Origin of the sequence: Piscinibacter defluvii (assembly GCF_004011805.1) — a bacterium.
Classification (GTDB): domain Bacteria; phylum Pseudomonadota; class Gammaproteobacteria; order Burkholderiales; family Burkholderiaceae_C; genus Piscinibacter; species Piscinibacter defluvii.
This window is the reverse complement of record NZ_RCHJ01000005.1, coordinates 336182-447137: the sequence shown is the minus strand read 5'-3', so window position 1 is coordinate 447137 and position 110956 is coordinate 336182. Positions and strand designations below refer to the sequence as shown.

102 protein-coding genes (2 of these 102 cut by a window edge) are annotated in these 110956 nt (G+C 72.8%); 59 read left to right on the top strand and 43 right to left on the bottom strand.

Annotated elements, in window-relative coordinates; genetic code table 11:
* The 3 genes in view from D9C15_RS17565 to D9C15_RS17555 are tightly spaced (at most 22 nt apart) and all read left to right on the top strand, a layout consistent with a single transcriptional unit that may run on beyond the window.
* Positions 1 to 581, top strand: partial view of a DUF2238 domain-containing protein gene (locus tag D9C15_RS17565; protein ID WP_127999564.1) — the 3' portion only. Its footprint begins 40 nt before the window's first position; 581 of the gene's 621 nt are visible here — the last part of the coding sequence; the start codon falls outside the window, past its left edge; it ends in the stop codon at positions 579 to 581.
* A gap of 22 nt (positions 582 to 603) precedes the next feature.
* Positions 604 to 1122, top strand: coding sequence for a GNAT family N-acetyltransferase (locus tag D9C15_RS17560; RefSeq protein WP_127999562.1), 519 nt, complete (start codon positions 604 to 606; stop codon positions 1120 to 1122).
* 16 nt (positions 1123 to 1138) lie between these two features.
* Positions 1139 to 1624, top strand: coding sequence for a pyridoxamine 5'-phosphate oxidase family protein (locus D9C15_RS17555; RefSeq protein WP_127999560.1), 486 nt, complete (start codon positions 1139 to 1141; stop codon positions 1622 to 1624).
* Here the strand turns inward: D9C15_RS17555 and D9C15_RS17550 are convergent.
* A complete protein-coding gene (locus tag D9C15_RS17550; protein WP_127999558.1) occupies positions 1621 to 1875 on the bottom strand; it encodes a hypothetical protein in 255 nt (84 codons plus the stop codon). The two genes, D9C15_RS17555 and D9C15_RS17550, sit on opposite strands and share 4 nt — an antisense overlap.
* A 91-nt stretch (positions 1876 to 1966) precedes the next feature.
* Between D9C15_RS17550 and D9C15_RS17545 the strand changes: the two genes are divergently transcribed.
* Positions 1967 to 2563: an ATP-dependent Clp protease proteolytic subunit gene (locus tag D9C15_RS17545; protein ID WP_127999557.1), complete on the top strand. Its 597-nt coding sequence runs from the start codon at positions 1967 to 1969 to the stop codon at positions 2561 to 2563.
* 16 nt (positions 2564 to 2579) lie between these two features.
* Here D9C15_RS17545 and D9C15_RS17540 read toward each other — a convergent pair whose 3' ends face one another.
* Positions 2580 to 2777 (bottom strand): hypothetical protein, encoded by a 198-nt coding sequence (locus D9C15_RS17540; RefSeq protein ID WP_127999555.1) that lies wholly within the window; start codon positions 2775 to 2777, stop codon positions 2580 to 2582.
* A 134-nt stretch (positions 2778 to 2911) separates the two neighbouring features.
* Here D9C15_RS17540 and D9C15_RS17535 point away from each other — a divergent pair, with 134 nt between their 5' ends.
* From D9C15_RS17535 to D9C15_RS17520, 4 genes are all read left to right on the top strand, one after another.
* Positions 2912 to 3103, top strand: a complete 192-nt coding sequence (locus D9C15_RS17535) for a hypothetical protein (RefSeq protein WP_127999553.1) — start codon at positions 2912 to 2914, stop codon at positions 3101 to 3103.
* A gap of 88 nt (positions 3104 to 3191) precedes the next feature.
* Entirely contained in the window at positions 3192 to 3443 is a 252-nt protein-coding gene (locus tag D9C15_RS17530; RefSeq protein WP_112187511.1) for a hypothetical protein, read from the top strand.
* Between the two features lie 8 nt (positions 3444 to 3451).
* The gene (locus D9C15_RS17525) at positions 3452 to 4129 is read left to right on the top strand and encodes a GNAT family N-acetyltransferase (RefSeq protein ID WP_127999551.1); all 678 of its coding nucleotides are present in this window, start codon (positions 3452 to 3454) and stop codon (positions 4127 to 4129) included.
* Complete coding sequence (locus D9C15_RS17520) at positions 4123 to 4512, top strand: hypothetical protein (protein ID WP_127999549.1); 390 nt, start codon at positions 4123 to 4125, stop codon at positions 4510 to 4512. The genes D9C15_RS17525 and D9C15_RS17520 overlap by 7 nt, the downstream gene beginning before the upstream one ends.
* On the opposite strand, the gene D9C15_RS17515 is transcribed toward D9C15_RS17520, so the two are convergent.
* From D9C15_RS17515 to D9C15_RS17490, 6 genes are read right to left on the bottom strand one after another with little or no spacing between them, the layout of a single operon-like run.
* Entirely contained in the window at positions 4513 to 5592 is a 1080-nt protein-coding gene (locus D9C15_RS17515) for a slr1591 family oxidoreductase (protein ID WP_127999547.1), read from the bottom strand.
* Complete coding sequence (locus tag D9C15_RS17510) at positions 5589 to 6305, bottom strand: DUF3047 domain-containing protein (RefSeq protein WP_127999546.1); 717 nt, start codon at positions 6303 to 6305, stop codon at positions 5589 to 5591. Before D9C15_RS17510 ends, D9C15_RS17515 begins: the two co-directional genes overlap by 4 nt.
* Positions 6302 to 8452, bottom strand: coding sequence for a dihydrolipoyl dehydrogenase family protein (locus D9C15_RS17505; RefSeq protein ID WP_127999544.1), 2151 nt, complete (start codon positions 8450 to 8452; stop codon positions 6302 to 6304). The genes D9C15_RS17510 and D9C15_RS17505 overlap by 4 nt, the downstream gene beginning before the upstream one ends.
* Positions 8449 to 9093 (bottom strand): ATP-binding cassette domain-containing protein, encoded by a 645-nt coding sequence (locus D9C15_RS17500; protein WP_127999542.1) that lies wholly within the window; start codon positions 9091 to 9093, stop codon positions 8449 to 8451. Before D9C15_RS17500 ends, D9C15_RS17505 begins: the two co-directional genes overlap by 4 nt.
* Positions 9093 to 10721, bottom strand: coding sequence for an ABC transporter permease family protein (locus D9C15_RS17495; protein WP_240668448.1), 1629 nt, complete (start codon positions 10719 to 10721; stop codon positions 9093 to 9095). Before D9C15_RS17495 ends, D9C15_RS17500 begins: the two co-directional genes overlap by 1 nt.
* The gene (locus tag D9C15_RS17490) at positions 10718 to 11929 is read right to left on the bottom strand and encodes an ABC transporter substrate-binding protein (protein WP_205854830.1); all 1212 of its coding nucleotides are present in this window, start codon (positions 11927 to 11929) and stop codon (positions 10718 to 10720) included. The genes D9C15_RS17495 and D9C15_RS17490 overlap by 4 nt, the downstream gene beginning before the upstream one ends.
* A 97-nt stretch (positions 11930 to 12026) precedes the next feature.
* On the opposite strand from D9C15_RS17490, the gene D9C15_RS17485 reads away from it, so the two are divergent.
* The 7 genes from D9C15_RS17485 (at position 12027) to D9C15_RS17455 (ending at position 17791) form a co-directional block, all read left to right on the top strand.
* On the top strand, positions 12027 to 13013 hold the full coding sequence (locus D9C15_RS17485; protein WP_164886762.1) for a nucleoside hydrolase: 987 nt from the start codon (positions 12027 to 12029) through the stop codon (positions 13011 to 13013).
* 98 nt (positions 13014 to 13111) lie between these two features.
* The gene (locus tag D9C15_RS17480; RefSeq protein WP_127999536.1) at positions 13112 to 13435 is read left to right on the top strand and encodes a hypothetical protein; all 324 of its coding nucleotides are present in this window, start codon (positions 13112 to 13114) and stop codon (positions 13433 to 13435) included.
* 125 nt (positions 13436 to 13560) lie between these two features.
* Positions 13561 to 14253, top strand: coding sequence for a Bax inhibitor-1 family protein (locus D9C15_RS17475; protein WP_127999534.1), 693 nt, complete (start codon positions 13561 to 13563; stop codon positions 14251 to 14253).
* Positions 14254 to 14281: 28 nt separating this feature from the next.
* Positions 14282 to 14932: an exopolysaccharide biosynthesis protein gene (locus D9C15_RS17470; RefSeq protein WP_127999650.1), complete on the top strand. Its 651-nt coding sequence runs from the start codon at positions 14282 to 14284 to the stop codon at positions 14930 to 14932.
* A 21-nt stretch (positions 14933 to 14953) separates the two neighbouring features.
* Entirely contained in the window at positions 14954 to 16288 is a 1335-nt protein-coding gene (locus tag D9C15_RS17465) for a hemolysin family protein (protein ID WP_127999532.1), read from the top strand.
* 49 nt (positions 16289 to 16337) lie between these two features.
* A complete protein-coding gene (locus D9C15_RS17460; RefSeq protein ID WP_164886760.1) occupies positions 16338 to 17291 on the top strand; it encodes a DUF998 domain-containing protein in 954 nt (317 codons plus the stop codon).
* A gap of 95 nt (positions 17292 to 17386) precedes the next feature.
* On the top strand, positions 17387 to 17791 hold the full coding sequence (locus D9C15_RS17455; RefSeq protein ID WP_127999529.1) for a hypothetical protein: 405 nt from the start codon (positions 17387 to 17389) through the stop codon (positions 17789 to 17791).
* Positions 17792 to 17845: 54 nt separating this feature from the next.
* Here D9C15_RS17455 and D9C15_RS17450 read toward each other — a convergent pair whose 3' ends face one another.
* From D9C15_RS17450 to D9C15_RS17385, 14 genes are all read right to left on the bottom strand, one after another.
* Positions 17846 to 20605, bottom strand: a complete 2760-nt coding sequence (locus D9C15_RS17450; RefSeq protein WP_127999527.1) for a TIR domain-containing protein — start codon at positions 20603 to 20605, stop codon at positions 17846 to 17848.
* Positions 20606 to 20636: 31 nt separating this feature from the next.
* On the bottom strand, positions 20637 to 21722 hold the full coding sequence (locus D9C15_RS17445; RefSeq protein ID WP_127999525.1) for a hypothetical protein: 1086 nt from the start codon (positions 21720 to 21722) through the stop codon (positions 20637 to 20639).
* An 87-nt stretch (positions 21723 to 21809) separates the two neighbouring features.
* On the bottom strand, positions 21810 to 22844 hold the full coding sequence (locus D9C15_RS17440; RefSeq protein WP_127999523.1) for a protein kinase family protein: 1035 nt from the start codon (positions 22842 to 22844) through the stop codon (positions 21810 to 21812).
* Entirely contained in the window at positions 22832 to 23449 is a 618-nt protein-coding gene (locus D9C15_RS17435) for a TIGR04282 family arsenosugar biosynthesis glycosyltransferase (RefSeq protein WP_240668447.1), read from the bottom strand. The genes D9C15_RS17440 and D9C15_RS17435 overlap by 13 nt, the downstream gene beginning before the upstream one ends.
* Positions 23450 to 23528: 79 nt before the next feature.
* On the bottom strand, positions 23529 to 24200 hold the full coding sequence (locus D9C15_RS17430) for a TIGR04283 family arsenosugar biosynthesis glycosyltransferase (protein ID WP_127999519.1): 672 nt from the start codon (positions 24198 to 24200) through the stop codon (positions 23529 to 23531).
* The gene (locus D9C15_RS17425) at positions 24197 to 24964 is read right to left on the bottom strand and encodes a hypothetical protein (protein ID WP_127999517.1); all 768 of its coding nucleotides are present in this window, start codon (positions 24962 to 24964) and stop codon (positions 24197 to 24199) included. The genes D9C15_RS17430 and D9C15_RS17425 overlap by 4 nt, the downstream gene beginning before the upstream one ends.
* Positions 24964 to 28572: a hydantoinase B/oxoprolinase family protein gene (locus D9C15_RS17420; protein ID WP_127999516.1), complete on the bottom strand. Its 3609-nt coding sequence runs from the start codon at positions 28570 to 28572 to the stop codon at positions 24964 to 24966. The genes D9C15_RS17425 and D9C15_RS17420 overlap by 1 nt, the downstream gene beginning before the upstream one ends.
* On the bottom strand, positions 28569 to 29549 hold the full coding sequence (locus D9C15_RS17415; protein ID WP_127999514.1) for a TRAP transporter substrate-binding protein: 981 nt from the start codon (positions 29547 to 29549) through the stop codon (positions 28569 to 28571). The genes D9C15_RS17420 and D9C15_RS17415 overlap by 4 nt, the downstream gene beginning before the upstream one ends.
* Before the next feature lie 23 nt (positions 29550 to 29572).
* Positions 29573 to 30865: a TRAP transporter large permease gene (locus tag D9C15_RS17410; RefSeq protein ID WP_127999512.1), complete on the bottom strand. Its 1293-nt coding sequence runs from the start codon at positions 30863 to 30865 to the stop codon at positions 29573 to 29575.
* A gap of 10 nt (positions 30866 to 30875) precedes the next feature.
* The gene (locus tag D9C15_RS17405) at positions 30876 to 31442 is read right to left on the bottom strand and encodes a TRAP transporter small permease (RefSeq protein WP_240668446.1); all 567 of its coding nucleotides are present in this window, start codon (positions 31440 to 31442) and stop codon (positions 30876 to 30878) included.
* Positions 31426 to 32391 carry a TRAP transporter substrate-binding protein gene (locus D9C15_RS17400; RefSeq protein ID WP_127999510.1) on the bottom strand — a complete coding sequence of 322 codons (966 nt, stop codon included), beginning with the start codon at positions 32389 to 32391 and terminating at the stop codon, positions 31426 to 31428. The genes D9C15_RS17405 and D9C15_RS17400 overlap by 17 nt, the downstream gene beginning before the upstream one ends.
* 35 nt (positions 32392 to 32426) lie before the next feature.
* Positions 32427 to 33227 carry a putative hydro-lyase gene (locus tag D9C15_RS17395; protein ID WP_205854829.1) on the bottom strand — a complete coding sequence of 267 codons (801 nt, stop codon included), beginning with the start codon at positions 33225 to 33227 and terminating at the stop codon, positions 32427 to 32429.
* 49 nt (positions 33228 to 33276) lie between these two features.
* A complete protein-coding gene (locus D9C15_RS17390; protein ID WP_127999506.1) occupies positions 33277 to 35040 on the bottom strand; it encodes a GGDEF domain-containing protein in 1764 nt (587 codons plus the stop codon).
* Positions 35041 to 35124: 84 nt separating this feature from the next.
* Positions 35125 to 36051 (bottom strand): LysR family transcriptional regulator, encoded by a 927-nt coding sequence (locus D9C15_RS17385; protein ID WP_127999504.1) that lies wholly within the window; start codon positions 36049 to 36051, stop codon positions 35125 to 35127.
* A 109-nt stretch (positions 36052 to 36160) separates the two neighbouring features.
* Here D9C15_RS17385 and D9C15_RS17380 point away from each other — a divergent pair, with 109 nt between their 5' ends.
* Genes D9C15_RS17380 through D9C15_RS17365 form a run of 4 tightly spaced genes read left to right on the top strand, consistent with a single transcriptional unit; the run spans position 36161 to position 41628 of the window.
* Positions 36161 to 37129 (top strand): TRAP transporter substrate-binding protein, encoded by a 969-nt coding sequence (locus tag D9C15_RS17380; RefSeq protein ID WP_127999502.1) that lies wholly within the window; start codon positions 36161 to 36163, stop codon positions 37127 to 37129.
* 1 nt (position 37130) lies between these two features.
* Complete coding sequence (locus D9C15_RS17375; protein ID WP_127999500.1) at positions 37131 to 37640, top strand: TRAP transporter small permease; 510 nt, start codon at positions 37131 to 37133, stop codon at positions 37638 to 37640.
* Complete coding sequence (locus tag D9C15_RS17370) at positions 37633 to 38934, top strand: TRAP transporter large permease (protein WP_127999498.1); 1302 nt, start codon at positions 37633 to 37635, stop codon at positions 38932 to 38934. The genes D9C15_RS17375 and D9C15_RS17370 overlap by 8 nt, the downstream gene beginning before the upstream one ends.
* A 3-nt stretch (positions 38935 to 38937) precedes the next feature.
* Positions 38938 to 41628 carry a serine/threonine-protein kinase gene (locus D9C15_RS17365; RefSeq protein ID WP_127999496.1) on the top strand — a complete coding sequence of 897 codons (2691 nt, stop codon included), beginning with the start codon at positions 38938 to 38940 and terminating at the stop codon, positions 41626 to 41628.
* Between the two features lie 18 nt (positions 41629 to 41646).
* Here D9C15_RS17365 and D9C15_RS17360 read toward each other — a convergent pair whose 3' ends face one another.
* A complete protein-coding gene (locus D9C15_RS17360) occupies positions 41647 to 42972 on the bottom strand; it encodes a toll/interleukin-1 receptor domain-containing protein (RefSeq protein WP_127999494.1) in 1326 nt (441 codons plus the stop codon).
* 194 nt (positions 42973 to 43166) lie between these two features.
* Here D9C15_RS17360 and D9C15_RS17355 point away from each other — a divergent pair, with 194 nt between their 5' ends.
* The 3 genes from D9C15_RS17355 to D9C15_RS17345 all read left to right on the top strand — a co-directional run bounded on the left by D9C15_RS17355 (position 43167) and on the right by D9C15_RS17345 (position 45066).
* Positions 43167 to 43697 (top strand): DUF3455 domain-containing protein, encoded by a 531-nt coding sequence (locus D9C15_RS17355; protein WP_127999492.1) that lies wholly within the window; start codon positions 43167 to 43169, stop codon positions 43695 to 43697.
* A 158-nt stretch (positions 43698 to 43855) separates the two neighbouring features.
* On the top strand, positions 43856 to 44167 hold the full coding sequence (locus D9C15_RS17350) for an MTH1187 family thiamine-binding protein (protein ID WP_127999490.1): 312 nt from the start codon (positions 43856 to 43858) through the stop codon (positions 44165 to 44167).
* 32 nt (positions 44168 to 44199) lie between these two features.
* Positions 44200 to 45066, top strand: a complete 867-nt coding sequence (locus D9C15_RS17345; protein ID WP_127999488.1) for a DMT family transporter — start codon at positions 44200 to 44202, stop codon at positions 45064 to 45066.
* A 33-nt stretch (positions 45067 to 45099) separates the two neighbouring features.
* Here D9C15_RS17345 and D9C15_RS17340 read toward each other — a convergent pair whose 3' ends face one another.
* The 4 genes from D9C15_RS17340 to D9C15_RS17325 form a co-directional block, all read right to left on the bottom strand.
* The gene (locus D9C15_RS17340; RefSeq protein ID WP_240668445.1) at positions 45100 to 46497 is read right to left on the bottom strand and encodes a PepSY-associated TM helix domain-containing protein; all 1398 of its coding nucleotides are present in this window, start codon (positions 46495 to 46497) and stop codon (positions 45100 to 45102) included.
* An 18-nt stretch (positions 46498 to 46515) separates the two neighbouring features.
* Positions 46516 to 48570: a TonB-dependent receptor family protein gene (locus tag D9C15_RS17335; protein ID WP_127999484.1), complete on the bottom strand. Its 2055-nt coding sequence runs from the start codon at positions 48568 to 48570 to the stop codon at positions 46516 to 46518.
* Positions 48571 to 48717: 147 nt separating this feature from the next.
* On the bottom strand, positions 48718 to 49113 hold the full coding sequence (locus D9C15_RS17330) for a hypothetical protein (protein ID WP_127999482.1): 396 nt from the start codon (positions 49111 to 49113) through the stop codon (positions 48718 to 48720).
* Between the two features lie 59 nt (positions 49114 to 49172).
* On the bottom strand, positions 49173 to 50135 hold the full coding sequence (locus D9C15_RS17325; protein ID WP_127999480.1) for a Bug family tripartite tricarboxylate transporter substrate binding protein: 963 nt from the start codon (positions 50133 to 50135) through the stop codon (positions 49173 to 49175).
* A 160-nt stretch (positions 50136 to 50295) separates the two neighbouring features.
* Between D9C15_RS17325 and D9C15_RS17320 the strand changes: the two genes are divergently transcribed.
* The 4 genes from D9C15_RS17320 to chrA all read left to right on the top strand — a co-directional run bounded on the left by D9C15_RS17320 (position 50296) and on the right by chrA (position 57199).
* The gene (locus D9C15_RS17320; RefSeq protein ID WP_375138802.1) at positions 50296 to 52827 is read left to right on the top strand and encodes a GspE/PulE family protein; all 2532 of its coding nucleotides are present in this window, start codon (positions 50296 to 50298) and stop codon (positions 52825 to 52827) included.
* Positions 52824 to 54548: a GspE/PulE family protein gene (locus D9C15_RS17315; protein WP_127999478.1), complete on the top strand. Its 1725-nt coding sequence runs from the start codon at positions 52824 to 52826 to the stop codon at positions 54546 to 54548. Before D9C15_RS17320 ends, D9C15_RS17315 begins: the two co-directional genes overlap by 4 nt.
* Positions 54545 to 55777, top strand: coding sequence for a type II secretion system F family protein (locus D9C15_RS17310; protein WP_127999476.1), 1233 nt, complete (start codon positions 54545 to 54547; stop codon positions 55775 to 55777). The genes D9C15_RS17315 and D9C15_RS17310 overlap by 4 nt, the downstream gene beginning before the upstream one ends.
* A gap of 75 nt (positions 55778 to 55852) precedes the next feature.
* Positions 55853 to 57199 carry a chromate efflux transporter gene (gene chrA, locus D9C15_RS17305; RefSeq protein ID WP_240668444.1) on the top strand — a complete coding sequence of 449 codons (1347 nt, stop codon included), beginning with the start codon at positions 55853 to 55855 and terminating at the stop codon, positions 57197 to 57199.
* A 66-nt stretch (positions 57200 to 57265) separates the two neighbouring features.
* On the opposite strand, the gene D9C15_RS17300 is transcribed toward chrA, so the two are convergent.
* From D9C15_RS17300 to D9C15_RS17295, 3 genes are read right to left on the bottom strand one after another with little or no spacing between them, the layout of a single operon-like run.
* Positions 57266 to 58315: an acyltransferase family protein gene (locus D9C15_RS17300; RefSeq protein ID WP_127999472.1), complete on the bottom strand. Its 1050-nt coding sequence runs from the start codon at positions 58313 to 58315 to the stop codon at positions 57266 to 57268.
* Positions 58316 to 58324: 9 nt separating this feature from the next.
* The gene (locus D9C15_RS34360; RefSeq protein ID WP_259372607.1) at positions 58325 to 58459 is read right to left on the bottom strand and encodes a hypothetical protein; all 135 of its coding nucleotides are present in this window, start codon (positions 58457 to 58459) and stop codon (positions 58325 to 58327) included.
* A 35-nt stretch (positions 58460 to 58494) separates the two neighbouring features.
* Entirely contained in the window at positions 58495 to 59829 is a 1335-nt protein-coding gene (locus D9C15_RS17295) for a diguanylate cyclase domain-containing protein (RefSeq protein WP_127999470.1), read from the bottom strand.
* Between the two features lie 272 nt (positions 59830 to 60101).
* Here D9C15_RS17295 and D9C15_RS17290 point away from each other — a divergent pair, with 272 nt between their 5' ends.
* The 25 genes from D9C15_RS17290 to D9C15_RS17170 all read left to right on the top strand — a co-directional run bounded on the left by D9C15_RS17290 (position 60102) and on the right by D9C15_RS17170 (position 87357).
* Complete coding sequence (locus tag D9C15_RS17290) at positions 60102 to 61199, top strand: TIR domain-containing protein (protein ID WP_127999468.1); 1098 nt, start codon at positions 60102 to 60104, stop codon at positions 61197 to 61199.
* Positions 61196 to 63337: an ATP-binding protein gene (locus tag D9C15_RS17285; protein ID WP_127999466.1), complete on the top strand. Its 2142-nt coding sequence runs from the start codon at positions 61196 to 61198 to the stop codon at positions 63335 to 63337. The genes D9C15_RS17290 and D9C15_RS17285 overlap by 4 nt, the downstream gene beginning before the upstream one ends.
* A gap of 72 nt (positions 63338 to 63409) precedes the next feature.
* Positions 63410 to 63784, top strand: a complete 375-nt coding sequence (locus tag D9C15_RS17280) for a type II secretion system protein (RefSeq protein WP_127999464.1) — start codon at positions 63410 to 63412, stop codon at positions 63782 to 63784.
* The gene (locus D9C15_RS34500; RefSeq protein ID WP_127999462.1) at positions 63784 to 64236 is read left to right on the top strand and encodes a pilus assembly FimT family protein; all 453 of its coding nucleotides are present in this window, start codon (positions 63784 to 63786) and stop codon (positions 64234 to 64236) included. Before D9C15_RS17280 ends, D9C15_RS34500 begins: the two co-directional genes overlap by 1 nt.
* 58 nt (positions 64237 to 64294) lie before the next feature.
* The gene (locus D9C15_RS17270) at positions 64295 to 64876 is read left to right on the top strand and encodes a type IV pilus modification PilV family protein (protein ID WP_127999460.1); all 582 of its coding nucleotides are present in this window, start codon (positions 64295 to 64297) and stop codon (positions 64874 to 64876) included.
* On the top strand, positions 64854 to 65696 hold the full coding sequence (locus D9C15_RS17265) for a PulJ/GspJ family protein (protein WP_127999458.1): 843 nt from the start codon (positions 64854 to 64856) through the stop codon (positions 65694 to 65696). The genes D9C15_RS17270 and D9C15_RS17265 overlap by 23 nt, the downstream gene beginning before the upstream one ends.
* Positions 65693 to 66148, top strand: a complete 456-nt coding sequence (locus D9C15_RS17260; RefSeq protein WP_127999456.1) for an agglutinin biogenesis protein MshP — start codon at positions 65693 to 65695, stop codon at positions 66146 to 66148. The genes D9C15_RS17265 and D9C15_RS17260 overlap by 4 nt, the downstream gene beginning before the upstream one ends.
* A complete protein-coding gene (locus D9C15_RS17255; protein ID WP_127999454.1) occupies positions 66145 to 70161 on the top strand; it encodes a DUF6701 domain-containing protein in 4017 nt (1338 codons plus the stop codon). The genes D9C15_RS17260 and D9C15_RS17255 overlap by 4 nt, the downstream gene beginning before the upstream one ends.
* A complete protein-coding gene (locus D9C15_RS17250) occupies positions 70161 to 71168 on the top strand; it encodes a type IV pilus biogenesis protein PilM (RefSeq protein WP_127999452.1) in 1008 nt (335 codons plus the stop codon). The genes D9C15_RS17255 and D9C15_RS17250 overlap by 1 nt, the downstream gene beginning before the upstream one ends.
* 9 nt (positions 71169 to 71177) lie before the next feature.
* A complete protein-coding gene (locus tag D9C15_RS17245; RefSeq protein ID WP_127999450.1) occupies positions 71178 to 71789 on the top strand; it encodes a PilN domain-containing protein in 612 nt (203 codons plus the stop codon).
* Positions 71786 to 72412 (top strand): hypothetical protein, encoded by a 627-nt coding sequence (locus tag D9C15_RS17240; protein ID WP_127999448.1) that lies wholly within the window; start codon positions 71786 to 71788, stop codon positions 72410 to 72412. Before D9C15_RS17245 ends, D9C15_RS17240 begins: the two co-directional genes overlap by 4 nt.
* The gene (locus D9C15_RS17235) at positions 72409 to 72849 is read left to right on the top strand and encodes a hypothetical protein (protein WP_127999446.1); all 441 of its coding nucleotides are present in this window, start codon (positions 72409 to 72411) and stop codon (positions 72847 to 72849) included. The genes D9C15_RS17240 and D9C15_RS17235 overlap by 4 nt, the downstream gene beginning before the upstream one ends.
* Entirely contained in the window at positions 72846 to 74576 is a 1731-nt protein-coding gene (locus D9C15_RS17230; protein WP_127999444.1) for a pilus (MSHA type) biogenesis protein MshL, read from the top strand. Before D9C15_RS17235 ends, D9C15_RS17230 begins: the two co-directional genes overlap by 4 nt.
* A gap of 151 nt (positions 74577 to 74727) precedes the next feature.
* Positions 74728 to 76488: an acetate--CoA ligase gene (gene acsA / locus D9C15_RS17225; RefSeq protein ID WP_127999442.1), complete on the top strand. Its 1761-nt coding sequence runs from the start codon at positions 74728 to 74730 to the stop codon at positions 76486 to 76488.
* Positions 76485 to 77492 (top strand): pyruvate dehydrogenase (acetyl-transferring) E1 component subunit alpha, encoded by a 1008-nt coding sequence (pdhA, locus tag D9C15_RS17220; protein WP_127999440.1) that lies wholly within the window; start codon positions 76485 to 76487, stop codon positions 77490 to 77492. Before acsA ends, pdhA begins: the two co-directional genes overlap by 4 nt.
* 14 nt (positions 77493 to 77506) lie before the next feature.
* The gene (locus D9C15_RS17215; RefSeq protein WP_127999438.1) at positions 77507 to 78067 is read left to right on the top strand and encodes a flavodoxin domain-containing protein; all 561 of its coding nucleotides are present in this window, start codon (positions 77507 to 77509) and stop codon (positions 78065 to 78067) included.
* Positions 78068 to 78073: 6 nt separating this feature from the next.
* Positions 78074 to 79051: an alpha-ketoacid dehydrogenase subunit beta gene (locus tag D9C15_RS17210; protein WP_127999436.1), complete on the top strand. Its 978-nt coding sequence runs from the start codon at positions 78074 to 78076 to the stop codon at positions 79049 to 79051.
* Positions 79048 to 80205 (top strand): dihydrolipoamide acetyltransferase family protein, encoded by a 1158-nt coding sequence (locus D9C15_RS17205; protein WP_127999434.1) that lies wholly within the window; start codon positions 79048 to 79050, stop codon positions 80203 to 80205. The genes D9C15_RS17210 and D9C15_RS17205 overlap by 4 nt, the downstream gene beginning before the upstream one ends.
* A 10-nt stretch (positions 80206 to 80215) precedes the next feature.
* Positions 80216 to 80473: an acyl carrier protein gene (locus D9C15_RS17200; protein ID WP_127999433.1), complete on the top strand. Its 258-nt coding sequence runs from the start codon at positions 80216 to 80218 to the stop codon at positions 80471 to 80473.
* Positions 80474 to 80500: 27 nt separating this feature from the next.
* Entirely contained in the window at positions 80501 to 80935 is a 435-nt protein-coding gene (locus D9C15_RS17195) for a host attachment protein (RefSeq protein WP_127999431.1), read from the top strand.
* Between the two features lie 536 nt (positions 80936 to 81471).
* Complete coding sequence (gene aqpZ, locus D9C15_RS17190; RefSeq protein WP_127999644.1) at positions 81472 to 82155, top strand: aquaporin Z; 684 nt, start codon at positions 81472 to 81474, stop codon at positions 82153 to 82155.
* A gap of 184 nt (positions 82156 to 82339) precedes the next feature.
* Positions 82340 to 82849 (top strand): peptidoglycan-binding protein LysM, encoded by a 510-nt coding sequence (lysM, locus tag D9C15_RS17185; RefSeq protein WP_127999429.1) that lies wholly within the window; start codon positions 82340 to 82342, stop codon positions 82847 to 82849.
* Between the two features lie 42 nt (positions 82850 to 82891).
* Positions 82892 to 83320 (top strand): large conductance mechanosensitive channel protein MscL, encoded by a 429-nt coding sequence (mscL, locus tag D9C15_RS17180; protein WP_127999427.1) that lies wholly within the window; start codon positions 82892 to 82894, stop codon positions 83318 to 83320.
* Between the two features lie 75 nt (positions 83321 to 83395).
* Complete coding sequence (locus D9C15_RS17175) at positions 83396 to 85378, top strand: sensor histidine kinase (RefSeq protein ID WP_127999425.1); 1983 nt, start codon at positions 83396 to 83398, stop codon at positions 85376 to 85378.
* Positions 85379 to 85440: 62 nt separating this feature from the next.
* On the top strand, positions 85441 to 87357 hold the full coding sequence (locus D9C15_RS17170) for a hybrid sensor histidine kinase/response regulator (RefSeq protein WP_127999423.1): 1917 nt from the start codon (positions 85441 to 85443) through the stop codon (positions 87355 to 87357).
* Here the strand turns inward: D9C15_RS17170 and D9C15_RS17165 are convergent.
* Positions 87345 to 88877 (bottom strand): sensor histidine kinase, encoded by a 1533-nt coding sequence (locus D9C15_RS17165; RefSeq protein WP_164886759.1) that lies wholly within the window; start codon positions 88875 to 88877, stop codon positions 87345 to 87347. The two genes, D9C15_RS17170 and D9C15_RS17165, sit on opposite strands and share 13 nt — an antisense overlap.
* Positions 88878 to 89231: 354 nt before the next feature.
* Between D9C15_RS17165 and groL the strand changes: the two genes are divergently transcribed.
* Positions 89232 to 90863 (top strand): chaperonin GroEL, encoded by a 1632-nt coding sequence (gene groL / locus D9C15_RS17160; RefSeq protein WP_127999419.1) that lies wholly within the window; start codon positions 89232 to 89234, stop codon positions 90861 to 90863.
* Here the strand turns inward: groL and D9C15_RS17155 are convergent.
* From D9C15_RS17155 to pedF, 7 genes are all read right to left on the bottom strand, one after another.
* Positions 90860 to 91159 (bottom strand): hypothetical protein, encoded by a 300-nt coding sequence (locus tag D9C15_RS17155; RefSeq protein WP_240668443.1) that lies wholly within the window; start codon positions 91157 to 91159, stop codon positions 90860 to 90862. The genes groL and D9C15_RS17155 overlap by 4 nt on opposite strands.
* 4 nt (positions 91160 to 91163) lie before the next feature.
* The gene (gene thiS, locus D9C15_RS17150) at positions 91164 to 91418 is read right to left on the bottom strand and encodes a sulfur carrier protein ThiS (protein WP_127999417.1); all 255 of its coding nucleotides are present in this window, start codon (positions 91416 to 91418) and stop codon (positions 91164 to 91166) included.
* Positions 91415 to 92695: an NAD(P)/FAD-dependent oxidoreductase gene (locus tag D9C15_RS17145; RefSeq protein WP_127999415.1), complete on the bottom strand. Its 1281-nt coding sequence runs from the start codon at positions 92693 to 92695 to the stop codon at positions 91415 to 91417. Before D9C15_RS17145 ends, thiS begins: the two co-directional genes overlap by 4 nt.
* Before the next feature lie 66 nt (positions 92696 to 92761).
* Positions 92762 to 94609, bottom strand: coding sequence for an aldehyde ferredoxin oxidoreductase family protein (locus tag D9C15_RS17140; RefSeq protein WP_127999413.1), 1848 nt, complete (start codon positions 94607 to 94609; stop codon positions 92762 to 92764).
* 10 nt (positions 94610 to 94619) lie between these two features.
* Positions 94620 to 95096: a 4Fe-4S dicluster domain-containing protein gene (locus D9C15_RS17135; protein ID WP_127999411.1), complete on the bottom strand. Its 477-nt coding sequence runs from the start codon at positions 95094 to 95096 to the stop codon at positions 94620 to 94622.
* Positions 95097 to 95282: 186 nt separating this feature from the next.
* Positions 95283 to 96110 carry a substrate-binding periplasmic protein gene (locus tag D9C15_RS17130; RefSeq protein ID WP_127999409.1) on the bottom strand — a complete coding sequence of 276 codons (828 nt, stop codon included), beginning with the start codon at positions 96108 to 96110 and terminating at the stop codon, positions 95283 to 95285.
* Positions 96110 to 96577, bottom strand: coding sequence for a cytochrome c-550 PedF (gene pedF, locus D9C15_RS17125; protein WP_127999407.1), 468 nt, complete (start codon positions 96575 to 96577; stop codon positions 96110 to 96112). Before pedF ends, D9C15_RS17130 begins: the two co-directional genes overlap by 1 nt.
* A 184-nt stretch (positions 96578 to 96761) precedes the next feature.
* Here pedF and D9C15_RS17120 point away from each other — a divergent pair, with 184 nt between their 5' ends.
* The 6 genes from D9C15_RS17120 to D9C15_RS17095 all read left to right on the top strand — a co-directional run bounded on the left by D9C15_RS17120 (position 96762) and on the right by D9C15_RS17095 (position 101885).
* Entirely contained in the window at positions 96762 to 98804 is a 2043-nt protein-coding gene (locus D9C15_RS17120; protein WP_127999405.1) for a sigma-54-dependent Fis family transcriptional regulator, read from the top strand.
* 120 nt (positions 98805 to 98924) lie between these two features.
* Positions 98925 to 99455: an MBL fold metallo-hydrolase gene (locus tag D9C15_RS17115; RefSeq protein ID WP_164886758.1), complete on the top strand. Its 531-nt coding sequence runs from the start codon at positions 98925 to 98927 to the stop codon at positions 99453 to 99455.
* A complete protein-coding gene (locus D9C15_RS17110) occupies positions 99452 to 100093 on the top strand; it encodes a MotA/TolQ/ExbB proton channel family protein (RefSeq protein ID WP_240668442.1) in 642 nt (213 codons plus the stop codon). Before D9C15_RS17115 ends, D9C15_RS17110 begins: the two co-directional genes overlap by 4 nt.
* A gap of 3 nt (positions 100094 to 100096) precedes the next feature.
* Positions 100097 to 100702, top strand: coding sequence for a hypothetical protein (locus D9C15_RS17105; RefSeq protein ID WP_240668441.1), 606 nt, complete (start codon positions 100097 to 100099; stop codon positions 100700 to 100702).
* 8 nt (positions 100703 to 100710) lie between these two features.
* Positions 100711 to 101193 (top strand): hypothetical protein, encoded by a 483-nt coding sequence (locus D9C15_RS17100; RefSeq protein ID WP_240668440.1) that lies wholly within the window; start codon positions 100711 to 100713, stop codon positions 101191 to 101193.
* A complete protein-coding gene (locus D9C15_RS17095; RefSeq protein ID WP_127999399.1) occupies positions 101190 to 101885 on the top strand; it encodes a hypothetical protein in 696 nt (231 codons plus the stop codon). Before D9C15_RS17100 ends, D9C15_RS17095 begins: the two co-directional genes overlap by 4 nt.
* A gap of 21 nt (positions 101886 to 101906) precedes the next feature.
* Here the strand turns inward: D9C15_RS17095 and D9C15_RS17090 are convergent, their stop codons facing one another.
* Complete coding sequence (locus tag D9C15_RS17090) at positions 101907 to 102608, bottom strand: hypothetical protein (protein WP_127999397.1); 702 nt, start codon at positions 102606 to 102608, stop codon at positions 101907 to 101909.
* Positions 102609 to 102678: 70 nt separating this feature from the next.
* Positions 102679 to 104418 carry a PQQ-dependent methanol/ethanol family dehydrogenase gene (locus tag D9C15_RS17085; protein WP_127999395.1) on the bottom strand — a complete coding sequence of 580 codons (1740 nt, stop codon included), beginning with the start codon at positions 104416 to 104418 and terminating at the stop codon, positions 102679 to 102681.
* A gap of 291 nt (positions 104419 to 104709) precedes the next feature.
* On the opposite strand from D9C15_RS17085, the gene D9C15_RS17080 reads away from it, so the two are divergent.
* Positions 104710 to 108153, top strand: a complete 3444-nt coding sequence (locus D9C15_RS17080) for an IPT/TIG domain-containing protein (RefSeq protein ID WP_164886757.1) — start codon at positions 104710 to 104712, stop codon at positions 108151 to 108153.
* Between the two features lie 6 nt (positions 108154 to 108159).
* Here D9C15_RS17080 and D9C15_RS17075 read toward each other — a convergent pair whose 3' ends face one another.
* The 3 genes from D9C15_RS17075 to D9C15_RS17065 form a co-directional block, all read right to left on the bottom strand.
* Positions 108160 to 109095, bottom strand: coding sequence for a quinoprotein relay system zinc metallohydrolase 1 (locus tag D9C15_RS17075; protein ID WP_127999391.1), 936 nt, complete (start codon positions 109093 to 109095; stop codon positions 108160 to 108162).
* Positions 109092 to 109862, bottom strand: coding sequence for a quinoprotein dehydrogenase-associated SoxYZ-like carrier (locus tag D9C15_RS17070; RefSeq protein ID WP_127999389.1), 771 nt, complete (start codon positions 109860 to 109862; stop codon positions 109092 to 109094). Before D9C15_RS17070 ends, D9C15_RS17075 begins: the two co-directional genes overlap by 4 nt.
* Before the next feature lie 97 nt (positions 109863 to 109959).
* On the bottom strand, positions 109960 to 110956 hold the 3' portion of the coding sequence (locus tag D9C15_RS17065) for an XdhC family protein (protein ID WP_127999387.1). Its footprint extends 11 nt past the window's final position; 997 of the gene's 1008 nt are visible here — the last part of the coding sequence; its start codon lies beyond the right edge, outside the window; its stop codon occupies positions 109960 to 109962.

Below are 110956 nucleotides of genomic sequence, written 5' to 3'. Positions count from 1 at the left end.
CGGTGCTGCTGCTGGTGGTTTCCGGCTGGTCGCCGTACGACCGCGCCACCTGGCTGATGGAGGTGCTGCCGGTGATGATCGTGCTGCCGGTGCTCGCGCTGAGCCGGCGCCGCTTCCCGCTGACGCCGCTGCTGTACGGCCTCATCTTCGTGCACGCGCTGGTGCTGATGATGGGCGGAGCCTACACCTACGCGCGCGTGCCGCTGGGCTTCGAGCTGCAGGAGCTGCTGCACCTGGCACGCAACCCCTACGACAAGATCGGCCACTTCTTCCAGGGCTTCGTGCCGGCACTGGCAGCGCGCGAGATCCTGGTCCGCGGCGAGCATGTGCGCGGAGCGCGCATGCTCGGCTTCCTGGTCGTCTGCGTCGTGCTGGCGATCAGCGCGAGCTACGAGCTGATCGAGTGGGCGGCCGCGCTCGCGCTCGGCCAGGGCGCCGACGAATTCCTCGGCACGCAGGGCGATCCGTGGGACACGCAGTCGGACATGTTCCTGGCCCTGATCGGCGCCTGCACCGCGCTGCTCGCGCTGGGGCGGATCCACGATCGCCAGCTGGCGCGGCTGCGCGCCGCCGGCAACTGAGCCCGACGGCCCTGCGGCAGCCATGACCGGCACCCTGATCCGCCGCCTCACCCCGGAAGACGCCGCGCTGCACCGCGCGCTGATGCTCGAGGCCTATGCAGACTGCCCGGAGGCCTTCACCTCCTCGCTGGCCGAACGCGAGGGCCTGCCGCTGTCCTGGTGGGCCGCACGCATGCCCGACGTGCCGGACCCGCCCGAGCTGGTCTGCGGCGCCTTCGCCGGCCCGGCGCTGCTCGGCGCCGCGGGGCTGAGCTTCGAGCAGCGCGAGCGCACGCGGCACAAGGCCACGCTGTTCGGCCTGTACGTGCGCGCGCCAGCGCGCGGCCAGGGCCTCGGCCGGCGCCTGGTGGAGCGCCTGCTGCACGAGGCGCGCAGCCTGGGCCGCATCGAACTGGTTCAGCTCACGGTCAGCGCCACCAACCCGGACGCGCTGGCGCTGTACGGCCGCTGCGGCTTCGTGCCCTTCGGCACCGAGCCGATGGCCGTGCGGCTGGGCGACGGCTACATCGACAAAGTGCACCTGTGGCGGCGTGTCGGCTGACAGACTCGGAGTGAGCATGGACGACACCGAACACCAGCTCCTGCGTTCACTGCTGCAGCAGCAGAGCGTGGCGGCGCTGGCCACGCTGCACCAGGGCGAGCCGGCGGTCTCGATGGTGCCCTTCGCGCAGCTGCCCGGAGGCGGCGGGTTCGTGATCCACGTGAGCCGGCTGGCCACCCACACCGGCGACATGCTGGCGCATCCCGGCGTGGCCCTGCTGGTGACGGCCGCGCCGGACGCGGCACCGACGCCGCTGGCCCTGCCGCGCGCCAGCATCCAGGGCCGCGCGCGCCCCTGCGCTCCCGAGTCGGACGAACACGCGCTCGCCCGCGCGGCCTACCTGGCCAAGCTGCCGGACGCGCTGGAGCTGTTCTCGTTCGGCGACTTCTCGCTGTTCGTCATCGAGCCCGAGTCGCTGCGATTCGTGGCCGGCTTCGGGCGGGCGATGTCGTTCACCGGCGAGCGCCTGCGCGCGGCGCTGGCGCCGGAGTCGCTGCCCTAGGAAGGCAGCCTGGCCGCCACGCACTGGATGGCCGACAGGGCACCGCCCTGCTGGACGGTCTGGCAGGCGACGGCCTGGCGCGACGAGGGTTCGTGGAACCAGACCGTGCTGGTCGAACCGCTGGCGGAGGTGCCGATCGGCACGAAGCTGGGCGTGGCCTGCACCTGCGAGCGCGCCGACGTCGCGAGCGCGAACACGAGCAGGGCCGCGATGGCGGCAGCGGCGGCGAGGGCGGTATGGCGTGCGCTCATGTCGGTCTCCGGTGGGGCGATGCGGCGCAGCTTACGGCCGCCGGCCGCGGCTGCGCCACAATGGCCCGAACCCGGACCCCAGGAGATTGCCATGCCCACCACGCTCGCCAACAGCGACGACAAGTCCACCAAGTCCGACAAGGCCGACCGGCTCGAGGAGCAGCTGGCCTTCAAGTCACGCTACGTGCTCGTCTTCGGCGAGATCACCGACACGCTGGCGCAAGCCACCTGCCGCCGACTGCTGGCGCTGGCGGCCGACTCGGACGCACCGATCACGATGCTCATCTCGTCGCCCGGCGGCCATGTGGAATCCGGCGACGCCATCCACGACATGATCCGCTTCGTGCGCGCGCCGGTCACGACGGTCGGCTCGGGCTGGGTGGCCAGCGCCGGGGCGCACATCTTCCTCGCGCCGCCGAAGGAGCGCCGGCTGTGCCTGCCCAACACCCGCTTCATGATCCACCAGCCGGCCGGCGGGGCGGGCGGGCAGGCCACCGACATCGCCATCCAGGCCAAGGAGATCCTGCGCACGCGCGAGCGCATCGCGCGCGTGGTGTCGGCGCAGACCGGCAAGCCCTACGACACGGTGGTGTCGGACATGGAGCGCGATTTCTGGATGAGCGCCGAGGAGGCCATCGCCTACGGCATCGTGTCGCGCATCATCGAGCGCCAGGCCGACTTGGCCTGAGCGCCCGGCGGCCGCCTCAGCGGCGCGGCGCGCGGCGGCGCGGCGGAACGGCCGCGTCGGTCGGCCAGCCGCAGCTTTCCACCAGCAGGGTGCGCACCGGCGGCCGGGCCGGTACCACGCGCGGCGCGTGGTCGGCAGCGGGCGCGGCGGCGGCGCGCAGACGACGATCGTTGGAGGGGGTTCGGCCGGCGGTGGCGTTCAAGGTTCTGGTCATGGGGCGTCGAAGGCGGCGGATTCTACGTGCCGGGGGCAGCCCCCCTTCACGCCACGCACGCGGACGAGTAGACTACATCCTGTTACAAGGCGGCCGGGCACGGACCCGGCCGTCGCCACAGGAAGGAGACCGTGATGTCAGACACCTCGCCCCGCCCGCTGTACCGCGAGTCCACCATCGCCGACGAGCCCATCCTGGGCCCGGTGCTGTTCCTGCCCGACGGCAGCATCCGCAAGCTGTCCTGGTTCGAGCGCCTGCTGGTGGCGCTGCGCCTGACCGACGCCAAGTCGCTCGAGGCGCGCCACTTCCGCCCCGCCACGTCCTGAACGCACCGCGCGCCGCAGCGCGCAGGGGTTTGCGGTAGATTGCCGGCTTCCCGAGTGAACGGGCGGCCGGCGAGGTCGCCTTGCGACCATGGACCAGCAGACCCTGCGCATCGTGCCCACCTTCACCCCCGACGACCAGGCCTGGCTGCGGCGCGCCTCGATCACGGTGCCCAAGTACTGGGCCGGGCACAGCGTGGCACCGCAGACCGGCGACGCCCTGCGCCTGGGCGGCCGGCAGTTCATCGTGCAAGGCCGCGTGTGGGAGCACGACGGCATGGCACCGCTGCTGCGCCTGTTCCTCAGCAGCGGGCACGCCGAGAGCGACACGGTGTTCGGTTGACCAAGTCCATGCATCCGCTGCTGCTCAACCTCACCTGGCACACGCTGGCCGGCCCGCACGAGCGCTTCTCGACCGGCGGCGCGCAGGCGCGGCGCTACGCGAGCGGCTTCTCGCCCATCGTCGGCTTCGCCGACCCGCTGCAACCCGATCTCGACGCGCTGCGGCCGCACTGTGCCGAGGGCGAGCACTTCTACTGCGACGGCTGGTCCGGCGCGGCCCCGCCGGGCTGGCGCGTGGACGTCGAATCGACCATGTTCAAGATGGTCTGGGAGGGAGACACCCCCGCACAGGACCCGGCGCCGGACGCGGTGCCGCTGACCGCGGCGCACGCGAGCGCCGCGCTGGCGCTGGCGGAGCTGACCCGGCCCGGCCCGTTCGGCCCGCGCACCATCGAGTTGGGCGACTACTTCGGCCTGTTCGACGGCGATCGCCTGGTCGCGATGGCCGGCGAGCGCATGCATGCCGGCGAGCTGCGCGAGATCAGCGGCGTCTGCACGCACCCGGACAGCCAGGGTCGCGGCCTGGCGCGGCGCCTGATGCTCAAGCTGGTGCGGCGCCAGCTGGCGCGCGGCGAGCAGCCGATGCTGCACGTGATGCGCGACAACGTCGGCGCCCGCGCGTTGTACGAGCGCATGGGCTTCCGGCCGGTGCACGAGTCGGTGGTGCGGGTGGTGAGCCCATGCTGAAGCGCCTTGTCTTCGCTGCCCTGCTCGCCGCAGGCAGCGGCGTCCAGGCGGGCGCCTTCGACGCCGCACCGCTGGCCCGCTTCGACGCCGGCTTCGAACGTTGCGAGCAGCTCCAGCCGCCGCTGCGCGGCCAGCGCGATGCGGCCTGGCTGGCGCTGTGGCGCACGCGGGACGACGAGGCCAGCCGCGCGCGCCTGGCCAAGCTGCGCCAGGGCGAGGCCTACCGGCGCGAGCAGCGGCGCTTCGCGAAGTCGCGCAGCGCCCCGGGGGCGGCGCCGGCGTCGAGCCCGGTCGCGCACCAGTGCCAGGCCCTGCTGGCCGAGAAGCAGAAGGCCGAGGCACGCCAGGCCGCCGCCGCGGCGCGAGGGGCCTCGCGACCGTGATCAGGGGCCGGCGTGGCGCGCGACGAAGCGCCGGTCGATCGCATCCTTCCAGCGCCAGACCCAGGCGCCCTCGGCCGCGAACGGGCCCCAGCTCGCCACCGCGCGCCGCGTGCCGCAGGACAGCAGGTTGAGCGCATGTCGCTGCGGCACGTAGGGCTGCAGCGGCGCACCGGCCAGCGCTGCGCGCAGGTTGTGCGCCAGCGGTGCGCCGGCCCGCAGCGCGTAGACGCCGCTGCGCGGCCGCGGCTGGTCGATGCACGAGGCCACGTCGCCGGCGGCGAACACCTCCGGGTGCGACAGGCTCTGCAGCGTCGCGCCGGTGGCGACGAAACCCTGCGCGTCCAGCGCGAGCCCGCTGCCGCGCAGCCAGGGCGGCGCGGCCACGCCGAGCGCGAGCAGCACTTGGTCGGCCTCGAGCAGGCGGCCGTCGTCCAGCCGCACGCCACCCGCCTCGATCGCCGCGCCGCGCCGTTCGTGCAGTGCCACGCCCAGGCGCGCCGCGGCACGCCGCATGTGCCCGCGGACGCCCGGCGGATGGCTCGCCAGCAGGCCGCCCGCGCCGCACACCAGCGCCACCGCCGTGCGGCCACGCCAGCGCCAGGCGGCCGCCAACGCCAGTTCCGCACCGGCCGCGCCGCCGCCGACCACCACCAGCCGCCGCGGCGGCCCGGCCGCCTGCCAGCGGGCGACGAAGGCCTCGATCGGCCGCAGCGCCAGGCCCCGCGCGGCCGCGCCGGGCAGGCCGTCGAGGTCGGGCACGCCGCCGGTGTCGAGGCTGAGCAGGTCGTACTCGAGCACCCGGCCGTCGTCGAGCCGGACGCGGCGCGCCGCCGCGTCCAGGCCCACCGCCTGCGCCTCGTGCAGCGTCGCCCCGGCGCGCCGCGCCGGCGCCGCCAGCGGCACGGTGCACTCCTCCTGCGCGTAATGACCGGCCACCCAGCCGGGCAGCATGCCGGAGTACCAGAGCCGTGCGTGCGGCGTCACCAGCCGCAGTTCGGCACCGTCGGGCGGCCGGGCGGCAAAGGCGTTCAGCACCTGCAGGTGCGCGTGGCCGCCGCCGAGCAGCAGCAGGCGCTTCATCGCGCCAGCACCAGGTCGGCCACATGCGCGAGGCTGCGGCCGCGGGTGTTGTCCGCGTCGGCGCCGAGCGCAATGGCAAGGACCGCCGGCACCTCGGTGCTCTCGTCGCCGAACAGCTGCCGGAAGTCGGCCGCGATGTCGCGCCGCTCGTCGCGCCAGCCCGGCTCGGCGCCGCTGCGCAGCACCAGGTAACGCAGGCGGCGCGTGTAGGCATTGGGCAGCACGCTGCCGGCCGGCAGCAGCGCATCCCACACGTAGCAGACGGTGGCCGCCGGCAGCGCCTCGGCGCTGCGCGCACGCGCCAGGCGCAGCAGCTGGCGCTCGACGAAGGGCACGCGCGCCAGCGGCAGGTCGAACAGCACGCAGACCTTGACCGCGTTGTCGTCGCCGTCGCGCCGCCGCAGGTCGGCCCCCGCTGCGAACGAGTCGACGCGCCAGGACCAGCTCAGCTGCAGGGCCTCGGCCGGCCGCTGCAGCGGGTGCACCAGGTTGCCGTAGGAGGATTCGGCCTCGATGCGCAGCGCGCGCCGCCCGTCGACGCCGGCCATGCCGTAGCGTGTGGCCGGCTCGCGTTGCGTGGGCAGCCCGGCATAGCGCCAGGGCGCGGGCGGCAGCGCACCGTCCGCGCCGGCCAGCGGCTGCAGCAGCGGCTCGGCGCGTGCGCTGCCCACCGCCAGCAGCAGCACCAGCAGGCCGCGTGCGCGGCCCTTCATCCGCGCCGCCAGGCGTGATAGCGCGCCACCCATTCGAGCAGGCGCTGCGGCGCATGGGCGCGCTTCCAGGCCCCGGCGGCGTACTTGTTGGCCTCGGCCAGCGTGGGGTAGACGTGGATCGTGCCGAGCAGCTTGTTCAGGCCCAGGCCATGGCGCATCGCGAGCACCCATTCGGCGATCAGTTCGCCGGCATGCGCCCCGACCAGCGTCACGCCGAGGATGCGGTCGCTGCCCGGCGGCGTGAGCACCTTGACGAAGCCCTGCGTGGCGCCCTCGGCGATCGCGCGGTCGAGCTCGCCGAGCTCGAAGCGCGTCAGCTCGTAGGCCACCCCCTGGGCACGCGCCTCCTGCTCGTTCAGCCCGACGCGCGCGACCTCGGGGTCGACGAAGGTGCACCAGGGGATCACCGAGTAGTCGGCCTTGAAGCGGCGCCAGTGGCCGAACAGCGCGTTGACCACGGCATACCAGGCCTGGTGGCTGGCGGTGTGGGTGAACTGGTACGGCCCGGCCACGTCGCCCGCGGCGTAGATGTTCGGGTAGAGCGTCTCGAGATACGCGTTGGTCTCGATGGTGCGCCCGCTCGGGATGCCGAGTTCCTCCAGCCCGTAGCCGCGCAGCCGTGCCACGCGGCCGACGGCACACAGGATCCGGTCGAAGCCGAGCGCCTGCTCGGTGCCCTCGTGCTCGACCACCAGCTGCTGCGCGCCCCCGCCCGGAACGCAGCGCAGCGCGCGCGTGCCCAGGCGCACCGCCACGCCGTCGCGCTCCAGGCTCGCGCGCACCAGCGCCGACACCTCCTCGTCCTCGCGCACCATCAGGCGCGGCGCCTGCTCGACCAGCGTGACCTGCGCGCCGAGCCGCGCGAAGGCCTGGGCCAGCTCGCAGCCGATCGGCCCGCCGCCCAGCACCAGCAGGCGGCGCGGCAGCTCGCGCAGGCCCCACAGCGTGTCGCTGGTCAGCACCCCGGCCTCGGCCAGGCCGGGCAGCGGCGGCACGAAGGGTTCGGCGCCGGTGGCCAGCACAATGGCGCGGGTGCTCAGGCGCTGCAGGCTGCCGTCGCCGAGGCGGACCTCCACGGTCCACGGGTCGACCAGCCGCGCATGCCCGGCCAGCACCTCCACGCCGAGCCCGGTGTAGCGCTCCACCGAATCGTGCGGCTCGATGTCGCGCACCACCTGCGCGACACGCTCCATCACCCGCGCGAAGTCGACCGTGGGCGGCGCGGCGTCCAGACCGTAGTGCGCCGCGTCGCGCAGCTCGCGCGCGAGCGTCGCGGTGCGGATCAGCGCCTTGCTCGGCACGCAGCCGTAGTTCAGGCAGTCGCCGCCCATCTTGTGCGACTCGACCAGCGTGACCCTGGCCTTCACCGCGGCGGCGATGTAGCTCGTCACCAGGCCCGCCGCGCCGGCACCGATCACGACCAGGTTGCGGTCGTAGCGGCGCGGCTTCGCGTGCGCCCAGCGTGCGTAGACGCGCCGCGCACGCACCGCGTCCACCACGCGCTTGGCGGCCAGCGGGAACAGCCCGAGCAGCACGAAGGACCCGATCAGCGCCGGCGAGAGGATGCCGGCCGGCGAGTCGAGCCGCGCCAGTTGCGTGCCGGCGTTCACGTACACCAGCGTGCCGGCCAGCATGCCGAGCTGGCTGACGGCATAGAAGGTGAGCGTGCGCATCGCGGTCAGCCCCATCACGAGGTTGATCACGAAGAACGGCACCAGCGGCACCAGGCGCAGCGTGAACAGGTAGAAGCCGCCCTCCTTCGCGATGCCGCGGTCGATCTCCGCCACGCGGGCGCCGAAGCGCGCGCGCACCGGCTCGCGCAGCAGGTGGCGCGCGACCAGGAAGGCGAGCGTCGCCCCCAGGCTGGAGGCGAACGACACCAGCAGCGTGCCGACGACGAGGCCGAACACCGCCCCGCCGGCCAGCGTCATGATGGCCGCGCCGGGCAGCGAGAGCGCGGTGACCAGCACGTACAGCACGAAGTAGGCCGCCATCACCTGCAGCGGGTGCTGCGCGTACAGCGCGGCGAACTCCGCCTGGCGCGCCCGCAGTTCGTCGAGGCTCAGGAAGCGCCCGAGGTCGAAGACGAAGAAGGCCAGCAGCGCGGTGGCCAGCACGGCCAGGAGCATCCAGCGGCTGCGGGTCATGCGGTGTCTCCTGCGTCGGTGGGACCGAGCTGCACCTGCCGAGCGCCGGACGGTGCGTCCTGCGGGTCGTGTGTCACCAGCAGCGCCGGGATGCCCTGCGCGCGCAGCCTCTCGAACACCTGGGCGCGGAAGCGCACCCGCAGCGCGGCGTCCAGGCGCGAGAACGGCTCGTCGAGCAGCAGCGCACGCGGCTGTGCCAGCAGTGCCCGCAGCAGCGCCACGCGCGCCCGCTGCCCGCCCGAGAGCGTGTGCGGCGCACGCGGCCCGTAACCCGCGAGCCCGGCCTCCTCCAGCGCGGCCTGCGCCTGCGCACGTCGCGCTGCGGCCGGGCCCGGCGGCAGCGCGAACAGCAGGTTCTCGAGCACGCTCACGTGCGGGAACAGCAGGTCGTCCTGGAACAGGATGCCGATGCGCCGCTGCGCCGTCGGCAGCCGGGTCACGTCGCGCCCGTCCAGCCGCACCGTGCCGTGCCCGGCGAGCGGCGCCGGCAGCGTGCCGCACAGCCAGGCCAGCAACGAGGACTTGCCCGAACCGCTCGGCCCGCGCACCACCAGCACCTCGCCGGCGCCGATGCGCGCATCCAGGCCGGCCAGCAGCGGGCCCTGCGGCGTGCTGATGCCGACCTGCAGCAGCTCCAGCATCAGCCCTCCCGCGGCGCCAGGGCGCGCTCGCGCCGCCCCACCGCCCAGGCCAGCGCGAAGCCGAGTGCCGGCAGCAGCGCCTGCAGCAGCGCGAAGGCCGCCAGGGTCGGGCGCTGCCCGCCGGCGGCCAGGGTGATCGCCTCGGTGGTGACGGTGGCATGCCGGCCGGCACCGACGAACTGCGTGCTGAGGTACTGCGCGATGCTCACCGCGAAGCCGACCGCCAGCGCCGCGGCGATCGGCGCGCGCAGCATGGGCCACTTGATGCGCCACAGGAACACCGCGCGGCCACGGCCCAGCGCCGCGGCGATCTGCGCGTAGCGCGCATCGAAGCCGCGGTAGGCCGGCGCCAGCGCGATCAGCGCATACGGTGTGGTGTACAGGCTGTGCGCCAGCCACAGCCCGAGCAGCTGGCCGTCGACGCGCAGCGCGAGCGCGAGGCGGTACAGCCCCACCGCCAGCAGCAGCCCGGGCACCAGCAGCGTGGCGAACACCACCGGCGCGGCCGCGGTGTCCCAGCGCGCCGGGGTGCTCTCCATCCAGGCCAGCGCCAGCAGCAGCCCGGTGAAGGCGGACAGAAGGCCCAGGCCGGCGCTGAGCCGCAGCGTGGCCTGCGCCCCGGCGACGTTCTGCCAGGCCTCGGTGGTGAGCTGCTGCGGCCACCAGGCCGGAAAGGTCCAGACCCCGGCCACCGAGACGAAGGCGAGCAGCGCCAGCACCAGCACGTACAGCAGCGCCCCGCCCTTCGCGAGCTGCGGCACCAGCGCCGCGGCACGCCGCGCGGCGGGCCGGTCGCCACGGCTGCGCCAGCGCCGCAGCGCCGGCCGCACGAGCCGCAGCGCCGCGGCCGCGAGCAGCGCGCCGCCGGCCGTCAGCAGCGCCAGCAGCAGCGCCGCCGCAGCCCCCTGCGCGTTGACGGCCGCCTGCGCATCGAGCAGCCATTGCCAGGCCAGCACCGCCAGCGTCGGTGGGCGTGTCGGCCCGAGCACCAGCGCCATGTCGACCACCGTCACGCCGTAGGCCCACACGGCCAGCAGCGGCAGCGCCAGGCGCGGCAGCAGCTGCGGCCACAGCACGCGCCACCACACGCTGGCGTCGGCATAACCCAGCGTGCGCGCCGTCAGCAGCTGCTGGCGCAGCCGCTGTGCCTCGGCCGGCGGGCGCAGCTGGGCCATCATGTTCCAGAGCAGGAAGGGAACCTCCTTGAGCACCAGGCCGGCGATCAGCGCCAGCCCGGCCGGGTCCTGCACCGTGGCGAGGTCGGGGGGTGCGTCCCAGCCGGCCAGCGGCGCGAGCAGGCGCATCAGCGCGCCGCTGGGCGCGAGCAGCAGCGCGAGGCCGACCGCAAAGGCCGCGTGCGGCACCGCGAGCAGCGCGCCGAGGGTGCGCTCGACTCGTTGCCAGAAGGGCGTGCCGTGCAGGTGCGTCACCAGCAGCAGGCTCAGCCCGAGCGCCAGCAGCGTCGAGGCAGCGCCCACCCACAGGCTCAGCCGCAGCGCCGGCCACAGCGCCGGGTCGTCGAGCAGGCGCTGCCAGGCCGCGGCATCGAGGCCCGCGCCGAGCGCACCGGCCAGTGCCGCACCGAGCGGCACCGCATACAGCCCGGCGGGCAGCCACCACAGCCTCACTGGCCGTGCCGGCGCGCCCATTCGCGCTCGATCACCTCGACCCAGCTGCCGTGCGGCTCGGGCAGCACCGGTGCCGGCTCGCGCACGCTGCCGGGCGCCGGCGCGGCGCCGAACAGCGCGCGCTCGGCGGGGGGCAGCTTGTCCAGCGCCAGCACGGTCGGGTCGCCCCAGTGACGGATGTCGGCCTTGCGCGCCTGCGCCAGCGGCGACTGCAGGAAGTCGATCACCACCTGCGCGCCTTCCCGGGCCCGCGCGTTGTACGGGATGGCGAGGAAGTGCGTGTTGCCGATGGTGCCGCCGCGGTGCTGCCAGCTGACCACCGAGTCGGGCAGGCGCTTCGCGGCGATCTCGTTGGCGGCCTCGTTCGGGTTGAAGGTCAGCGACACGTGCAGTTCGCCGTCGGCCAGCATCTGGCGCATCGCCGCGGTGTTGGCCGGGAAGGCGCGGCCCTGGCGCCACAGCAGCGGGTGCAGCGACTCCAGCGCCGACCACAGCGGCGCCAGCAGCGCGGAAGCGTCCGCACCGGCCGGTCGGTAGAGCGGCGCACGGTCGGGCACCCGTTCGACCAGCACCTGCTTCAGGAAGGTGGTGCCGTGGAAGTTGGGCGGCTTGGGGTAGGTGAAGCGCCCGGGCTGCGCCTGCGCGAAGGCGAGCAGTTCGTCGAAGCCCGTCGGCGGGCGGGCGACGCGGCGCGCGTCGCCATAGAAGGTGAACTGCGCCATGCCCCAGGCGGCCTCGTAACCCTCCACCGGCTCGGAGAAGTCGATGCGGGTGGTCGGCTTGCCGACCGTGTCGACGTAGCGGAAGGCCGGCAGGCTCTCGGCGAACGGGCCGAACAGCAGGCCCTCGCGCTTCATCGCGAGGAAGTTCTCGCCGTTGATCCACACCATGTCGGCCGAGCCGTCGCGATCGCGCCCGGCCTGCTTCTCGGCGCGCACGCGCTTGACGAGCTCGGCCGTGTCGCCGAGCTTCACGTGCTCGAGCCGGATGGCGAAGCGCTGCGCCACTTCCGCCGCGGCCCACTGCAGGTAGGCGTTGACGCGGTCGCTGCCGGCCCAGGCGTTGAAGTACACGGTCTGGCCGCGCGCGGCCCGCTCGATGGCGGGCCAGTCCGCCGCCCGCGCGGCGCCCGCCCAGTGCAGCAGCGCAGCGGCGGACAACATCGTGCGGCGGCGCAGTCCGGCGGGCTGCGGAGGCGGTCTCGTCATCGCGGAGTCTCCCGCCGGGCAGCAGCCCGGCTCCGGGCGAGGCAGTGTATCGGCCTTGGTCGCGGCGGCCGCCGGCGCCTTACAGCCAGAATCTCGCATGCACGACGATGCCTGGACCACGCAGCGCCTCGCCCCCCCGCGCGGCCGGCCGCGCGTGGTGATCGACACCGACGCGGCCAACGAGATCGACGACGCCTTCGCGCTCGCCTGGGCGCTGCGCCGGCCCGAGCGGCTGCAGCTCGAGGCGGTGTACGCGGCGCCCTGGTCCTTCGCCCACCGGCGCGAGGCCTATCGGGCCCGCGCCGGCGCGTCGGCGCGCGAGCTGCCCTGCTTCGACGCCCCCGGCATCGGCATGCAGCGCAGCCTGGACGTGATCGTCACCGCGTTCGAGAAGGCCGGCGTGCTGCCTGCGGGCCGCGTGTTCGCCGGCGCCACCGACTACCTGCGCGCCGGAGAGCCGCCGCCGGCCAGCGCCGCGGCCGAGCACCTGATCGCGCTGGCGCGTGCGCAGCCGGCCGACGAGCCGCTCTACGTGGTGGCGATCGGCTGCCCGACCAACGTCGCCGCGGCGCTGCTGCTCGCGCCCGAGATCGCCGAGCGCATCGTGGTGGTCTGGACCAGCGGCTACCCTTCGCACGCGCCGCAGGTCAACGATTCGTTCAACCTCGAGCAGGACCTGCACGCCACGCGCACGCTGCTCGACTGCGGCGTGCCGCATGTCTACCTGCCGGGCTTCCAGGTCGGAGCGCAACTGCGCCTGTCGCTGCCCGAGATGGAGCGCTGGGTGAAGGGCCGCAGCGCGCTGGGCGACTGGCTGTTCGAGCTCTACACCCACAACCCGCTGTGGGAGCTGCTGGGCATCGACGACTTCTTCGCCCACAGCTGGGTGATCTGGGACCTGATCAACATCGCCTGGCTGATCGAGCCCGGCTGGGTGCCGAGCACGCTGGTGCGCACGCCGGTGCTCGGCGAGGACAAGCGCTGGCGCGCCGCGCCGGGCCGGCACCTGATGCGCGAGGCCTACGCGGTGAACCGCGACGCGGTGTTCGCGGACTTCTTCCGCTCGCTGGAAGGGGCCGGGTGAGGCAGGACTGCGGACGGCCCGCGAGGCCCGCGGTCACCAAGCCCTACAATGACCGCCACATGTTCTCCCGGGCCGTTGCCTTCCTGCTGGCGCTTGTCATGTTCTGGTCCGCCCTCGCGGCGCAGGAGCAGGTGTTCGCGCCCGACACGCCGGACGCCGCGCAACAGGTGGCCGCGCTGGCGGTCGGTTCGCCGTATGCAGGCAGCGACGGGTCGGTCGCCGACCACCATCTGGACGACCTGCCCGCACAGGCACAGATCGAGCACCTGGCGGACCTGCCCTGCCTCCTGCAGGGCCGTGCCGAGGTGCAGGCGCCGGCACTCGCCATGGCGCCGCCGGCGCCGTTCTCGATGAACGCGCTGAGCCCGCCCTTCCTCGACGCGCTGCAGCGCCCGCCCTGCGCGGCCACGGTCGACGCGTAGTCCCCGCCGCGGCGCCTCGCGCCGCGCCTCCCACACCTCTTGCACACGGGGCCCGCCGGGCACCGGTGGCCCGGTGGCCTCTCCACCGAACGCGGCGTGCCGCCCGTTCACTTCCAGGAACCGTCATGAACCAGAGCTTTCCTCTTCATCCCGCATCGACCGGTGCGGCCCTGTCCGCCGAGCGCAACCGCGTCCTGCGCAACACCTACTGGCTGCTCGCGCTGTCGATGGTGCCCACGGTGCTGGGCGCCTGGATCGGGGTGACGACCGGCATCGCCCGGGCGATGTCCCCGGGCATCGGGCTGATCGTGTTCCTGGTGGGCGCCTTCGGCTTCATGTTCGCCATCGAGAAGACCAAGAACTCCGCCGCCGGCGTGCCGGTGCTGCTGGCCTTCACCTTCTTCATGGGCCTGATGCTGGCCCGGCTGGTCGGCGCCGTGCTCGGCCTGGCCAATGGCGCGGGCCTGATCATGACGGCCTTCGCCGGCACCGGCGCGATCTTCCTCGGCATGGCCACGCTGTCGTCGATCATCCGGCGCGACCTCTCGGCAATGGGCAAGTGGCTGTTCATCGGTGCCATCATGGTGCTGGTGGCCGGCATCGCCAACGTCTTCATCGGCTCCGGCGCCCTGATGATCACGCTGTCGGTGCTGGTCATCGGCATCTTCTCGGCCTTCATCCTGTACGACCTCAAGCGCGTGCGCGACGGCCACGAGACCAACTACATCAGCGCCACCCTCGGCGTGTACCTGAGCATCTACAACGTGTTCCAGGCGCTGCTGTCGCTGCTCGGCCTGGCCGGATCGCGCGACGAATGAGGCCGACGCGCCCGACCCGGCCGTGCCGATGAGCGGCGGCGAGGTACCGACCGTCGCGGCGGCTCCGGCAGGGTCGACGGCACGCCCGCTGTCGCACCTGCTGGCCGAGCTGGCGGCCGACGTCTCGCGCGAACGGGTGTCGGTCGGCGACCTGCTGCTCGCCCTGCGCGACCGGGCGCTGGCGGCGCTGCTGCTCCTGTTCGCGCTGCCCAACGTGGTGCCGGTCCCGCCGGGCACCTCGGCGCTGCTCGGCGCGCCGCTGCTGTTCCTGGCGGCGCAGCTGGCGCTGGGCCGGCGCCCCTGGCTGCCGCGTGTCATCGCCGAGCGTTCGATGCCGCGCGGCCACTTCGCTGCCCTCGTCACGCGGGCGCTGCCCTGGCTGGCGCGCGCCGAGCGGCTGCTGCGCCCGCGCTGGGCCGCACTGTGCACGCCGCCGGCCGAGTACGGCGTGGGCCTGTTGTGCCTGCTGCTCGCCTTGATCGTGTTCCTGCCGATTCCCCTGGGCAACATGCTGCCGGCGCTGGCGATCTGCCTGTTCGCGCTGGGCATCCTCGAGCGCGACGGCCTCTGGGTGCTGGCCGGCCTGGCGGCCGCCCTCAGCTCGGTGGCGCTCGTCTGGGGCGTGCTCTACGCGCTGATCAAGAGCGCCCTGTTCCTCCTCGCCAACGCGTTCCCCTGACGCGGCGGCCGGTCCCTCACCATGGAAATCGCGCTTCTCCTCTGCCTCATCCTGCTCAACGGCGCCTTCGCGATGTCGGAGATCGCGCTGGTCACCGCGCGCAAGGCGCGGATGCAGAAGCTCGTCGACGAGGGGGATCGTGCCGCGGCCGCCGCGGTCGCGCTCGGCGAGGATCCGAACCGGTTCCTGTCGACGATCCAGATCGGCATCACCTCGATCGGCGTGCTCAACGGCATCGTCGGCGAGGCGGTCCTGGCCGGGCCGCTGGCCGAGTGGCTCGTGACGCTCGGCCTGAACGCGGCCTACAGCCACTACGCGGCCACCGCGCTGGTGGTGGTGCTGATCACCTACTTCTCGATCGTGCTGGGCGAGCTCGTCCCCAAGCGCCTGGGCCAGACCCACCCCGAGGCCGTGGCCCGGCTCGTGGCCCAGCCGATCGGCTGGCTGGCCGTGGCGACGAAGCCCTTCGTGCGGCTGCTGTCGGGCTCGACCAACCTCCTGCTGCGCCTGCTGGGCGTGCGCGAACGCAGCGGCTCCCACGTCACCGAGGAGGAGATCCATGCGGTGCTGGCCGAAGGCACGAGCGCCGGCGTGATCGAGTCGCACGAGCACACCATGGTGCGCAACGTGTTCCTGCTCGACGACCGGCAGATCACCTCGCTGATGGTGCCGCGCGGCAACGTCGTGGCCCTCGACCTCGACGCACCGTTCGAGCAGAACCTCGCACGCATCGAGCAATCCGATCACGCCCGCTTCCCGGTGGTGCATGGCGGGCTGGACCGCATCGAGGGCGTGGTCAACGCCCGCAAGCTGCTGTCGCGCACGGTGCGCGGCGGCGCGCCCGACCTGCAGGCGCAGCTCGAGCAGCCGCTGTACGTGCCGGAGACCCTGGCCGGCATGGAACTGCTCGACAACTTCCGCTCGATGGACGTGCACATGGCCTTCGTGATCGACGAATACGGCGAGGTGCAGGGCATCGTCACGCTGCAGGACCTGATCGAGGCGATCACCGGCGAGTTCCACCCGCGCAACCCCGACACCGCGTGGGCCGTCCGGCGCGACGACGGATCGTGGCTGCTCGACGGCCACATCCCGATTCCCGAGCTGAAAGACCGCCTCGGGCTCGACGCCGCGCCGGAGGAGGACCGTGGCCGCTATCACACGCTCAGCGGCATGCTGATGCTGCTGACCGGGCAGCTGCCCCACGAGGGCGACAAGGCGCAGTGGCAGCGCTGGCGCTTCGAGATCGTCGACATGGACGGCAAGCGCATCGACAAGGTGCTCGCCTCCCCGCTGCCCGACGACACGGACGGTCCCGGCGCGGCGCAGACCGCCGCCGATGCCGCCCACCCCTGATCCGTGCACCCTGGAGGAATCGCTCGTGTCCATCAGAAGAGTTCTCGCAATGCTTGCGGCGATCGTGGCGTTCGGCGTCGGGGGCGCGATGCCGGCGGCCGCAGCGCCCGGCAAGGTGGTCGTCGGCACCTACATCAACAAGATGACCGAGGTGAGCTTCAAGGAAAGCAAGTTCTCGCTCGACTTCTACATCTGGTTCCGCTGGAAGGCCGAGGGCGAGCTGGCCGAGTACAAGCCGCTGGCCAGCATGGAGCTGATCAACGGCCGCATCGACGGCCAGACCAGCGTGGTCGAGAAGAAGATCGGCGAGCTGAACTACGCCTCGGCGCGCGTGACCGCGACGATCTTCAAGAACTGGGCGCTGGAGAGCTTCCCGTTCGACAGCCACCGCGTGCAGGTGCACCTCGAGGACAGCCAGTTCGTCGACAGCGCGCTGGTGTTCGAGCCCGACATCACGAACTCGCGCCTGGGCGACGAGCTCAGCCTGCCGGGCTGGGTGGTCTCGGGCTTCGCGACCCAGGCCACGCAGAAGGAATACAAGACCAACTACGGCGACACCTCGCAGCCCACCGACGCGCTGTCGACCTACTCGCGCCTGACCTTCGGCATGGACATGACGCGGGCCGGTGTCGGCTCGGCGGTCAAGCTGCTGTCCACGGTGGTGTTCGCCACGCTGGTGGCCTTCGTCGCCTTCGGCATCCGCCCGGTAGACGTGGACCCGCGTTTCGGCCTGGGCGTGGGCGCGCTGTTCGCGGTGGCGGCCAGCGCCTTCGTGGTCGCCTCCGCGATCCCGGAGTCGGCGCTGCTGACGGTGGCCGACCAGATGCACATGGTGGCGATGGGCTTCATCTTCGCCTCGATCGTGCAGTCGGCGATCTGCCTGAAGTGGGACGAGGCCGGCGAGGAGGCGAAGTGGAAGCGGCTGGACCGCCTCTGCATCTTCCTGTTCCCGGCCGCCTTCCTGCTGTGGACGGGCTGGCTGGTGTTCAAGTCCTTCCGCTAGGGCCGCATCGGGTGCACCGGTTGCGCCGCGCAGATCGCCCCGCACCGGGCCGGCCCGTTTGCGCCTGGCTGGCGGCTGCCGGGCTGGCGGCCGGCGTGGCCGGCTGCTCCGAGGGTTACCCCACCGGCGATGCCGAACGGATCGACCCGCAGGGCATGTCGACCGCCCAGCGCCTGGCCGCGATGAACCGCCTCGGCGCCGAGGCCCCCCGCGGCCGGCGATGGCAGTACCGGCTGGAGCCGGAGTGCACGCTGGTCGCGAGCCCCGAGCGACTCGATGCCTCCCCGCGACATGTCGATCTCGCCCGCGCCGGCGTGACCGGCACGTTCGACCGTGCGGCGGGCACGCACGCGGTGTCCGTCGTGCCCGCCGAGCCGTCCGCGACGTCGGTGGCGGTGTTCGAATCGCCGCAGTGGACCGATGCCTCGGAGATGCGCAGCTACGTGCAGGTGCTGGTGCAGGCGTGCGCCCGCAAGGCGCCGGACCGGACGGCGCCATGACCCGGCCGCGGCCCCGGTCGTGTCGCGCGGGTTCGCCCCGGACCGTTTCCGGGTTCAGCGCGCACCCGGCAGCGGCGTCGGCCCGGGCAGCCCCGCGCAGCCGCTCCGGTAGGGCAGGTCGCCGAGTGCGCGCTGCCATTCTTCGGCGCTGAGGTTGCGCAGCAGCCGGCGGCAGGCATCGGCCACCAGGTCGTCCGCCGTCAGCGGCCACAGCCGCACGCTGCGATCCTCGCCCGTGCTCGCCAGGCGCCGGCCGTCGGCGCTGAAGGCGAGTGCCGACGGCGCCTTGCCATGGGCACGTGCGGCCCGTTCGGCGGCCCGCTGCGCCAGCGTCACGCCATGGGCATCGCGCGTCTGCAGCCAGGGCCGCTGCGGCGCCGCGTGGCTTTCGTCCAGCGTATGCAGCATCGGCCAGCCGGCCGCCTGGCCGGCGAGCGCGGCATCGCCGCCAGCGGTGCGGCTCGTCCACTCGCCCGTCGCGCCCGACGCGCGGCGGGCCCAGGTGACGCCACTGCCGATGCGCGCCAGGTCCTCGGCCTCGTGCGACTGCCAGGCCAGCGCGCGTCCGGTGGCCAGCTCCCAGACCCGCGTGATCGACGGCTGGCGCAGGCCCACACCGCGCGCGATGTCCGAATAGCCGGTGGTCGCCACGGCGTGGCCGTCGGTGCTCAGCCGCACCGCGGTGATGCCTTCGGCCGGCGCGATCGGCGCGAGGGCCTGCCAGCCCTCGACGCCAAAGCGCAGGAGTTGCCGGTCCGACACCGCCAGCAGCCAGCGGCCGTCCGCGCTCCAACCCACCGGGCCGAACGCCTGCCCGGCGGCATGGCGCAGGCGTTCGCGTCCGTCGGCCGCGTCGTGCACACGCAGCTCGCGCGGGCCGGCGAGCACCAGCCAGCGGCCGTCGCGGCTGAAGGCCAGGGTGCCCTCGCCCGGCACCGATTCGAACCCGGCCAGCCGCTGGCCCTGCACGGTGTCGAACACCGCCACGCGGCCCGCCGCGTCGCGCAGCGCGACCCGGCCGCCGTCCGGCGCGAGCGCGAGCGCCTGCACGGCGTCGGGCCGGTCCAGGCGCAGCGTCTCGGGGCGGTCGAGCGCGGTGATCTCGATGCGGCCGTCCGGGCGGCCGACCAGCAGGCCACCGGGCCCGGCGCCGAGGCTGATGCCGCCGGCCAGGTGCAGCGGGTCGCGCGGGCCGGCGCGCGGCCACACGACCGCCATGCCGTCGACATCGATCGCGGCCAGGGCCGGCCAGCCCGCCCAGTCCAGGAACACCAGCGGCGCCCGCTCGGCCACGCGGCGCTGCCAGGGGCCGGGTTGTTCGATCAGCTCGGGCAGCACGCTGCCGTAGTCCACCTCGTGCACGCGCAGGCGGCGTTCGCCGTCCTGGGTGACGAGCGTCGTGCCGGCATAGGCGAAGGCCCAGCCCGCGTGCCCGGGGCTGGCATCCAGCCGGGCCGGCGGGTCGAGGTCCCACCAGAGCACCTTGTCGGCGACCTTGAGCACGAGGCGGTAGCTCGCCACGAAACCCAGGCCGTCGACCATGCGCCCGGCGATGTCGTCGGCCGGCGGCAGCGGCAGCGCGCGCCAGCCGTCGGTGGCGTACAGCTGCACCGGCGTGCGACCGGGCACCACCGCGGCGAGGCGGCGCGAGTCCGCGTCGAAGGCGGCGGCGCGCAGCACCTGGCCGCCCTCGCCCAGCGTCAGCACGCTGCGCCAGGTCGCGGTGTCCCAGACGCAGCCGGCGCGCTCGGTGCAGCCAGCCGCGAGCCAGCGGCCGTCCGGGCTGAAGGTGACGGCGCGCAGGCTGCTGTTGCCGCCCAGGCGCTCGGCGCGGTGCACCTCGCGCAGCGTGTCCGCCTCGCGCACCAGCAGCAGGTCGGCGCTTTCGCTGGCGATCCAGCGGCCCTGCGCATCCGCGGCGAGCGCCACCACCGGCGCACGGTGCGGCCCGTCGATCCGGCGCCCGCGCGGGGCGAGGCGGTCGAGGTGGCGCAGCAGCGCGGCCTGCGCTTCCACCGTCCAGTGCGAGGCGAGCGATTCGAGGCTCAGCAGCAGGCCGCGCTGCACGCCCTCGCCGTCCAGCGCCAGCGCGGCCGCCGCCTCGACGTTGAGCTGGCGCGCCTGCGTCGCGAGGCGGCGCTGCTCGGCCAGGTCGCGCTGGCGCACCGCCTCGTTGCGCGCCAGGACCGTGAGCACCAGCGCCGCGCAGAGCGTGGCGACCACCGCGCCGGTCACACTCCAGGCGATGCGCCGGCGGCGCTGCTGGCGCCGCTTGTCGCGCTGCTCGATCTCGGCGCGGCTCACGCCGTACAGGTGCGCGAGCAGCTGGTACCAGGGGCCCTCGAAGGCGCCGCGGTCGACCTTGTCGCGCTTCGGGTCGAAGCCGCGCCAGCTCACCGCCAGCGGCATCTGCATCGCCGCCACCAGCGCGCCCGGGAAGGCCATGCGGTCGTGCTGGTCCGGCGCGGCCTCGTTGTTGGCCAGGCCGTCGATCAGCACCGGCACCACCGCCTGCGCGCCGTGCAGCCGCACGTAGCGCGCGATCTCGTCGTCGACGTACTTGCTGGCGCGCGCGGCCGGCGAGCACACCACGACGAGCCGGCGCGACTGCGCCAGGTGGCGCCCGATCACCTCGTCGTAGTCGCCCGCCTCGATGTCGGACTCGTCGCGGAACACCGCCAGGTGGCGCTGCGCCACGGCCAGCTCGCGCGGCGGGCGGTAGGCCTTCAGCGCCGCCTCGAGGCGCTCGGCGAAGGCGCGGTCGCGCCGCGAGTAGCTGATGAAGGCGTCCAGCGGCAGCGGGTCGGTGCTCATGGCTGGCGCCGCCGGGGTCCGCAGGCCCCCCTCAGGGCTTGCCGCTGCCGCCGCCGGCCGCGAGGCCGCCGGTGCGCAGCACGTCGATGCCGAGCAGCTTGCGGAACACCGCCTCGGCCGTCAGCCCGCCGATGGTGGCGACGACGGTGATCAGCGCCACCAGGCGCAGGCCGGTGACGCCGGCAAGCTCCAGGTCGCCCGGCTGCGCCACGAGGTACAGCAGGCCGGCGAGCGCGCCGGCCATCATGCCCAGCGCGACCGTGATCGCCATCGAGGGCGGCACCCGCGGCCCGCTGCCGTAGCGGCGCTCGAACACCATGCGGACGGCCGCGCCCGCCACGCCGGCCGACAGCGTGCCGGCGAACAGCATCGCCTTGGCCAGCACCGGCGGCAACGCCGCCACCAGCAGGTGGCTGCCGAGCCCGGCCACCAGCGCCAGCACGAACAGCACCGTCGCCACGACGGCATGCCAGACGATCGGCCCGGTCTCCACCGCGTAGCGGCGCACGCGCTGCGTCTCGAGCAGCTCGACCCAGCGCGCGGCCGCCGCGTCGCCCGGATCATCGGCCATGCGGGCGTGTTCGTTGCCGTCGGGCAGGTCCACGCCCGGCACGATGGTGCGCCACACGGTCTCGGCCGAGCCGCCGGTCTTCAGCAGCGCCAGCACCGGCACGCGCGCGCCGATCGCCACCTGCCCGGCGATCGCGGTCGAGCGCGCGCCGCCGATCAGCACCAGGCCGTCGGCATCGGCGAGCGAGCGGTAGAAGGAGACATCCCAGCTGTTCGAGGCCACCGCGACGCGGTTGAACAGCGCCGGGTGGCTGCGCTCCTCGGCGAACGGCACGGCCGGGGCGCCGGTGCTCGGCTGGCGGATCTCGATCGGCACGCCGCGCTCGGACGCCTCGGGCCGCGCGGCCACGTAGGCGCTCACGACCGCGGCCTCGATGAAGTTGGCGTCGTAGACGATCAGCCCGTGGCCCCGGTTCGCCAGCGCCGCGCCGAGCAGGCGGGCCGCCTCCTGCGCCGCCGCCACGTTGACCTTCGGGTCGAACGGATGGGGGTGCTTGGGATCGTTGCGCCTGTCGTCGGCGTCTCCGATGATCGCGAATCGCTGCATGGCCGGGCCCTCCCGGGGGCATTCTTGCACCGCGGCCGCCCGGCGGCGAGGGGCGGCGCGCCGCCCCTCCCTCTTCGAGACGAGGCGTCACCCGGCCCGCCGGGCCAGTTGCGCGAGTTCGTCCACCACGCGCGCGACGCCCGCGCCCGACAGGTAGTCGTCGACCCGCTCGCGCACATGGGCCACCAGCGCCGCGTCGCTGTGTGCGGCCGACCAGTCCTCGCCGTCGCCGCCGGCGCGCGCGGCGCGGCCCGACAGCACGCGCCACTTGGCGCACCAGGTGACGGACCACAGCCACATCGCGGCACGCAGCGGCACCAGCCAGGTCTGCCAGGCCGGCGCGTCGCCGACACGCGCGAGCCAGCGTGCGCCGGCCGCGGCCACCTCGTCGACGCCCAGCACCGCGGCGCTGGCGCGGTCCCAGGTGGTGGAGGTGTAGAGCGTGGCATGGGCCAGGTCCAGCGGCGGGTGGCTGTAGCGCGCCTTCTCGAGGTCCACCAGCACGGCGCGGCCGTCGTGCAGCAGGAAATTGCCGGGGTGCGCGTCGAACGCGATCAGGCGCCGGCCCGGGCGCGCGGGCGCGGCGAGCAGCGCCTCGAAGCGGCGGCGCTGCGCGTCGATCGCGCGGCGGCTGGACGCGTCGAGCGCCGCCGCGTCGAGGTGCACGGCCTGGGCCTCGATCTCGGCATGCAGCAGCGCCAGCGGGTCGGGTGCGTCGAGCAGCGGCGCGCGCTGCGCCGGCAGCGGCAGCGCATGGATCGCGGCCAGCGCGTCGACGATCGCCGGCAGGTCCTGCGGCATCCGTGCCGGCCGGCCGACGATCTCCTCCACCAGCAGCGCGCCGCGCGGCAGCGCGTCGCCGGGCGGCAGCATGCCGTGCAGGCGCGGCACGTGACCGCTCGGCGCGGCGCGTTCGAAGCAGGCGGCCTGGTAGGCCAGGTTCGCGGCGGCCGGCAGGTCGAGCTGGCTCTGCTTGGGCACACGCGCCAGCACGCCCGTGCCGACGAGGCGCAGGTGCGCGTGCGCGAGGCCGGCATCGGCCAGCGGCGCTATCGGCGCGTCGGCCCACGGGGAGTGCTGCGCACGCAGCGCGGTGCGCAGGGCCTCGGTCAGGGCGTCCATCCGAGTCCGTCCAGTTGCACCAGGTCGGCCGGCTCGTCGATGTCGGCCAGCGGCGCCAGCTCGGCATGGCGCAGGCCGAGTTCGTGCAGACGCTCGCGGGTGCGCGCCATCACGACCGGCGTGCTCCAGGGCATGGGCTCGAACAGGCGCGGCTGCGGGCGGCGCAGGCCGACCAGCGCATAACCGCCGTCCAGCGCCGGCACGAACACCGCGTCGTGCGTGTCGAGCGCGGCGGCCGCGGCGCGCAGCACGGCGGCGTCCAGCCTCGGCGCGTCGGTGCCGATCAGCAGCACCCGCGGCGCGCTCTCGAAGGCCTGCGCGAACGCGGCGGCGATGCGCGCGCCGAGCTCGCCCTCGACCTGCACGGCAAGCCGCACGCCGCGCGTGCCCCAGGCGGCGACGGCCGGGTGCGCCAGGTCGGGCGCGGCGCACAGCGTGACCGGGCGCAGGCCACTGGCCAGCGCCGCCTGCAACGTGCGCTCGAGCAGCCAGGCCGCGAGAAGCGCCGCCCCCTCGGCCCCAAGCGCCGGGATCAGGCGCGTCTTCGCCAGGCCGGCCACCGGGGCCTTGGCCAGCACGACGACGGCGCAGGCGGCGGCGCTCACTGGACTACCCTCCGGTCGCTGACGCGACCACCTCCCCGAGGGAGGAGAGCGCCGCCTTCGGGCGGCCGGGCGGCGGCGCTCATCGATACAGCGCGGCCAGGCGCGCCGGATCGGCCCCGCGCCAGTAGGCATAACGCAAGCGCCACATCAGCCAGATGGTGCGCCACACGCCGCGCTGCTCCCAGCGCCGGCCCGAGGTGGCGACACGCGCGCGCAGGCAGGCTGGCGGCCCGAGGCGCTTGAGGCGGCGCGACAGCTCGATGTCCTCCATCAGCGGCTGGTCGGGAAAGCCACCGGCGGCCTCGAACGCCGCGCGAGTCATGAACATCGCCTGGTCGCCGGTGGCGATGCCGCTCCAGCGCGAGCGGTGGTTCATCAGCGCGGCGATGAGCGGGAACATCGCCGAGGCGCCGCTGATGCGAACGTCGAAGCGGCCCCAGGCATGGCGCGCGAGCGCGGCCTGGACGAGCCTGTCCGCGCCGTCGGGCAACTGCGTGTCGGCGTGCAGGAAGAGCAGCTGCGCGGCCGCGGTGGCGGCGGCACCCGCGTTCATCTGGCGCGCGCGGCCGCGCGGCGCGGCGATCACGCGGTCGGCCAGCGGGCGCGCCAGGGCCACGGTGGCGTCAGCGCTGCCGCCGTCGGCCACCACGATCTCGACACCGCGTGCGCGCAGCGGCGCGAGCGCCTGCAAGGTCGCGACGATGCCCGCCGCCTCGTCCAGCACCGGCATCACGATCGCGAGCCGTGTCATGCGAGCCTCGGCAAGGCGCGCCGCTGCCAGGCGTGCAGGCCGAGCGCCGCGCCCAGTGCCGCCAGCCAGGCGAGCCCGTAGGCCACGCCGGGCGGCCAGGCGCCGAGGCCGAGGTAGAGCGTGACGAAGAAGGCGCCGAAGCCGGTGAGCCCGCGCACGAAACCGCGCAGCAGCGCCACGGTGGCGGCCGCGCCGTGGCGCGGCAGCGTGAAGCAGGGCAGCACGTTGCCGGTGATCGGCACCGCCAGCAGCAGCCCGCTGAAGGCGGCCGGGGCCACGCCGGCGCTGCGGATGATCAGCCAGGCCAGTGCGATGGCCGCCGCCACGCGGCAGGCCAGTTCGATGCGCGGGATCGCCACCCCGCCGGGTGCGAGCGGCAGGCGCGGCATGGCCGGCCCGCCGGCGACGAGCACCGCCAGCGCCAGCAGGCAGGCCGCCTCGGGCAGCAGGCCGAGCTGCGGCAGCAGCGCGCCGAAGCCGAAGAACACCACGTTGGCGAGCCCCAGCGCCAGCGGCCAGCCCAGGCGCGTGGCGGCCCAGGCGAAGGTGACGAGGTGCGCCACGGTGGCCGGCAGGCACACCAGCGTGGCCAGCGCAATCGCACGCACCGGCTCGACGGGGGTCGCCAGCAGCACGAAGCCCATGATCGGCCCGGCGATCATCGGCAGGCCGGCGAGCGTGCCGCCCACCGCATGGCCGAAGCGCTTCGCCGCGAGGGACGAGAGCAGCGCCGAGCAGGCGACGAGCAGCAGCTTCAGCAGCATCAGCCGGGGGGGCCCCAGCCGCCGCCGCCGGGTGTCTCGATGACGAACAGGTCGCCGGGCTGCATCTCGACCGAGCCGATATGGCCGAGCGTCTCGACGCGGCCGTCGGCACGCTCGACCCGGTTGATGCCCGGCGCACCGGGCTGCCCGCCGGCCAGGCCGAAGGCGCCCTCGACGCGGCCGTTGGAGAGGATGGAGGCGGTCATCGCCTCGAGGAAACGCACGCGGCGCACGCCGCCGTCGCCGCCGCGCCAGCGCCCCGCGCCGCCCGAGCCGGCGCGGATCGCGTAGCTCTCCAGCCGCACCGGGAAGCGGAACTCGAGCACCTCGGGGTCGGTCAGGCGCGAGTTGGTCATGTGGGTCTGCACGACGCTCGTGCCGTCGAAGCCCGGCCCGGCGCCCGAGCCGCCCGAGATCGTCTCGTAGTACTGGTGGCGCGCGTTGCCGAAGGTGAAGTTGTTCATCGTGCACTGGCTCGCGGCCATCGTGCCGAGCGCGCCGTACAGCGCGTTGGTGATGCAGGTCGAGGTCTCGACGTTGCCCGCCACCACCGAGGCCGGCGGGCGCGGGTTGAGCATCGAGCCTTCCGGGATGATGACCTTCAGCGGCTTCAGGCAGCCGGCGTTCAGCGGGATGTCGTCGCCCACCAGGGTGCGGAACACGTACAGCACCGCGGCCATGCAGACCGCCGTCGGCGCGTTGAAGTTGTTCGGCAGCTGCGCCGAGGTGCCGGTGAAGTCGATCTCGGCGCTGCGCGCCGCCGCGTCGACGCGGATCGCCACCGCGATGCGCGCGCCGTTGTCCAGCGCCAGCGTGAACGCACCGTCCTTGAGCTTCGTGATGACGCGGCGCACCGACTCCTCGGCGTTGTCCTGCACGTGGCGCATGTAGGCCTGCACCACGTCCAGGCCGAACTGCGCCACCATGCGGCGCAGCTCCTGCACGCCCTTCTCGTTGGCGGCGATCTGCGCCTTCAGGTCGGCGATGTTCTGCACCGGGTTGCGCGAGGGGTACCTGCCGCCGCGCAGCAGCTCGAGCATCTCCGCCTCGCGCAGGCGGCCGCCCTCGACCAGCTTGATGTTGTCGAGCTGCACGCCCTCCTCCTCGATGCACGTCGAGAAGGGCGGCATCGAGCCGGGCGTGACGCCGCCGATGTCGGCATGGTGGCCGCGGCTGCCGACGTAGAACAGGATGCGCTCGCCGGCCTCGTCGAACACCGGGGTCACGACGGTCACGTCGGGCAGGTGCGTGCCGCCGTGGTAGGGGTCGTTGAGCGCGTACACGTCGCCCGGCTTCATCGTGCCGGCGTTGCGCCCGATCACGGTGCGGATCGACTCGCTCATCGAGCCCAGGTGCACCGGCATGTGCGGTGCGTTGGCGATCAGCTGGCCATCGGCATCGAAGAGCGCGCAGGAGAAGTCCAGCCGCTCCTTGATGTTCACCGAGTAGGCGGTGTTCTGCAGCTGCAGGCCCATCTGCTCGGCGATGTTCATGAACAGGTTGTTGAACACCTCGAGCATCACCGGGTCGACCGTGGTGCCGATCGCGCGGCGTGCCTCGCGCGGCACGACCCGCTCGAGCACGAGATGGTCCAGCGCCGTGACCCGGGCGCGCCAGCCGGGCTCGACCACCGTCGTCGCGTTCTTCTCCGCGATGATGGCCGGCCCGTCGACGTACAGCCCCGGCGTGGCCTGCTCGCGCACCACCAGCGCCGCCTCGTGCCAGCGCCCGCCGCTGAACAGGCGCACCGCCTCGGCCACCGGCGCCGGGGCCGGCGCGGCGCTGGCCTGCACCGCCTCGGCCGGCGCATCGCCGGCACCCACCGCCTCCACCGACACCGCCTCGACCACCAGCGCGCGCTCCTGCATCAGGAAGGCGAAGCGCTGGCGGTAGGCCGCCTCGAAGGCCGACTGGATCTCCACCGGCGAGCCGAACGGCACCACCAGCGCCGAGTCGGTGCCCTCGTAGCGCAGGTGCACGCGGCGGTGCACCTGCAGCGCCGCGCCCGCCACGCCCTGGCGCTGCAGCTCGGCGCTCGCCTGCGCGGCGAGTTCGTCGAGCTGCCGGGCCACCGCGGGCAGCGCGTCGGCCAGGCGCAGCTCGATGGCCGCCTCGCGGATCAGGCTCTGGTCCGCCAGCCCCATGCCGTAGGCCGACAGCACGCCGGCCAGCGGGTGCACGAACACCCGGTCCATGCCCAGCGCGTCGGCCACGCGGCAGGCATGCTGGCCGCCGGCGCCGCCGAAGCACTGCAGCGTGTAGCGCGTCACGTCGTAACCACGCGCCACCGAGATCTTCTTGATCGCGTTGGCCATCGCGCCGACGGCGATGTCGACGAAGCCCTCGGCCACCTCCTCGGGCGTGCGCGCGGTGCCGGTCGCGGCCTCGATGCGCGCGGCCAGCTCGCGGAACTTCGTCACCACCACGTCCCGGTCGAGCGGCTCGTCGGCCGCCGGGCCGAACACCTTCGGGAACCAGTCCGGCTGGATCTTGCCGAGCATCACGTTGGCGTCGGTCACGGCCAGCGGGCCGCCGCGCCGGTAGCAGGCCGGCCCGGGGTTGGCGCCCGCGCTCTCGGGCCCCGCACGCAGGCGCGCGCCGTCGAAGCTGAGGATCGAGCCGCCGCCCGCGGCCACGGTGTGGATGCTCATCATCGGCGCGCGCATGCGCACGCCGGCCACCTGCGTCTCGAAGGCGCGCTCGAACTCGCCCGCGAAGTGGCTCACGTCGGTGGAGGTGCCGCCCATGTCGAAGCCGATCACCCGGTCGAACGCCGCCAGCCGGGCTGTCCGCACCATGCCGACGATGCCGCCGGCCGGGCCGGAGAGGATGGCATCCTTGCCCTGGAAGGCCTGCGCGTCGGTCAGCCCGCCCGAGCTCTGCATGAAGTACAGCCGCACGCCCGGCATCTCGGCGGCCACCTGTTCCACGTAGCGGCGCAGGATGGGCGACAGGTAGGCGTCGACCACGGTCGTGTCGCCGCGGCCGACCAGCTTCATCAGCGGGCTCACCTCGTGCGACACGCTCACCTGCGTGAAGCCGAGTTCGCGCGCCAGCGCCGCCGCCGCCTGCTCGTGGGCCGGCCAGCGCCAGCCGTGCATGAACACGATCGCCACGCTGCGCATCCCGGCGTCGAAGGCGGCCCAGAGCCGCTCGCGCAGGTGCGCCAGGTCCAGCGGCGTGACCACCTGGCCGTCGGCGCCGACACGCTCGTGTGCCTCGATCACGCGGCGGTACAGCAGCTCGGGCAGCACGATGTGGCGGTCGAACAGGCGCGGCCGGTCCTGGTAGGCGATGCGCAGCGCGTCGCGGAAGCCCTGCGTGATGACCAGCAGCGTCGGCTCGCCCTCGCGCTCGAGCAGCGCGTTGGTGGCCACCGTGGTGCCCATCTTCACGCACTCCACCTGTTCCGGCGTGATGGGTGCGCCGGGCGCCAGGCCGAGCAGGTGCCGGATGCCGGCCACCGCCGCGTCGCGGTAATGCTCCGGGTTCTCCGAGAGCAGCTTGTGCGTGACGAGCCGGCCGTCCGGGCGGCGCCCGACGATGTCGGTGAAGGTGCCGCCGCGGTCGATCCAGAACTGCCAGCGGCCGGAGGTGTGCTTGCTCATGTCGTGCTCGATGAATAGTACGGGATGAAGATCGCGTTGGCCTGCGGGCCGACCTCGCGGATCCATTCGAGGGCAAAGCGCTCGCCGAGGCGGCGCAGAGGGGTGGACAGCGTCGCGGCCGGCAGCTCGACCTTCATGCCGTGCCGGCGCAACTCGTCGAGCGACTCGCGCGCCGCCGCCTGGCTGGCGCTCCAGCCGCGCGGCTCGGCCGCGGCGGCGGCCACGGCCAGCGCATCGCGCTGCACCGCCGGCAGCGCCAGGAAGGCCGCCTCGCGCACGAAGACGATGTTCTTCGGGAACCAGGCGTTGATGTCGTAGAAGTGCTTCAGGCCGTCCCAGACGCGGTTCTCGACGCCGGTGACGGCCGAGGTGATCATGGTGTCGATGCGGCCCTCGGCGACGGCGCGGCCGACCTCGGGCATCGGCACGTCCACCGGCGTGGCGCCGAGCAGCTCGGCGATGCGCACGGTGGTCGCGTTGTAGGTGCGCATGCGCAGGCCTCGCAGGTCCTGCGGCGCGGCGATCGGCCTGGCGCTGTAGAGCCCCTGCGGCGGCCAGGGCACGGCGTACAGCACGCGCAGGCCACGCTCGGCGAAGGCGCGCTCGACCAGCGGGCGCTGGTGCGTCCAGAGCCGCCGGGCGTCGTCGTAGTGCCGGGTGATGAAGGGCACGGCGTCGGCGCCTGCGATCGGCATCGCCCTGGCCAGCCCGGTCATGATCGTCTCGCCCATCTCGGCGCGGCCCTCGCGCACCGCGTCGGCCACCTGCGCCAGCGGCGCGAGGCTGCCGTTGGCGTGCAGCTCGATGCGCAGGCCGCCGCCGGTGGCCGCCTCGACCGACTGCGCCAGCGCCAGCAGGTTGCGCGCGTGGAAGGACTCGGCGCGGTAACCGGTGGCGAGCTTCCAGGGCGCCGCGGCGGCGGCGCGCGCATGCAGCAGCGTGCCGGCCGCGCCGAGCAGCCAGGTGCGACGGAACATGGGAACCTCCCGCAGGGTGCGCGCTACAGGCGCGCGGGCAGCCAGGTGGCGATGCCGGGCACGAACCACAGCAGCAGCACGAAGCCGAGCATCAGGGCGAACAGCGGCATCGAGCGCCGCGCAATCCAGGTGATGTCGCGCCGCGTCAGGCCCTGCAGCACGAACAGGTTGAAGCCCACCGGCGGCGTGATCTGCGCCAGCTCCACCACCAGCACGACGAAGATGCCGAACCAGATCAGGTCGAAGCCGGCCTTCTGCACCGTGGGCAGCAGCACGGCCATCGTCAGCACCACCATCGAGATGCCGTCCAGGAAGCAGCCCAGCACGATGAAGAAGACCGTCAGCCCGAGCATCAGCGCGAACGGGCTGAGCTGCAGCGCGCCGATGAACTCGGCCAGGTGGCGCGGCAGGCCGATGAAGCCCATCGCCAGCGTCAGGAAGGCGGCGCCGGCGAGGATCAGGCCGATCATGCAGTACACCCGCGTGGCCGCGGCCAGGCCCTCCCTGAAGGCCTGCCAGCTGAGCGAGCCTTCGACGGCCGCCAGCCCCAGCGCACCGGCCACGCCGAGCGCCGCGGCCTCGGTGGCGGTGGCGATGCCGCCGTAGATCGAGCCCAGCACCAGCACGATCAGCACCACCACCGGGATCAGGTGGCGCGATTCGCGCAGCTTCGCGGCCAGCGGCAGCGGCGCGTCGGCCGGCGGCACCTGCTCCGGGTGGCGCAGCGCCCAGACCACGATGTAGCCCATGAACAGCAGCGCGAGCAGGATGCCCGGCAGCACGCCGGCCATGAACAGCTTGGCGATCGAGACGTTGGCCGCCACGCCGTAGACGATCATGATGATCGACGGCGGGATCAGCAGCCCGAGCGTGCCGGCACCGGCCAGCGTGCCGACCGCCATCGCGTCCGGGTAGCCGCGTTTCTTCAGCTCGGGCAGGGTGATCTTGCCGATCGTCGCGCAGGTCGCCGCGCTCGAGCCGGACACCGCGGCGAAGATGGCGCAGCCGATCACGTTGGTGTGCAGCAGCCGGCCCGGCAGGGCGCCGATCCACGGCGCGAGGCCGCGGAACATGCCCTCCGAGAGCCGGGTGCGGAACAGGATCTCGCCCATCCACAGGAAGAGCGGCAGCGCGGTCAGCGTCCAGCTCGAGGTCGAGCCCCAGATCGTCAGCAGCATGCTGTCGCCCACCGGGCGCTGCGTGAACAGCTCCATCGCCACCACCGCCACGCCCAGCAGCGCCAGGCCGATCCACAGCCCCGAGCCGAGCACCGCCAGCAGCAGCACGATCAGGAACACGGTGATCAGCAGGTCCATCGCCTTCCCCTCATTCGACGTGGCTGGCGTCTTCGGCCAGGCGCTCGAAGTACGGCAGCCCGTGCCAGCGCGCCACGATCGCGTCGGCCAGCGAGAGCGCGAAGCCGGCGCAGCCCAGCGCACAGGCGAGCTGCGGGATCCACAGCGGCGTCGCGTCGGCGGCCGGCGAGACGTCGTGCATCGCATGCGACAGCCACACCAGGCGCAGCGCGTAGACGGCCAGGTAGAGCGCGAGCGCAAAGCCGGCCAGCAGCGACCACCACTCGAGCGCGGCGCGGGCCTTCGGCGCCAGCCTGTCGAGCAGCAGCGTGACGCGGATGTGCTCCTGGCGCCGCAGCGTCTGCGGCAGCGCGAGGAACAGCGCGGCCGCGATGGCGTAGCCGGCGTAGGCATCGGTGCCCGGCAGATCGGCTCCGGCCAGCCGCGCGATCACGCCGGCCGAGACCGCCGCGAAGGCGGCCACCATCGCCAGCGCGGCGAGCAGCGCGAGCGCCCGGTCCGCCTGCGCGACGGCGGCGTGCAGCGCGTACGCCGGGGCCGGCCGCGGGGCCGGCACGGGCTCACTTGCTGTACGCATCGATGATCGCCTGGCCGTCGGCGCCCGCCTGCTTGAGCCACTCGCCCGTCATCGTGCTGCCGATCTTGCGCAGCTCGCGCGTCAGCGCCTCGCTGGGCGGCGCGACCTTCATGCCGCGCGCGGCGAGTTCCTTCAGGTACTCGGCGTTCTTCTGCTCGCTCAAGGCCCAGCCGCGCTGCTCGGCGGCGGCAGCAGCCTTCAGCACGGCCTCCTGCAGCGGCTTGTCGAGCGCGTCGAAGGCCTGGCGGTTGACCACCACCGCGTTCTTCGGCAGCCAGGCGTTGACGCTGTAGAAGTGCCTGACGCTCTCGTAGAGCTTCATCTCGACGCCACTCGCGCTCGAGGTCAGGAAGTTTTCCACCGTGCCGGTGGCCAGCGCCTGGCCCAGCTCGGCGAGCTGGATCGTGGTGGGCTGCGCGCCGGCGAGCTGCGCGATGCGCGAGGTGGCCGGGTTGTAGGCGCGCATCTTGGTGCCCTTCAGGTCCGCGATCGTCTCGACCGGCTTGCTGCTGTACAGGCTCTGCCCCGGCCAGGGCACCGTGAACAGCAGCTTCATGCCCTGCGACGCGAGCAGCTTGTCGAGCGCCGGGCGCGCGGCCTCGGCGAGGCGCTTCGCGGCCGGGTAGCTGTCGGCCAGGAAGGGGATCGAGTCGACGCCGTACAGCGGGTTCTCGTTCGCGGCGCCCGAGAGGATGAACTCGCCGGCCTGGGCCTGGCCGGTCTGCACCGCGCGCTTGATCTCGTTGGCCTTGTAGAGCGAGCCGTTCGGGTGCAGCGTGATCTTCAGCCGGCCGCCGCTGGCCTGGGCCACCTCGTCGGCGAACTGCTGCGCGTTCTGGGTCTGGAAGCTGGCGGGTGCGTAGCCGGTGGGCAGGTCCCAGGCGGTCTGGGCCGCGGCGGAACCGACCGCGAGCGCCGACATCAGGATGGCAGGGACGAACGACTTCATCGGAGCACCTCCGTGGCAGGTTGCAGGAACAGGGATCAGAAGGCGGCCAGCTGGTGGTTCAGCAGGTCGGTGACCAGCATCGCGCCGGGCGCGTGGGTGATGCAGAACTCCGGGCGGGCCTGCGCCAGCGCGGCCTGCGGCGTCACGCCGCAGGCCCAGAACACCGGCAGCTCGTCGGGCCGCACCTCGACCGCGTCGCCCCAGTCGGGCCGCGACAGGTCGGCGATGCCGATCAGCGCCGGGTCGCCCAGGTGCACCGGCGCGCCATGCACGTCGGGGAAGCGCGAGGTGATCTGGATCGCGCGGATCGCCGCGGCCGCGCGCAGCGGGCGCATCGTCACCACCAGCGGCCCGGCGAACGGGCCGGCCGGCACGGTGGCGATCGAGGTGCGGAACATCGCGACGTTCTTGCCCTCGTCGACATGGCGCAGCACCAGCCCCTCGTCGAGCAGCGCCTGCTCGAACGAGAACGAGCAACCGAGCACGAAGGTGACGAGGTCGTCGCGCCACAGCGCGCGCACGTCGGTCGGTTCCTCGACCAGTTCGCCCCGGCGCCAGACGCGGTAACGCGGCAGGTCGCTGCGGATGTCGATGCCCTCGCCCAGGCTCGGCAACGCGCACGCGCCCGGTTCGGAGACGGCCAGCAGCGGGCAGGGCTTGGGGTTGCGCTGGCAATAGCGCAGGAAGTCGTCGGCCCAGCGCGCCGGCAGGATCACCACGTTGCCCTGCACGTGGCGCTGCGCCAGGCCGCTGGTGTGGCCGCTCCAGCGGCCGGCGCGGATCTCGCCGCGCAGCCGGGCCGGCGGGGCATCGCGCAGGGGAAGGTCGGTGGGCATGCGGCGCATTCTGTGACCCCGACCGCGCGCCGCCAAACGAGATTTTTTTCTATGTCTCGATCGATTCCTTCGATGCTTCGACCACCCGGGCACGCCCCGCGTCCTTGGCCGCGTAGAGCGCGGCGTCGGCACGCTGCAGCAGGCGCTCCAGGCCGTCGCCGGGGCGCGCCGTCGCGACGCCGGCCGAGAAGGTGCAGCAGAAGCGCGCGCCGGCGCCGTCGAACACGACGGTGCGGAAGCGCTCGAGCAGGCGCTCCAGGCGCACCCGCGCCTGGCCGGCGTCCGCGCCCGGCAGCAGCAGCACGAACTCCTCGCCGCCGCTGCGGCAGACGATGTCGCTCGCGCGCAGCGCGCCACGCACCAGGCGCGCGAAGGCCTGCAGCACCTGGTCGCCGGCGGCATGGCCATGGCGGTCGTTGACGTGCTTGAAGTGGTCGAGGTCGACCAGCGCGGCGGCCAGCGGCTCGCCCTGGCGCTGCGTGAGCGCGACCAGCGCCGCGCCCGCGTCCTGCAGGTAGCGGCGGTTGTGCAGGCCGGTCAGCGCATCCTCCAGCGCCTGCGCGCGCAGCCGCTCCTGCAGGCGCTCGTTCTCGGCCGCCTGCTCGCGCAGCGAGGCGTTCAGCGACTCGAGCCGCGCCGCCAGACCGCGCGCCAGGTCGCGCTCGGATTCGGCCTGCTGCACCCGGTGGCGGATCTGCAGGCTCAGGTAACGCGCCCGCGCCGCGCGCCCGAGCAGCAGCTCGTGCGTGGCGAAGGCCTCGCATTGCAGGCGGTAGGCGAGCTCGTGGTCGCCCACCGCGGCGGCGGCCTGGGCGGCCACGCGGTCCAGGTTGACCCGGTCGATCGCCACGGTGCTTTCGTCGCCCTCGCGCAGCGCCTGGCGCGCGCGGCACAGCGCCAGCGCCTCGGCGGCGCGGCCGCGCGCGAGCAGGATGCGCGCCAGCAGCCAGACGCGCGAGGTGGCCAGCTCGTTGCTCATCGCGTCGACATGCACCACGCCGCCCAGGCGCGCCTCGGCCTCGTCGAGCAGCCCGTTGTCCAGCAGCACGTGGGCGATCTCCTCGTCGCGCTGCAGCGCCGGCAGGTCGTCGGGCCGGATGCGCGCGATCAGCTGCTCGCGGGCGATCGCCAGCGCCTCGGCCGGCCGCCCCATCAGGCACAGGCACTGCACCAGGTTGCCGGCGGCATAGATGATCTGGCGCTTCGAGCCGAGCGCCAGGGCCCCCGACAGGCACTCCTGCAGCAGGCCGAGCGCGTCCTCGAGGTTGTACAGGTCCGACTGCAGCGAGCCGAGGTTGTTCAGCGCGTTGACCACCAGGCTGGGCACGCCGCTCTCGCGCGCCGTGGCCAGCGCCTCGTGGAAGCGGTCCAGCGAGGCGTCGTTGTCACCCTCCATGCCGACCACGATGCCCAGCGCGGCCAGCGTCAGGTAACGGTCCACCGCCGGCCGCTCGCCCTTGCCGCGCTCGTGCAGCGCCCCCAGCAGCTCGGCCGCCCGGGCCAGCTCGCCGCGGCGGCGCAGCGCCATCGCGCGGTCGTGCTCGATCAGCCAGGCCAGGCGCGGCGGCGGCTCGGCCCCGGCGCAGGCGATGGCGGCGTCGAGCTCGGCCTGACCGTCCTCCAGCGTGCCTTCGCGGAACGCGACCAGCGCCAGCACCACATGGGCGAAGGCCTGCTGCGGCCGCTCGTCGCCGGCCAGCGCCAGCGCGCGGCGGGCGAGCGCGGCCGCACCGGCGCCGTCCGCGATGACCTGGGCGAGCGCCTGCTCGGCCAGCGCAGCGGCGCTGGCGGGCGACGGGGTCGGGGCACTCATCGGGTCGGGGCGGGCAGTCACGGAAACAACGCGGATCCCCCACCGGATCGGCTGCGGGCGCCGGATCTTGAGGCCGGCGCGGCCTCAGGCGGCTCCCGGCCCCGGCGGCGGGCCCCGTCGTGCGACCTTGTTCACGCCGGCGCCGGCAAAGGCGAGCACCGCGTCGACCAGGCTCGCCGGCACGCCCTCGGCCGGATCGTGGCGCCAGCTCAGGTGCACCGGCAGCGGGGTGAGCGGCGCGTCGCAGGCCAGCGGGCGCAGCGGCAGTCGCTCGGCCAGGCGCTGCACCGCGGCGCGCGGCAGCGTGGCGATGCCGACCCCGCCTTCGACCAGCTGCACCATCGCCGAGATCGACGAGATCGTGTGCACCCGCGGCGGCGCCACGCCGGCGCGGCGGAACAGGTCGAGCAGCGCCACGTGCGGCTGCGAGCCGCGCTGGAAGGTCAGCAGCTCGTGCTGCGCCAGGTCGGCCAGCGTCCAGCGGCGCCGCCGGTGCCGCTCGCGGTGGCCGACGAACACCATCTCCATCGGCGCCAGCGCGCGGCTGCGCAGCCCGTCGCCGGCGGCCGGCAGCGCGGCCAGGGCCAGGTCGAGCGTGCCGCGCCGCACCTGCTCCACCAGCACCGGCGTGGTCTCCACCGTCAGCTCGAGCTCCAGGCCCGGCTGCGTGGCGCGCATGTGCTGCACCCAGTCGATCAGCCAGGAATGCAGCACCGACTCGATCGCACCGAGCCGCAGCGACAGCGCACGCGCCCGGGCCGGCCCCATCTCGGCCTTGATCTCGCGCTGCAGCGCGAGCAGCCGCTCGGCGTAGTCGAGGAAGCGCGCGCCGGCGACCGTCAGCCGCAGCGTGCGGTCGCGCCGCTCCAGCAGCAGCGCGCCGAGCTCCTCCTCGAGCGCGGCGATGCGCGAGGACATCGCCGACTGGGTGATGCACAGCTTGTCGGCCGCGCGCGACATGCTCTTCAGCGTCGCGACCCAGTAGAACGCCTCCACGAAACGCAGGTTCACGACCTCGGCTCCTCCTGCCGGCACGCGCGTTGCATGCGCCGGGCAAGCCCTCGCACGCCGGCCCGGCACGAGCGCTTATTCTCGGACCTTCCCCGCCCCCGGAGACGCCATGCATTCGAAGCTCGCCCTCGCCTTCGCCGCCGCCTGCCTGGCCGGCAACGCCCTCGCGCAGACCAAGTGGGACTTGCCGGCCGCCTACCCGGCCAACAACTTCCACACCGAGAACCTGTCCCAGTTCGCCGCCGACGTCGACAAGGCCACCGCCGGCAAGCTGAAGATCACGGTGCACGCCAACGCCTCGCTCTTCAAGGCGCCGGAGATCAAGCGCGCGGTGCAGGGCGGCCAGGCGCAGATCGGCGAGATCCTGCTGGTCAACTTCCAGAACGAGTGGCAGGTGTTCGGTGCCGACGGCCTGCCCTTCCTGGCCGACAGCTACGACGAGGCGATGAAGCTGTACAAGGCGCAGAAGCCGGCGCTCGAGAAGAAGCTCGGCGAGCAGGGCATGCTGCTGCTGTACAGCGTGGCCTGGCCTCCGCAGGGCATCTTCGTCAAGAAGCCGATCGCCGCGGCCGCCGACCTGAAGGGCGTGAAGTGGCGCGCCTACAGCCCGGCCACCGCGCGCATCGCCGAGCTGGTGGGCGCGCAGCCGGTCACCGTGCAGGCGGCCGAACTCAGCCAGGCCATGGCCACCGGCGTGGTCGAGAGCTACATGAGCAGCGGCGCGACCGGCTACGACACCAAGACCTACGAGCACATCAAGTACTTCGTCGACACCCAGGCCTGGCTGCCGAAGAACGCGGTGATCGTCAACAAGGCCGCCTTCGACGCGCTCGACAAGCCGACCCAGGCCGCCCTCCTGAAGGCCGGCGCCGACGCCGAGGCGCGCGGCTGGGCCACCAGCCGGGCCAAGAACACCGAGTACCTCGAGCTGCTGAAGAAGAACGGCATGACCATCGCGCCGCCCAGCGAGCAGCTGAAGGCGGACCTGAAGAAGGTCGGCGACACCATGCTGAAGGAGTGGCTCGAGAAGGCCGGGCCGGAGGGCGCGGCGGTGGTCGAGGCCTACAAGAAGATGTGAGATGCGCCGCGCGCTCGACGCCCTGTACGACGGCTGCGCGGCGCTGGCCGCGCTGGCGATGCTGGCGCTGCTGGCCGCGGTGCTGCTGTCCATCCTCGGCCGGCAGCTCGGCTTCAACATCCCCGGCATCGACGCCTATGCCGGCTACGCGATGGCGGCGGCCGGCTTCCTGGCGCTGGCCCACACGCTCAAGCGCGGCGAGCACATCCGCGTGACGCTGCTGGTGGCCCGCCTGCGTGGGCGCGCGCGCCGCGCCGCGGAGCTCTGGGCGCTCGGCGCGGCCACGGCGCTGGCGCTGCTGGGCGCGGTCTACAGCGTGCGGCTGGCCTGGATGTCGTGGACGCTGCACGACGTCTCCACCGCCAGCGACGCGACGCCGCTGTGGATCCCGCAGCTGAGCATGGCGCTGGGCAGCGTGGTGCTCGCGATCGCCTTCGCCGACGAGCTGCTGCTCGAGGCGCGCGGCCGGCGCGCGAACGACGATCCGGCCGAGGCGCTGCGCAATGAGTGAGGTCGCTGTCGCCGCGCTGCTCGTCGTGGCGCTGTTCCTGATCCTCGGCAGCGGCGTGTGGATCGGGCTCACGCTCTCGGGCGTGGCCTGGATCGGCATGCAGCTGTTCAGTTCGCGCCCGGCCGGCGACGCGATGGCGGTGACCACCTGGGGTGCCGCGTCGAGCTGGACGCTGACCGCGCTGCCGCTGTTCGTGTGGATGGGCGAGATCCTGTTCCGCACCCGGCTCTCGCAGGACATGTTCCGCGGCCTGGCGCCCTGGATGCAGGCCCTGCCCGGGCGGCTGCTGCACGTCAACGTGGCCGGCTGCACCATCTTCGCGGCGGTCTCGGGCTCGAGCGCGGCCACCTGCGCCACCATCGGCAAGATGAGCCTGCCCGAGCTGCAACGGCGCGGCTACCCGGAATCGATCGCGCTCGGCTCGCTGGCCGGCGCCGGCACGCTGGGGCTGCTGATCCCGCCCTCGATCATCATGATCGTCTACGGCGTCAGCGCCGACGTCTCGATCGCGCAGCTGTTCATCGCCGGGGTGATCCCCGGGCTGCTGCTGGCGGCGATCTTCTCCGGCTGGATCGCGCTGTGGGCGCTGCTGCACCCGCAGCAGGTGCCGCCGCCGGATGCCCGGCTCACGTTCGTGCAGAAGCTGCACGAGTCGCGCCACCTGATCCCGGTGGTGCTGCTGATCGCCGCGGTGCTGGGCTCGATCTACGGCGGGCTGGCCACCGCCACCGAGGCCGCGGCGCTGGGCGTGGTGGGCGCGCTGCTGCTGTCGGCCGCGCAGGGCTCGCTGAGCTGGAGCACCTTCCGCGAGTCGCTGATGGGCGGCACGCGGCTGTACTGCATGATCGCGCTGATCCTCGCCGGCGCCGCCTTCCTGACGCTGGCCATGGGCTACATCGGGCTGCCGCGCCACCTGGCGGAGTGGATCGCCGCGCTGGGCCTGTCGAAGGCGCAGCTGCTGGTCGCGCTGACCCTCTTCTACATCCTGCTCGGCTGCTTCCTCGACGGCATCTCGATGGTGGTGCTGACCATGGGCGTGATCATGCCGACGGTGCTCAAGGCCGGCATCGACCCGCTCTGGTTCGGCATCTACATCGTCATCGTGGTCGAGATGGCGCAGGTCACGCCGCCGGTGGGCTTCAACCTGTTCGTGCTGCAGGGCATGACCCGGCGCGACATCGGCACCATCGCCCGTGCGGCGTTCCCGTTCTTCCTGCTGATGGTGCTGATGGTGGTGCTGCTGGTCGTCTTCCCGCAACTCGTCACCTGGCTGCCGCAGCAGATGCGGCGCTGAACCATGACGAGCCCGGCCCCGCTCGACGCGGCCCACTGGCAACGCCTGTCGGGCGCCCTTGACGAGCTGCTCGACCTCGACGCGCCGCAGCGCGCGCAACGCCTCGCCGCGCTGCGCGCCGAGGATGCTGCGCTGGCCGGGGAGATCGAGCGCCTGCTCGCGATGCAGGGCCGCCTGGCCGACGAAGGTTTCCTCGAGGCCGGCGCCGTGCCGCAGTCCGACGAGCCGACGCTGGCCGGCCAGACGCTGGGTGCCTACACGATCGAGCGGCCGCTGGGTGCCGGCGGCATGGGCAGCGTCTGGCTGGCGCGGCGCAGCGACGGGCGCTACGAGGGCCTGGTGGCGATCAAGCTGCTCAACCTCGCGCTGCTGGGCCGCGGCGGCGCGGCGCGTTTCGCGCGCGAGGGCAGCGCGCTGGCGCGCCTGACCCACCCGAACATCGCCCGGCTGCTGGATGCCGGCGTCAGCGGCGCCGGCCAGCCCTACCTGGTGATCGAGCATGTCGGCGGCGAGCAGATCGACCGCTGGTGCGAGGCGCGCGGCCTGGGCGTGGAGGCGCGTGTGCGCCTGGTGCTCGACGTGCTCGCCGCGGTGGCGCATGCGCACCGCAAGCTGGTGCTGCACCGCGACCTGAAGCCCGGCAACATCCTCGTCACGCCCGAAGGGCGCGTGAAGCTGCTCGACTTCGGCATCGCCAAGCTGATCGACGACGAGCAGCAGGCCGCGCCCGAGACCGAGATCACCCGGCTCGCCGGCCGCGCCTTCACGCCCGACTATGCCGCGCCCGAGCAGGTGGAAGGCGGCGACGTGACGACCGCCACCGACGTCTACGCCCTGGGCGTGCTGCTCTACGTGCTGCTGGCCGGCCGGCACCCCACCGCCAAGGCCACCGACACGCCGGCGCAGCGCCTGCGCTCGGTGGTGGACACCGAGCCGGCGCGCCTGTCGAGCGCGGCGACCGCCTTCGCCGGCACGCTGCGCGGCGACCTGGAGAACATCTGTGCCAAGGCGCTGAAGAAGCTGCCAGCCGAGCGCTACGGCAGCGTCGACGCACTCGCCGAGGACCTGCGCCGCTGGCTGGCGCACGAGCCGGTCGGCGCCCGCGCCGACTCCTGGGCCTACCGCAGCGCCAAGTTCGTGCGGCGGCACCGGGTCGGCGTCGGCGCCGCGGTGCTGGTCGTGCTGGTGCTGGCGGGCGGCGTGGTGGGCACCACCTGGCAGGCCGTCGAGGCCGGGCGCCAGCGCGAGCAGGCGCTGCTGCAGCGCGACCGCGCGCAGGCCCTGCTCGGGCGCAACGAGGCGATCATCGAATTCGTCGACATGATGTTCACCGAGGCCGCACCTGCCGGTCAGGCGGCGGTGCTGCGCAAGATGCTCGAGCGCAGCGAGGCGCTGGTCGGCACCGCCTTCGCGCGCGACCCGTCGCACCAGGCCGAGATCCTGCGCGTGCTGGGCGGCTTCTACACGACGCTGGACCTGCCGAAGAAGCAGGTCGAGCTGCTCGAGCGCGCACGCGGCGTGGTCGAGCGCGTGCCGGACCGCTCGCTGCAGGCGCGCCTGGCATGCGCGCAGGCGCAGGCGCTGTCTCTGACCGGCGAACGCGAGGCCGCGCTGCGGCTGATCGAGCAATGGACCGCGGCCACCGACCTGGAGCCGCTGGTGGCAGCGCAGTGCCTGCAGAGCCGCGCGGTGCTGGCGCAGGAGGCGGTCGACCCGCCCAACGCGCTGCGCTACGCCGAGGCCGCGCTGCAGCGCCTGCGCGATGCCGGCGTGAACGCGCCGCTGCAGGAGGCCACGCTGCTCAGCGACATCGGCTTCGCGCTGCACCTGGCCGGCCGCAACGGCGAAGCCGACGCCGCCTACGAACGTGCACTCGCGCAGCTGCGCACCGTCGGCCGCGACGAGGGCTCGGAATCGATCCGCATGCGCATCAACCGCGGCATCGTGCGCTACGCGATGAGCGATTTCCAGGGCGGCCTGGCGCTGTTCCGCCAGGCCATCGCCACCTACGAGCGGCGCGGCGAGGCGGAGATTCCGCCGCTGCTGTGGGGCAACACCGCCTTCGGGCTGGAGCAGCTCGGTCGCCATGCCGAGGCGCTGCAGGCCTACCAGCGCACCGACGAGGCCGCCGCTCGCAGCGGCTACGTCGGCGGGCAGGCCTTCGCGCGCGCCGGGCGCGCCTCGGTGCAGGTGGCGCTCGGCCAGCTCGACGCCGCACGCGCCAGCCTGGCCGAAGCCGCCGCGCTGCAGAAGGACCTGCCGCCGGCCCACGCAGCACGCATGCGCCAGCAGATCACCCAGGCACGGCTCGACGCGGCGCGCGGCCACGGCGACGCGGCACTGGCCGGCTACAGCCGCGTGCTGGAGCTGCTCGCGGCGCAGGGCGCGGCCACGCCGGCCCAGGCGAACGTGCTGCGCCTGCGTGCCGAACTGCTGCTCCAGCGCGGCGAGCTCGTGCGGGCCGGGGAGGACGCCAGCGCCGCGCTGCACCTGGCGCGCCGGCTGCAGGGCACCAACCCGCACTCCGACCTGACCGGACTGGCCTGGCTCGCCTACGGCCGCGCGCGCGCCGCGGGGGGCGACACGACGGGCGCGCACGAGGCGTTCACCCAGGCGCACCTGGAGCTGCAGGCCACGCTCGGCGCGGACCACCCGGACACCCGCGCCGCGGCACAGCTGCGCGCCGGGCGCTGAGCGGCGCCGCGCGGCGCGTCAGGCCGCGCGCACCAGCCCGCCCGGCTGCTCGCCGTGCGCCCAGTGCTCGCGCACCATCTCGTGGAAGCGCCGCGTGCCCAGCGTCATGAAGCGGTAGTTCAGGTCGCGCATCTGGCGCAGCACCTGCGCCAGCGACTGGCGATCGTGCGGCGGCGCGTCGCGGAACAGCAGCGCACGCGCTTCGTCCCACTGCTGCTGCACGGCGAGTATCGCGTCCTGGTCGGCCGGGTCGTCGAACAGCTCGACGACCGAGTCGCGGTCGATGTTCTGCGCGCCGCGCGACAGCGCGTCGTACTCGATCGTCTCGACGGCCTCGCGCAGGCGCCGCACGCGCTCGTCCACCGGCGCCGCCGCGGACACGCCGGTGGCCGGCTTGCGGAACTTCTCGATCACCTCGTAGCGGAAGCGCAGGCCCAGGCGCAGCAGCGTGGCGAGCAGGCCGAAGTCGTTCTCCACCTCCGCGAGCGGCTGCACCACGGTGTCGACCAGGTGCACGTGGAAGCGGCTCTCGCCGTCCGCGCCCACCTCCTTCTTCGACAGCTGCGGCTGGTACGAGCCGTCCTCGGTGTGGTAGATCGCCTGCATCGGCCGGAAGCGCAGGTCGTTGCTGGCCAGGTAGACCGACTTCTGCAGCTGCGCCAGCCAGCGCGTGTCCGGCGTGCGGCGCGCCGCGCGCACGATGTCGCGCCAGGTCCAGTGCGAGCCCTCGAACAGGCCGAACAGGCCGAGCGACTCGGCGTTGGACTCGACGCGTGCGTCGTCCGGGATCTGCTCGCCCGCCAGCCGGCCCGGGGGCGGGATCACGATGTCGAAGAAGCGCTCGAACTGCTGCAGCCGCGCGTTGCGGAAGCGCTGCTCGACCGCGGCGATGCGCTCGAGCTTCGCCGCCGCCTCGCGCACCGGCGGCGTGCGCGGCAGGCCGAGCTCCTTGGCGATCGCCGCGTACAGCCGCTCCAGGCCCGCCAGCGTGCCGAGCTCGACCGCCTGGCGCAGCGACAGCGGCATCTGCAGGTCCGTCACGTGCAGGCCCGAGTGGCACACCGGCACGATCGGCACACCCTTCATCCACGCCGCGCCGACCTCGAACTGCACCCAGGGCCGGTGCACCGAGGCGCGGCTGCACAGCACGAGCACGATGCTGGCCTGGTCCATCGCGCCGCGCACCGCGCCGAGCCATTCCTCGCCGGCGCCGATGCTGCCGATCTCGGAGGAGGTGAAGAACTTCACCATGTGCAGGAAATCCTCCTCCAGCATCTCGCGCAGCAGCCGCGCGACCTCGGCCTCCTCGGAGATGTGGCTGACGAACAGCGACGTGGCGCTCATGGGAACCTCGCAGGGACGGGACTCGTCCCGCTGATATAGGCGCTGCCGCGCCGCCTAGCCTCCTGCGAAATGGGGAACCACGCCGGAACCGGGGGGTGGCGCGCTGCGCGCCGGTGTCCGCCGCGGCGGGCGCAGTGCGTGGTCCAGGGCACGGCGGACCGCCCCCGCGGACCGCGCCACCCCTGGAGATTCCGATGCCCCTGCCCTTCCCGCGCCTGCTGGCCACCATGCCTTTCCTGCTCGCGGCCGCCTGCACCAGCATGCCCCTGCCCCCGGCTGCGCCCGCGGCGCTGCAGCCGCCCGCCGACCAGCGCGCCACCGAGGTGCTGAACGCGCGTGGCGTGCAGATCTACGAATGCACCGCCAGCGCCGGCGGCGGCCACGCCTGGAGCTTCAAGGCCCCGGAGGCCGACCTGACCGACGCACACGGCCGCACGCTCGGCACCCATTTCGCCGGCCCGACCTGGCAGGCCGCCGACGGCAGCCGTCTGACCGGGAAGCTGCGCGCCCGCGACCCCGGCCCCGACCCGCAGGCCATCCCCTGGCTGCTGCTGGATGCGACACCGGGCGGCGCGCCGGGACGCTTCAGCACCGTGCGCAGCATCCAGCGCCTGCAGACCGTCGGCGGCCTCGCCCCCGCCACGCCCTGCGACGCGGCCCACGTGGGCGAGCAGGCGCGCGTGCCCTACCGTGCGGTGTACGTGCTGTTCGCGTCGGCCTACTGAGCGCCCCCCAGGGCCGGGCTGCGCCCAGCCCGCCCCCCGCGGGGGTTCAAGCAAGGTGGCGAAGCCACAGTTGCTTGAGAGCCGCTGGCGGGCCGGCGGCGGCGCAGCGTTATTCTCGCGACCCCGGTCCGCCCGGCGGCCGACGAGGAACCCACGCCATGGTCCTGCTCGAATTCCAGATCTCGCCGCGTGCCGACGGCGACAGTGTCAGCGCCCTGGTGGCCCAGGCCATCGACATCGTCGACCGCAGCGGCCTGCCCTACCAGCTCACGCCGATGGGCACCATCCTCGAAGGCGAGTGGGACGAGACCTTCGGCGTCGTCAAGGCCTGCTTCGACAAGCTGCGCGAGGCCGGCTGCAGCCGCATCGGCGTGCACCTGAAGGTCGACTGGCGCGATGCGCCGGCCGGCCGCCTGCAGGGCAAGACGGCCAAGGTGGAGCAGGTGCTCGGCCGGAGGCTGAGCACCTGAGCGCCGCGGGCCGGCCGTCCGACGCGCTGGGCATGGCCGCCATGGCGGCGGCCACGGCCGTGTTCGTGATCGGCGACGTGTTCATGAAGCTCGTCACCGAGGCGCTGCCGCCGTTCGAGGTGCTGTTCCTGCGCGGGCTCGCGGCCAGCGCGGCGGCCGCGCTGTGGGTGGCGCTGCGCGGCGACGGGCACATGATCGCGAGCGCCCTGCACGGCCGCGTGCTGCTGCGCGCGGCGGCGGAGACCTTCAGCGTGCTGTGCTACATCGTCGCGCTCGCCCGCATGCCGATCGCCGACGTGATCGCGATCCTGCAGACCGCGCCGCTGCTGGTGATCGTCGCGGCCGCCGTGCTGCTGCGCGAACCCGTCGGGGCGACGCGGATGGCGCTGGTGCTGCTCGGCTTCGCCGGCGCGCTGATGGTGGCGCAGCCGACGGCCGCGGGAGTCTCCAGCGCGGTGCTGCTCGCCTTTGCCACGGCCGTGCTCATCGCCGCACGCGACCTGATCGGCCGCACGGTGCCGGCCGACTGTCCGGTGACGGTGATGGTGCTGGCCACCAACGTGATGGTCACCGCCGGCGCCGCGGCGATGAGCCTGGCGAGCGAACGCTGGGTCGCACCGGACGCGCTGCATCTCGCGCACCTAGGCGCCGCCGGCCTGCTCGTCACGCTCGGCCACGCCGGTGTGCTGCTCGCCTACCGCGTCGGCCGGCCGGCCGCAGTGGCGCCGTTCTTCTACAGCTTCGCGCTCTGGGGGCTGGTGGCCGGCGTGCTGGTGTGGGGCGTGTGGCCGAATGCGCTGGCGCTCGCCGGCCTGGCGCTGATCGTCGCGAGCGGGGTGGCGATCGTGGTGGGAGGACGGAGTCCGGGCCGGGGCGTCGGGGAGCGGGAACGCGCGTGAAGACGCATCGCCCGACGGCACCACGCGGCGTGATCACAGACCGTAGCGCTCGCGCCAGCGCGCCGGCACCAGCCGGTCGAGGGCGAGGGCTGCGAGCATCGACGCGCCGAGCAGCGGATACAGCAGGCCCAGCAGCACGGCCACGCCGATGGCGCCCGCCGCCGCGCGGTCGCCGTCGCGGCGCGGCGGCGCGGCCAGCCTCCCTTGCGGGCGGCGCTTCCACCACATGACGGCGGCCGACACCGCCAGGGCGACGATGGCGCCGCAGCCTGCCAGCATCACCAGCTGGTTGATCGCGCCGAACTGTCGCCCGGTGTGGATGCTGATGCCCCACTCGGTGGCCTTGCCGAGGGCGCCGTAGTCCGCGTAGCCGATGTCGGCGAGCACGGCGCCCGAGTAGCGATCCAGGTGCACCACCCGCACGGCGCGCACGTCGTCCGGGAAGTGCGCCGCGCTGTAGACACCCCGCGGCCCCTCCGGCAGGCGCAGCGGCGTGCCAGCCGGCAGGCCGAGTTCTGCCAGCCGCTGCAGCGCACGGTTCAGCCCGATCGACGCGGCCTCGATCCGGGCCGGCACGGCTTCCGGCGCCGCGGGGGATGCGTGGCCCTCGTGGTGAGGCGCCGCGGACGACGGCAAGGGCGCATGCGATGCGCTCCAGGGCAGTGCCGCCAGGTCGGCCAGCGGTGCCTGCGACTGCGGCGTGCCGCCCCAGAGGTACGCCGGCGTGCCCAGGCCCCAGCGGCTCGCGAGGCGCCCGAACTGCTCGCCCCAGAACGCCGACCAGGGCAGTCCGGTGACCGCGAGGAACAGCAGCGCCGCGGCGGCGAAGACCCCCGTCACCGCGTGCACGTCGCGCCACCACAGGCGCCGTGACGGTCGCGCGCGCACCGTGACGACGCCCTCGCGGCGGCCGCGCGGCCACCAGAGGAACACACCGGACACCGCCAGCACGATGGCCCAGCCCGCAACGACCTCGATCCAGTGGTTGGCCGCCACGCCGGCGATGGCCAGCGAGTGGATGCGCTTGACCACATTCATCAGGCGCTCGTCGTCGCGCAGCGTTCCCAGCACGCGGCCGTCGGCCGGGTCCAGGTAGACGGCGACGATGCCGCCGTCGCGGCGCAAGCCCACCTCGGCGCTGCGGCCGGGGCCGGCCGGGGCCACGTAGCGCACGACGGAGTCCGGCGCGGACGACAGCGCCGTCACCGCCTTCGCCACCAGCGCCTGCGCGTCCAGCGCCGGTGCCGCCTGCACACCGACACGCTCCAGGCGCGCGTACAGCCTGGCCTCGATGGGGTCCTTGAACAGGTACAGCCCGCCGGTCAGCGCCAGCAGCACCAGGAACGGCAGGCAGACGAGGCCGGCGTAGAAGTGCCAGCGCCAGACGCGGCGGTACAGCGCGGACTCGGCGCCGGGGGTCGACTCGGTCATGACGTTCATCGCTGCCTCTCAGAACTTCAGTCGCGCGCCGACGACCACCGAACGCGGCTCGCCCGGCGTCAGGATCGCCGCGTCCGCCGGCGCCGCGTCCCTCACGCTGAACTGCGACACATAGGCCTTGTCACCGAGGTTGCGGGCGTCGACGAACACCTCCCAGCGGCGGGTGGCGTAGCCCGCGCGCACGCCCCACAGCGTGTAGGCGTCGACCGCGTAGGTGTTGCCGAAGTCGGCCCAGCGCCTGCCGACGCGGTCGAAGGTCGGGCCGGCGAAGAAGCCGCTCGCATGGCGGTACAGCAGCTCACCCTTCAGCGCGTACCGGGGCGCCGCGGGAAGCTGCCGATCGCCGTAGGTCGGGTCTGCGTCGAAGCGGAAATGGTTCAGCGTCAGGTTGAGCAGCGGCTCGAGGCGATGTTCGCCGGCGGCGTCGAGCGCGAGGCTTGCACCGAGCAGCGCCTCGATACCGGCGTGGATCGTGCGCTCGACGTTCAGCGACTGGCTGGTGCCGGGCGCGGCCGGGTCGTCGCGCGACAGGATCTCGTGCTTCAGCCGGCCCCAGTAGAGCGCCAGGTCCCAATGCCAGCGGCTGCTGCCGGACTCGAGCGCGCCGCGCGTGCCGAACTCCACGACGGTGCCCTTCATCGCGTCGAGCAGCGTCGGCGCCGGACCGCCCGCCGTGTCGTCCTGGAGCTCGTACAGCGTCGGTGCCTCGTAGGTGCGGCTGAGGTTGGCGTACAGCTGCGTGGCCGGCGACAGCTGGTAGATCACGCCGGCGCGCGGGTTGACGCTGCGGTAGTCGCCGTCCAGTCCGGCGACCCGCACCTCGCGCCGTCCCGACACGGCCTGGGCGCCGTAGACCGCCGTCCAGCCCGGCGCGAACTGCCAGCGGTCCAGCGCGAAGAGTTCGAGGTTGTCGGCGTGGTTGTCGACGTCCGCGAAGCGGCTGCGCGGCCCGCCCGGCGAGTAGCTGTAGTTGCCTCCCTGCACGCTGGTGCGGCCCCCGTTGAGCCCGACCAGCAGGTCGTGCGCGGCGATCCTTCGCTGGTAGCGCAGCATCGTCCCGAGGTTGCGCTGCTCGGTGTCGATCAGCAGGCTGAAGAACGGCGGCGCGTAGACGATCGGGTGGTAGAGCTTCTGCGACTCGAGCGACACGCCGGCGCTCAGGCTGCTGTCGGCATCGATGCTCCAGCTCGTCTTGTTCGCCAGGCGCCAGGTCCTGACGTTGTACCGGTAGTCACCGGCGATCGCCGAGGGCGCGCCCTGGCGCGGGTCGGCGCGGAACTCGTCGCGTGTCAGGCCGCCGGGCAATTGCTGGTCGTTGTCGATGGCCGTGGCGTAGAAGCGCGTCTGGACCGAGGGCGCGAGCTGCCAGCCCGCGTTGGCATAGACGCCTGTTCGCTCCTGCGCCTGGTGCCCGCGGAACCCGTCGTAGCGACGGCCCTCGACACTGAGCAAAGCGTCGAACGCGCCCGACTGCGTGCCCAGCGTCACGCGGGCCTGGCGCTGGCCATGGCTGCCGAGGTTGAGCAGCACCTCGTCGGGCGCACCATCGCGCGCGGTGGGGGTGATGAAGTCGATCGCCCCGCCGAGTGTGCTCGCGCCGTAGGTCAGCGCGTTGGCGCCGCGCGCGACGACCACGTAGCGCGCCGACAGCGGGTCGACGTCGCGGTTGTGGTTGTTGCCGTCCGCTGCCGTGACGGGCAAGCCGTCCACGAGCAGCTTGATGCCGTTGCCGTCGTAGTTGGTGGCGTCCAGGTTGGAGCCGCGGCTGGAGAAGAACGTTGAGTCGCCGGTCGAGCCGCTGGCCACCCACAGGCCGGGCACGTAGCGCAGCATGTCGGCGAGGGTGGTGACGCTGCGCTGGCGCAGGCCCTCGCCGTCGACGACGGTCACGGCGCCGGGCGTGGCGGCCTGCTCGGCCGTGATGGCCCTGCGCACCGGGTCGGCGCCGGCGCCGGTGACCTGGACCGAGGGCAGCGTGGTCTGGGACGAGGAGACAAGGTCCTGCGCGAGCACGCAGGGGCTGAGGACGAGCGCGGAAAGTGCCGCGCCGGCATGTCGGATCATGGTGAGGTGTCGCGTTCGGATGAAGGAGCGCGGCGGCGCAGCACGAGCAAGCGCCGTCGGTCGGGAACACACGCGCTGTGCAGCGTCGCGGCGGGCCGCCGCGGGCGGGCCGCCAGACTGCCGAGGCAGGGCGTGTGTCGGGTCGCTTCAGCCGAGCGTTGGAGGACCTTGCGAGGGTGGCCTGGGTGCCGGCTCGCAGGCGAGCGGCATCGGCCGGCACGGGGGCACTGGCTCCACCCCCGCGTTGCGCAGCACCAGGGTCGGTGCCGGGGCCGGCAGCGGCGGCGGCAGGGTGCAGGCCGCGCACACCTGGGCACAGGTGGCGAGCAGGTCGGCGCTGGAGCCGTCCGGGTCGAGTGACTGCCTCAGTTCAGCCGGCAGCCCGGCGATGACGGCCGACGCGCGGGCCGGGTCGCCGCACCAGGCGGCCATCGGCGCCGGGACCACGGCCATGCTCGCCGCGTGGACCCACGGCAGGCACAGCTGCGCGAACCAGGCCAGCAGAGCCAGGCCGAGTCGGAGTCGTGAATTGACGCAGCGCATGGGCGGCGCGATTGTAGGAGGGCCGCGCTTCGCCCTGCCGGGCGCCGGCCGTCACCCCCTCACTCCAGCGCAATCCCCGCCTGCCGGATCAGCGCGCCCCAGGTGCGGCCTTCCTGCTCGATGTAGCGGCGGAACTCGGCCGCGCTGCCGCCGCCCGGGATCAGGCCCTGCTTCGCCAGCGCCTCCTGCACCGCGGGTTCCTTCAGCGCCGCGTTCACGTCGGCGTTGATGCGATCGACGATGTCCGGCGGCGTGCCGGACGGGGCGAACAGTCCGTTCCAGGCCAATGCCTCGAAGCCCGGGAAACCCGCCTCGGCGAGGGTGGGCAGCTGCTTCATGCCCTCGATGCGCTGCGCGCTCGTCACCGCCAGCAGCCGCACGCGCTGGCCCTGCACCAGCGGCAGCAGCGCCGGGGCCACGGTGAACAGTGCCTGGGTGTCGCCGGCGGCCAGCGAGGCCGCGGCCGGCGGCGAGCCGGCATAGGGTACGTGCGTGGCCTCGAAGCCGGCGGCGCGCTTGAACAGCTCCATCGTCAGGTGCGAGGAGCTGCCATTGCCCACCGAGCCGTAGCTCAGCTTGCCGCCCTCCTTCTTCGCCCAGGCGACGAATTCCGGCACGCTCTGCGCCGGGTGGCCGGCCGGCACCGCCAGCACGTTGGGCTGCGAGGTGGTCAGCACCACCGGCAGCAGGTCCTTCGCCGGGTCGTAGGGCATCTTCTTGTACATGAACGGCCCGAAGGCGATCGGCCCGTTGAAGCCGATGCCCAGCGTCGTGCCGTCCGGCGCGGCCTTGGCCACCAGGTCCATGCCGAGCATGCCCCCGGCGCCGGCCTTGTTCTCCACGACCACGCTCTGGCCCCAGCGCTCCTTCAGGCGCTCGGACAGCAGGCGCACGACCACGTCGAGCGAACTGGCCGGCGGCGCCGGGACGACGATGCGTACCGGGCGGCCCGGCCAGTTGTCGGCCCAGGCGGGTGCGGCCAGTCCGGTGGCGAGCAGCAAGGCAGCGAGGATCTTCTTCATGGCGGTCTCCGAGGCACAGCCGCGATCATGCCCTGGCCACGAACAGGGGCCCGATAGGCACGCTTATCGGCGCATCGCGCGCGCGGCCGGCCGCCAACATCGCAGCCAACTGCGCCTGGGTGGCCCGCCGCCCGGCATGCCGCCCGTTCACGAGGACACGATGGCCGAGATGCTGAGCCCGCTCGCCTGGGATCCCCCGCCGCTGCCGCGCGCGGTGCCGGACAAGCTCGGCCGCCCCGAGTTCCTCTGGCCCGCCCCGCCTTTCGCCAGCTACCCGCCGCCGGCCGCCCAGACCGACCCGCTGCCCTGCGAGATCACCGGCCTGAACGACAAGACGCTCGCCGGCCGCCTGACCTTCTTCGTGCCCGAGGAGGCGGTGGCGCATGTGCAGATCCCGCCGGCGCGCACCACGCTGCCGCTGCGCTTCGACCAGTTCCGCGCGCTGACGCTGACCACCCCGCTGGCCCCGCTGGCCCTGCCGGCGGGCGACCCGCATGCGGCCATGCTCGGCCAGCGCGGCGACGCCGACTACCGCGTGAAGCTGGCCGACGGCGGCGAGCTCGCCGGCCGCACCGTCGGCCATGTCGAGACCGAACACGGGCTGTTCCTGTTCCCGCCGGCGCCCGGGGCCGCCGGCGACGACGGCGCGGTGCTGCGCCGCTTCGTGCCGCGCAGCGCCTACAGCGCCGTAGAACTCGGCCCGCGCATCGGCGAGCTGCTGGTGCAGCAGAACAGCGCCACGCCGCAGCAGGTGGAGCAGGCGGTGGACCTGCAGAACGACCTGCGCGGCCGCAAGCTCGGCGACATCCTGCTGGCGCGCCAGGTGGTCACGCCCGAGCAGCTGCTCGAGGCGGTGGCGCGCCAGGCCAACATGCCGATGGTGCGCATCGGCGACGCGCTGATCTCGCTGGGCATGATCAACGACGCCCAGCTGCAGGAGGCGCTGGCCCAGCAGCAGGGCGACCGCAGCGTGCCGCTGGGCGAGCTGCTGGTGCGCATGGGCGTGGTGTCGCGCCAGGACCTGCAGGTCGCGCTGTCGCGCAAGATGGGCTACCCGCTGGTCGACCTCGACCTGTTCCCGGTGGAGGCCGAAGCGCTGCGCGCCGTGCCCTATGCCACCGCCAGGCGCCTGAAGGCGATGCCGCTGCTGCTGCGCGACGGCCGCCTGATCGTCGCCCTCGACGACCCGGCGCGGCGCCGCGCCGCGGTGGAGGAAGTCGAGTTCGTCGCCCAGATGAAGGCCGTGCCGGTGCTGGCGCAGTGCCGCGACATCGAGGACCTGCTGGACCGCGCCTACGCCAGGATCGGCAGCCAGACGGGCGGTGCCGACGGCGTGCCGGCGATCGAGTTCCAGCTCACCGGCACCGGCGAGCTGATCGAGCAGCTCGAGCGCGAGGGCGCGCAGCGCCCGGGCGGCTTCGACGAGGACGCCGCGATCGAGCAGAGCGACAACTCGCTGGTGCGGCTGATCAACACCATGATCGTCGAGGCGCACCAGGACGGCGTCTCCGACATCCACATCGAGAGCTACCCCGGCCGCGAGAAGATCCGCATCCGCTTCCGCAAGGACGGCCTGCTGCGCACCTACCTCGAGCTGCCGTCGAGCTACCGCAATGCGCTGGTGGCACGCGTGAAGATCATGTGCGACCTCGACATCAGCGAGAAGCGCAAGCCGCAGGACGGCAAGATCAATTTCGCCAAGTTCTCGCCGCAGCACCGCATCGAGCTGCGCGTGGCCACCATCCCGACCAACGGCGGGCTGGAGGACGTGGTGATGCGCATCCTCGCCAGCGCCAAGCCGATCCCGCTGGACAAGCTCGGCATGGCGCCGCGCAACCTGGCCGAGCTCAAGCGCGTGGCCGAGCGGCCCTACGGCATGGTGCTGTGCGTCGGCCCCACCGGCTCGGGCAAGACCACCACGCTGCACTCGGTGCTCAGCCACATCAACGTGCCCGAGCGCAAGATCTGGACCGCCGAGGACCCGGTGGAGATCACCCAGCCCGGCCTGCGCCAGGTGCAGGTGAACCCGAAGATCGGCTGGACCTTCGCCGGCGCCCTGCGCGCCTTCCTGCGCGCCGACCCGGACGTGATCATGGTCGGCGAGATCCGCGACCAGGAGACCGCGCAGACCGCGATCGAGGCGTCCCTCACCGGCCACCTGGTGCTCTCGACGCTGCACACCAACAGCGCGCCCGAGACCGTGACGCGCCTGCTCGACATGGGCATGGACCCGTTCAACTTCGCCGACGCGCTGCTGGCCATCCTGGCGCAGCGCCTGGTGCGGCGCATCTGCCCGCAATGCCGCAGCACGCGCGCGGCGAGCGACGACGAGTTCGAGGAGCTGATGGCCGACTGGCTGCACGTCTGCCCGACGGACGACCCGCGCTTCTCGCGCGACATCCTGCGTGCCGACTGGCTCGCCCGCTTCGGCCAGGGCGGCCGGCTGATGCTGCACCAGAGCCCGGGCTGCCCGGCCTGCGACGGCACCGGCAAGCGCGGGCGCGCCGGCCTGCACGAACTGCTGGTGGTCTCGCGCGAGCTGCGCCACCTGATCCAGACCGGCGCACGCGCCGAGGAGCTGCAGCGCTGCGCGCTGCTCGGCGGCATGCGCACCCTGCGCCAGGACGGCATCGAGAAGGTGCTGCAGGGCATCACCAGCCTGGACGAAGTGCGCGCCACGAGCAACGCATGAACGAACCCACCGCGACCGCCGCCGCGCCGGCCGCCCCGAAACGCGAGAAGCTGCGCCTGGGCGACGTGCTGGTGCAGCAACAGCTGATCTCGCCCGAACAGCTGACCCAGGCGCTCGATCAGCAGCGTGCCACCGGCAAGAAGCTCGGCCGGCTGCTGATCGAGGCCGGGCTGATCACGGAAGAAGCCCTGGCCCACGGCCTGGCGCGCCAGCTGCGCGTGGCGGTGGTGAACCTGAAGAGCTTCCCGCTCAAGAGCGAGACGGTGCGGCTGCTGGCCGAATCGCCGGCGCGCCGGCACCGCGCCATCGTGCTGGAGGACAAGGGCGATCAGCTGCTGGTCGGCTTCGTCGACCCGCTCGACCTGGTCGCCTACGACGACCTGACGCGCCTGCTCAAGCGCAGCATCCGCATCGCCGTGGTGGCCGAGAGCCAGCTCGGCCCGGCGCTGGACCGCCACTACCGCCGCACCGAGGAGATCACCGGCCTGGCCAAGGCGCTCGAGAAGGACATCGGCGACGCGGTGGACTTCGGCACCCTGCAGGCGAGCGTGGGCCAGGAAGGCGCACCGGTGGTGCGCCTGCTGCAGTCGGTGTTCGAGGATGCGCTGCAGGTCGGCGCCTCCGACGTGCACCTCGAGCCGATGGAGACCGGCCTGGCGATCCGCAGCCGCATCGACGGCGTGCTGCAGACCCAGACCCAGGCCGACAAGCGCATCGCCGCGGCGCTGGCGCAGCGGCTCAAGCTCATGGCAGGACTCGACATCTCCGAGAAGCGCCTGCCGCAGGACGGCCGCTTCACCCTGCGGCTGCGCGAACGCACGATCGACGTGCGCCTGTCCACCCTGCCCTGCCAGTACGGCGAATCGGTCGTGATGCGCCTGCTCGGCCATGGCGACTCGGTGCGCCGGCTCGACGAGATCGGCATGCCGGCCGACATGCTCGTGCGCTTCAAGGAGATCCTCGGCCGCAGCGCCGGCATGGTGCTGGTGACCGGCCCCACCGGCTCGGGCAAGACCACCACGCTCTACGCCGCGCTGGCCGAGCTGGACGCCGAGCAGCAGAAGATCATCACCGTCGAGGACCCGGTCGAATACCGCCTGCCCGGCCTGACGCAGGTGCAGGTGAACGACAAGATCGAGCTGAGCTTCGCGCGTGTGCTGCGCGCCACGCTGCGCCAGGACCCCGACGTGATCCTGGTCGGCGAGATGCGCGACCCGGAGACCGCCGAGATCGGCCTGCGCGCCGCGATCACCGGCCACCTGGTGCTCTCCACGCTGCACACGCGCGATGCGGCGAGCACCCCGTTTCGCCTGCTCGACATGGGGGCGCCGCCCTTCATGGTGGCCAGCTCGCTGCAGGCCGTGATCGCCCAGCGCCTGGTGCGCGGCACCTGCGAGAACTGCGCCGAGCCGCTGCTGCCCACGCCGCAGGAGGCGGCCTGGCTCGAGTCCGTCGGCGGCGCCGAGGCCGCCACGATGCGGGTGCGGCGCGGGCGCGGCTGCTCGGTCTGCAACGGCACGGGTTATGCGGGTCGCATCGGCGTGTACGAGATGCTCGAGATGGACCACGCGCTGGCGCAGGCCGCGACGCACTCGGACCCCGGCACGTTCACCAAGCTCGCCGCCGAGCAGCTGCGCGGGCGCACGCTGGTGCACCGCGCGCTGGAGCTGGTGCGTGCGGGGCGCACGTCCGTCGCCGAGGCCATGAAACTCGCCACATGAATTCGTACGCCTGGCGCGGCCGCAACGGCCGCGGCGAACTGATCGCCGGCGTGATCGACGCCGAGACCGAGGCCGCGGTGGCCGACCAGCTGCTGGGCAGCGGCGTCACGCCGGTGGCGATCGATGCACGCGGCACGAGCCTCTCGGCGCCGAAGCAGGACTGGTGGACCGCCCTGCGCAGCCCGCCGGTGACGCTGGAGGACCTGCTGCTCTTCTCGCGCCAGATGTACACGCTGCAGCGCGCCGGCGTGCCGATCCTGCGCGCGCTCGCCGGCCTGCAGGCCTCCACCGCCAAGGCCACCTTGATCGCGCTGCTGACCGACCTGCGCGCCGGCCTGGACCAGGGCCGCGAGCTGGCCGCGCAGATGGCGCGCCACCCGCGTGTCTTCGACAGCTTCTACGTCGCGATGATCCGCGTCGGCGAGATGACGGGCCGGCTCACCGAGGTGTTCCAGCGCCTGGCCGAGCACCTGGAGTTCGAGCTCGACGTGCGTGCCCGCGTCAAGCAGGCGCTGCGCTACCCGACCATGGTCGTCGGCGCGATCGCGATCGCGCTGGTGGTCATCAACCTGTTCGTGCTGCCGACCTTCGCGCAGGTGTTCGCCGGCTTCAAGGCCGAACTGCCGCTGATGACCCGGGCGCTGCTCGGCTTCTCGTCCTGGACGGTGGCCTGGTGGCCGCTGCTGGCCGCCGCGGCCGTGGGCGCGGTGTGGGCGCTGCGCGCCTGGCTGGCCACGCCCGAGGGCCGCTACCGCTGGGACCGCTGGAAGCTGCGCCTGCCGATCGCCGGGCCCATCGTGCTCAAGGCCACGCTGGCGCGCTTCGCGCGCAGCTTCGCGCTCGCCTCGGGCAGCGGCGTGCCCATCACCCAGGCCATGACGGTGGTGGCGGAGACGGTGGACAACGCCTTCATCGGGCGGCGCATCGAGCAGATGCGCGACGGCATCGAGCGCGGCGAGAGCCTGTCGCGCTGCGCCGCGGCGACCGGCGTGTTCACGCCGGTGGTGCTGCAGATGATCGCGGTGGGCGAGGAGACCGGCGAGCTCGACACCCTGCTGGTGGAGATCGCCTCGATGTACGAGCGCGAGACCGACTACGCGATCAAGGGCCTGTCGGCCGCGATCGAGCCGGTGCTGCTGGGCATCATCGGCACGCTGGTGCTGGTGCTCGCGCTGGGCGTGTTCCTGCCGCTGTGGAACCTGGGACAGGCGGCGTCGGGGCGGGGCTGAGGGGCACGGGCGCAAGCCAGCGCCCACGCGCGTGACCGCGCGTCGATGTGGTCTACATTCCGCGCGATGTCGACCATGCCGCTCCTCACGCCGCCGGCCGCCGTGAGCTTCGCCGAGGCCTTGCGCTTCTGGCTCAAGCTCGGCTTCATCAGCTTCGGCGGGCCGGCCGGGCAGATTGCCATCATGCACACCGAGCTGGTCGAACGCCGGCGCTGGATCAGCGAGCGGCGCTTCCTGCATGCGCTGAACTACTGCATGCTGCTGCCCGGGCCGGAGGCGCAGCAGCTCGCCACCTACATCGGCTGGCTGATGCACCGCAGCTGGGGCGGACTGGTGGCCGGTGCGCTGTTCGTGCTGCCCTCGCTGTTCATCCTGATCGCGCTGTCGTGGATCTACCTGCGCTTCGGCGACGTGCCCTTGGTCGCCGGCCTCTTCTTCGGCCTCAAGCCGGCCGTGACGGCGCTGGTGCTGCACGCGGCGCACCGCATCGGCACGCGCGCGCTGAAGAACCGCTGGATGTGGGGCATCGCCGCGGCCTCGTTCATCGCCATCTTCGCCTTCGACACGCCGTTCCCGGCCATCGTGCTGGGCGCCGGCCTGATCGGCCACGTCGGCGCCCGCCGATGGCCGCAGGTCTTCGCGCTCGGCGGCGGGCATGGCGGCGCCAAGGCGAGCCTCGGACCCGCGCTGATCGACGACGACACGCCCACGCCGACGCACGCGCGCTTCTCGCGCCGCCGCCTGGCCCGGGTGCTCGTCGCCGGCCTGGGCCTGTGGCTGCTGGCGATGGCCCTGCTGGTTGCCACGAACGGACTGCAGGGCACGCTGGTGCAGATGGGCTGGTTCTTCACCAAGGCGGCGCTGCTCACCTTCGGGGGGGCGTACGCGGTGCTGCCCTATGTCTACCAGGGCGCGGTCGAGACGCACCAGTGGCTCAGCGGCCCGCAGATGATCGACGGCCTCGCCCTGGGCGAAACCACGCCCGGGCCGCTGATCATGGTGGTGGCCTTCGTCGGCTTCCTCGGCGGCTGGCTGAAGCAGGTGCTCGGGCCGGAGGCGCTGTTCCTCGGCGGCGCGCTCGCCGCCAGCGTGGTCACCTTCTTCACCTTCCTGCCGTCGTTCGTGTTCATCCTGGCCGGCGGCCCGCTGGTGGAGGCCACGCACGGCAAGCTGGGCTTCACGGCGCCGTTGTCGGCCATCACGGCGGCGGTGGTCGGGGTGATCCTGAACCTGGCGCTGTTCTTCGCCTACCACGTGCTGTGGCCGCAGGGCTTCGGCGGGCGCGTCGAGCTGCCCTCGCTGCTGATCGGCGGCGCGGCGGGCGTGGCCCTGTTCCGCTTCAAGGTCGGCGTGATGCCGCTGCTCGGCGCGTGCGCGGTTGCCGGGCTGGCGCTGAGCTGGCTGCTGCCGCAGCTGCGCTGAACGGGGTGCCCGGAGCACGCCTGCACCGCTGCTCCCCGGGGGCCCGGGTGCATCGCTTCGAGCGCCTCACCCTCGTCCCGACGCCCGGATGCCGAACAGCGCGCGCAGCGGCGGCACGTGACGGAACACGACCGTGCACAGCGCCACCGCGGCCCAGGCGATCAGCACCGAGAGCGCCCAGCGTGTCCACACGCCGAGGCCGGTGCCGAGCAGGAGGTAGGTCGCCGCCGTGAGCGGCACGAAGTGCAGCAGGTAGAGCGGGAACGAGAGGTCGCGCGCGAGGCCCAGCATCCGGCCGGTCGCCGTGAGGTGCCGCCGCCCGAACCCGATCGCCGCCAGCACCAGCCCCCAGGCGGCCAGCCCGCGCAGGAACTGGGCCAGCATGTTGGCCGCCTGGTAACCGTCGCCGACCGCCAGCCACTCGTAGCAGCCCAGTCGCGCGGCGAAGGCCCCCAGGCCGAGCGCCAGCGCGGCGAACCGGGCCCGCTCGGCGGCCTCGGCCAGGCGCACGTCGGCACCGGCCAGGTGGCCGAGCACGAAGAAGCTCAGGTACACGCTGACGTTGGCCCAGTCGTCGACGAGGTTCTGGTACCCCGGCCAGCCGGGCCGGAACACCGCCTCGAGCAGCGCGATCCACATCGCGGGAACGAGCACCCCGGCAGCCGTGCCGACAGGCAGGGCCGGCAGCCCGCGCCGTCTCCAGCGCTGGAACAGCGCCGCGGTGGCGGCGCTGAAGGCGAACAGGTAGAGCAGGAACCAGAGGTGGCCCCAGTCGAAGTGGCCGGGGCTGCCCGGTCCGGCGCTGACGCCCTCGAAGAAGTGCGGGTAGAAGGCGAGGAAGCCGCCGCGGAAGGTGCCGAAGTCGAGGGCCCGGAACCAGGCCTGCACCGGGATCACGAGCAGCAGCATCAGCCCGAAGGGCAGCAGCAGCCGCCGCGCGCGCTCGCCGATGAAGGCCCTCGCGCTGCGTCCGCGCAGCGACCGCGCCGTGGCCATGCCCGACACGAAGAACAGCAGGTGCATGAACCCGTTGTCCAGGAACACCGTGAACAGGCGCAGCGCGTCCGGCCCGAAGCGGCCGTACAGGCCGTGGCCCGCGAGCACGGCGTCGCGCACCGGGGTGTCCTACACGTACACCACGCCGAAGCCGGTGTACGAGAGGGCGGCGTGGAACGGCGCGAGCGAGAGCACGACCAGGAAGCGCAGCCAGTCCAGGTAGGCCAGCCGCCGGGTGTCCGGCGCGGGGTCGTCGTGGGTCACGGGGAGTTCGGCGCGGGCCTGCCGGCCGGCACCGCTCAACCGGGCCTCCCCTCGAGGGCCCGGCCGAACGCCTCCATCAGCTGGGCCATGAACGCGGGCGAGCGCCGCGCCGCCTCGAGCAGATCGTCGTAGGCGATCACCCAGACCTCGCCGTCGACCAGCATGCGGGCCTCGCGGTGATGCCGGCGCGTGGCCAGTCCGTCCAGCCCGAGCCAGTCGCCTTCGCCATGCCGCTGCACCGCGCCGCCGCCGTCCGCGGCCGGCACGAAGGCCCGCGCCGTCCCGCGCCGCAGCACGTACAGGTGCGTGAGGCGCTGGCCGTTGCGGTACAGGCATTCGCCGGCCTTCAAGGTGCGCCGCCGCCACAGCGGGCGGTCCGGCCCGGGCAGGGGGCCGCCCGCATCGTCCGGCGACACCTCGGCGCCCAGCGGGGCCGAGGCGGTCACCGGGTCTTCCGCGTGGATGCGGTAGCCGGAACCGCCATCGCGCTTCACCTGGTACATGGCCGCATCGGCCCGTTCGAGCAGTTGCCGCGGCTCCAGGTCGCCCGTGAGGTCGATGCAGGCCCCGATGCTGACCGAGGTGAACACGCGCTCTTCGCCGTGCATCACCGCCGGCGCGAAGGCGCCGACGATCGCGTCCAGCACCGGTGCGGCGTCGTCCGCGCTGCAGTTGCCCTCGAGCAGCATGGCGAACTCGTCCCCGCCCAGGCGCGCCACCGTGTCCGACTTGCGCACCGCCTGTAGCAGCCGGCGCGCCACCGCCTGCAGCACGCTGTCGCCGGCGGCGTGGCCATGGCTGTCGTTGATCTGCTTGAAGCGGTCGACGTCGATCAGCGCGACGGCGAAGCCCGCGCCGCCGTCGCGCACCCGACGGATCGCCGCGCCCAGGCGCTCGTCGAACAGGGCCCGGTTGGGCAGTTCGGTCAGCGCGTCGTGCGTGGCCGCGCGTTCGAGCCGCGCCAGTGCCGCCACCTGCGCGCTCACGTCGCGCCCGCAGGACAGGAAATGCGTGATGCGTCCGTCCGGGCCGAACAGCGGCCGGATCGACTTCTCCTCGTGGAACAGCTCGCCGTTCTTGCGCCGGTTGACCAGCAGGCCGCGGAACTCCTGGCCGGCATGCAGCGTCCGCCACAGTGCGGCGTAGACCTCCGGGGCCTGCAGGCCCGACTTGAGCAGCGCCGGCGTGCGCCCGATCGCTTCCGTGCGCCCGTAGCCGGTCATCGCCTCGAAGGCCGGATTGACGTACTCGATGCGCCCGGCCGCGTCGGTGAGCATGGCCGACTCCGCAGAGCGGTCCATCAGCCACGCGACCTGGTGCAGGCCCGCATCGGGCGGCGCGGGGTCGGGCCGTGCCTGCGCGTCAGCCATGGGGCGGCATCAACCCGGCACGCCGGGCGCCGGCCGGGCCCGGCGCGCTCCTGTCGATCGTGTGGATCATCCCCTTGCCGTTTCGCGAATGCATCGACCGCCCTGGCCTCCAGTCTGGACGCGGACGAGCATAGGCGGCGGCCCGGCGGGTCGCGACTGAGCAGGCTCAATCCGGACGCGGCCGCGGCAGCGCGACAGGCCTCCCCAAGTTTTGCGTTGTGGCGCCCTGCCGGCCTGCCTACACTGCGCTCGCCCTACCGGAGGAATCCTGCGTGTCCTACGTCGGCGAGCCGTTCGACCTCGATCTCTTCTTCAGCTACAGCCACGGCAGCGACAAGGAGGGCGACCCGACGCTGCGTGGCTGGTCGCTCGCCTTCGTGCGCGAGCTGGTCGAGGAGCTGCGCGCCGACCGCAGCTTCCGCGACACGCTGACCTGGTTCGTCGACGAGCGGCTCGACCGCATGGCGCCGCTGACCGACCAGCTCGACCTGAAGGCCGGCGCCGCCGCACTGCTGCTGGTGCTGATGACACCCGACTACCAGGACAGCGAGTGGTGCGCCAAGGAGCGCGCCTGGTGGCTGGCCGGCCAGGCCGCGCGCGGCCTGGAGCCGGAGGGCCGGGTGGCCATGGTGCGCGCCTGGCCGGTGCCGACGCAGTGGCCGGGCGGCGTGCCCTGGCCGGCACCGCTGGCCGACCGCGCCGGCCAGCCGCTGGTGGGCTACCCCTTCCATGCCGGCGAAGGCCGCGCCGCGCGGCCGCTGGGCTGGACGCAGTGGCAGGGCGAGTTCGACCCCAAGGTGCGCGAGGCCCTGCTCGGCCTGGCCGCCGACCTGGCCCAGCGCCTGGACGAGGTGAAGGCCGAGCTGGACCGGCGCCGCGGCGCGCGTGCCGATGCCGACAAGCTCGCCGGCGCCGGCGGCCAGACGCTCTACCTGCACGGCCGCGCCGACCAGGCGCAATGCTGGGAGCGCGCCGCCGGCGAACTGCTGGCCAGCGGCTACGCGGTGCTGCCGGGCGAGCCCGATCCGCTCGAGCGCGACCCGGCCCGGCAGGAGGCGATCCGCCAGCAGCGCGTCGAGACGCTGACCGAATGCGACGCGCTGGTGCTGGTGGGCTCGAACGACGGCCGTGCGGTCGATGCCGACCTGATCGTCGTCGGCAAGCACGACCGCCAGTCGGCGCGCTCGCGGCGCGACCGCCTGCTGCCCTGCGCGCTGCTCGACATGGTCGGCCCGCCGGTGGCCACGCCGGTGCGGCGCCAGACGGCGCGCATCGTGCAGGCCGACTGGCTCGACGCGACGCAGGGGCCGGTCACGACGGTGGTGCAGCAGTGGCTGGGCGAGAAGGCGCAGCAGGCGGCGCGCGCATGAACACCGCCACGGACGCCCCGCAGCAGGAGCTGCTCGAGCCCTTCCGCGTCGAGATGCCGCCTCGGCCCTACCCCGGCCTGCGGCCCTTCGACGAGGCCGAGTGGCCGATCTTCTTCGGCCGCGAGCGCATGGTCGACGCGGTGGTCGCCGGGCTGGTGCGTACGCAATGCATCGTCGTGCACGGCGATTCGGGCGCCGGCAAGAGCTCGCTGATCCGCGCCGGCGTGCTGCCGCGCCTGCGCCACGAGCAGGCCCGCTGCGAGACGCGCTGGCGCACCTGCATCGCCCTGCCGCGCGGTGGCCCGCTGGGCAACCTGGCGCGCGAGCTGGCCGCACTCGACGGCCGCGGCGACGACAGCGTGCACATGCTGGCGCTGCGCCGCCTGCTCAACCAGGGCCGCGCGGCGCCGCAGGCGCTGGCCGAAGCGCTGCCGCGCGATGCCGACGACCACCTGTGCATCCTGATCGACCAGTTCGAGGAGCTGTTCGAGTTCGCGCGCCACGGCAGCCCCTCGGAGTGCCGCCTGCTGACCGACTTCATCGTGCGCATGGCCGAGGCACCGCCGCGCGGGCTGTACCTGGCGCTGACGATGCGCTCCGAGTTCCTCGGCGCCTGCGCGCGTTTCCCCGGCCTGGCCGAGGCCGTCAACCAGCGCCAGTACCTGCTGCCGCCGATGGCGCCGGCCGACCTGCTGCGCGCCATCCGCGAGCCGGCCGCGCTGTACGGCGGCCATGTGGAGGCCGCGCTGGCCGAGCGGCTGGCCGCCGACGCCGCCGGCACCGACGGCCTGCCCCTGGTGCAGCATGCACTGATGCGCATGCACACGCTGGCCGGAGCGCGCGAGGGCTGGCAGCTCGGCCTGGCCGACTACCCGGCCGACGGCCTGGCCGGCCTGCTCTCGCGCCATGCCGACGAGGTGGCGCAGCAGGCGGCCGCGCTGCCGGAGGCGGGCGAGGTGCTGATCGAGCGGCTGTTCCGCGCGCTGACCACCGTCAGCCCCGAAGGCCAGGTGCTGCGCCGGCCCCAGCCGCTGGCGGCACTGGCCGAGGTGTGCGGCGCGCCGGCCGAGCGGCTGGCACGGGTGATCGACGTGTTCCGCGCCGACGGCGTGTCCTTCCTGACCGCGCGCCACCGCAGCGGCGCACTGGCCGGGGAGGAGTGGATCGACATCGGCCACGAGGCGCTGGTGCGCTGCTGGAAGCGGCTGTCCGAGCCGGGCAGCGGCTGGCTGGTCAAGGAGGTGCGCGACGGCATGATCTGGCGTGCCCTGCTGGTGCAGGCCGAGAGCTTCGAGGCGGACGACGATGCCGTGCTGTCCTCCAGCACCACGCGCGAGCGGCAGCGCTGGCTGCTCGAGCGCAACCCGGCCTGGGCCGAGCGCCACGGCGGCGGCTGGGAGCGGGTGCAGGCGCTGATGCGCGCCAGCGTCGTGGCGCGGCGCCGCAGCCTGTGGCTGCGGATCGGCAGCGCGCTGGTGGTGGTCGTCGCGCTGCTGACCGGGGGCGGCTTCGGCCTCAAGTCGCTGGCCGACCGCCGCCTCAGCGAAGTGACACAGGCCGCGCAGCAGGCCGAATTCGCCCAGAACCTGACCCAGCTGCGCGCCGCCAACGAGGACGCCGCGCGCCAGCTGCGCCAGTCGCAGGAGACGGTGGCCAGGCTGCAGGAGTCGCTGGACGCGCTGCGCGAGGCACGCCAGTCCGGCAGCGACGCGCGCCTGCGCGCCCAGGTCGACCTGGCCACCGGGCTGATCGACCGCGCCGCCGCCGAACTGAAGTCGGGCGACCTGGCGCCGCGCATCTACCTGCACGTCAGCCGCGACGACCAGCGCGAACCCGCCGCCGCGCTGCGCGCGCGCATCGGCGCGCTGCGGCTGGACGGCGTGGCGCTGGTGGCGCCGGGCGTGCAGCTGGTCGAGTACCAGACCAACACCGGCGTGCTGCGCTGCTTCGCCGCCGACGAGTGCCGCGGCGAGGCGCAGAAGCTGCTGGTGATGCTCAACGGCCTCTTGCAGACACCGCAGCTGACGCTGCAGGACCTGAGCCGGCAGTACGCCGACGCCAAGGTGCGGCCGCACCACTACGAGGTGTGGTTCGGCGCCAGCCAGATCGTGCTGCGTTCCACGGGCGAGAAGAAGTAGGCACCCGGCGCACCCTCAAGAAACTTGTGAGCGCACCGAAACCCCGGGGCAGGTACACCACGGGGATTTCCCATGCAACAACGTCAGTCCGGCTTCACGCTGATCGAGCTCGTGATGGTCATCGTGATCATCGGGGTGCTCGCGGCCGTCGCGATCCCGAAGTTCGTCGACCTCAGCGGCGACGCCAACCAGGCGGCCACCAACGGCGTCGCCGGCTCGCTGTCCTCGGCCGCGGCGATCAACTACGCGGCCCGCAAGGCCAACAGCAGCAACGGCTCTGCCGTCACCAACTGCAGCGGCGCCGCCGCGCTGCTGCAGGGCGGCGCGCTGCCCTCGGCCAGCTACACCATCACCGCCGGCGCGGTGGCCGCCGACGCGACGGCCACCTGCACGCTGACCGGCCCGGGCAGCAAGACCGCGACCTTCACGGTCATCGGCATCCTCTGATGCCCCGGAACCAGCGTGCCGCCGGCTTCACGCTGGTGGAGCTGGTGATGGTCATCGGAATCGTCGGCGTGCTGGCGATCTTCGTGCTGCCGCGCGCGCTGGACCTGAGCGCCTGGCGCCTGCGCGCCTACGGCGACGAGCTGCAGGCCCAGATGCTGGCGATGCAGCGCCTGGCGCTCGCGCAGCGCCGCCCGGTGACGGCGACGGTCACCGGCAGCGGCGTGGACTTCGCCTACACGTCCGGCGGCACGATCCTCTCGCTGCCCTGCCCGGCCACCGCCAGCCCCTGCATCGTCGAGAGCGGCCCGCGCAGCGCGACCTTCAACGCCGCCAACAGCGGCGCGGCCACCACCTCGACCGGCGCCGCGCTGGCCATCACGGTGGCTTCCGGCAGTAGTTCACAAGCCTTCCGGCTCGAGCCACAAACGGGCCTGTTTCGCCGCCTTCCTTGAGAGATCGCCGCGAGCGATCACTTCTTAGCATCGGGGACAGGACTCCCTCGCCCGACCGATGCGCCTGCCTGCCCGACTCCCGACCGCCTCGCGCGCCGCGCGTGCGCGCGGGCTCTCGCTGGTCGAGCTGATCATCTTCATCGTCGTCGTCGGCGCCGCGCTGGCCGGCACGCTGCGAGTCTTCACCCAGTCCACCGCGGCCAGCGCCGACCCGCTGCTGCGCCGCCAGGCCCTGGCGATCGCCGAATCGCTGCTCGAGGAGATCGAGCTGATGCCGTTGACGTTCTGCGACGCCGACGACGCCAACCTCGAGACCACGACGAGCAGCGCCGGCTGCGCGAGCCTGCCCGATGCGATCGGGCCCGAGGCCGGCGAAGGCCGCTTCGCGACGCCGCAGTTCGACCACGTCGACGACTACCACGGCTACACGATGAACGGCATCGTCGACATCACCGGCGCGGCGGTGAACGGCCTCGGCGCCTACCGCGCGAGTGTCGGCGTCGCCGCCGCGGCGCTGGGCAGCGTGAGCGCGGCCAGCGGCGACGCGCTGCGCATCACCGTCACCGTGACGGGCCCCGCCAACACCTCGGTCAGCCTGGACGGCTACCGCACGCGCCATGCGCCGCAGTCGCCGCTCTGAACGCGGCTTCACGCTGATCGAGGCGGTGCTGGTCATCGTCATCACCGGTGCGCTGTTCGCCACCGTCGCGCACTTCATCGTGCCGCCGGTGCAGGCCTACCTCGCCACCACGGCGCGCGCGCAGCTCGTCGACCAGGCGGACCTGGCGCTGCGCCGCATCGGCCGCGACCTGCGCATCGCGCTGCCCAACAGCGCGCGTGTCAGCGCCAGCGGCCTGGCGCTCGAGCTGATCCCCACCAGCGCCGGGGCGCGCTACGTGGCCGAGGGCACGAACCGCCTCGTGTTCGGCAGCGTGGCCGGCAGCTTCGACCTGATCGGCCCGCCGCTCGCGCTGACGGCCGCGCAGGAGGTGGTGTTCCACAACCTCGGCCCCGGCATCACCGGCTCGGACGCCTACGCCGCCAACGGCAGCGCGGCCGAGCAGGCCGCCTCGAACCGGCGCGCCACCGGCAACGGCGCCGGCTCGTTCGCGTCGATCACGCTGAGCTCGAGCGCCGGCCTGCCGGTGGCCGGCTTCGCGCCGCCCTACCGCGTGGTGGCGGTCGAGCCGCCGGTGACCTACCGCTGCGACCTCGGCGCCGGCACGCTGACGCGCCACAGCGGCTACGGCTTCCAGGCGAGCCAGCCCGATCCGCCCGCCGGCGGCACGAGCGCGGTGCTGGCCAGCGGCGTGAGCGCCTGCCGCTTCCACTACGACGCCTCCGTCGTCGCGGCGCGGGCCGGTCTCGTGCAGCTGCAGCTGAGCCTGAGCACCACGACCTCGGCCGGCACCGAGACGGTCGCCCTGCACCACGCGGTGCACGTCGACAACCTGCCATGAGCACGATGCGGCCCCACGGCTTCACGCTGGTCTCGGCGCTGTTCGTGCTCGTCGTGCTGGCCGCGCTCGGGGCGACGCTCGCGCAGGTGAGCCTGCGCCAGCAGCTCGGCTCGGCCTCCGAGCTGGAGGCGGCACGTGCCTACCAGGCCGCGCGCGCCGGACTCGAATGGGGCGCCTTCCAGGTGCTGCGCAATCCGGCGCCGCCGGCCGCCGCGCCGGGCTGCTTCGGATCCACCAGCTTCACGATCGCGGGCCTGTCCGGCTTCACGGTGACGGTCAGCTGCACCCGCACGCCGGGCAGCGGCACGCTGGCCGACGGCGCAACGACGCTCGCCTTCTTCCAGCTCGTGGCCAACGCCTGCAACGCGCCCAGCGGCGGCGCCTGCCCCGGCAGCGGCACGCCGCAGGCGACCTACGTCGAGCGGCAGCTCGTGCGGACGGTGTCGCGATGAGGCGCCTGCTCGCGCTGCTGCTGCTCGGCCTCGCGCTGCTCGACCCGGCACGCGCGGCGATCGTCTACCTCGGCGGCAGCAGCGGCCGCAACGATGCGCTGCCGGCCAACGGCACGGCCGGCGCGCTGACGATCACGCGGCCCGCCGGCGTCACCGCCGGGCAGGCGCTGATCGCCTCGATCGCCGCGCGTCCCCGCTCGATGACGGTCACCGTGCCGGCCGGCTGGACGCTGATGACCTCGACCAACCAGACCAACGGCGGCACGACCACGGCACCCGGCGGCATGACGCTGCTGACCTACTACAAGATCGTCGGCACCGGCGAGCCGGCCAACTACACCTGGACCTTCGCCAACCCGTCCAACGGCGGCGGCAGCGCGGTGGGCGGCATCCTCGCCTTCTCCGGCATCGACACCTCCAACGGCAACCCGATCGACAACAACGGCGCGGCGTGGAGCGCCCGCCTCACCAACTCGGGCACCACGCACAGCACCAACTCGGTCACCACCGTCAGCGCCAACACGATGGTGGTGACCTCGATCAGCTACCTGTCCGCGTCGAGCTTCGGTGCGCCCAGCGGCATCGCCGGCCTGACCGAGCGGCTCGACCAGTCGGCCCCGATCGCGGCCAACGAGGTGGGCACGACGCTGCAGATGTCGACCGCGCCGCGCGCGGCGGTCGGCGCCACCGGCTCGGCCCAGGCCACCGCCGCCGGCAGCGTGGACTACGGCATCGGCCACATCATGGCGCTGCAGCCGTCGCTGATCGACCCGGCGATCACGATGACGCGCGGCGCGGCGCTCAGCCCGGGCGGCACCGGCAGCTATGCGCTGGTCGTCACCAACAACGGCCTGAACCCCGAACCCGGCCCGCTGACGGTGGTGGACACGCTGCCGGCGGGACTCACCTACACCTCCGCCTCGGGCAGCGGCTGGAGTTGCACGGCCGCCGGACAGACCGTCACCTGCACCCGCAACGGCGCGCTCGCGGCCGGCGCAGCGGCCGCCACGCTGACGATCAACGTCAGCGTCGCCGCGGGCGCCAGCGGCACGCTGACCAACACCGCCACGGTCTCGGGCACCGGCGGCGACGGCAACACCGGCAACAACACCGCGAGCGACAGCTACCCGATCCCGACCGCGCCCTACGCCTACTACGCACTCGACGAATCCGGCTGGGGCACGGTGAGCGATTCGAGCGGCAACGGCCGCAACGCCAGCGCGCTCGGCAGCGCCAGCCCGACCGGCAGCAGCGTGCCCGCGACGCCCGGCGCGGCGATCGCCGGCACGCCCGGCACCTGCGGCGCCGGCCGGGTGCCCGCCGGCACCACGGCGATCGGCATCGACACCGGCATCGATCCCAACAACCTGGGCAACGCCGGCACGATCGCGTTCTGGTACGCCTCGTCGTCGGTCTGGAACGACGGCAACGCGCGCCTGCTGTTCGACGCGTCGAACGACCTCGCCGGCGGCGACCGCCACTTCTTCCTCGTCAAGGACGGCAGCGGCATCCTGCGCTTCTCGCTGAAGGACAGTGCCGGCACCACGTCCACCGCGGCCACCACCAGCTACGGCTACCCGGCCAACGAGTGGCACCACGTCACGGTGACCTGGAACGTGGCGGCCAGCAGCCTGGCGGTCTACCTCGACGGCGACCTCGCCGCCAGCTCGGCCACCACGCTCAACGGCACGCTCGGTGCGCTCGCGACGCTGTACGTGGGTGCCCAGCGCATGGCCGGCGTGACCGGCACGCCGGCCGGCTACACCGCCAACACCGCGAACGGCTACATCGACGAGGTCCGCGTCTACAACAGCGCGTTGTCGGCGCTCGAGGTCGCGACGCTGCCCGACCTCGTGCACACCTGCACCTCGGGCATCGACCACTACGAGCTCTCGCTGCCCGCCACCGGGCTGGCCTGCCTGCCGACCACGGTGAGCCTGGTCGCGTGCACGAACAGCAGCAGCCCCTGCACCTCGAAGGCGACGACGCTCGCCGGCCAGACGGCCACGCTCGCCACCAGCGCCGGCACGCTCGGCACGAGCACGCTGAGCTTCGACGCGAGCGGCAACGCGAGCACGACGCTCTCGGTGCCGAACGCGAGCAACGGCGCGAGCGTCACCGTCACGCTGTCGGGCGAGCAGTCGCTCGCCAGCAATCCGCGCCGCTGCTGCGTCAACGGCAGCAGCTGCAGCGCGGCCAACAGCTGCTCGATCACGATCAACACGGCCGGCTTCGTGATCGCCGCAGCCGCCAACGGCGCGGCGACGACGGTGCCGACGCAGACCGCCGGCACGGGCTCGGGCAGCTACGTGCTGCGCGCCGTGCAGAGCGGCACCGCCACCAAGGCCTGCGAGGCCGGGCTGACCGGCAGCACGACGGTCCACTGGGCACTGCAGTGCAACGACCCGTCCACCTGCTCGGCCGGCAACCTGATGACGCTGACGGGCAGCAGCGCGGTCGCGATCGCCGGCAACCCGTCCAGCGGCGTGAGCAGCACGACGGCCGTGCCGATGGTGTTCGACGCCAACGGCAACGCGCCCTTCAGCTTCCTCTACAACGACGTCGGCCGGATCACGCTGTGGGCGAGCAAGAGCGTCAACGGCCACACGCTGTCGGGCAGCAGCAATGCGTTCGTCACCAGGCCGGCCGCGCTGGCGCTCTCCAGCATCCGGCAGACCGCGAGCCCCAGCACCCCCAACCCGGGCGCGACCAGCGCGACCGGCGGCCGGTTCGTCATGGCCGGCGAGAGCTTCGGGGCCACCGTCACCGCGCTGACGTCGGGCGGCGCGGCCACGCCGAACTTCGGCCGCGAGAACGTGCCCGAAGGCATCGCCCTGACACGCACGCTGGTGCTGCCGGCCGGCGGCGCCACCGGCACGCTCGCCAACCCGACGATCGCCGGCGGCAGCTTCGCCAACGGCGCGGCCACGACGATGACGCTCGCCTTCAGCGAGGTCGGCATCATCACGCTGACACCGGCGCTCGCCGACGGCGACTACCTCGGCGCCGGCGCCGTGGCCGGCACCACGAGCGGCAACGTCGGCCGCTTCGTGCCGGCGCGCTTCGCGCTCTCGGCGGCCAGCGTGACGCACCGCGCCGGCGCCGCGTGCTCGCCGGCCTCGGCCTTCACCTACCTCGACGAGACCTTCCGCCTCGGCTTCACGCTGACGGCGCAGAACCTCGCCGGCGCGACGACACAGAACTACACCGGCAGCTTCGCCCGGCTGGCGCTCGCGACGCCGGCGAACTTCAACCTCGCCGGCATCGACGGCGGCACGCGCTTCGCGAGCGGCGGCGCCAGCCCGCGGCTGTCGCTCGGCACCTCCGGCGGCAGCTGGAGCAACGGCGTGGCCAGCGGCATCACGCTGACCGCCGCGGCGCTGCGCGGCACCGGCCCGGACGGCCCGTTCGACGCGGCCTTCGGCATCGCGCCGGCGGACGGCGACGGCGTCACGCTGGCGGCCTACGACCTCGACACCGACACCACGGCCGGCGCCGACCGCGCGCGGCTCGGCACGGTCGCGCTGCGCTACGGGCGGCTGCGGCTCACCAACGCGATCGGCGCGGCCGACCGCGCGCTCGCGCTGCCGCTGGTCGCGCAGTCGTGGAACGGCAGCGCCTTCGACACCAACACGCTGGACAGCTGCACCAGCGTGCCGGCGAGCGCCGTGAACTTCGGCAACCTGCGGCGCACGCTGACCACGGCCGACACCAGCGTCGGCGGCAGCGTCACGCTGGCCGGCGGCATCGGCCGGCTGCTGCTGGCCGCCCCGGGCGGCGGGCGCGCCGGCAGCGTCGACGTGGCACTCAGCCTCGGCAGCAGTGCCACTGACGCCTCCTGCCTGCAGCCCTGGACGCCGGCGACGGGCGACGCCGCGACGGCCGGCGCCAACCTCGCCCACCTGCGCGGCGCCTGGTGCGGCAGCAGCTGGGACAAGGACCCGTCGGCGCGCGCCAGCTTCGGCCTGTACCGCGGCGCGGACGCCGTGATCTACCAACGCGAGAACTACTGATGAAGCTGCCCTGGCGCCGCGCCCACCGCCGCGACCGGCTCGCGATCGGCCTCGACGAGGACGCGCTCACCTGGGTGCATGCCGACGGCACGCGGGTGCGCGGCTGCGGCCGCATCGCACGCGGCGAGGACACGCCCGCCGCCTTCGCCCGGCGTGTGCGGGGCCTCGGCCTGCCCGGCTGCGACACGATCGCGGTGCTGCCGCTGGCCGGCGCGCAGCTGCTGCAGATCGAGGCGCCGGCGGTGCCGCCCGAGGAGCTGAAGGCGGCCGCGCGCTGGCGCATCAAGGACATGGTCGAGACGCGCCTGGACGAGCTGACGCTGGACGTGCTGCGCGTCGGCGACGGCCGCGAGCGTGCGGCACACCAGCTGTTCGTCGCCGCCGCGCCGAACGCGCTGGTGCAGTCGACCGGCGAGTGGGCGCAGGCGGCGGGCCTCGCGCTGCGCGTGATCGACATCCGCGAGACGGCGCAGCGCAACCTGCAGAGCGCCGCGGCGCAGCGCCGCCAGCGCGGTGCGCGCGCCAGCGCGGCGCTGGTGCTGCACGGCACGCTCGCGGTGCTGACGATCAGCGCCGGCGGCGAGCTGTTCTACACGCGCCGCATCGAGAACACCGAAGGCCCCGAGTCGCCGCGCGCCGGCCCGGCCGCCGCGCCGGCGCCCGCGGCACCGATGGACTTCGACGACATCGATATCGTCGACTACGGCGCCGAGCCGGACGCCGCCCCGGCGCGGGCCGAGGTGCCGCACCTGGTGATCGAGCTGCAGCGCTCGATCGACGTCTGGGAGCGCAGCTGGCCCGATCTGCCGCTGGCGGCCGTGGACGTGTACGCGGGCGCGCGCACCGACACGCTGGTGGCGCTGCTGCGCGGCGCGCTCGGCCTGGAGGTGAACGCGCTCGACCCGCTCGCGCTGTTCGAGGGCCTGGAGTACACCGAGCCCGCGCTGCGCGACGCGGTGCTGCCGCTGCTCGGCGCGCTGCTGCGCGAGGAGCCGGTGAGCGCCTGAGGACCCGAGATGCCGCAACAGATCAACCTCTACAGCCCGCTGTTCCTGACGCCGCAGCGCCACTTCTCGGCGCGGGCGATGGCGCAGGCGCTCGGCGTCGTCGGCGTCGCGCTCGCGCTGCTGTGCGCGTGGGCGGCCTGGGGCAGTGCCGCGCTGCGGCACGAGCTCGCCGGCGTGCTCGGGCGCGACGCGCAGGAGCGCGAACGCCTGGCCGCCGCCCTGGCCGCGCAGCCCGCCGCCTCCGGCCCGGCGCCGACCGCGCTGGCGCAGGAGCTGGCGCGCGTGAACACCGACCTTGCGCAGCGCCGCCGCGCGCTCGACGAGCTCGAGCGCGGGCTGGCGACGCCGCAGTCCAGCCACGCGGCGCGGCTGCGCCTGGTGGCGCAGTCGCTGCCGCCCGCCGCCTGGCTGACCGAGCTGAAGCTGGCCGACGGCCGCATCGAGCTGGCCGGCATGACGCGCCAGCCCGAGGTGCTGCGGCCCTGGCTGGAGCGCCTCGCGCGCGAGCCGCTGACCGAGGGCCTGCCGCTGGCCGCGCTGAAGGTCGAGCGCAGCGGCGACGACGGCTGGCGCTTCGTGATCGCCGGCGCGGCGCCGACCCGCACGGAGGCCGCCCGATGAGCCCGTTCTGGAAGGCGCAGGCGCGCCGCATCGATGCGCTCTCGCTGCGCGAGCGCGTGATCATGTTCGTCTCCCTCGTGCTGGTGCTCGGCGCGCTCGCCGACACGCTGGTGCTCGCACCGCAGATGGCCATGCGCCGCGCGCTGGCCGAGCAGCTGCGCCGCGGCGCCGGCGACCTCGACGCGCTGCGCAGCCAGCTCGCGGCCGCGCATGCCGCCGCCGCCGATTCGCCCGAGGCGCGCCAGCGCGCCGCGGTGGAGGCGGCCCGGCACGAGCTGCAGCAGCTCGACGCGCAGCTGCAGGCGCGGCTGGCCGACCCCGAGCGGCTGACGCGCCTGCCGGGCCTGCTGCAGCACACGCTGCGGCGTCACGAGCGCCTGGTGCTGACACGGCTGGCAACCCTGCCGCCGGAACCCGCCGCGCCGGGCACGCCCGAGGCCGGCGCGCTGCGCTGGCAGGGGGTCGAGCTCGGGGTCGCCGGCCGCTACCTGGACCTGATGACCTACCTCGCCGACCTCGAGCGCGAGCTGCCCGGCGTGCGCTGGGGCGCGCTGACGCTCGCGAGCCAGGGCGAGCTCGCGCAGCTGAACGTGCGCGTGCTGGTGCCCGGAGGCCTGCCATGACGCGCCGCGCCGTCGCGGCGCTGCTGCTGTTCGTGCTGGGCGGCGGCTGCGCCCGCGCCGAGCCGCTGCGCGACCCGATGCAGCCGCCCGCCGAGGCACGGTCCGCCGTGGCCGGCAGCGCCGCGCCATCGGCCGCTCCGGCCGCCGCCGCCGCGCCGGTGCTGCGCCAGATCCTCGTCGTCGACGGCCGCCGCTACGCGGTCGAAGGCACGCGGCTGCGCGGTGTCGGCGACCGATTCGGCGAGCGACGCATCGAGCGCATCGGCGACGACGCGATCTGGCTGCGCGACGGTGCGCGCCTGCAGCGCGTGCCGCTGTTCGCCGGCATCACGCGCCAGGCCGCCGCCGAGCCGGCCACCGCGGCCTCGTCCGCAACACCCCTGCCCGCCCCGGCCCTGGCCCGGGCGCCCCGCCTTCGACCCACGGACACGCCATGAACGCCGTGCTCACCACCCCCCGCCTCCTGCTGGCCGCTGTCGCGGTGCTGCTGCTGTCCGGCTGCGCCGACCGGCCGCCCTGGCGCGCCCTCGCGATCGGCGAACCGCAGCGCCTGCAGCTCGGCCTGCCGGCCGCCCCCGCCTCGGCGCCCGCCCCGGCGGCCGCGCCGGTGGCCGTCGCCCCGCCGCCGGCCCCGCGCGAGGCGGTGCCGCCCGAGCCGCGCTTCGACCTGATCGTGGCCGGTGCGCAGGCGCGCGACGTGTTCCTCTCGATGGTGGCCGACACCCGCTACAGCATGCTGATGCACCCGGAGGTCTCGGGCACGCTGTCGGTCACGCTGCGCGGCGTGACGATGCGCGAAGCGCTCGAGTCGATCCGCGATGTCTACGGCTACGACTTCCGCATCGACGGCCGGCGCGTCACCGTCTACCCGCCGACGCTGCAGACGCGCATCTTCCAGGTCAACTACCTGCAGGCCAAGCGCCAGGGCCGCAGCGAGCTGCGGGTCAGCGGCGGCTCGGCGCCGGTGGCGAACAACAACGGCGGCGGTGCGAATGCGACCGGCAGTGCGAGCCCCAGCCTGGCCCAGCCCGAGAGCAGCCAGGTGACCACCAGCTCGACGAGCGACTTCTGGACCGAGACCACCGACGCGCTGCGCGCCGTGGTGGGCGGCGCGGCCGGACGCAGCGTGGTCAGCAGCCCGCAGTCCGGCACGATCGCGGTGCGCGCGATGCCCGACGAACTGCGCCAGGTGGAGAACTTCCTGCGCAGCACGCGCGCGGCGATCGAACGCCAGGTGATGCTGGAGGCGAAGATCGTCGAGGTCGAGCTGCGCGAGGGCTTCGAGAGCGGGGTGGACTGGTCCTACCTGCGTGCGCGCGGCGCCGCCGGCCAGACCAGCGGCTACGCCGGCAACCCGCTGCTGGGCAACTCCAAGGGCCTGCCGACGCTCAGCGCCGCCGCCGACGGGGTGCGCATCGACGGTGTCTCGCTGCCCGCCGGCGGCCACGGTGCGCTGGGCCTCTCGCTCGCGAGCAACGGCTTCGCCGCGGTGCTCGGTTTCCTCGAGACGCAGGGCGACGTGCAGATCCTCTCCAGCCCGCGCGTGGCGACGCTGAACAACCAGAAGGCGGTGCTCAAGGTCGGCACCGACGAGTACTTCGTCACCAACGTCTCCGGCGGCACCATCGCCACCGGCACCAACAGCAACACCGGCACGACCACGCTGCCGACGCTGACGCTCACGCCCTTCTTCAGCGGCATCGCGCTGGACGTGACGCCGCAGATCGACGAGGCGGACACGATCACGCTGCACGTGCACCCCTCGGTCAGCGCGGTCAGCGAGAAGACCAAGCAGATCGACCTCGGCACGATCGGCAACTACCGGCTGCCGCTGGCTTCCAGCAGCGTCAACGAGACCGACACCGTGGTGCGGGTGCCCGACGGGCAGATCGTCGCCATCGGCGGGCTGATGCAGCAGGAGAGCACGCGCCGCAACTCGGGGCTGCCGGGCGCTTCGGGCAACATCGTCACGCGCACGCTGTTCGGCAACAACCAGGGCAGCGGGCGCAAGAAGGAGCTGGTGGTGCTGATCCGCCCGACCATCATCCGCGGCGCGGACGACTGGCAGCGCAGCACGCGCGAATCCGCCGCCGCGCTCGACGAGCTCGACCGCGCGCGCACCCGCGTCATCACGCTGGACGGCAGCAAGGCGGCGGCGAAGTAACGCGCCGGCACCGGCACCGGCGCCGGCGCAGCCGCAACCGCGGCTGCGATTGCGCAGGCTCAAGCCCGCACGGCGCGTTGGCGCCTTCAATCGGCGTGCGTGCCAGCGCGCGACGCCCGTCGTGCCGCCACGCCGGAGGAACGACCGGCCCATGCGCGATGCCGTGATCCACAAGACCGCCGCCGACTGGCCGGTGGCGCCGAACCTGGCCGACTGGGCGGCCACCTGCGCCGCCTTCTCGTGGCAGCAGGTGCGCGACGAACTGGCCGGCGCCGGTGCGGCCACGCTCAACATCGCGCAGCTCGCGGTCGATCGCCATGCCGACGGGCCGCGTGCCGGGCGCACCGCGCTGCGCTTCCTGGCCGCCGACGGCCGCGTGTCCGACTGCAGCTACGCGGAGCTGAAGGCACGCACCGACGCCTTCGCCAACCTGCTCGACGGGCTGGGCGTCGCCGCCGGCGAGCGGGTGTTCGTGCTGGCCGGCCGCCTGCCGGCGCTCTACGTCGCCGTGCTCGGCGCGCTGAAGCACGGCTGCGTCGTCACGCCGCTGTTCTCCGCCTTCGGCCCGGAGCCGATCGCCACGCGCATGGCCATCGGCAGCGCCCGCGTGCTCGTCACCACCGAGGCGCTGTACCGGCGCAAGGTCGAGCCGATGCGTGCCCGGCTGGAGTCGCTGCAGCACGTGATCCTGGTCGGCGAGGACGGTGCGCGCACCGCGGTGCCGGGTACGCACGACTACGCCGCGCTGATGGCGGCCGCCCCGACGCAGCCGCCGCCGATCCGCACGCGTGGCGAGGACGCGGCGCTGCTGCACTTCACCAGCGGCACCACCGGCACGCCCAAGGGCGCGGTGCACGTGCACGAGGCGGTGCTGACCCACTACGCGACCGGCCGCTACGCGCTCGACCTGCACGACGAGGACGTGTTCTGGTGCACCGCCGACCCGGGCTGGGTGACCGGCACGTCCTACGGCATCGTCGCGCCGCTGCTGCACGGCGTGACGAGCATCGTCGACGCGGCCGAGTTCGATGCCGAACGCTGGTACCGCATCCTGCAGGAGCAGCGGGTCAGCGTCTGGTACACCGCGCCGACCGCGATCCGCATGCTGATGAAGGCCGGGCCCGAGCTGGCGCGGCGCTTCCGCTTCCCGGCGCTGCGCTTCGTCGCCAGCGTCGGCGAGCCGCTCAACCCGGAGGCGGTGTGGTGGGGCCAGGAGGTGCTGGGCCGGCCGATCCACGACAACTGGTGGCAGACAGAGACCGGCGGCATCATGATCGCCAACACCCCGGCGCAGGACATCCGGCCCGGCTCGATGGGCCGGCCGCTGCCCGGCGTGCAGGCGCTGATCGTGCGGCGCAGCGAGGCCGGCATCGTGCCGGTCGACGCGCCCGACACCGAGGGCGAGCTGGCGCTGCGCACGCCCTGGCCGTCGATGTTCCGCGCCTACCTCGGCCAGGAGGAGCGCTACCGCAAATGCTTCGCCGGCGACCTGTACCTGACGGGCGACCTGGCGCGGCGCGATGCCGACGGCTGGTTCTGGTTCGTCGGCCGCGCCGACGACGTGATCAAGTCGGCCGGCCACCTGATCGGGCCCTTCGAGGTGGAGAGCGTGCTGATGGAGCATGCCGCGGTGGCCGAGGCCGGCGTGATCGGCAAGCCCGATCCGGTGGTCGGCGAGGTGGTCAAGGCCTTCGTCTCGCTGAAGAAGGGCGTGGAGCCGACCGAGGCGCTGCGCGCCGAACTGCTCGGCCATGCACGCAAGCGGCTCGGCGCCGCGGTGGCGCCCAAGGAGATCGCCTTCCTGCCGGTGCTGCCGCGCACACGCAGCGGCAAGATCATGCGGCGGCTGCTGAAGGCGCGCGAACTCGGCCTGCCCGAAGGCGACACCTCGACCCTGGAAGGCGGCGCATGACGATCCCTCCCGCGCTCGAGTTCACGACCGACGTGCGCCGCTACGAGCGCGACTTCTGCCTGGCCCGGCTGCGCGACATGCTGCGCATCCGCCGCCTCGAGGAGCGTTGCGCGCAGCTCTACGGCGAGCAGAAGATCCGCGGCTTCCTGCACCTGTACATCGGCGAGGAGGCGGTGGCCGCCGGCGTGATGCCGAACCTGCTGCCGCGCGACAACGTGGTGGCCACCTACCGCGAGCACGGCCACGCGCTGCTGCGCGGCGTGGCCATGAACGCCATCATGGCCGAGATGTACGGCAAGCAGGAAGGCTGCTCGCGCGGGCGCGGCGGCTCGATGCACCTGTTCGACCGCGCGACGCGTTTCTTCGGCGGCAACGCGATCGTCGGCGGCGGCCTGCCGCTGGCCACCGGGCTGGCGCTGGCCGACCGGCAGCTCCAGCGCGAGGGCTGCGTCAGCGCCTGCTTCTTCGGCGAGGGTGCGGTGGCCGAAGGCGCCTTCCACGAGTCGCTCAACCTCGCCGCGCTGTGGCGCGTGCCGGTGCTGTTCGTCTGCGAGAACAACCTGTATGCGATGGGCACCGCGCTGTCGCGCGCGCAGGCGCGCATCGACCTCGTCGCCAAGGCCGCGGCCTGCGGCGTGCCCGGCGCGCAGGTGAACGGCATGAACGTGCTCGCGGTGCACGAGGCGGCGCGCCAGGCGGTGGAGCGGGTGCGCACGCAGGGCACGCCGTTCTTCCTCGAGCTGCACAGCTACCGCTTCCGCGCGCACTCGATGTTCGATGCCGAGCTGTACCGCGACAAGGCCGAGGTCGAGCGCTGGAAGACCCACGGCCCGATCCACTCCTTCACCGACAGGCTGAAGGCCGCCGGCATGCTGGACGAGGCCGGGTTCCAGGCGCTGGACGCGCAGGCGCTGGCCGAGGTGGACGCCGCGGTGGCCTTCGCCGAGGCCGGCACCTGGGAGCCCGTGGCCGAACTGTCGCGCGACGTGCTCGCCGCACGCTGAAAGGACGCATCACCATGCAACCCATCCTCGTCGCCTACGCCACCACCGAGGGCCAGACCCGCAAGGTGGCCGAGTTCATCGCCGAGCGGCTGCGCATCCGCGGCCACCGCGCCGAACTGGTGGACGTCACCTCGCCGGCCGCGCAGGCCTCCAGCGGCACGTACCAGGCCGCCTTCATCGGCGGCTCGGTGCACCAGCACAAGCACCAGGACGCGCTGCTGCACTTCGCCAAGAGCAACCAGGCCTGGCTGGCGGCGATGCCGGTGGCCTTCTTCTCGGTCAGCCTGGCCGCGGCGCAGGACGACATGGACAGCCGCATCGAGGCACGCCGCCTGCTCGACGAGTTCGTCGTCGAGACCGGGCTGCGGCCCTGGGCGGTGCGCTGCGTCGCCGGCGCGCTGAAGTACACCCAGTACGACTACTTCAAGCGCCTGGTGATGCGGCTGATCGCCAAGCAGCGTGGCGGCAGCACCGACACCGCGCAGGACCACGAGTACACCGACTGGGACGACGTCGAGGCCTTCGTCGACGAGTTCCTCGCCGAGGCGCACCTTCCCGGCAGCCGCACGCGCTGAGCGGCGATGGCGCGCACCACCTACCGCGAGGCCCTGCGCGAGGCGCACCGCGAGGCGCTGCAGCGCGACCCGCGTGTCTTCCTGATGGGCGAGGACGTGGGCCGCTACGGCGGCAGCTATGCGGTGAGCAAGGGCCTGCTGGCCGAGTTCGGCGACGAGCGCATCCGCGACACGCCGCTGTCGGAACTCGGCTTCGTCGGCGCCGGCATCGGCGCGGCGCTCGGCGGGGCGCGGCCGATCGTCGAGATCATGACGGTCAACTTCAGCCTGCTCGCGCTCGATGCGATCGTCAACACGGCGGCCGCGTACCGCCACATGTCCGGCGGGCAGTTCGGCGTGCCGGTGGTGATCCGCATGGCCACCGGCGCCGGCCGCCAGCTCGCCGCGCAGCATTCGCACAGCCTGGAGAACTGGTACGCCCATGTGCCGGGCCTGCGTGTGCTCGCGCCCGCGACGGTGGAGGATGCACGCGGCATGCTCTGGCCCGCGCTGCAGGACCCGGACCCGGTGCTGATCTTCGAACACGCCCAGCTCTACAACCTCGAGGGCGAGTTGCCCGAGGCCTTCAGCACCGACATCGCCCATGCCGCGGTGCGGCGCGCCGGTACCGACCTGACGCTCCTCACCTACGGCGGCAGCCTCGGCAAGGCGCTGGAGGCGGCGCAGGCGCTGGCCGCCGACGGCATCTCGGCCGAGGTGATCGACCTGCGCGTGCTGCGCCCGCTCGACGACGCGGCGATCGCCGCCTCGGTGCGCAAGACCCGCCGCGCGCTGATCGTCGACGAGGGCTGGCGCAGTGGCAGCCTGGCCGGCGAGCTGATGGCGCGCCTCGTCGAGCAGGTGTTCTACGAGCTCGATGCGCCGCCGGCCCGCGTGTGCAGCGAGGAGGTGCCGATCCCCTACGCGAAGCACCTGGAGGAGGCCGCGCTGCCGCAGCCCGGCCGGATCGTCGCCGCGGCGAAGCAGCTGCTCGGGCGCGCATGATCGAGTTCAAGCTGCCCTCGCTCGGTGCCGACATGGACGAAGGCACGCTGCTCGAGTGGCGCGTCGCCCCCGGCCAGGCGGTGAAGAAGGGCGACGTGGTCGCGGTGGTCGACACCAGCAAGGCGGCCATCGATGTCGAGACCTGGGTCGAGGGCACGGTGCAGGAGTTGCTCGTGAAGGTCGGGCAGAAGATGCCGGTGGGCACGGTGATGGCCTGGTTGCGGGCCCCCGGCGAGGCCGAGGGCGCGGCCGTGGTGCCGGGGGCACCGGCTGCCGCGCCGGCGGCACCGGTCGCTGCGGTCGTGGCGCCGCCGCCGCCCGCCGGCACCACGCGCATGCCGGTCTCGCCGGCCGCGCGGCGGCGCGCCGCCGAACTGGGCCTCGCGCTCGAAGGCATCACCGGCTCCGGCGCGGACGGCGCGGTGACGCTGGCAGACGTCGAGCGCGCCGCCCATGCACCCGCGCCGGCCGCCGCCCCCGCGACGGACCGCGCCGCCGAGATGCGCAAGGTGATCGCCGCGGCGATGGCACGCTCCAAGCGCGAGATCCCGCACTACTACCTGGCCGAACCGGTGCCGATGCGCGCCGCGCTCGAGTGGCTGCGCACCTACAACGAGGCCCTGCCGGTGACGCACCGCCTGCTGCCGGCGGTGCTGCTGCTCAAGGCGGTGGCGCTGGCCCTGCGCGCCGTGCCGGAGCTCAACGGCGTGTTCGTCGACGGCGCGTTCCGCCCTTCCGAGGCGGTGCACCTGGGCGTGGCGATCTCGCTGCGCCGCGGCGGGCTGATCGCGCCGGCGCTGCACGCGGCGGACACCAAGCCGCTGGCGCAGCTGATGGCCGAACTGGCCGACCTGGTGCAGCGTGCCCGGGCCGGCAGCCTGCGCAGCTCCGAACTGGCGGACCCGACGGTCACCGTCACCAACCTGGGCGACCAGGGCGTCGAGTCGGTGGCCGGGGTGATCTACCCGCCGCAGGTGGCGCTCATCGGCTTCGGCCGGATCGCCGAGCGCGCCTGGGTCGAGGACGGTCGGGTGGTGGCGCTGCCGGTGCTCACCGCCAGCCTCGCGGCCGATCACCGCGTCAGCGACGGCCACCGCGGTGCACTGTTCCTGGCGCGCTTGCGCGACCAGCTGCAGCGCCCGCACGAACTGTGAGGAGCAAGGCATGACCCACGACGAGATCCGCGCCGGCGTCATGGCAACGCTGCTGGCGATCGCCCCGGAGCTGGCCGGCGAGCCGCTCGCGAACGACCGCGCACTGCGCGAGCAGGTCGACCTCGACTCGATGGACTGGCTCAACGTGATCGTCGGGCTGCACCAGCGCTTCGGGGTCGACATCCCCGAGGCCGACTATGCGCGGCTGACGACGCTCGACGCCATCGTCGCGTACTTGGCCGGGCGCCTGGCGCCCGGCCCGGCGTGATGAGGGCGCGACGACGGAGCGGACATCATGAAGAACTGGCTGGTGGTGGCAAACGCGGCTCGGGCCCGCGTGCTCGAGGAAACCGATCGACCGGGTGTCTACGTGCATCGGGCCGACCTCGTGCACCCGCAGAGCCGGCTCAAGGGCGTGGCGCTCGAGGCCGACCGGCCGGGCCATGTCCATGCCGAGAACCCTGGTCCGGGCGGCAGCGCCTACCCGCCGCACACCGACGCGCACGAGCGCGAGCACGACCGCTTCGCGCGCGAACTCGCCACCCTGCTCGACCAGGGCGTGGCGCGCGGCGAGTGCGCCGGGCTGGTGCTGGTGGCCTCGAACCCGTTTCTCGGTCTGTTGAAGTCCCACCTGGGCGAGCAGGCGCGCAAGTCGCTGCTGCGCACGCTGGCCGCCGACTACACGGGGCTGCGCGACGACGAGTTGGCGGAGCGGTTGCGGCAGGCCTGAGGGCGGCACCGGCCGAGGGGCGCTTGCTGTTTGCTGAACGGCCAGAAGCGGTGATGCCCGAAGGGCACGTTTCTAGTGCTGTCGAATGCACGTGCGCACACTGTGCTCCAGCAGTTCCAAAGGACTGCGGCAACTTGTTGAAGGCATGGGTCGCTCCCTCCCCGTACGGAACACCAGCGCAGTACGAGGACGGCGGCCGCGGACTTAGCTGCAAGGCGCTCGGATTCTCCGGGTCGCCGCCACTGAGATGGTTTGGGGCAGCCCGCGTGTCGGGACCAGGTGCAGCGGCAACCAGTGGGATGTCGGCAAAGGTACAGGCCGCCAGACCCGCTGGTTGCAGTGTCGTGCATTGGTGACGTTGTCAAAAAACTCACGCTGCCGTTGCTTGACGTCATAGCGATGCTCTGGTGCGTGAGCTTGGTCACTGAAGCATCACTTCTGCGTTGTCGTGCGAAGCGCTGGCGCATAAAACCTCGTCCGTCGCAGCAGGCAACGACCTGCGCGAGTGACCCATGAAGATCATCGAGGAGGTTCAAATGCAACGATACGCGGCAGAGTTCGTCGGCACGTTCTGGCTGGTGCTGGGCGGATGCGGAAGCGCCGTACTGGCCGCGGCCTTTCCCGGTGTCGGGATCGGGCTGCACGGCGTGTCACTGGCGTTCGGGCTGACCGTGCTGACCATGGCGTACGCCATCGGGCACATCAGCGGCTGCCATCTCAACCCGGCCGTCTCGATCGGCCTGTGGGCCGGTGGACGATTCCCCGCACGCGACCTCGCCCCGTACATCGCCGCGCAGGTGATCGGCGCCATCGCCGCGGGCGGCGTGCTCTACCTCATCGCGTCAGGCAAGGCCGGCTTCGACGTGGCCGGCGGCTTCGCGTCAAACGGCTTCGGCGCCCACTCGCCCGGGGGCTACTCGATGCTCGCCGCGGTCGTGTGCGAGGTGGTCATGACGGCCATGTTCCTCGTCGTCATCCTGGGCGCGACCGACGATCGCGCGCCGGCCGGCTTCGCGCCCATCGCCATCGGTCTGTGCCTGACGCTGATCCATCTGATCAGCATTCCCGTCACCAATACCTCGGTCAATCCGGCGCGCAGCACCGGCGTGGCCGTGTTCGCCGGCGGCTGGGCCGTGGAGCAGCTGTGGGTGTTCTGGGTCGCGCCGATCGTCGGCGCCGCGATCGGCGCGCTCGTCTATCGATTCGTCGGCCAGCGCTGATCGTCACCCGGCCGCAGCTGGCGAGCAGCGCTGCACGGAAGGTGCGACACCGGCTCCGGCAAGCCGCGCCGGCCGCCCTTACGGACTTGCTTCGCAGCGCACGTCGCGCTGCCGCGTCAGGATGCGGCGGGACGGGCACATCACTACAACCACGGGCCCAGCGCCCGATCACGGAGAACCCACCATGGGCATCATGAGCTTCTTCAAGGAGGCCGGCGAGAAGCTGTTCGGCCACAAGGACGCGGAGGCCGCCGCGCAGCAGGCGCAGGCCGCTCCGGACAACGCCGCGCTGCAGGCCGCCGCCGCAGCCGCGAACCAGAAGGCCGGCAGCGCGATCGAGGCCTACATCGCGGCACAGTCTCTCGGCGCCGACGGCCTGCAGGTCACCTTCGACGGCGCCACGTCGACGGCCACCGTCGCCGGCACCGCGGCCGATCAGGCCACGAAGGAGAAGATTCTGCTGTGCTGCGGCAACGTCACCGGCGTGGCGCAGGTCAACGACCTGATGACGGTCGCCCAGCCGGCCGACGAGTCGCGTTACCACACCGTGGTTCGTGGCGACACGCTGTCGGCGATTGCCAAGGCGTACTACGGCAATGCGGGTGCGTACATGAAGATCTTCGAGGCGAACCAGCCCATGCTCGGCCACCCCGACAAGATCTATCCCGGCCAGCTGCTGCGCATCCCGGCCTGATACCCGCCAACCCACAGATACCAGGACACACCAGGACACACCATGAGCTTCGCATCCGAGTTCAAAGAGTTCGCCATGAAGGGCAACGTCGTCGACCTCGCCGTCGGCGTGATCATCGGCGGCGCGTTCGGCAAGATCGTCGACTCGATCGTCAAGGACCTGATCATGCCGATCGTCGGCAAGATCTTCGGGGGCCTCGACTTCTCGAACTACTTCGTGCTGCTGTCGGCGCCGCCGACCACGTTCCAGGGGCCGATGACCTATGAAGCGCTCACCAAGGCCGGGGTGCCGCTGTTCGCCTACGGCAACTTCCTCACCGTCGCGGTGAACTTCATCATCCTGGCGTTCATCATCTTCATGATGATCCGCCAGATCAACCGCCTCAAGAAGGCGGAGCCGCCGGCTCCCGCTCCGGCCACGCCCGAGGACGTGCTGCTGCTGCGACAGATCCGCGACTCGCTCGCGAAGTGAGGCCGGATGCCCCGGTCTGCTGGGCAGCCGGTCGCGGCGTAAGGCGCCATACTCGCATGCGCCACGCCAGCCGACATGCTCGCCGCACGATTCCAGCCTTATCTCTTTGCCGGTCTCGCCCTGGCGATCCTGGCCGGGTTCGTGGCCTACGACCTGCGGCGCGAGCACCAGCGCTCGATCGCCGAGGCCCGGTCGACGACGGCCAACGTGGCGCGGCTGCTCGATCAGCAGACGGCTCAGTTGCTCGGTCGCGTCGACGCCGTGCTCAGCGACTTCGAATCCCGGCTGGCTTCGGCGGGCACGCCCGTCGGCGGCATCGTCATAACACCGCAGGAGGCCGGCGCAGCGGTGCCCCCCCTGTGGCCGGGCGACGGCCTGATCCGGGCCCTCTATGTCCTGGACTCGGAAGGCCGGCCGCTGCAGTCGGTGGCCGGCAGCGGTGCGGCGCCCGTGCTGGACGCCGCGTTCCTGGCCGACTGGCGGGATCGCGCGCCATCCGCGTCCGCGAGCCGGCTGACGATCGGCAAGCCCTGGGCCGAGTCGACCGGCCAATGGGTGTTCCCGGTGAGCCGCTGGAAGCTCGATGGCGGAACACCCGCGGGCCGTCACCACCTCGTCGCTCTGGTCGGCGTCGCCGCTGTCCAGCCCTTGCTGGACAGCGTGGACACCGGCCGGAACGGCTTCGTCACCCTCTTCCTGCGCGACGGCTGGATGCTGGCCACCTCCCCCCGGAATGACGCGCTGCTCGGGCGCAGCTGGGCGCAGACGCCGATGTTCCAGGAACACCTGGCCAGTGCGCCGGCCGGCACCGTGCGGCAGGTCGTGGTGAGGGACCGCACCGAGCGCATCTACAGCTACCGGGAAACAGCGCAGGGCGCCCTCGTCGTCTCCACGGGCATCTCCATGACGGATGCGCTGGCGGACTGGCGCGCCCGCATCGTCGTGGACGTCTCGATCCTGTCGATCGTGGCAGCCGCCGGGTTGTGGGGCGCCACGCAGTTGTCGCGCAACTATGCCCGCCGGGAGTCCGCCGAACGGGCTGCAGACCAGGCGGCACGGCGCATCGAACAGAGCGAGCGCTTCGTGCGCGAGGTCACCGACAACGTCCCGATGAGCATCGCCTACCTCGACCGGGAGTTGCGCTACCGATTTGCCAACCAGGCCCAATGCGAACCGTTCGACCGGCCGCGCGACGACGTCCTCGGGCGCACACGCGAAGAGCTGACGGGGGAGCCGCTGCCGGCCGAGTTGCAGCAACGCGTCAACGCAGCGCTGCAGGGCGCCACGCAGCACTTCGAGTTCGAGGAACTTCGCGACGGCACACCGCATGTGATCGAGGCGCACTTCGTGCCGGCCAAGGGGCCCGGTGGGCAGGTGCAAGGTCTCTACACCGCAAGCACGGATGTGACGGAGCGGCACCGGCAGCAGCGCCGCATCGAGCAGGCCCTGGCCGAGCGCGAGACGCTGCTGCGGGAGGTCTATCACCGCGTCAAGAACAATCTGCAGGTCGTCCAGAGCCTGCTGAACCTCCAGCGGCGCTCGCTGCCGGAAGGCCCGGCACTGGCCGCGCTCGACGACAGCGTGAAGCGCGTGCATGCGATGGCGCTCGTGCACGAGAAGCTGTACCAGACCGGCCACCTCGATGCCGTGTCGCTGCCCGACTATCTGGCCGAGTTGCTCCGCTATCTGGCCGACATGGGCGATGCGGCGCGGCGCGGCATCGTCCTGCAGCCCGGCATCGACCCGGTGAAGGCTTCGCTGGAAGTGTCCGTGCCGCTGGGCCTGCTGATCACCGAACTGGTCGGCAACAGCCTGAAGCACGGCTTTCCCGACGGCCGCATGGGCACGATCCAGGTCCGGCTTTCTCGGCACGGCGAGACGACGACGCTGGAGGTCGAGGACGACGGCGTGGGGCTGCCCCCCGGCTTCGACCTGGCCCGAGCCACGTCGATGGGCTTGCAGCTGGCGGGGAGCCTGGCCGGCCAGCTGGGCGGCCAGCTGTGCGCCACCAGCGCGAACGGGGCGAAGTTCACGGCGCAGTTCACGCGACTGCTCTGAGCCCGCCGCCAATCAAGCCGACTCCATCACAATCCCGCCATTCTCGTGCGTGAGCCTTGACCATGGACCGAGCTGCCATCCTGATCGTGGAGGACGAGGCCATCGTGGCCCTCGACCTGAAGCTGAGCCTCGAGGAACTGGGATACGAGGTCACGGGCGTCGCGTCCAGCGGCGAACAGGCCCTGCGGGCCTTCGACCAACAGCCGCCGCAGCTGGTGCTGATGGACGTGCGGCTGCAGGGCGCGATGGACGGCATCGCCACCGCCGAGGCGATTCGCCGGCGGCTGCCCGTGCCGCTGATCTTCCTGACGTCGCACAGCGACGACGACACCGTTCAGCGCGCAGCGCGCACGGCGCCCTACGGTTACCTGACCAAGCCCTACCAGATCCGCGAACTGCGTGCCGGCATCGAGGTGGCACTGACCAAGTCGCGCATGGAGCGTCAGCTGCGCGAAGCGGACCGCTGGTTCGCGCATACCCTGCACTGTGTGTCAGATGGCGTCGTCGTGACGGACCCGGCGGCGAGGATCCGTTTCCTCAACCCGGCCGCTGAGGCCCTGACGGGTTGGGCCCATGAAGATGCCGTGGGCCGAGACGTGGGCGAGATCGTGCGCATGCGCTCCGGCGGCCCGGACCCAGGGCCCGACCCGGACGCTGCCCGGTTGGTCTCGGACGTGCTCCGCGAGGGCCGGCCCGCGCCGGTGACGCACGCCAGGTCGCTGTTGACCCGCACCGGCGAAGACCGGATCGTCGACGAGGCGGCCGGCCCCGTGGACGACGACGAGGGTCGCCGGCTCGGCGCCGTGCTCGTGCTGCGCGACGCTGCCCCGCGCGTCGCCCACGAGGCGCAGTTGCGCGCGAGCGAAGCGCGGTTCCGCAATGCGTTCGACAACGCGCCCCTGGGCATGGCGCTGGTCTCGTTCGCCGGCGAGTTCATCCAGGTCAACGATGCCCTGTGCAAGCTGCTGGGCCTTGCGCGTGACGAGCTGCGCGGCCTCAGCCACACCGGCGTGACCCACCCGGAGGACCGCGCCCACGAGGTGCAGCGGCTTCACGAACTGGCCGGCTCATCGACAGGCGTGGTGCAGTTCGAGAAGCGATATCGCCGCCCGGCAGAGGCCGCGCCGGTCTGGACGCTGGTCAGCGTGTCGCGCCTGCACGACGACGATCGCGCCTCCTGCTACCTCTACCAGGTGCATGACCTGACCGAGCAGAAGCAGGCCGCGGAACATTTGGCCGCGCTCGCCGAGGAGCGGATGCACCGGGAGGCGAGCGAGATGGCCGCGGCGGCCAAGAGCGAGTTCCTCTCGCGGGTCAGCCACGAGATGCGCACCCCGCTCAATGCCGTCATGGGATTCGCGCAGCTGCTCGAGCTGCAGCAGGGCCGGCCGGCGTCTGCCGACGTGGGCATGTACGCCAAGCAGATCCACACCGCGGGCAAGCACCTGCTGGAGCTCGTGACCGACCTGCTCGATCTCAACCGGGCCGCCCAGGGCCAGTTGCAGCTGGAGCCGGCGCCGGTCGCCCTGTCGACGGCCGTCGACGAGGTACTGGTCCTCCTGCGCGGCCAGGCCGCGGTGCAAGGGATCGGGCTCGAGGCACGCGTGCCTGCGCTGCGCGTGATGGCCGATGCGCGGCGTCTGCGGCAGGTTCTGCTGAATATCGGATCGAATGCCATCAAGTACAACCGCACTGGCGGCGTGGTTCGCTGGGATGCGACGGAGTCCCACGGCCGCGTGGAGCTGCGCATCGAGGATGAGGGCATCGGCATGACGCCGGAGCAGCTCGATCGGCTGTTCCAGCCCTTCGATCGCCTGGGGGCGGAGCGCACCACCATTCCCGGGACCGGCCTCGGCCTGGTCATCTCACGCAGCCTGGTCGAGGAGATGGGCGGCACGCTGACCGTCCGGAGCGTCTCGCGTTCCGGCACGACCGTGACCGTGTCGCTGCCCCGCGCCGACGAGGTTCAGCCCGCCTGACGCACGAGCCCGGGCAGTGGCACGATGAACTCGGCGCCGCCGGCCCGGCCGGCGCGTGCCTGCAGCGAGCCGCCGAGCTGCGTGGCCAGCGACATGGCCAGATGCAGACCCATGCCCGTGGCCTGGGAGCAGGAGAACCCGGGCTCCAGGCCTGCGCCGTCGTCCTGCACGCGCAGCAGCGGCACACCTTCCTGCAGGTCCAGCGACACGTCCACCCGTCCGGCGGAGCGGCCTTCGAACGCGTGTTCCAGGGCATTGAACACCAGTTCGTTCAGCAGCAGGCCGAAGGGGATGGCGGCGTCCAGCGGAGCGTGAACGTCCGCGATGTCTGCCCGGATCTCGATGCCGCGAGCAGCCGTGGATGCCGCTTCGCCGATGTGTCGAAGCAGCTCGCGCGCGTAGGCGCCGAGCGTGATCGAGGCCAGGCTGTGCGATTGGTACAGCTTCTCGTGGACCAGCGCCATGGCGCGGATGCGCCGCGCGCTGTCCGCCAGCGCCGCCTGCGCCGATGCGTCGGCCGTGCCGCGATGCTGGAGGTTCAGCAGGCTCTGCACCAGCTGGAGGTTGTTCTTGACGCGGTGGTACACCTCCTTGAGCAGCGTGTCCTTCTCGTGCAGCGCTTCGCGCAGACGCAATTCGGCCAGGTGCTGCTCGGTCACGTCGCGCCCGACGGAGTGGATCGCCGTACAGCGCCCCGCTTCGTCCACGAGCGGCCGGTTCGTCCACTCCACCCAGCGTTCGTCGCCTGTGGACGCTCGGGTCCGATTCACGGACTTGGCGATCTCGCGGCCCGCGACCAGATCCTCCAGGCGGGAGGCCACCGCGGCCCGGTCGGCTGCAGCAACGAAGTCGAGCAGACGGCGTCCGACCATCTGCTCGGCAGGCGTCCCGTAGTGCCTTGCATACGCTTGGTTGACGAAGCTCAGCACGCCGTCGGGACTCGCCAGCGAAATCAGCTCGGACTGGTCCTCCACGATGGCCCGATAGCGTGCCTCGCTGACCGCGACCTGGCGGGACAGCGCGAGTTGCCGCTGGCGATCGACCAGCGCCGCGCTCGCCACGCGGCCCAGTCCGACCAGGAGCGCACGCTGCGCCTGCGTCAATTGGCGGGGTTCGCGATCGATCACGCACACCGTGCCCACGCGCTCGCCGCCGGGCAGTTCGATCGGCGCTCCGGCGTAGAAGCGGATATGGGGCTCGCCGGTCACGAGCGGATTGGCGGCGAACCGGGCGTCGTGCTCGGCGCTGGGCACTTCCAACAGCTCGCTGCCGCGGATCGCGTGATCGCAGAAGGCCACGTCCCGTGACGTCTGCTCGACTCCCGGCAGGCCGATGTTGGACTTGAACCATTGGCGATCCGCGTCGACCAAGGACACGAGCGCGATCGGGACCCCGCAGGCTTCGGCCGCTGCTGAAGTGATGGCATCGAAGACCGGCTCCGGCAGCGTGTCGAGCACGCCCAGTCCGATCAGTGCGTCCTGACGGCGGCGTTCGTTCAGATCGATCGGAGGTGTTGCCACCACACATCTCCTCTGCTGCCCGGCGTCGCCAGGAAGCCCCCAACGTCGCGGCGGTGGCTCCTCACACCATCGGAGCCTGCACTCGCAAATGCGAAACAACGGACCGATTGTGGCGCAACGACTGAGCCGATTCGATAACCCAAGCATGGCGGTCCACACTTGTCTCTTACGAGTGTCTGCTGATGGCGCGCGAGTTCGATTGCGAGTACGACGGGTTTGGGTCGATCGACGACAGCCAACCCCAACCCTCGATCGCGACCCCGCAAGCATCAGCCGGACCCCGCTTGATCGGACTCAACCGGGGCAGCAGCCCGGCGCAGGACCATGGTTCCCCGCTGCACGACACCCGACACCATGGCCGCCAAGCAACTGCTCTTCCAGGACGACGCACGCGAGCGCATCCGGCGCGGCGCGGACCGGCTTGCCGAGGCCGTGAAGGTGACGCTCGGCCCGCGCGGGCGCACCGTGATCCTGGAGCGCGAGTACGGCGCGCCGCAGGTCGTCAACTCCGGCGTGCTGGTGGCCAAGGCGATCGAGCTCGAGGACCGCTTCGAGAACATGGGCGCGCAGTTGCTGCGCGAGGTGGCCGCGCGCACCAGCGAGAAGGCCGGCGACGGCACCACCACCGCGACGGTGCTGGCCCACGCGATGATGGAGGAAGGCCTGCGCTACCTGGCCGGCGGCATGAACCCGATGAGCCTCAAGCGCGGCATCGACCAGGGCGTCGAGGCGGTCGTCGCGGAGCTTCGGCGCATGGCGCGGCCCTGCGCCGGCGCGCAGGAGGTGGCCCATGTGGCGGCGATCTCGGCGAACAACGACCGCTCGATCGGCGAGCTGCTGGCACGCGCCATCGACCAGGTCGGGCGCGACGGCGCGGTCACGATCGAGGACGGCTCGGGCCTGGCCAGCGAGCTGGAGGTGGTGGAAGGCCTGCAGTTCGACCGCGGTTTCCTCTCGCCCTACTTCATCAACAACGCCGAGCGCCAGTCGGCGGTGCTGGAGGATGCGGCGATCCTGCTGGTCGACCGCAAGCTCGCCTCGCTGCAGGAGCTGCTGCCGCTGCTCGAGGAGGTGGTCAAGGCGGACCGCCCGCTGCTCGTGATCGCCGAGGAGATCGAGAGCGAGGCCCTGGCCACGCTGGTGGTCAACACGATCCGCGGAACGCTCAAGACCTGCGCGGTCAAGGCGCCCGGCTTCGGTGACCGGCGCAAGGCGATGCTGCAGGACATCGCGGTGCTGACCGGCGGCCGCGTGATCAGCGACGAGCTCGGCCTGACGCTCGCCAAGGCCACGCTGAAGGACCTGGGGCGCGTGCGGCGCGCCGAGGTCGGCAAGGACGACACCACGCTGGTGGGCGGCGCGGGCACGCAGGCGGCGATCGACGAGCGCCTCTTGAACCTGCGCCGTGAGCGCGCCGCGGCGGACAGCGACTACGAACGCGAGCAGCTCGACGGGCGCATCGCCAAGCTCTCCGGCGGGGTGGCGGTGATCAAGGTCGGCGCCGCCACCGAGACCGAGCTGAAGGAACGCAAGATCCGCGTCGAGGACGCGCTGCACGCCACGCGTGCGGCGGCCGAGGAAGGCATCGTTCCCGGCGGCGGCGTGGCGCTGCTGCGCGCGCGGCGCGTGCTGGCCGCCCTGAAGGGCGAGACGCTGGACCACGACTCCGGGCTGCGCATCGTCGCGCGGGCGCTCGAGGCGCCGCTGCGCCGCATCGTGCTCAACGCCGGCGAGGAACCGTCGGTGGTGCTGGACCGCGTCGACCGGGCCACCGACGCCGCGCACGGCTACAACGCTGCCACGGGCGAGTACGGCGACCTGCTGCAGATGGGCGTGATCGATCCGGTCAAGGTCACGCGCCTGGCGCTGCAGAACGCCGCCTCGATCGCCGCGCTGATCCTGACGACCGACTGCCTGATCGCCGATGCGCCCGCGCCGAAGCGGGGCCCGCCCGGCCCGGCGGGTGCTGCCGGCCCGGAGTTCTAGCCGCCGCCGCGCTGCGTGTAGAGATCGAAGCGGCGCATCACGCGCTGGCGTTCGGTCTCGCTCACGCCCTCGAAGGCGAAGACGATCGCCAGGCGCGGCATCGCCAGCAGCGCGATGCGGCGCGGCGGCAGCGCGTGCCAGGACAGGCGCAGCTCACCGCCGCCCAGGCGGGCGCATGCCCGGCCCGGCTCCAGCGCGAGCGGCGCGCACTCCAGCGCGCCGGGCAGCCAGCGCAGCAGTTCGTCTTCAGTGCACCCCATCTCGCGCTCGAAGCGTTCGGGGTACCAGGACTGCACGCCGCTAACCCCCGGCGATGGGCGGCCAGATCGCCAGCACGTCGCCGTCCTTCAGCACGTGTGAGAGGCGCTGCTCGGGTGGCACGTAGACGCCGTTGACGAGCACCAGGTGCACCAGCTTCTGGGGCAGGCCGAAGGGCTCGATCACCTGCGCGACCGAGCTGCCCTCGGGCAGCTCCAGCGACAGCCGGTTGTCGTAGCGCGATTCGGCCGGCAGGTACTGCGTCAGGCTCGCGTACAGCTTGAAGACGATTTTCATCGGCGCCCGGGCACGAGCGCACGCTCGGCCTGCGCCTGGGCGCTCGCGAGGTAGGCCTCCATCAGCAGCGTCGGGTCCGCGAGCAGCCGGTCCTTCCAGGCGCCGAGCTTGACCTGGCCCTCGACCAGCCCGCGCATCACGCCCACGTGCTCGGTCCAGCCGATGCTGTTGCAGCCGACCATCACGTCGCCGCCGAACTGCAGGCTCAGGTGCTTGCCCCTTCCTCCATCGGCACCCCGGTCGGTCAGTTCGACCTGCTGGCCGCCCGGCACGCCCTGCCAGGCACCGAAGCTGGTGGAGATCAGGCCCAGCGTGTCGAGCACGTTGATCTGCGTGACACCCTTCAGCGTGGTGGGCTGGCCCACCATGTTCAGCGCCGCCACGCGCGCCTGCTCGGCCGCGTTGGGCTGGATCGCGCTGACCACGGGCTTGCCTGTGGCGATGTCGAAGGCCTCCGCGCAGTCGCCTGCGGCATAGACGCCGGCCACCGAGGTCTGCAGGTGCTCGTCGGTCAGCACGCCCTGCAGGCACTTGATGTCGCTGTTCTCGAGGAAGCCGATCGCCGGCTTCACGCCGGTGGCGCTGATGACGAGGTCGACCTCGAGGAACTGCCCGTTCGACAGCCGCACCTTCAGCGGCGCATGCGCCTCGATCGCCTCCACGCGCGTGCCGGTGAACACCCGCACGCCTTGCTTCTCGCACCACTCGCGGATCATGCCGCCGGCGGTCGGGCCCATCATGCGCGGCACCATGCGGTCGCCCATCTCGACGACGGTGAGCTGCACGCCGCGCGCCGCGAGCGCCTCCATGATGATGCAGCCGATGAAGCCCGCGCCCATCTGCAGCACGCGCGCGCCCTTGGTCGCGAGCTGCATGATCGCGCGCGCGTCCTTCAGGGTCCAGCAAGGGTGCACGCCGGCGCTGTCGATGCCGGGGATCGGCGGGCGCACCGGGCGCGAGCCGGTGGCGATCAGCAGGCGGTCGAAGGGCAGTGTGGCGCCGCCTTCCAGCACCAGCTCGCGCTTGCCGGTGTCCACGCGCGTCGCGCGGCCTTGCTTCAGCTCGATGCACAGCCGGTCGAAGTGGTCCGGCGCGTGGCGCAGGTGCGTGCCCTCCTCGCCGACGTTGCCGATCAGCAGGTAGGGGATCGCCATGCGCGAGTACGGCCGCTCGGGCTCGTCGCCGACGATCACGATGCGGTCGTTCGGGGCGTGCTTGCGGATCGTCTCCGCCGCGATGACGCCGGCCGGGCCGGCGCCGAGGATCACGTGGTTCATGTGGGGGTTCCTGAAACGGGAAAGGCGGTCCGTGAACCGCCTTCCGCCGTCAACGCATGGGTGAGGTCAGAGTCCGAGCCGAGCGCGGGTCTCCGGCTTGAGCTGGCCGTCGGAATCCCAGCCGCGCACCTGGTAGTACTTCGGCAGCATCTCGGGCAGCTTGTTGACCAGGCCCTTGGCGGGGCCGGTCTTGGCCGGCTCGTTGAGCAGGCGCGGCGGCAGCGTGTCGTCCTTGCTGGTGAAGCCGGCGCGGTTGTTGAAGTCGCGCTCCATGTTCCAGATGCGCTCGCCGATCTTCTGCATGTTCTCGAGCGTGAACTCGGGGCCGCAGGCGGCGGCCACCTGCGGCGCCACGTCGGCCAGGCCCCAGGCGAAGCTGGTGAAGATGCAGATGCCGGCGGCGTCGAACGCGGCGGTGGCGTCCTGGAAGGCCATCACCAGCTCGGGCTTGCCCTCGGCCGTCAGCGGGTCGGTCTTGACCGGGATGCCCAGCACCTCGGAGGCCACGGTGTAGCTGCGCAGGTGGCAGGCGCCGCGGTTGCTCGTGGCGTAGGTCAGGCCCATGCCCTGGATGCCGCGCGAGTCGTAGGCCGGGAACTCCTGGCCCTTGACGCTCATCGAGAGCTCGGGGTGGCCGTACTTGGCACACAGCCGCTTGCTGCCCTGGCCGATCTCCTTGCCGAAGCCCTCGCCCTTGGCGGTGATCTCGGCGAAGTGCGCCAGCGCCTGCGCGCTGCCGAACTTGGCGTCGATGCCGAGCTGCTCCTTCGTGAGCACGCCCATCTCGTAGAGCTCCATCACCGCGCCGATGGTGGCGCCGAAGGAGATCGGGTCCATGCCCTGCTCGTTGCACAGCAGGTTGGCGTACTGCAAGGCCTCGAGGTCGTTCACGCCGTTGGCCGCGCCCAGCGCCCAGGCCGCCTCGTACTCCAGGCCGCCGCTGGCGCCCCAGTACTGCGGCTTGTTCTCGACCGTGAAGTGGCCCTGGTCCATCTTGCTGATGCGGCCGCAGGCGATGGTGCAGCCGAAGCAGGCCTGGTTGGTGACCAGGTGCTTCTTGCCGTCGGTCTTGCGCGGGGTGGCCATCGCCTCGGCGGAGATGTCCTTCGCGCCCTCGAACTGCACGTCCTTGTGGTTGCGCGTGGGCAGCGCGCCGATCTCGTTGATGACGTTCATCAGCACCTGGGTGCCGTAGGTCGGCAGGCCCTGGCCGGTGACGCCGTTCTCGGCGAGGATCTTCTTCTTCTCGAAGGTGACCTTCATGAACTCCTTGGGGTCGGCCACGTTGCCGACGCCCTTGGTGCCGCGCACGACCACCGCCTTCAGGTTCTTGCTGCCCATCACCGCACCGACGCCGGAGCGGCCGGCCGCGCGGTGCAGGTCGTTCACGACCGCGGCATACAGCACCTGGTTCTCGCCCGCCAGGCCGATGCTAGAGACGCGCGCAAGCGGCTGCTGCAGCTGCTTCTTGATCGTCTCCTCGGTCTCCCAGACGCTCTTGCCCCACAGGTGCGAGGCGTCACGCAGCTCGGCCACGTCGTCCTCGACGTACAGGTAGACCGGCTTGGCCGACTTGCCCTCGAAGATGACCATGTCCCAGCCGGCCATCTTCAGCTCGGCGCCCCAGTAGCCGCCGGAGTTGGAACAGGCGATCGCGCCGGTCAGCGGGCCCTTGGTGACGACGGTGTAGCGCCCGCCGGTGGAGGCCATCGTGCCGGTCAGCGGCCCGGTGGCCCAGATGATCTTGTTGGCCGGCGAGAGCGGATCGACCTTGGGGTCGATCTCCTCGACCAGGTACTTGCTCGCCAGGCCGCGCGAGCCGAGGTAGGCGCGCGCCCAGTCCATGTTGAGGGGTTCCGACTTGACGGTGCCGTTCGTCAGGTCGACGCGGAGGATCTTTCCTGCCCAGGACATGCTGTTCTCCTCAGGCCGCGGCCGGTTGGTTGCCGAGCTTGTCGGCCCAGGCCTGCATCTTGTTCAGGCCGGTCCAGTTGGCGTCGATGTAGGTGATCGCGCCGGTCGGGCAGGCGGTGGCGCAGGCCGGGTCGCCGCCGCACAGGTCGCACTTCTGCACCTTGCCGGTTTCCTGCACGTAGTTGATGGTGCCGAACGGGCAGCTGATCGTGCAGACCTTGCAGCCCACGCAGGTGCTCTCGCTGACCACCTTCGCGCCGGTCGCCTTGTCCACGGTGATCGCCTCCACCGGGCAGGCGTGCAGGCACCAGGCCTCGTCGCACTGCGTGCAGGTGTAGGGCACCTTGCGGCCCGTGTGGTGGAAGTCGAACACCTTGATGCGCGACTTGGCCGTGGCGTAGGTGCCGTAGTTCTCGAAGGAACAGGCCATCTCGCACTGCAGGCAACCCGTGCACTTGTCCGGGTTGATGTGAAGCGTCTTCTGCATGGTTCTTCCTTGGGTGATTCGCACGCTATGCACGAACATTCATAGCTTGCCGAGGGCGCCAGCGAACAACCACCGCGGAAAAACCCTAGGGTTTGTGCCAGCACGCGACAGGGATCAAGAAAAGCGTTGGCCCGCGTCGCTTGCGGCGGCCGCGGGCCAGGCAGCGGTTGCAGGGGGTGAGCGCGCCTACACGGGTTTCCAGGCCAGGTTGCCGCGGCCGAAGATCTCGGCCAGCCGGCCGCTGGCCGCCAGCTCGTTGACCGCCCCCTGCAGCGCCTGGGCGAGCTCGACCGCATCGCGCTTGACCGCCATCCCGACGGCCCAGCCTTCGCGCGGCGCACGCAGCACCGGCAGCGGCTCGATCGCGAAGGCCGCATCGCCGCGCAGCACGGCCTGCAGCTCGGACATCAACCCCGCCGCCGCCGGCACCTCGCCGCGCCGCAGGGCCTGGGCGGCCTCGGTGCCGTTCCTCCATTGCGTGCGCAGCTGGTCGCGGTAGGCGCCGCCCTCGGCGCCCAGCAGCAGCCAGCCGGCCAGCGACTGCCCCGGCACGGCCACCGGCTTGCCGCGCAGCGCGGCGAGCGAATCGAGCGTGGGCAGCTGCTCCAGCGAGCGGGCCATCGCCACGCGCTCGCGCCAGTACGGCGCGAACACGCTGACCTGCGGGTTGGCTTCCATCAGCGGTCGGTCCACCGGCACGTGCAGCAGCACGTCGGCCGGACCGTAGCCGAGGTAGTGGCCCTTCCAGACCATGTTGCGCAGGTCGTCGTTCATGTTCTCGTCGGCCGGGAAGGGCAGCGGCGAGAACTTCACGCCCAGCGACTCGGCCAGCGCGCGGCCGAGTTCGACGTCGATGCCCTGTCCGTCGGCATGGAAGGGCGGCATGTCCTTGTACAGGCCGACGACGAGGCTGCCGCGCGCCTTCACCTTGGCCAGCGGCGTGGCCTGCAGTTCGGGCAGGGTCAGGGCCAGCGGCGCGGCGGACAGCGCGCGCAGGATGCCGCGGCGCTGCATCAGAAGGCCTTCTCGCGGCGGGTTTCGAGGTAGGCCTTGATCGACCACACCGCCTCCTGGTTCAGCATGCCCTCGAACGGCGGCATGTAGACCGCGCCGTTGCGCGTACGGCCCTTGCGCACGGTGGTGGCGAAATAGTCGTCGATCTCCTTCACGCACATCGCCTGCTTCTTGGCGTCCTTCTGCGTGGCGCATTCGTTGTCGAGCTTGCGCAGGTCCGGCGCGATGCCGCCGGAGACGGCCTCCAGCCCGTGGCAGCGTGCGCAGTTCTGGTTGTAGGCGGAGGTGCCGACCTTGATCGCCGCCTCGTTCTTGCGGTACGGGTTCTCGGCGCGCCAGGCGTCACCGAGCTTGGGCAGGCTGCTGGTGTCGACGGCCTGCGGCGTGACGTCGCCGTGGGCGAAGGCGCCGGCCTGCAGCGCGGCGGCGAGAAGAACGGCGATCAGCGGGCGGGTGGAAGCGGGCATGGAATGTCTCCGGCGGTCTGGTTTCACACTGGCCCGCCGTTCTGCAATCGACATGCCACCGGAAAGTGCTCCAATTCGAAGCAACCCGCCGGTACACGCTCCGCAACCGCCCCGATGGACAGGGCACTAGCGCGCGGCGAACAATTCGTCCATAGGAGACACCCTGCCCCGCGCAGGCCTGCCCATGCCCAGCATCCGTCACCCCGCCGGCCGCGCCGCCGATGTCGCCCCCCTGCCCGGTTCACGCCAGGCCGGGCACATCGACCTGATCCAGCAGTCGCACGAGCGCTGCGCCGCGCTCGGCCTGACCCGCATCGAGCGGCCCGACTACGAGCCGATGATGCGCGCCGACCTGGCCGTGGCGAAGGACCGCAACCAGCGCCTGTTCACGCATGCCGCACCGGTGATGGAGATGCTCTACGAGCAGATCGTCGACACCGAGAGCATGATCGTGCTGACCGATGCGCAGGGCACCGTGCTGCACTCGATCGGCGACAGCGATTTCCTGGAGCGCGCCAACAAGGTGGCGCTCGCGCCGGGCGTCAACTGGGCCGAGCAGAGCAAGGGCACCAACGCGATCGGCACCGCGCTGTTCGAGGAGCGGCCCACGCTCGTCCATGCGGACGAGCACTTCATGCACGCCAACCACTTCCTCACCTGCTCGGCCGCACCGATCTTCGACCCGCGCGGCAACATGCTGGGCGTGCTGGACGTCTCCGGCGACCACCGCAGCTACCACCAGCACACGATGGGCCTGGTGCGCATGTCGGCGCGCATGATCGAGAACCACTGGCTCTCCGACCACCACCGCGACCGGCTGCGCCTGCACTTCCACACCCGGCCCGAGTTCGTCGGCACGCTGCTCGAGGGCATCGTCGTGGTCGGGCCGGACGGCCGCATCGTCGGCGCCAACCGCAGCGCGGTCGACCAGCTCGGCATGAGCGGCGTCGCGCTGCGCAACCACACGCTGACCACGCTGTTCGGCACCACGGTCGCCGCGGTGCACGACCATTTCCGCATGCCGCTGCCGATGCCGATGCGCCTGTCGCTGGCCAGCGGGGCGAGCTTCCACGTCAGCGCGCGCCTGGACGGCGCCGGGCGGCGCGTGTTCGGTGGCCTGCCCGAGGGCTTCGACGGCAGCACGCCGGCGGCCGCGCCGGCCAGCAGCCCGGCCGGCAGCACCCCCGCCGATCCGCCGCCGACGGGCCTGCAGTACCTGCAGACCGGCGACGGCCAGGTCGAGGCCGTGGTGCAGAAGGTGCGCCGCGTGATCAACCGCGACATCCCGCTGCTCGTGCTGGGAGAGACCGGCACCGGCAAGGAACTGCTGGCGCGCGCCGTGCACCAGGAATCCAACCGCGCCAAGCAGGCCTTCGTGGCGGTCAACTGCGCGTCGATCCCGGAGAGCCTGATCGAGGCCGAGCTGTTCGGCTACGAGGAAGGCGCCTTCACCGGCGCCAAGCGCAAGGGCGCGGTGGGCCGCATCGTGCAGGCCAACGGGGGCACGCTGTTCCTCGACGAGATCGGCGACATGCCGTTGACGCTGCAGGCGCGCCTGCTGCGCGTGCTGCAGGAGCGCTGCGTCAACCCGCTGGGCAGCCACAAGAGCATCGCGGTGGACATCGCGGTGATCGGCGCGACGCACCGCAACCTGCGCGAGATGATCGAACGCGGCCAGTTCCGCGAGGACCTGTACTACCGCCTCAACGGCCTGGTGGTGCGGCTGCCGGCCTTGCGCGAGCGCAGCGACCTGGAGATCGTCGCGCGGCGCATCCTGCAGTCCGAATGCCCGCAGGGCGCGCCCGACATCGCCCCCTCGGTGATGGACCTGTTCCAGCGCTATGCCTGGCCGGGCAACGTGCGCCAGCTCGCCAACGTGCTGCGCACCGCGGCCGTGATGGCCACCGGCGAGGCACGCATCACCGAAGCGCACCTGTCGGACGATTTCCTCGAGGACGTGCGGCGCATGGTCGCCGCGGGGCAGCCGGCGCCGCGCGTGGCCGTGCCGCCGACGCCGGCCACGCCGGTGATGGAGCGGCCGGCGCCCGTGACGCCGCCTGCGGCCGCGCCGCAGCGCCCGTCGCCGCAGACGCTCGAGGAGGCCGAGGTCGCGATGATCCGCCAGGCCCTGGAGGCCTGCGGCGGCAACATCTCCGAGGCCTCCAAGCGCCTGGGCATCAGCCGCAACACGATCTACCGCAAGCTGCGCTGGAACCGACCCGGCTGACCCGCGGCTGATCCGCGCCTGTCGCAGGGTCAACCCGCAGTGGCGGCCCGTTTTGCTCCACACGGAGACACACCGGCCGCTGCCCCCCGAGGCATGCGTCTTGCTGCCAGGCAGCCGACCATGAACATCCTGTTGCCAGCGACCGGCGCGGACGAGGTGCCGCGATCGATCGCGATCTCCTGCGACGAGCGGCAGTGGCTGCTGCTGAACGCGTCCGTCGAACTGGCGCGCGATGCGCGGCTGCAGGGTGCCGGGGCGATCGCCGCGGTGGTGCTGCTGGACCGCCAGTTCGAGCACACCGCCGGCCTCGCGGCGCTGTGCGGCGGTGCGCCGCTGGATGTCTACACCACCCCCGGCGTGTTCGAGGGCCTGGCCGAGGCCGCGCCGACGCTCGGCCTGCTGGACAGCCGCTGCAGCCTGCGCTGGCACCTGCTGCCGATCGCCGGCGACGTGCGCAGCGCCGAGTTCCGGGTGCCCGGCCTGGACGCCCTGCACTGCCGCGCGCTGGCGGCCGACGAGTTCAGTTCCTTCGGCGAGCGCATCGTGCTCGAGATCGACGACCAGCGCACCGGCCAGTGCCTGTACTACGCCGGCGGCCAGCGCCCCTGCTGGGTGGACGACGGGCACGCGCGGCAGGAGCACGGAACGTGAACGCGATCGCTCCGCGCACCGTGGCGCCGCGTGCGCCGCAGGCCGAGCCGCTGTGGCTCGAGTGGGCGGCGCTGCTGGGCCTGTTCGCCTTCGCCGCCTGGCTGCTCGGCGCGCGCGGCGTGTGGGCGCTGCTGCTCGGCTCGGACCCGACCGGCATCACGCTCGTGATCATCGTGATCTTCGTCGCCGCCACGCTGTGGTGCGGCGCCCGCGCACGCGCGCTCCAGCAGGAGCGCCGCGCCTTCGAGGCCCGGCGCGAGGGCTGGGTGGCCGACTACCGCGCCGCCCTGCGCCACGCACCGCGCGACGCGGCCGCGCCGCTGGACCTGCTGCTCGAGCAGACCCACGGGCCGCACCAGACCGCCTGGTGGGTCAACGGCATCCAGCTCAAGCTCGGGCTGCTCGGCAAGGTGATCGGCTTCTCGATGCTGGCCATCCAGATCGGCCAGATGCAGAACTTCGACCCGGCGCAATCGCAGGAGCTGCTCAAGAGCCTCACCGCCGGCCTCGGCGTCGCGCTGCTGACCACCATGGTGGGCCTGGTCGGCAACATCCTGCTGGGCCTGCAGCTGACGCGACTCGACCGCTACGCCGACGCACTGGTGGCCGATGCGCAGCGTGCTGCGCTGGAGGATTGAACGGTGAGGGCTCGCCGGCTCGCGCGCGAGCCCGAGGTCGACCCGTTCTACGACATGTTGTTCAACATGCTGATCGCCTTCGTGTTCTGCTTCATCGTCGCGCTGCTGGCGATGAACCCGAAGGCGCTGAAGGCGGGCGACATCCCCTCCAAGGCCGAGGTGATCATCAACGTCTCCTGGCCGGACATGAACCCGAACGACATCGACACCTGGGTGCAGGACCCGGCCGGCAACCTGGTGTGGTTCCGCAGCCGCGAGGCCGGGCTGATGCACCTGGACCGCGACGACCGCGGCCTGACCAACGACGTGATCGTGGTCGACGGCAGGCAGGTGACCAACCCGCTGAACCAGGAGGTGGTGACGATCCGCGGCATCGAGCCGGGCGAGTTCACCGTCAACGTGAGCTACTACGAATCGAAGAACGGCCAGCCGGTCGAGGTGACCGTCTCCGTCATCAAGGTCAACCCGCGCGCCGAGGTCGTGTTCTACGGCCAGGCCCGACTCGCCCGCAAGGGCGACGAGGCCACCGCGGTGCGCTTCACGGTGCGGCCGGACGGCGGCATCGTCAATGTCAACACGCTGGCCAAGAGCCTGGTGCAGAGGTTATGAGTTCCTCCGTGGTGATTGCCTTCGCGGCCTTGCTGCTGCTCACGTTGCTGGCGCTGCTGTGGTCGCGCTGGCCGGCCTGGCTGAAGGGCCTGCTGGTGCTCTCCGTCACGGCGTTCTACTTCCACGCCGACGAGGTGCTGCACGGCCAGTGGGGCTGGCCCAGCCCGGACCCGCTGCCCGCGCGCTTCGTGCTGCTGGCCGCGGTGATCGAGGAGCCGGACGCGAAGTCGCCCGGCGCGCTGTACGTGTGGGTCAATGCGCTGGAGAACGGCAAGCCCGCGCCACGCCCGCGCGCCTACCGGCTGCCCTACACCAAGGACCTGCATGCCCTGCTCAACGAAGGCATGAAGAAGGTGCGCCAGGGCGTCAGCCAGCTCGGCACCAGCGAGCCCAAGCAGGGGCCGCGCGGCTTCTCGTGGCTGCGTCCGGGCAGCGACGAGCAGGTGGTCAAGATCCGCGACCTGCCGGTGCCGCAGCTGCCCGAGAAATGAAGCGCGCCCTGCTTGGCCTGCTGCCGCTGCTGGCGGCCTGCGGCGCGCGCGCGCCGGGCGACGCGCTGTTCCCGCTCGAGCCCGGACGCCGCTGGACCTACGAGGTCGTGACCGCCTGGGAAAACGACGTCGTGGAGCGCGAGACCCGCGTGCTCGAGACGCTGCCCACCGAAGCGCTGGACGGCGTGCCGGCGTTCCGGCGCCGCAGCGACGGCGGTGTCGACTACTGGCTGCGCAGCGATGCGAGCGGCATCTACCGCGTGGCCAGCAAGAGCGATCTCGAGGCCGAGCCGCGGCGCGACAGGGAGCCCCGCTTCGTGCTGAAGCAGCCGATCGCGGTGGGCACCAGCTGGCGCGCCGGCACCACCGCCTACCTGCTGATGCGGCGCGAGGAATTCCCGCGCGAGATCCGGCACAGCCACCCGGACGTGCCGATGAACTACACGATCGAGGCGCTGGGCCAGACGCTCGAGGTCCGCGCCGGCCGCTTCGACGGCTGCGTGCGCGTGCGCGGCCAGGCCTCGCTGCGCCTGTTCGCCGACCCGGTGGCCGGCTGGCGCGACCTGCCGCTGGTCACCACCGAGTGGTACTGCCCCGGCGTGGGCCTGGCGAAGCTGGTGCGCGAGGAGCCGGCGAACTCCGGCTTCCTGACCGGGGGGCGGCTGACGATGGAGCTGGTCGAGCAGCGCTGAGGCGCATCGCCGAGGCGCGCCTCACAGGTCGTACCAGGCGATGCCGAACACCACGCCGCGCGTCACGCGGCCCTCGGCCTGCTCGCGCTGCCAGGCCAGATCGACCGCCAGGCGTTCGCGGCGGATCCAGTAGCGCAGGCCGGTCAGCACCAGGCCCTGCTCGGCATCGCGGCCCCACTCGCCGAACCATTGCGTGCGGCGCCACAGCTCGGCCTCGGCGGCGATCGCGCCGATCGTGCGCATCGATTCGCCGCGCGGCCAGCTGAGCGCCGGGTTCAGGTGGACCTGGCCGACGCCTTCGCCCAGCGGCAGCGTGATCGGCAGGAACAGCGAGGTGGCACTGCGCCGCAGCGGGCCCTGGCCATCCTGCCGCTCGGTGTCCAGCGTCAGCACCGCGCCCACGCCGATGCCGTCGCGCGCGATGCGCGTGAACAGGCGCTTGAACTCGATCTCGATCTCGTGGCCGTTCGGCTCGTCGCGCTCGAGCACGCGGCGGAATTCCACCTGCACCGAGGTGTCGGGGTCGAAGGCGTATTCGGGCGCGATGGTCAGCGAGCGCTGGCCGCGCCGCGCGTGGCGGACCCAGTTCTCGAGCGCCCAGACCTGCTCCTCGTCCTCCTCGGCGGCGGCGCTGTTGGTGATCAGGTAGGGGCGGTCGGCGGCGGGGGCCGGGCCGGCCAGCGCGGCCAGCAGCGCCGCGCACAGGAGCAGGGGCTTGGTCATCGCCGGGCATCCTGCCACGAAAGAAGAAGGCCGCCCGCAGGCGGCCTCCGTCATGGCGCGGGCAAGCGCCTCACTTCATCAGCTTGAACACCCACACCGAGCCGCCCTGCTCGAGGTAGTTGACCTTCTTGGCCACGTCGCCGCCCCACAGCGGCACCGCACCACCCCAGCCCGAGACGACGGCCACGTACTGCTCGCCCTTGTCCTCCCAGGTCACCGGGGGCGCCACCACGCCGGAGCCGGTCTGGAACTTCCAGACCACCTTGCCGGTCTTCGCGTCGGCGGCCTGCAGGTAGCCTTCCGGCGTGCCCCAGAACACCAGGTTGCCGCCGGTGGTCAGCACGCCACCCCACAGCGGCGCGTTGTTCGGCACCTCCCAGACGATCTTGCCGGTCTTCGGGTCGATCGCGCGCAGCGCGCCGATCGCGCCGTCGTTCAGCGTCTTGATCGTGAAGCCGGCGCCGAGGTAGGCCGCGCCCTTCTTGTAGGTGATGGGCTCGTTCCAGATCTCCATGCCCCACTCGTTGGCCGGCACGTAGAACAGCTTGGTCTCCGGCGAGTAGGCCATCGGCATCTGGTTCTTGCCGCCCAGGAACGAGGGCGCCGCGAACACCACGTTGCCCTTCTTGCCGTCGGCGCCGGCGGTCGGGTCGCCCGGGCGGTTCTCGGGCACGAAGTTCGGCTTGCCGGTCTTCAGGTCGATGCCGGTGGCCCAGGTGACTTTCTTGACGAACGGGAAGGCGTTGACCAGTTCACCGGTGGCCGCGTCGTTGACGTAGAAGAAGCCGTTGCGGTCGGCCTTGCCGCCCAGCACCTTGCCGCCGTCGTCGAAGGTGACGAACTCGTTGACGCCGTCGAAGTCCCAGCCGTCGTTCGGCGTGTTCTGGTAGTGCCACTTGATCTGGCCGGTCTTGATGTCGATGGCGACCGTCGAGCACGAGTACAGGTTGTCGCCCTTGCGCAGGTGGCTGTTCCACGGCGCCGGGTTGCCGGTGCCGAAGTAGGCCAGGCCGGTCTTGGCGTTGTAGGTGCCGCCCAGCCAGGTGGCCGCGCCGCCGGTCTTCCACAGGTCGCCCGGCCAGCTCTTGCCGGCCGTGCCGCTGACGCCGTTCTCCTTCTTGTTGCCGTCCTTGTCGAAGGTGTAGCCCATGTGGCCCTCGACCGTCGGGCGCACCCAGACCAGCGCGCCGGTCTTCGGGTTGCGCGCCTCGACGCGGCCGACGATGCCGAACTCGCCGCCCGACACGCCGGTCAGCAGCAGGCCGCCGGCGATCAGCGGCGCCGCCGAGGCGGAGTAGCCGGCCGCGTAGTCGTCGATCTTCTCCTTCCACACCACGTCGCCGGTCTTCTGGTCGAGCGCGACCAGCTGCGCATCCAGCGTGGCGAAGATCACCAGGTTGTCGTACAGCGCGGCGCCGCGGTTGATCACGTCGCAGCAGGGCATGATGCCGTCGGGCAGGCGGTGCTCGTACTTCCACAGCTTCTGGCCGGTCTTGGCGTCGAGCGCGAAGATGCGCGAGTACGAGGCCGTCACGAACATCACGCCGTCGTGGATCAGCGGCTGCGATTCCTGGCCGCGCTGCTTCTCGCCGCCGAACGAGAACGACCAGGCCGGCACCAGCTTGCCGATCGTGCCCGCGTTGATCTGCTTGAGCGGCGAATAGCGCTGGCCTTGCGTGCCGATGCCCCAGGAGACGATGTCCCCCGTGGTCTTGGCATCGTCGTCGATCGTCTTGTCGGTCACCACGGCCTGGGCGCTCAGCGAGCCCAGGGCGAGCGCGACCAGTGCGGTCAGCATCTTGATCTGCATGGAGTCTCCTCGAGGGTGGGTGGGCGGGCAGCGTGGCGCTGCACTTCCACCGCCTCTTGCGCAAAGCGCGTGCCACGGCTCCCGCTGCCCCGCATCGGCGTGTTCGGGAACATTTCCCGCATGCCGGCTACGGGCTTTCCCGTGCCACTGTTCCAGCTTCGAACACGGCGCAGTGCCGTGCGGTGACAGCCCGCCGGGCAGCTGTTCCACGCCAGCCGACCGGCCTGCTAGGGGGAGACGCTGCCGCCCGCGCCGATGAAGATGGCTGCCCCTGTCCAAGCCGGGCCCGTCATGTCCACCTCGCCACGCAAGCCGCGCGCCGGTGCGCGCGAGAAGTTCGAACCCCTCCCGGACATCCGTTTCGAGACCAGCTTCGGCCCGCCCGAGCGGCTCGATGCCGAACTCGAGCGCGCCGTGCAGCTGCTCGCCGTGCCCGGCTCGCCGGAGTTCGGCCGCCTGTTCGAGGCGGCACGCTGCCCGCCTCCGCCCTACGGCCTGGCCGACGGCCTGCTGCGCGACGCGCATGGCGTGCTGGCCGGCAATCCGTATGCGGTCCGCAGCTTCGTCGAGACCGCCGAGCAGCTTGCCGCGCTCGGCGGGCACGACGACGGCGCGGCGCCCGCCGACCTGTTCGACAAGCCCGGCGACCAGCCGCACGCCCACCGCCGCTGGGCCCCGGACGACGCGCCGGCGGTGCGGCCCGAATCGAGCCTGCCGCTGCTGGCGGCGCTGGCCTCGGTGGCGCGCTCCGGGCTGTACCCGCTCGACCCGCTGTACCGCGGCGTGATGAAGCTGCTGTGCATGTTCGAGGACCTCGGCCGCGTGCATCGCCTGGGGCTCGCGGCGGGCGGCTCGCCGCAGGCGCTGCAGCGCTTCCGCGCCGAACTCGACTGGCGCTTCCCCGAATGCGGCCCGATCCCGGGCGGGCCGGACGAAGGCATCCCGCTGCCCGAGCGGCGCAACTGCCTGCCCTGGCTGGACTGGCACAAGGACTGCCTGGGCGACATCGCACCCGGCTCTCCGACGGCCCCCTACACGATCAGCGCGGTCAGCCCGGCCGTCGCCTGTCCGGGCGACCGCCTGCTGATCAGCGGCAGCAACTTCGGCGCCGGCGGGCTGGTGGTCTTCCGCCGCCTCGGCGGCGGCGAGCTGAAGGTCGCCGCCGAACGCTGGAGCGACACCGAGATCGAGGTCATCGTGCCGCCCACCGCCGGCGGCGGCCTGTGGCTGGAGATTCCCTACGGCAAGGCGCTGGTCTGCGGCGTGCTGATCGAGCGCAACCTGCCGGGGCAGGTGTACGAAGGATTCGACGGCAGCGCCCCCTACGTCGAGGCGCTGCACCTGGGCGGCAGCCATGTCGGCCCGTTCGTCGTTGCGCCGGGCGGAACCTTCGCCGTGCATTGGCGCGCCTACGGCGCAACCGGGCGGACGCTGGTCGTGACCGACGAGACCGGCGTCGAGCGCCTGCGGCTCGGCCCCAACCTGCCGGCCGTGGGCGTCTCGCCGCCGCTGCAGGCCTCCAGCCCGGCGGCCCCGGTGCGCTGGCGCGCCCGGCTCGAGGCCACCGGCGGCTGCTCGCCCGGCATCGATGCGCGCGAGATCGAGATCTGGGTCCGTGTCGACCCGGCCCTGCTGGCCACCGGGATCGAGGTCACGCAGGCGATCCAGTACTTCCGCAGCGCCGAGCACCTGACCGACGCGAACGACCGCCAGGCCGACAACTCGATGCCGCAGGTGCGCGACAAGCGCACCTGGGTGCGTGTCTACGTGCAGTCGTATGCCGCGGGCATGCTGTCGCACGGCTGGACGGTGCGCGGCGAGCTGCAGGTCGAGCGCATCGTCGACGGCAACGTCGCCGCCAGCTTCGTGCTCGCGTCGACCGTGCCGACCATCTCGGTGCGGGCCGACGCGAGCTACACCGACCTGCGCGGCAACATCGGCCGCACGCTGAACTTCATCCTGCCCGCCGCCGAGGCGCAGGGCCGGCTGCGCTTGAGCGCGCGCTGCCGGCTCGACGACGCCCCCCTGCCGGGGCCGCTGCCGGCATTGGGCACCAGCATCGACTTCGCGCTGCAGCGGCGGCTGCGCGTGGCGGGCATCATGGTCGCGTTCGACGGTCCGCCGATGGACAACCCGCCCGCCGGCACACCGAACCTGGTGATCGCCGCGCCGGCGCTGGCCGACCTCGACGCGACGCTTGGCTACACGCTGGCCACGCTGCCGATCGGCGCCGCCTTCGACAGCCGCAACGCCGGCACGGTGGCGCTGAACGTGCCGCTGAACGACCAGCCGCCGATCCCCGGCGGCTGCACGCCCAACTGGGGCACCCTGATGAACCTGGTGACCCAGGCGCGGGATGCCGACGGGAACCTCGCCGGCTGGCTCTACTACGGCCTGCTGCCCACCGGCGTGCCGATGGGCCCGGTGATCGGCTGCGGCGGCGGCGTGGCGACCGGCTCGATGGGCGACGGCGTCACGCTGGCGCACGAGATCGGCCACATGCTGGGCCGGCCCCACGCCCCGTGCGGCAACGTCGGCGCGTCCGACGCCGCCTACCCGGCCTACGAGCCCTACGACATGCCGGGCACGCCGGGCGCGCGGCTGGGTGAGTACGGGCTGGACAACCGCGACGGCAGCATCCACCCTCCGACCGAGTTCGACTTCATGAGCTACTGCGGTCCCCGATGGGTTTCGCTGCACAACCACGCGCTCTACGTGAATGCCGCCGGACTGAACCCGGTCACGCTGCCGGTCGGCCGGCAGGAGGCGGCGGGCATGGTCGCTGAGGCCGGCACTGCCGTCCGACTCGATCTGGCCTGCATCGCCGGCCGCGTCGACGAGGACGACCATGTACAGGTCGACTCGGTCGTGCGCGCCGCGCTCGAGTCGCCCACGGCGGGCGGGGTCGCGACCCGGCTGCAGTTCGAGGCGCTCGACGAAAAGGGCACCAAGCTCGGCTTCGGCTGGGTGCATGCGGTCGTGCCGGCCGCCGCGGGCCACTGCGCCGGTTGCGGCGGCGGAGCGCCGACGAGTCCGCCGCAGGGCCCCTACCTGTTCGAGGCACGCCTGGCGTGGCAGGCGGCCGCGGTCGAGCTGCGCCTGCGCGACGGTGAGAAGGTTCTCTGGTCGCGGCGCCGCCGCAAGACCGCACCGGCGATCGAATCGCTCGCCTGCGAGATCGACAAGGCGGGCCAGCTCAAGCTCGCCTGGAAAGCCCGCCTGGATCCCGAGGCGCAGCCGCAGGCTTGGGTGCAGTGGGCGCCGGCCGGCAAGACGCGGCCCAGCGCCAGGTCGCAATGGACCCATGCCTGGCGCGGCCTGGCGGTCGGGCTGCGCGGCGAGGCCGCACAGCTGGACGCGCGCGGCCTGCCGCCCGGCCGCGTGTTCGTGCGCCTGGTGCTGCACGACGGCTTTGCCAGCGTCGCGGCGCTGCGCGAGCTCGAGGTGCCGGTGCTGCCGGCGCGTGTGTCCATCGTGCACCCGCAGCCCGGGCACCGGCTGTCGGCCCGCCAGGGCCTGCTGCTCGGGGGCCGGGCGCGCGACGGCTCGGATGCAGACCTGGCCCCGGATCGCCTGGTCTGGCGCCTGGACGGCAAGCTCGTCGGCCGCGGCCCCGAGCTGTGGCTGCCGGCCGGGAGCGTCAAGCCTGGCGCGCACGAGGCGGTGCTGGCGGTGGACGGCAAGGCAGGCGCGGGCATGCGTGCCGTGAAGTTCACGCTGACCGACGAGGGCTGAGGTCCCTCAGCGCGCGCGCTGCAGCACCGCCTGCTCGTAGCGCGGGTACAGGTGCACGACGTTGCGCGTGTACTCGGTGCCGAAGGCGGCCCAGGCGCGGAACTCGGGCGGCACCTCGGCGCGCAGCACCTCGTTGAGGTCCTCGCCGCGTTCGGCGCTGCGCCGCAGCTGCGCGTCGAGCCAGCGCAGGTAGCGCCGGGTCTGGTCCACCGCGCTCGCGTCGGCGCGCACCGGGCCGTGGCTGGGCACGAGATGGCTCGGCTTCAGCGTGTCGAACCGGTCCAGGCTCGCGAGCCAGTCGGGCAGCTGCGCGTGCGGCGTGGTCGGGATGCGCTGCGCGAACACCAGGCCGCCGGCGAACACCACGCCGCTGCCCTTGTCCACCAGCACCAGGTCGCTCGCGGTGTGGCCGCGGTACTCGCGCAGCTCGAACTCGCGCTGCCCGAGGCGCAGCGGGCCGAGCATCGGCTTGCCGGTGGGCAGCAGCGCCTCGGTGCCCTTCATCCAGTCGCCGCACAGGCGGTAGAGGTTGTCCTCGTAGGACCGGGCTTCGCGCGCCATGCCGGCGCGGGTGGTGTCGGTGGCCAGGCGCGGCACGTCGGCGAAGGCCTGGTTGCCGAGGAAGTAGTCGGGGTGCAGGTTCAGGTGCAGCACCTGCGCCACCGGCTCGGGCGTGGTCCGGGCGATCAATGCACGCAGCTGCTCGCCGTAGCGCTTCGACGGCCCGGTGTTGATCACCAGCACGCCGGCACCGGTGGCGATGAAGCCGGTGTTGATGATGTTGCAGCCGTTGGCCGGGCTGAAGTCGGCGTTCGCGCCCTCCACCACCCAGACGCCGGGCGCGAGCGCGCGGGCCTGCAGCTGGTAGTCCAGCGTGGCCGGGTCCGCGGCCGCGGCCGCACGCCAGGCCAGCACGAGCAGCAGCAGCAGCAGGCGCTTCATTCGAGGCGCGCGTCGATGCGGTTGCCGTTGTTGTCGCTGCCGCTCAGGTGCAGCGGCCCGACGCGGCCGGGGAAGTCGAAGCTGAACACCGGGTTCTCGCTGACCGGCTCGAAGGTGGCCAGGCGCAGCAGCTCGGTGCCGGCGGCATCGCGCAGCGCGAGCTGCCGGACATAAAACGCCGGCACGCCGCCCACCAGGCCGGTGTCCATCGGGTGCATCACACGCAGCCGCAGCCGCGAGCCGGCCACGCCCGGCGCGGGGCTGGCATCGAACACCTTGCCGCTGACCTGGCCGAGCGTCTGCGCCCAGCTGCCGTCCTGGCGGCTCGCGCCGGAGACGGTGCAGCCGCCGCCCGAGGAGTCGACCAGCGTGCCGCCGACGTGCCAGACGCCGTCCTTCGTGCGCGCCGCGGCACGCACCGGGCTCGCCTGCTCGAGCTTGAAGCGGAAGCTGATGGCCGGCAGCGCGGCCAGCGGCGTGAGCTCGAGCACCTTGCGGATCGGGTTGCGGTCGACGAAGACCACCAGCGACTGCACGTCGGCCAGGGCGGCCGCCGAGACGCCGATCGGCACGTTCATCGGGTCCTCGGCGAAACCGGGGCCGCGCACCTGCACGCGCTCGTCGAAGACGACCGGCGCGTCGCCGAAGAACTCGCGCCGCAGGCCGGGCCATTGCAGCGAGCCGAACGGGTCGCCGCCGGTGTCCTGCGCGCGGGCGAGCACGGGCGTGGCAGCAAGCAGCAGCAAGGCGCAGCGACGGTCGATCATGGCCACGCATGCTGCCGGCGGGCGCGGTACCGCTCCAGCGGGGAAGAACCCGCAGGCCTGCTCCAGGATGGATCAGCCAGGCCCGGCCGGCGCGCCTTCAGCGCGCGGGCACGCCGCAGACGCCCGGGCCCTCGGCAACGGCCGAGCCTTCCTTCTTCTGCAGCAGGCCGACGCCGTTCTTCACCGCCACGATCTCGGCCACGATGGACACGGCGATCTCGGCCGGCGTCCTGCTGCCCAGGTCCAGCCCCACCGGACCGTGCAGGCGGCCGATCTCGGCCGGGCTGAGGTCGAACAGCGCCAGGCGCTCCTTGCGCCTGGCGGTGTTGCCCCGCGAGCCGAGCGCGCCGACGTAGAAGGCCGGCGACTTGAGCGCCTCCAGCAGCGCCATGTCGTCCAGCTTGGGGTCGTGCGTGACCGCGATCACCGCGCTGTGCGGATCGAGCTGCAGCTCGACCACCAGGTCGTCGGGCATGGCCTTGCTGAAGGTGGTGTTCGGGATGTCCCAGGTCAGGTGGTATTCCTCGCGCGGGTCGCAGCAGATCACCTCGAAGTCGAGCATCAGCGCCATCTGCGCGACGGCGCGCGAGAGCTGCCCGGCGCCGATGATCAGCAGGCGCCAGCGCGGGCCGAACAGCGCGCGCAGCCGGCGGCCGTCGAACCTGAAGGCCTCGCCGCGCGCGGCCGGCTCGACGCTCACCGCGCCGCTGTCCAGGTCGAGCGTGCGTGCCACCAGCTCGTGGCGCGCGGTGCGCTGCAGGATGTCGTCGACCCAGGCCGTCTCGGTCAGCGGCTCCTGCACCAGGCGCAGGTTGCCGCCGCAGGGCAGGCCGAAACGCGCCGCCTCCTCCTTGGTGACGCCGTAGGTGATCAGCGACGGCCGGCCGACACGCTCGCCATGGCGCACGCGGTCGATCAGGTCGTCCTCGACGCAGCCGCCGGAGACCGAGCCGACCACGAGCCCGTCGCCGCGCATCGCCAGCAGCGCGCCGGGCGGACGCGGCGCCGAGCCCCAGGTCTCGATCACCGTGACCAGCCACACGGCATGGCCCTGGGCGCGCCAGTCGCGCGCCTGCTGCAGCACCTGGAGATCG

What these genes read in the sequence shown, in the direction of transcription:
- D9C15_RS17415 (WP_127999514.1), bottom strand. Translation starts at nt 29,549, where the DNA reads ATGTTCCGTCGCACCTGGCTGCTCGGCGCGGCCGGCACGCTGCTGCAT.
- D9C15_RS17430 (WP_127999519.1), bottom strand. Translation starts at nt 24,200, where the DNA reads ATGACACGGCTCGCGATCGTGATGCCGGTGCTGGACGAGGCGGCGGGC.
- D9C15_RS17175 (WP_127999425.1), top strand. Translation starts at nt 83,396, where the DNA reads ATGCTCGCCGCACGATTCCAGCCTTATCTCTTTGCCGGTCTCGCCCTG.
- D9C15_RS17545 (WP_127999557.1), top strand. Translation starts at nt 1,967, where the DNA reads ATGCCCACCACGCTCGCCAACAGCGACGACAAGTCCACCAAGTCCGAC.
- D9C15_RS17475 (WP_127999534.1), top strand. Translation starts at nt 13,561, where the DNA reads ATGAACCAGAGCTTTCCTCTTCATCCCGCATCGACCGGTGCGGCCCTG.
- D9C15_RS17270 (WP_127999460.1), top strand. Translation starts at nt 64,295, where the DNA reads ATGCGCCTGCCTGCCCGACTCCCGACCGCCTCGCGCGCCGCGCGTGCG.
- D9C15_RS17090 (WP_127999397.1), bottom strand. Translation starts at nt 102,608, where the DNA reads ATGACCAAGCCCCTGCTCCTGTGCGCGGCGCTGCTGGCCGCGCTGGCC.
- thiS (WP_127999417.1), bottom strand. Translation starts at nt 91,418, where the DNA reads ATGAAAATCGTCTTCAAGCTGTACGCGAGCCTGACGCAGTACCTGCCG.
- D9C15_RS17200 (WP_127999433.1), top strand. Translation starts at nt 80,216, where the DNA reads ATGACCCACGACGAGATCCGCGCCGGCGTCATGGCAACGCTGCTGGCG.
- D9C15_RS17485 (WP_164886762.1), top strand. Translation starts at nt 12,027, where the DNA reads ATGCACGACGATGCCTGGACCACGCAGCGCCTCGCCCCCCCGCGCGGC.
- D9C15_RS17215 (WP_127999438.1), top strand. Translation starts at nt 77,507, where the DNA reads ATGCAACCCATCCTCGTCGCCTACGCCACCACCGAGGGCCAGACCCGC.
- D9C15_RS17390 (WP_127999506.1), bottom strand. Translation starts at nt 35,040, where the DNA reads ATGAGTGCCCCGACCCCGTCGCCCGCCAGCGCCGCTGCGCTGGCCGAG.
- D9C15_RS17345 (WP_127999488.1), top strand. Translation starts at nt 44,200, where the DNA reads ATGGCCGCCATGGCGGCGGCCACGGCCGTGTTCGTGATCGGCGACGTG.
- D9C15_RS17510 (WP_127999546.1), bottom strand. Translation starts at nt 6,305, where the DNA reads ATGAAGGGCCGCGCACGCGGCCTGCTGGTGCTGCTGCTGGCGGTGGGC.
- chrA (WP_240668444.1), top strand. Translation starts at nt 55,853, where the DNA reads ATGCCGCTCCTCACGCCGCCGGCCGCCGTGAGCTTCGCCGAGGCCTTG.
- D9C15_RS17280 (WP_127999464.1), top strand. Translation starts at nt 63,410, where the DNA reads ATGCAACAACGTCAGTCCGGCTTCACGCTGATCGAGCTCGTGATGGTC.
- D9C15_RS17240 (WP_127999448.1), top strand. Translation starts at nt 71,786, where the DNA reads ATGAGCCCGTTCTGGAAGGCGCAGGCGCGCCGCATCGATGCGCTCTCG.
- D9C15_RS17315 (WP_127999478.1), top strand. Translation starts at nt 52,824, where the DNA reads ATGAACGAACCCACCGCGACCGCCGCCGCGCCGGCCGCCCCGAAACGC.
- D9C15_RS17250 (WP_127999452.1), top strand. Translation starts at nt 70,161, where the DNA reads ATGAAGCTGCCCTGGCGCCGCGCCCACCGCCGCGACCGGCTCGCGATC.
- D9C15_RS17295 (WP_127999470.1), bottom strand. Translation starts at nt 59,829, where the DNA reads ATGGCTGACGCGCAGGCACGGCCCGACCCCGCGCCGCCCGATGCGGGC.
- D9C15_RS17260 (WP_127999456.1), top strand. Translation starts at nt 65,693, where the DNA reads ATGAGCACGATGCGGCCCCACGGCTTCACGCTGGTCTCGGCGCTGTTC.
- D9C15_RS17310 (WP_127999476.1), top strand. Translation starts at nt 54,545, where the DNA reads ATGAATTCGTACGCCTGGCGCGGCCGCAACGGCCGCGGCGAACTGATC.
- D9C15_RS17525 (WP_127999551.1), top strand. Translation starts at nt 3,452, where the DNA reads ATGCATCCGCTGCTGCTCAACCTCACCTGGCACACGCTGGCCGGCCCG.
- D9C15_RS17245 (WP_127999450.1), top strand. Translation starts at nt 71,178, where the DNA reads ATGCCGCAACAGATCAACCTCTACAGCCCGCTGTTCCTGACGCCGCAG.
- acsA (WP_127999442.1), top strand. Translation starts at nt 74,728, where the DNA reads ATGCGCGATGCCGTGATCCACAAGACCGCCGCCGACTGGCCGGTGGCG.
- D9C15_RS17535 (WP_127999553.1), top strand. Translation starts at nt 2,912, where the DNA reads ATGTCAGACACCTCGCCCCGCCCGCTGTACCGCGAGTCCACCATCGCC.
- D9C15_RS17520 (WP_127999549.1), top strand. Translation starts at nt 4,123, where the DNA reads ATGCTGAAGCGCCTTGTCTTCGCTGCCCTGCTCGCCGCAGGCAGCGGC.
- D9C15_RS17205 (WP_127999434.1), top strand. Translation starts at nt 79,048, where the DNA reads ATGATCGAGTTCAAGCTGCCCTCGCTCGGTGCCGACATGGACGAAGGC.
- D9C15_RS17425 (WP_127999517.1), bottom strand. Translation starts at nt 24,964, where the DNA reads ATGCTGCTGAAGCTGCTGCTCGTCGCCTGCTCGGCGCTGCTCTCGTCC.
- D9C15_RS17170 (WP_127999423.1), top strand. Translation starts at nt 85,441, where the DNA reads ATGGACCGAGCTGCCATCCTGATCGTGGAGGACGAGGCCATCGTGGCC.
- D9C15_RS17560 (WP_127999562.1), top strand. Translation starts at nt 604, where the DNA reads ATGACCGGCACCCTGATCCGCCGCCTCACCCCGGAAGACGCCGCGCTG.
- D9C15_RS17265 (WP_127999458.1), top strand. Translation starts at nt 64,854, where the DNA reads ATGCGCCGCAGTCGCCGCTCTGAACGCGGCTTCACGCTGATCGAGGCG.
- D9C15_RS17440 (WP_127999523.1), bottom strand. Translation starts at nt 22,844, where the DNA reads ATGGACGCCCTGACCGAGGCCCTGCGCACCGCGCTGCGTGCGCAGCAC.
- D9C15_RS17350 (WP_127999490.1), top strand. Translation starts at nt 43,856, where the DNA reads ATGGTCCTGCTCGAATTCCAGATCTCGCCGCGTGCCGACGGCGACAGT.
- D9C15_RS17360 (WP_127999494.1), bottom strand. Translation starts at nt 42,972, where the DNA reads ATGAGCGCCACGTCGCTGTTCGTCAGCCACATCTCCGAGGAGGCCGAG.
- lysM (WP_127999429.1), top strand. Translation starts at nt 82,340, where the DNA reads ATGGGCATCATGAGCTTCTTCAAGGAGGCCGGCGAGAAGCTGTTCGGC.
- D9C15_RS17115 (WP_164886758.1), top strand. Translation starts at nt 98,925, where the DNA reads ATGAACATCCTGTTGCCAGCGACCGGCGCGGACGAGGTGCCGCGATCG.
- D9C15_RS17395 (WP_205854829.1), bottom strand. Translation starts at nt 33,227, where the DNA reads ATGCCCACCGACCTTCCCCTGCGCGATGCCCCGCCGGCCCGGCTGCGC.
- D9C15_RS17370 (WP_127999498.1), top strand. Translation starts at nt 37,633, where the DNA reads ATGAGTGAGGTCGCTGTCGCCGCGCTGCTCGTCGTGGCGCTGTTCCTG.
- D9C15_RS17255 (WP_127999454.1), top strand. Translation starts at nt 66,145, where the DNA reads ATGAGGCGCCTGCTCGCGCTGCTGCTGCTCGGCCTCGCGCTGCTCGAC.
- D9C15_RS17145 (WP_127999415.1), bottom strand. Translation starts at nt 92,695, where the DNA reads ATGAACCACGTGATCCTCGGCGCCGGCCCGGCCGGCGTCATCGCGGCG.
- D9C15_RS17470 (WP_127999650.1), top strand. Translation starts at nt 14,282, where the DNA reads ATGAGCGGCGGCGAGGTACCGACCGTCGCGGCGGCTCCGGCAGGGTCG.
- D9C15_RS17340 (WP_240668445.1), bottom strand. Translation starts at nt 46,497, where the DNA reads ATGACCGAGTCGACCCCCGGCGCCGAGTCCGCGCTGTACCGCCGCGTC.
- D9C15_RS17400 (WP_127999510.1), bottom strand. Translation starts at nt 32,391, where the DNA reads ATGAAGTCGTTCGTCCCTGCCATCCTGATGTCGGCGCTCGCGGTCGGT.
- D9C15_RS17080 (WP_164886757.1), top strand. Translation starts at nt 104,710, where the DNA reads ATGTCCACCTCGCCACGCAAGCCGCGCGCCGGTGCGCGCGAGAAGTTC.
- D9C15_RS17550 (WP_127999558.1), bottom strand. Translation starts at nt 1,875, where the DNA reads ATGAGCGCACGCCATACCGCCCTCGCCGCCGCTGCCGCCATCGCGGCC.
- D9C15_RS17365 (WP_127999496.1), top strand. Translation starts at nt 38,938, where the DNA reads ATGACGAGCCCGGCCCCGCTCGACGCGGCCCACTGGCAACGCCTGTCG.
- D9C15_RS17375 (WP_127999500.1), top strand. Translation starts at nt 37,131, where the DNA reads ATGCGCCGCGCGCTCGACGCCCTGTACGACGGCTGCGCGGCGCTGGCC.
- D9C15_RS17335 (WP_127999484.1), bottom strand. Translation starts at nt 48,570, where the DNA reads ATGATCCGACATGCCGGCGCGGCACTTTCCGCGCTCGTCCTCAGCCCC.
- D9C15_RS17505 (WP_127999544.1), bottom strand. Translation starts at nt 8,452, where the DNA reads ATGACCCGCAGCCGCTGGATGCTCCTGGCCGTGCTGGCCACCGCGCTG.
- D9C15_RS17135 (WP_127999411.1), bottom strand. Translation starts at nt 95,096, where the DNA reads ATGCAGAAGACGCTTCACATCAACCCGGACAAGTGCACGGGTTGCCTG.
- D9C15_RS17095 (WP_127999399.1), top strand. Translation starts at nt 101,190, where the DNA reads ATGAAGCGCGCCCTGCTTGGCCTGCTGCCGCTGCTGGCGGCCTGCGGC.
- D9C15_RS17380 (WP_127999502.1), top strand. Translation starts at nt 36,161, where the DNA reads ATGCATTCGAAGCTCGCCCTCGCCTTCGCCGCCGCCTGCCTGGCCGGC.
- D9C15_RS17555 (WP_127999560.1), top strand. Translation starts at nt 1,139, where the DNA reads ATGGACGACACCGAACACCAGCTCCTGCGTTCACTGCTGCAGCAGCAG.
- D9C15_RS17130 (WP_127999409.1), bottom strand. Translation starts at nt 96,110, where the DNA reads ATGCAGCGCCGCGGCATCCTGCGCGCGCTGTCCGCCGCGCCGCTGGCC.
- D9C15_RS34500 (WP_127999462.1), top strand. Translation starts at nt 63,784, where the DNA reads ATGCCCCGGAACCAGCGTGCCGCCGGCTTCACGCTGGTGGAGCTGGTG.
- groL (WP_127999419.1), top strand. Translation starts at nt 89,232, where the DNA reads ATGGCCGCCAAGCAACTGCTCTTCCAGGACGACGCACGCGAGCGCATC.
- D9C15_RS17235 (WP_127999446.1), top strand. Translation starts at nt 72,409, where the DNA reads ATGACGCGCCGCGCCGTCGCGGCGCTGCTGCTGTTCGTGCTGGGCGGC.
- D9C15_RS17355 (WP_127999492.1), top strand. Translation starts at nt 43,167, where the DNA reads ATGCCCCTGCCCTTCCCGCGCCTGCTGGCCACCATGCCTTTCCTGCTC.
- D9C15_RS17405 (WP_240668446.1), bottom strand. Translation starts at nt 31,442, where the DNA reads ATGCGTACAGCAAGTGAGCCCGTGCCGGCCCCGCGGCCGGCCCCGGCG.
- D9C15_RS17070 (WP_127999389.1), bottom strand. Translation starts at nt 109,862, where the DNA reads ATGATCGACCGTCGCTGCGCCTTGCTGCTGCTTGCTGCCACGCCCGTG.
- D9C15_RS17140 (WP_127999413.1), bottom strand. Translation starts at nt 94,609, where the DNA reads ATGTCCTGGGCAGGAAAGATCCTCCGCGTCGACCTGACGAACGGCACC.
- D9C15_RS17285 (WP_127999466.1), top strand. Translation starts at nt 61,196, where the DNA reads ATGAACACCGCCACGGACGCCCCGCAGCAGGAGCTGCTCGAGCCCTTC.
- D9C15_RS17330 (WP_127999482.1), bottom strand. Translation starts at nt 49,113, where the DNA reads ATGCGCTGCGTCAATTCACGACTCCGACTCGGCCTGGCTCTGCTGGCC.
- pdhA (WP_127999440.1), top strand. Translation starts at nt 76,485, where the DNA reads ATGACGATCCCTCCCGCGCTCGAGTTCACGACCGACGTGCGCCGCTAC.
- D9C15_RS17490 (WP_205854830.1), bottom strand. Translation starts at nt 11,929, where the DNA reads ATGACGAGACCGCCTCCGCAGCCCGCCGGACTGCGCCGCCGCACGATG.
- D9C15_RS17085 (WP_127999395.1), bottom strand. Translation starts at nt 104,418, where the DNA reads ATGCAGATCAAGATGCTGACCGCACTGGTCGCGCTCGCCCTGGGCTCG.
- D9C15_RS17450 (WP_127999527.1), bottom strand. Translation starts at nt 20,605, where the DNA reads ATGAGCACCGACCCGCTGCCGCTGGACGCCTTCATCAGCTACTCGCGG.
- D9C15_RS17410 (WP_127999512.1), bottom strand. Translation starts at nt 30,865, where the DNA reads ATGGACCTGCTGATCACCGTGTTCCTGATCGTGCTGCTGCTGGCGGTG.
- D9C15_RS17460 (WP_164886760.1), top strand. Translation starts at nt 16,338, where the DNA reads ATGCTTGCGGCGATCGTGGCGTTCGGCGTCGGGGGCGCGATGCCGGCG.
- D9C15_RS17210 (WP_127999436.1), top strand. Translation starts at nt 78,074, where the DNA reads ATGGCGCGCACCACCTACCGCGAGGCCCTGCGCGAGGCGCACCGCGAG.
- D9C15_RS17500 (WP_127999542.1), bottom strand. Translation starts at nt 9,093, where the DNA reads ATGCTGGAGCTGCTGCAGGTCGGCATCAGCACGCCGCAGGGCCCGCTG.
- D9C15_RS17075 (WP_127999391.1), bottom strand. Translation starts at nt 109,095, where the DNA reads ATGAAGCGCCTGCTGCTGCTGCTGCTCGTGCTGGCCTGGCGTGCGGCC.
- D9C15_RS17480 (WP_127999536.1), top strand. Translation starts at nt 13,112, where the DNA reads ATGTTCTGGTCCGCCCTCGCGGCGCAGGAGCAGGTGTTCGCGCCCGAC.
- D9C15_RS17465 (WP_127999532.1), top strand. Translation starts at nt 14,954, where the DNA reads ATGGAAATCGCGCTTCTCCTCTGCCTCATCCTGCTCAACGGCGCCTTC.
- D9C15_RS17515 (WP_127999547.1), bottom strand. Translation starts at nt 5,592, where the DNA reads ATGAAGCGCCTGCTGCTGCTCGGCGGCGGCCACGCGCACCTGCAGGTG.
- D9C15_RS17445 (WP_127999525.1), bottom strand. Translation starts at nt 21,722, where the DNA reads ATGCAGCGATTCGCGATCATCGGAGACGCCGACGACAGGCGCAACGAT.
- mscL (WP_127999427.1), top strand. Translation starts at nt 82,892, where the DNA reads ATGAGCTTCGCATCCGAGTTCAAAGAGTTCGCCATGAAGGGCAACGTC.
- D9C15_RS17420 (WP_127999516.1), bottom strand. Translation starts at nt 28,572, where the DNA reads ATGAGCAAGCACACCTCCGGCCGCTGGCAGTTCTGGATCGACCGCGGC.
- D9C15_RS17320 (WP_375138802.1), top strand. Translation starts at nt 50,296, where the DNA reads ATGGCCGAGATGCTGAGCCCGCTCGCCTGGGATCCCCCGCCGCTGCCG.
- D9C15_RS17120 (WP_127999405.1), top strand. Translation starts at nt 96,762, where the DNA reads ATGCCCAGCATCCGTCACCCCGCCGGCCGCGCCGCCGATGTCGCCCCC.
- D9C15_RS17530 (WP_112187511.1), top strand. Translation starts at nt 3,192, where the DNA reads ATGGACCAGCAGACCCTGCGCATCGTGCCCACCTTCACCCCCGACGAC.
- D9C15_RS17195 (WP_127999431.1), top strand. Translation starts at nt 80,501, where the DNA reads ATGAAGAACTGGCTGGTGGTGGCAAACGCGGCTCGGGCCCGCGTGCTC.
- pedF (WP_127999407.1), bottom strand. Translation starts at nt 96,577, where the DNA reads ATGCCCGCTTCCACCCGCCCGCTGATCGCCGTTCTTCTCGCCGCCGCG.
- aqpZ (WP_127999644.1), top strand. Translation starts at nt 81,472, where the DNA reads ATGCAACGATACGCGGCAGAGTTCGTCGGCACGTTCTGGCTGGTGCTG.
- D9C15_RS17540 (WP_127999555.1), bottom strand. Translation starts at nt 2,777, where the DNA reads ATGACCAGAACCTTGAACGCCACCGCCGGCCGAACCCCCTCCAACGAT.
- D9C15_RS17230 (WP_127999444.1), top strand. Translation starts at nt 72,846, where the DNA reads ATGAACGCCGTGCTCACCACCCCCCGCCTCCTGCTGGCCGCTGTCGCG.
- D9C15_RS17325 (WP_127999480.1), bottom strand. Translation starts at nt 50,135, where the DNA reads ATGAAGAAGATCCTCGCTGCCTTGCTGCTCGCCACCGGACTGGCCGCA.